General features: G+C 35.5%; 127 protein-coding genes, 2 pseudogenes, 3 riboswitches and 3 other annotated features (1 of these 135 cut by a window edge). Of the genes and pseudogenes, 37 read left to right on the forward strand and 92 right to left on the reverse strand.

What is annotated here, in order from left to right:
* The 12 genes from resE to MNO09_RS23610 form a co-directional block, all read right to left on the reverse strand.
* A protein-coding gene (gene resE / locus MNO09_RS23555; protein WP_000964664.1) for a sensor histidine kinase ResE crosses the window boundary here: on the reverse strand, positions 1–725 show its beginning. It extends 1,051 nt beyond the left edge of the window; 725 of the gene's 1,776 nt are visible here — the first part of the coding sequence; it begins with the start codon at positions 723–725; its stop codon lies beyond the left edge, outside the window.
* Positions 725–1,441 carry a DNA-binding response regulator ResD gene (gene resD / locus MNO09_RS23560; protein WP_000426862.1) on the reverse strand — a complete coding sequence of 239 codons (717 nt, stop codon included), beginning with the start codon at positions 1,439–1,441 and terminating at the stop codon, positions 725–727. The genes resE and resD overlap by 1 nt, the downstream gene beginning before the upstream one ends.
* A 302-nt stretch (positions 1,442–1,743) precedes the next feature.
* On the reverse strand, positions 1,744–2,901 hold the full coding sequence (gene resC / locus MNO09_RS23565) for a cytochrome c biogenesis protein ResC (RefSeq protein ID WP_000250072.1): 1,158 nt from the start codon (positions 2,899–2,901) through the stop codon (positions 1,744–1,746).
* A gap of 14 nt (positions 2,902–2,915) precedes the next feature.
* Positions 2,916–4,541, reverse strand: a complete 1,626-nt coding sequence (resB, locus tag MNO09_RS23570; protein WP_088107038.1) for a cytochrome c biogenesis protein ResB — start codon at positions 4,539–4,541, stop codon at positions 2,916–2,918.
* Positions 4,542–4,662: 121 nt separating this feature from the next.
* Entirely contained in the window at positions 4,663–5,184 is a 522-nt protein-coding gene (gene resA, locus MNO09_RS23575; protein ID WP_000742206.1) for a thiol-disulfide oxidoreductase ResA, read from the reverse strand.
* Between the two features lie 94 nt (positions 5,185–5,278).
* Complete coding sequence (gene rluB, locus MNO09_RS23580; protein WP_000440552.1) at positions 5,279–6,007, reverse strand: 23S rRNA pseudouridine(2605) synthase RluB; 729 nt, start codon at positions 6,005–6,007, stop codon at positions 5,279–5,281.
* Positions 6,008–6,299: 292 nt separating this feature from the next.
* Positions 6,300–6,830 (reverse strand): spore maturation protein SpmB, encoded by a 531-nt coding sequence (gene spmB / locus MNO09_RS23585; protein ID WP_000029511.1) that lies wholly within the window; start codon positions 6,828–6,830, stop codon positions 6,300–6,302.
* Positions 6,827–7,423 (reverse strand): nucleoside recognition domain-containing protein, encoded by a 597-nt coding sequence (gene spmA, locus MNO09_RS23590; RefSeq protein WP_241950059.1) that lies wholly within the window; start codon positions 7,421–7,423, stop codon positions 6,827–6,829. Before spmA ends, spmB begins: the two co-directional genes overlap by 4 nt.
* Positions 7,416–8,540, reverse strand: coding sequence for a D-alanyl-D-alanine carboxypeptidase family protein (locus MNO09_RS23595; protein ID WP_070168584.1), 1,125 nt, complete (start codon positions 8,538–8,540; stop codon positions 7,416–7,418). The genes spmA and MNO09_RS23595 overlap by 8 nt, the downstream gene beginning before the upstream one ends.
* Before the next feature lie 111 nt (positions 8,541–8,651).
* Entirely contained in the window at positions 8,652–9,566 is a 915-nt protein-coding gene (locus MNO09_RS23600) for a superoxide dismutase (protein ID WP_078183663.1), read from the reverse strand.
* 105 nt (positions 9,567–9,671) lie between these two features.
* Positions 9,672–10,163: a YpuI family protein gene (locus MNO09_RS23605; protein ID WP_088106975.1), complete on the reverse strand. Its 492-nt coding sequence runs from the start codon at positions 10,161–10,163 to the stop codon at positions 9,672–9,674.
* A gap of 22 nt (positions 10,164–10,185) precedes the next feature.
* Positions 10,186–10,575: a hypothetical protein gene (locus tag MNO09_RS23610; protein WP_000583792.1), complete on the reverse strand. Its 390-nt coding sequence runs from the start codon at positions 10,573–10,575 to the stop codon at positions 10,186–10,188.
* Between the two features lie 186 nt (positions 10,576–10,761).
* On the opposite strand from MNO09_RS23610, the gene mprF reads away from it, so the two are divergent.
* On the forward strand, positions 10,762–13,350 hold the full coding sequence (gene mprF / locus MNO09_RS23615) for a bifunctional lysylphosphatidylglycerol flippase/synthetase MprF (RefSeq protein WP_000010855.1): 2,589 nt from the start codon (positions 10,762–10,764) through the stop codon (positions 13,348–13,350).
* Positions 13,351–13,354: 4 nt separating this feature from the next.
* Here mprF and MNO09_RS23620 read toward each other — a convergent pair whose 3' ends face one another.
* The gene (locus MNO09_RS23620) at positions 13,355–14,143 is read right to left on the reverse strand and encodes a DUF8832 domain-containing protein (protein WP_000232617.1); all 789 of its coding nucleotides are present in this window, start codon (positions 14,141–14,143) and stop codon (positions 13,355–13,357) included.
* A 175-nt stretch (positions 14,144–14,318) separates the two neighbouring features.
* Here MNO09_RS23620 and deoD point away from each other — a divergent pair, with 175 nt between their 5' ends.
* From deoD to MNO09_RS23640, 4 genes are all read left to right on the forward strand, one after another.
* Positions 14,319–15,026, forward strand: a complete 708-nt coding sequence (gene deoD, locus MNO09_RS23625; RefSeq protein ID WP_000110707.1) for a purine-nucleoside phosphorylase — start codon at positions 14,319–14,321, stop codon at positions 15,024–15,026.
* Between the two features lie 156 nt (positions 15,027–15,182).
* The gene (locus tag MNO09_RS23630; RefSeq protein ID WP_000797536.1) at positions 15,183–16,994 is read left to right on the forward strand and encodes a sensor histidine kinase; all 1,812 of its coding nucleotides are present in this window, start codon (positions 15,183–15,185) and stop codon (positions 16,992–16,994) included.
* 107 nt (positions 16,995–17,101) lie between these two features.
* Positions 17,102–17,632 (forward strand): tyrosine-type recombinase/integrase, encoded by a 531-nt coding sequence (locus MNO09_RS23635; protein ID WP_000806236.1) that lies wholly within the window; start codon positions 17,102–17,104, stop codon positions 17,630–17,632.
* 119 nt (positions 17,633–17,751) lie between these two features.
* The gene (locus MNO09_RS23640; protein WP_001094861.1) at positions 17,752–17,946 is read left to right on the forward strand and encodes a DUF3924 domain-containing protein; all 195 of its coding nucleotides are present in this window, start codon (positions 17,752–17,754) and stop codon (positions 17,944–17,946) included.
* A gap of 297 nt (positions 17,947–18,243) precedes the next feature.
* Here MNO09_RS23640 and MNO09_RS23645 read toward each other — a convergent pair whose 3' ends face one another.
* Complete coding sequence (locus MNO09_RS23645) at positions 18,244–19,089, reverse strand: DUF72 domain-containing protein (RefSeq protein WP_000897339.1); 846 nt, start codon at positions 19,087–19,089, stop codon at positions 18,244–18,246.
* Positions 19,090–19,249: 160 nt separating this feature from the next.
* On the opposite strand from MNO09_RS23645, the gene MNO09_RS23650 reads away from it, so the two are divergent.
* The 3 genes from MNO09_RS23650 to MNO09_RS23660 all read left to right on the forward strand — a co-directional run bounded on the left by MNO09_RS23650 (position 19,250) and on the right by MNO09_RS23660 (position 22,371).
* Complete coding sequence (locus MNO09_RS23650) at positions 19,250–20,521, forward strand: ATP-binding protein (RefSeq protein ID WP_000937263.1); 1,272 nt, start codon at positions 19,250–19,252, stop codon at positions 20,519–20,521.
* Between the two features lie 221 nt (positions 20,522–20,742).
* On the forward strand, positions 20,743–21,747 hold the full coding sequence (locus MNO09_RS23655) for a Gly-Xaa-Xaa repeat protein (protein ID WP_241950060.1): 1,005 nt from the start codon (positions 20,743–20,745) through the stop codon (positions 21,745–21,747).
* Between the two features lie 195 nt (positions 21,748–21,942).
* A complete protein-coding gene (locus MNO09_RS23660; RefSeq protein ID WP_070168582.1) occupies positions 21,943–22,371 on the forward strand; it encodes a hypothetical protein in 429 nt (142 codons plus the stop codon).
* A 126-nt stretch (positions 22,372–22,497) separates the two neighbouring features.
* On the opposite strand, the gene MNO09_RS23665 is transcribed toward MNO09_RS23660, so the two are convergent.
* Entirely contained in the window at positions 22,498–24,540 is a 2,043-nt protein-coding gene (locus MNO09_RS23665) for a transglycosylase domain-containing protein (protein WP_000769285.1), read from the reverse strand.
* Positions 24,541–24,852: 312 nt separating this feature from the next.
* Here MNO09_RS23665 and MNO09_RS23670 point away from each other — a divergent pair, with 312 nt between their 5' ends.
* From MNO09_RS23670 to MNO09_RS23680, 3 genes are all read left to right on the forward strand, one after another.
* On the forward strand, positions 24,853–25,473 hold the full coding sequence (locus MNO09_RS23670; protein ID WP_000231452.1) for a DUF47 domain-containing protein: 621 nt from the start codon (positions 24,853–24,855) through the stop codon (positions 25,471–25,473).
* An 11-nt stretch (positions 25,474–25,484) separates the two neighbouring features.
* Complete coding sequence (locus tag MNO09_RS23675; protein WP_000380274.1) at positions 25,485–26,483, forward strand: inorganic phosphate transporter; 999 nt, start codon at positions 25,485–25,487, stop codon at positions 26,481–26,483.
* Positions 26,484–26,600: 117 nt separating this feature from the next.
* Complete coding sequence (locus MNO09_RS23680; RefSeq protein WP_000455764.1) at positions 26,601–27,401, forward strand: sulfite exporter TauE/SafE family protein; 801 nt, start codon at positions 26,601–26,603, stop codon at positions 27,399–27,401.
* Positions 27,402–27,694: 293 nt separating this feature from the next.
* Here the strand turns inward: MNO09_RS23680 and MNO09_RS23685 are convergent, their stop codons facing one another.
* Positions 27,695–27,922 carry a hypothetical protein gene (locus MNO09_RS23685; protein ID WP_000882907.1) on the reverse strand — a complete coding sequence of 76 codons (228 nt, stop codon included), beginning with the start codon at positions 27,920–27,922 and terminating at the stop codon, positions 27,695–27,697.
* A gap of 170 nt (positions 27,923–28,092) precedes the next feature.
* Here MNO09_RS23685 and MNO09_RS23690 point away from each other — a divergent pair, with 170 nt between their 5' ends.
* Positions 28,093–28,605, forward strand: coding sequence for a Crp/Fnr family transcriptional regulator (locus MNO09_RS23690; protein ID WP_000600574.1), 513 nt, complete (start codon positions 28,093–28,095; stop codon positions 28,603–28,605).
* Positions 28,606–28,636: 31 nt separating this feature from the next.
* Here MNO09_RS23690 and hmpA read toward each other — a convergent pair whose 3' ends face one another.
* From hmpA to MNO09_RS23710, 4 genes are all read right to left on the reverse strand, one after another.
* The gene (hmpA, locus tag MNO09_RS23695; RefSeq protein WP_000947341.1) at positions 28,637–29,845 is read right to left on the reverse strand and encodes an NO-inducible flavohemoprotein; all 1,209 of its coding nucleotides are present in this window, start codon (positions 29,843–29,845) and stop codon (positions 28,637–28,639) included.
* A gap of 159 nt (positions 29,846–30,004) precedes the next feature.
* The gene (locus MNO09_RS23700; protein WP_000734813.1) at positions 30,005–30,523 is read right to left on the reverse strand and encodes a hypothetical protein; all 519 of its coding nucleotides are present in this window, start codon (positions 30,521–30,523) and stop codon (positions 30,005–30,007) included.
* Between the two features lie 359 nt (positions 30,524–30,882).
* Positions 30,883–32,238: an RNA-guided endonuclease TnpB family protein gene (locus tag MNO09_RS23705; protein WP_000101444.1), complete on the reverse strand. Its 1,356-nt coding sequence runs from the start codon at positions 32,236–32,238 to the stop codon at positions 30,883–30,885.
* Positions 32,239–32,608: 370 nt separating this feature from the next.
* Complete coding sequence (locus MNO09_RS23710) at positions 32,609–33,706, reverse strand: site-2 protease family protein (protein ID WP_000794476.1); 1,098 nt, start codon at positions 33,704–33,706, stop codon at positions 32,609–32,611.
* A gap of 149 nt (positions 33,707–33,855) precedes the next feature.
* Between MNO09_RS23710 and MNO09_RS23715 the strand changes: the two genes are divergently transcribed.
* The gene (locus MNO09_RS23715; RefSeq protein ID WP_001053356.1) at positions 33,856–34,053 is read left to right on the forward strand and encodes a hypothetical protein; all 198 of its coding nucleotides are present in this window, start codon (positions 33,856–33,858) and stop codon (positions 34,051–34,053) included.
* Between the two features lie 100 nt (positions 34,054–34,153).
* Here MNO09_RS23715 and MNO09_RS23720 read toward each other — a convergent pair whose 3' ends face one another.
* Complete coding sequence (locus MNO09_RS23720) at positions 34,154–35,005, reverse strand: YhfM domain-containing protein (protein ID WP_000824711.1); 852 nt, start codon at positions 35,003–35,005, stop codon at positions 34,154–34,156.
* A 108-nt stretch (positions 35,006–35,113) separates the two neighbouring features.
* On the opposite strand from MNO09_RS23720, the gene MNO09_RS23725 reads away from it, so the two are divergent.
* Positions 35,114–35,890 (forward strand): class I SAM-dependent methyltransferase, encoded by a 777-nt coding sequence (locus MNO09_RS23725; protein WP_000026252.1) that lies wholly within the window; start codon positions 35,114–35,116, stop codon positions 35,888–35,890.
* A gap of 39 nt (positions 35,891–35,929) precedes the next feature.
* Here the strand turns inward: MNO09_RS23725 and MNO09_RS23730 are convergent, their stop codons facing one another.
* On the reverse strand, positions 35,930–36,139 hold the full coding sequence (locus MNO09_RS23730; protein WP_000880630.1) for a hypothetical protein: 210 nt from the start codon (positions 36,137–36,139) through the stop codon (positions 35,930–35,932).
* 271 nt (positions 36,140–36,410) lie between these two features.
* Positions 36,411–36,669 (forward strand) — a binding site (T-box leader).
* Positions 36,670–36,725: 56 nt separating this feature from the next.
* Here MNO09_RS23730 and brnQ3 point away from each other — a divergent pair.
* Positions 36,726–38,081, forward strand: a complete 1,356-nt coding sequence (gene brnQ3, locus MNO09_RS23735) for a branched-chain amino acid transport system II carrier protein BrnQ3 (protein WP_001099148.1) — start codon at positions 36,726–36,728, stop codon at positions 38,079–38,081.
* 22 nt (positions 38,082–38,103) lie between these two features.
* Here the strand turns inward: brnQ3 and MNO09_RS23740 are convergent, their stop codons facing one another.
* The 9 genes from MNO09_RS23740 to gltP all read right to left on the reverse strand — a co-directional run bounded on the left by MNO09_RS23740 (position 38,104) and on the right by gltP (position 45,829).
* Entirely contained in the window at positions 38,104–38,400 is a 297-nt protein-coding gene (locus tag MNO09_RS23740; protein WP_116329309.1) for a DUF3922 domain-containing protein, read from the reverse strand.
* A gap of 98 nt (positions 38,401–38,498) precedes the next feature.
* The gene (locus MNO09_RS23745) at positions 38,499–39,131 is read right to left on the reverse strand and encodes a response regulator (protein ID WP_000598709.1); all 633 of its coding nucleotides are present in this window, start codon (positions 39,129–39,131) and stop codon (positions 38,499–38,501) included.
* Positions 39,128–40,183: a sensor histidine kinase gene (locus MNO09_RS23750; RefSeq protein WP_000744324.1), complete on the reverse strand. Its 1,056-nt coding sequence runs from the start codon at positions 40,181–40,183 to the stop codon at positions 39,128–39,130. Before MNO09_RS23750 ends, MNO09_RS23745 begins: the two co-directional genes overlap by 4 nt.
* Complete coding sequence (gene liaF / locus MNO09_RS23755) at positions 40,183–40,923, reverse strand: cell wall-active antibiotics response protein LiaF (protein ID WP_000743886.1); 741 nt, start codon at positions 40,921–40,923, stop codon at positions 40,183–40,185. Before liaF ends, MNO09_RS23750 begins: the two co-directional genes overlap by 1 nt.
* A 106-nt stretch (positions 40,924–41,029) precedes the next feature.
* Positions 41,030–41,692 carry a PspA/IM30 family protein gene (locus tag MNO09_RS23760; protein WP_000814152.1) on the reverse strand — a complete coding sequence of 221 codons (663 nt, stop codon included), beginning with the start codon at positions 41,690–41,692 and terminating at the stop codon, positions 41,030–41,032.
* Positions 41,693–41,749: 57 nt separating this feature from the next.
* Complete coding sequence (locus MNO09_RS23765) at positions 41,750–42,106, reverse strand: lmo0954 family membrane protein (protein ID WP_000808634.1); 357 nt, start codon at positions 42,104–42,106, stop codon at positions 41,750–41,752.
* A gap of 229 nt (positions 42,107–42,335) precedes the next feature.
* Positions 42,336–43,652, reverse strand: coding sequence for a Na+/H+ antiporter NhaC family protein (locus MNO09_RS23770; protein ID WP_000665483.1), 1,317 nt, complete (start codon positions 43,650–43,652; stop codon positions 42,336–42,338).
* Positions 43,653–43,746: 94 nt separating this feature from the next.
* A riboswitch (SAM riboswitch) is annotated at positions 43,747–43,852 on the reverse strand.
* A 120-nt stretch (positions 43,853–43,972) separates the two neighbouring features.
* On the reverse strand, positions 43,973–44,491 hold the full coding sequence (locus MNO09_RS23775) for a ribonuclease FAU-1 family protein (protein WP_000824646.1): 519 nt from the start codon (positions 44,489–44,491) through the stop codon (positions 43,973–43,975).
* A 66-nt stretch (positions 44,492–44,557) separates the two neighbouring features.
* Positions 44,558–45,829 (reverse strand): glutamate/aspartate:proton symporter GltP, encoded by a 1,272-nt coding sequence (gene gltP, locus MNO09_RS23780; protein ID WP_000821129.1) that lies wholly within the window; start codon positions 45,827–45,829, stop codon positions 44,558–44,560.
* Positions 45,830–46,322: 493 nt separating this feature from the next.
* On the opposite strand from gltP, the gene MNO09_RS23785 reads away from it, so the two are divergent.
* Together MNO09_RS23785 and MNO09_RS23790 are read left to right on the forward strand one after the other, a co-directional pair.
* Positions 46,323–47,594 (forward strand): murein hydrolase activator EnvC family protein, encoded by a 1,272-nt coding sequence (locus MNO09_RS23785; protein ID WP_088106972.1) that lies wholly within the window; start codon positions 46,323–46,325, stop codon positions 47,592–47,594.
* 102 nt (positions 47,595–47,696) lie between these two features.
* Positions 47,697–47,858, forward strand: a complete 162-nt coding sequence (locus tag MNO09_RS23790; protein ID WP_001096003.1) for a hypothetical protein — start codon at positions 47,697–47,699, stop codon at positions 47,856–47,858.
* Positions 47,859–47,888: 30 nt separating this feature from the next.
* Here the strand turns inward: MNO09_RS23790 and MNO09_RS23795 are convergent, their stop codons facing one another.
* The 12 genes from MNO09_RS23795 to MNO09_RS23850 form a co-directional block, all read right to left on the reverse strand.
* Positions 47,889–49,244, reverse strand: a complete 1,356-nt coding sequence (locus tag MNO09_RS23795; RefSeq protein ID WP_140399213.1) for a sodium-dependent transporter — start codon at positions 49,242–49,244, stop codon at positions 47,889–47,891.
* A gap of 111 nt (positions 49,245–49,355) precedes the next feature.
* Positions 49,356–49,603, reverse strand: a binding site (T-box leader).
* 61 nt (positions 49,604–49,664) lie between these two features.
* The gene (locus tag MNO09_RS23800; RefSeq protein ID WP_000283334.1) at positions 49,665–50,282 is read right to left on the reverse strand and encodes an NAD(P)-binding protein; all 618 of its coding nucleotides are present in this window, start codon (positions 50,280–50,282) and stop codon (positions 49,665–49,667) included.
* Positions 50,257–51,012, reverse strand: a complete 756-nt coding sequence (locus MNO09_RS23805) for a sirohydrochlorin chelatase (protein ID WP_088106970.1) — start codon at positions 51,010–51,012, stop codon at positions 50,257–50,259. Before MNO09_RS23805 ends, MNO09_RS23800 begins: the two co-directional genes overlap by 26 nt.
* A 1-nt stretch (position 51,013) precedes the next feature.
* Entirely contained in the window at positions 51,014–51,790 is a 777-nt protein-coding gene (gene cobA, locus MNO09_RS23810) for a uroporphyrinogen-III C-methyltransferase (protein ID WP_000521275.1), read from the reverse strand.
* Between the two features lie 85 nt (positions 51,791–51,875).
* A complete protein-coding gene (locus tag MNO09_RS23815; protein ID WP_000366917.1) occupies positions 51,876–52,076 on the reverse strand; it encodes a DUF3906 family protein in 201 nt (66 codons plus the stop codon).
* A gap of 10 nt (positions 52,077–52,086) precedes the next feature.
* Entirely contained in the window at positions 52,087–53,709 is a 1,623-nt protein-coding gene (locus tag MNO09_RS23820; RefSeq protein ID WP_088106969.1) for a nitrite/sulfite reductase, read from the reverse strand.
* Between the two features lie 146 nt (positions 53,710–53,855).
* The gene (gene cysC / locus MNO09_RS23825; RefSeq protein ID WP_000380517.1) at positions 53,856–54,467 is read right to left on the reverse strand and encodes an adenylyl-sulfate kinase; all 612 of its coding nucleotides are present in this window, start codon (positions 54,465–54,467) and stop codon (positions 53,856–53,858) included.
* Between the two features lie 12 nt (positions 54,468–54,479).
* A complete protein-coding gene (gene sat / locus MNO09_RS23830; RefSeq protein ID WP_000027823.1) occupies positions 54,480–55,616 on the reverse strand; it encodes a sulfate adenylyltransferase in 1,137 nt (378 codons plus the stop codon).
* 38 nt (positions 55,617–55,654) lie between these two features.
* A complete protein-coding gene (locus tag MNO09_RS23835) occupies positions 55,655–56,359 on the reverse strand; it encodes a phosphoadenylyl-sulfate reductase (RefSeq protein ID WP_000959000.1) in 705 nt (234 codons plus the stop codon).
* Positions 56,360–56,445: 86 nt separating this feature from the next.
* On the reverse strand, positions 56,446–56,589 hold the full coding sequence (locus tag MNO09_RS23840) for a YezD family protein (RefSeq protein ID WP_000116163.1): 144 nt from the start codon (positions 56,587–56,589) through the stop codon (positions 56,446–56,448).
* Positions 56,590–56,661: 72 nt separating this feature from the next.
* Positions 56,662–56,770, reverse strand: a riboswitch (SAM riboswitch).
* Between the two features lie 116 nt (positions 56,771–56,886).
* Positions 56,887–58,203: a diaminopimelate decarboxylase gene (lysA, locus tag MNO09_RS23845; RefSeq protein ID WP_000280665.1), complete on the reverse strand. Its 1,317-nt coding sequence runs from the start codon at positions 58,201–58,203 to the stop codon at positions 56,887–56,889.
* Positions 58,204–58,383: 180 nt separating this feature from the next.
* Positions 58,384–58,565: riboswitch (Lysine riboswitch) on the reverse strand.
* A gap of 89 nt (positions 58,566–58,654) precedes the next feature.
* The gene (locus tag MNO09_RS23850; protein WP_001228833.1) at positions 58,655–59,050 is read right to left on the reverse strand and encodes a DUF3888 domain-containing protein; all 396 of its coding nucleotides are present in this window, start codon (positions 59,048–59,050) and stop codon (positions 58,655–58,657) included.
* Positions 59,051–59,304: 254 nt separating this feature from the next.
* Here MNO09_RS23850 and MNO09_RS23855 point away from each other — a divergent pair, with 254 nt between their 5' ends.
* Together MNO09_RS23855 and pssA are read left to right on the forward strand one after the other, a co-directional pair.
* Entirely contained in the window at positions 59,305–61,191 is a 1,887-nt protein-coding gene (locus MNO09_RS23855; RefSeq protein ID WP_000941721.1) for an LTA synthase family protein, read from the forward strand.
* Positions 61,192–61,373: 182 nt separating this feature from the next.
* Positions 61,374–62,075 carry a CDP-diacylglycerol--serine O-phosphatidyltransferase gene (gene pssA / locus MNO09_RS23860; RefSeq protein ID WP_000285422.1) on the forward strand — a complete coding sequence of 234 codons (702 nt, stop codon included), beginning with the start codon at positions 61,374–61,376 and terminating at the stop codon, positions 62,073–62,075.
* A gap of 68 nt (positions 62,076–62,143) precedes the next feature.
* Here pssA and MNO09_RS23865 read toward each other — a convergent pair whose 3' ends face one another.
* From MNO09_RS23865 to MNO09_RS23965, 21 genes are all read right to left on the reverse strand, one after another.
* The gene (locus tag MNO09_RS23865) at positions 62,144–63,115 is read right to left on the reverse strand and encodes an NAD(P)-dependent oxidoreductase (protein WP_001062816.1); all 972 of its coding nucleotides are present in this window, start codon (positions 63,113–63,115) and stop codon (positions 62,144–62,146) included.
* Between the two features lie 147 nt (positions 63,116–63,262).
* A complete protein-coding gene (locus MNO09_RS23870; RefSeq protein ID WP_001118876.1) occupies positions 63,263–63,439 on the reverse strand; it encodes a DUF4025 domain-containing protein in 177 nt (58 codons plus the stop codon).
* Positions 63,440–63,506: 67 nt separating this feature from the next.
* Positions 63,507–64,526: a histidinol phosphate phosphatase domain-containing protein gene (locus MNO09_RS23875; RefSeq protein ID WP_000861829.1), complete on the reverse strand. Its 1,020-nt coding sequence runs from the start codon at positions 64,524–64,526 to the stop codon at positions 63,507–63,509.
* Between the two features lie 13 nt (positions 64,527–64,539).
* Entirely contained in the window at positions 64,540–64,863 is a 324-nt protein-coding gene (gene hisI, locus MNO09_RS23880; protein WP_000426349.1) for a phosphoribosyl-ATP pyrophosphatase, read from the reverse strand.
* Positions 64,864–64,873: 10 nt separating this feature from the next.
* Positions 64,874–65,179, reverse strand: a complete 306-nt coding sequence (gene hisI, locus MNO09_RS23885) for a phosphoribosyl-AMP cyclohydrolase (protein ID WP_000803973.1) — start codon at positions 65,177–65,179, stop codon at positions 64,874–64,876.
* Positions 65,176–65,934 carry an imidazoleglycerol phosphate synthase cyclase subunit gene (gene hisF / locus MNO09_RS23890; RefSeq protein ID WP_088106968.1) on the reverse strand — a complete coding sequence of 253 codons (759 nt, stop codon included), beginning with the start codon at positions 65,932–65,934 and terminating at the stop codon, positions 65,176–65,178. The genes hisI (MNO09_RS23885) and hisF overlap by 4 nt, the downstream gene beginning before the upstream one ends.
* Positions 65,928–66,647, reverse strand: coding sequence for a 1-(5-phosphoribosyl)-5-[(5-phosphoribosylamino)methylideneamino]imidazole-4-carboxamide isomerase (gene hisA / locus MNO09_RS23895; protein ID WP_000402306.1), 720 nt, complete (start codon positions 66,645–66,647; stop codon positions 65,928–65,930). Before hisA ends, hisF begins: the two co-directional genes overlap by 7 nt.
* Positions 66,620–67,249 (reverse strand): imidazole glycerol phosphate synthase subunit HisH, encoded by a 630-nt coding sequence (gene hisH / locus MNO09_RS23900; RefSeq protein ID WP_000560364.1) that lies wholly within the window; start codon positions 67,247–67,249, stop codon positions 66,620–66,622. The genes hisA and hisH overlap by 28 nt, the downstream gene beginning before the upstream one ends.
* Positions 67,250–67,834 (reverse strand): imidazoleglycerol-phosphate dehydratase HisB, encoded by a 585-nt coding sequence (gene hisB / locus MNO09_RS23905; protein WP_001206365.1) that lies wholly within the window; start codon positions 67,832–67,834, stop codon positions 67,250–67,252.
* Positions 67,834–69,123, reverse strand: a complete 1,290-nt coding sequence (gene hisD / locus MNO09_RS23910; RefSeq protein WP_000406988.1) for a histidinol dehydrogenase — start codon at positions 69,121–69,123, stop codon at positions 67,834–67,836. Before hisD ends, hisB begins: the two co-directional genes overlap by 1 nt.
* 11 nt (positions 69,124–69,134) lie before the next feature.
* A complete protein-coding gene (gene hisG / locus MNO09_RS23915; protein ID WP_001244483.1) occupies positions 69,135–69,770 on the reverse strand; it encodes an ATP phosphoribosyltransferase in 636 nt (211 codons plus the stop codon).
* The gene (gene hisZ, locus MNO09_RS23920; protein ID WP_000170332.1) at positions 69,746–71,008 is read right to left on the reverse strand and encodes an ATP phosphoribosyltransferase regulatory subunit; all 1,263 of its coding nucleotides are present in this window, start codon (positions 71,006–71,008) and stop codon (positions 69,746–69,748) included. Before hisZ ends, hisG begins: the two co-directional genes overlap by 25 nt.
* A gap of 308 nt (positions 71,009–71,316) precedes the next feature.
* Entirely contained in the window at positions 71,317–71,898 is a 582-nt protein-coding gene (gene leuD / locus MNO09_RS23925) for a 3-isopropylmalate dehydratase small subunit (RefSeq protein WP_000433136.1), read from the reverse strand.
* The gene (leuC, locus tag MNO09_RS23930; protein WP_070168574.1) at positions 71,876–73,270 is read right to left on the reverse strand and encodes a 3-isopropylmalate dehydratase large subunit; all 1,395 of its coding nucleotides are present in this window, start codon (positions 73,268–73,270) and stop codon (positions 71,876–71,878) included. Before leuC ends, leuD begins: the two co-directional genes overlap by 23 nt.
* Positions 73,270–74,334, reverse strand: coding sequence for a 3-isopropylmalate dehydrogenase (gene leuB / locus MNO09_RS23935; RefSeq protein ID WP_000415374.1), 1,065 nt, complete (start codon positions 74,332–74,334; stop codon positions 73,270–73,272). The genes leuC and leuB overlap by 1 nt, the downstream gene beginning before the upstream one ends.
* A gap of 77 nt (positions 74,335–74,411) precedes the next feature.
* A complete protein-coding gene (leuA, locus tag MNO09_RS23940) occupies positions 74,412–75,932 on the reverse strand; it encodes a 2-isopropylmalate synthase (protein WP_088106967.1) in 1,521 nt (506 codons plus the stop codon).
* A 1-nt stretch (position 75,933) separates the two neighbouring features.
* The gene (gene ilvC / locus MNO09_RS23945) at positions 75,934–76,950 is read right to left on the reverse strand and encodes a ketol-acid reductoisomerase (RefSeq protein WP_097860084.1); all 1,017 of its coding nucleotides are present in this window, start codon (positions 76,948–76,950) and stop codon (positions 75,934–75,936) included.
* 20 nt (positions 76,951–76,970) lie between these two features.
* Positions 76,971–77,480, reverse strand: a complete 510-nt coding sequence (gene ilvN / locus MNO09_RS23950; protein ID WP_000822948.1) for an acetolactate synthase small subunit — start codon at positions 77,478–77,480, stop codon at positions 76,971–76,973.
* Positions 77,477–79,177 carry an acetolactate synthase large subunit gene (gene ilvB / locus MNO09_RS23955; protein WP_088106966.1) on the reverse strand — a complete coding sequence of 567 codons (1,701 nt, stop codon included), beginning with the start codon at positions 79,175–79,177 and terminating at the stop codon, positions 77,477–77,479. The genes ilvN and ilvB overlap by 4 nt, the downstream gene beginning before the upstream one ends.
* Positions 79,178–79,250: 73 nt before the next feature.
* Positions 79,251–79,478: a binding site (T-box leader), on the reverse strand.
* Positions 79,479–79,495: 17 nt separating this feature from the next.
* Positions 79,496–80,392 carry a branched-chain-amino-acid transaminase gene (ilvE, locus tag MNO09_RS23960; RefSeq protein ID WP_001005492.1) on the reverse strand — a complete coding sequence of 299 codons (897 nt, stop codon included), beginning with the start codon at positions 80,390–80,392 and terminating at the stop codon, positions 79,496–79,498.
* A gap of 141 nt (positions 80,393–80,533) precedes the next feature.
* On the reverse strand, positions 80,534–80,740 hold the full coding sequence (locus MNO09_RS23965; RefSeq protein WP_081339346.1) for a hypothetical protein: 207 nt from the start codon (positions 80,738–80,740) through the stop codon (positions 80,534–80,536).
* A 68-nt stretch (positions 80,741–80,808) separates the two neighbouring features.
* Between MNO09_RS23965 and MNO09_RS23970 the strand changes: the two genes are divergently transcribed.
* Both MNO09_RS23970 and MNO09_RS23975 read left to right on the forward strand, forming a co-directional pair.
* Positions 80,809–81,048, forward strand: a complete 240-nt coding sequence (locus MNO09_RS23970) for a DUF3911 family protein (protein ID WP_000752504.1) — start codon at positions 80,809–80,811, stop codon at positions 81,046–81,048.
* Between the two features lie 126 nt (positions 81,049–81,174).
* Entirely contained in the window at positions 81,175–81,414 is a 240-nt protein-coding gene (locus MNO09_RS23975; protein ID WP_000101010.1) for a YkuS family protein, read from the forward strand.
* A gap of 351 nt (positions 81,415–81,765) precedes the next feature.
* Here MNO09_RS23975 and MNO09_RS23980 read toward each other — a convergent pair whose 3' ends face one another.
* Both MNO09_RS23980 and ytfJ read right to left on the reverse strand, forming a co-directional pair.
* Positions 81,766–81,855: a hypothetical protein gene (locus MNO09_RS23980; protein WP_000608225.1), complete on the reverse strand. Its 90-nt coding sequence runs from the start codon at positions 81,853–81,855 to the stop codon at positions 81,766–81,768.
* A gap of 108 nt (positions 81,856–81,963) precedes the next feature.
* Entirely contained in the window at positions 81,964–82,431 is a 468-nt protein-coding gene (gene ytfJ, locus MNO09_RS23985) for a GerW family sporulation protein (protein WP_002096773.1), read from the reverse strand.
* 203 nt (positions 82,432–82,634) lie between these two features.
* On the opposite strand from ytfJ, the gene MNO09_RS23990 reads away from it, so the two are divergent.
* Complete coding sequence (locus tag MNO09_RS23990; RefSeq protein WP_116480634.1) at positions 82,635–83,027, forward strand: imidazole glycerol phosphate synthase; 393 nt, start codon at positions 82,635–82,637, stop codon at positions 83,025–83,027.
* 33 nt (positions 83,028–83,060) lie between these two features.
* Here MNO09_RS23990 and MNO09_RS23995 read toward each other — a convergent pair whose 3' ends face one another.
* Positions 83,061–84,404 carry a TrkH family potassium uptake protein gene (locus tag MNO09_RS23995; protein WP_000454121.1) on the reverse strand — a complete coding sequence of 448 codons (1,344 nt, stop codon included), beginning with the start codon at positions 84,402–84,404 and terminating at the stop codon, positions 83,061–83,063.
* A gap of 1,206 nt (positions 84,405–85,610) precedes the next feature.
* On the opposite strand from MNO09_RS23995, the pseudogene MNO09_RS24000 reads away from it, so the two are divergent.
* A pseudogene (locus MNO09_RS24000) lies at positions 85,611–86,846 on the forward strand (dicarboxylate/amino acid:cation symporter).
* A gap of 23 nt (positions 86,847–86,869) precedes the next feature.
* Here MNO09_RS24000 and MNO09_RS24005 read toward each other — a convergent pair.
* Both MNO09_RS24005 and MNO09_RS24010 read right to left on the reverse strand, forming a co-directional pair.
* Positions 86,870–87,025, reverse strand: a complete 156-nt coding sequence (locus MNO09_RS24005; RefSeq protein ID WP_000184929.1) for a hypothetical protein — start codon at positions 87,023–87,025, stop codon at positions 86,870–86,872.
* 136 nt (positions 87,026–87,161) lie between these two features.
* Entirely contained in the window at positions 87,162–87,581 is a 420-nt protein-coding gene (locus MNO09_RS24010) for a MarR family winged helix-turn-helix transcriptional regulator (protein WP_000081441.1), read from the reverse strand.
* A 162-nt stretch (positions 87,582–87,743) separates the two neighbouring features.
* On the opposite strand from MNO09_RS24010, the gene MNO09_RS24015 reads away from it, so the two are divergent.
* Complete coding sequence (locus MNO09_RS24015; RefSeq protein ID WP_001287952.1) at positions 87,744–88,175, forward strand: YrvL family regulatory protein; 432 nt, start codon at positions 87,744–87,746, stop codon at positions 88,173–88,175.
* Between the two features lie 33 nt (positions 88,176–88,208).
* Complete coding sequence (locus tag MNO09_RS24020; RefSeq protein ID WP_002070995.1) at positions 88,209–88,796, forward strand: thioredoxin family protein; 588 nt, start codon at positions 88,209–88,211, stop codon at positions 88,794–88,796.
* 29 nt (positions 88,797–88,825) lie between these two features.
* Here MNO09_RS24020 and uppP read toward each other — a convergent pair whose 3' ends face one another.
* The gene (uppP, locus tag MNO09_RS24025) at positions 88,826–89,617 is read right to left on the reverse strand and encodes a bacitracin resistance undecaprenyl-diphosphatase (RefSeq protein WP_000796250.1); all 792 of its coding nucleotides are present in this window, start codon (positions 89,615–89,617) and stop codon (positions 88,826–88,828) included.
* 181 nt (positions 89,618–89,798) lie between these two features.
* On the opposite strand from uppP, the gene MNO09_RS24030 reads away from it, so the two are divergent.
* The 3 genes from MNO09_RS24030 (at position 89,799) to MNO09_RS24040 (ending at position 91,574) form a co-directional block, all read left to right on the forward strand.
* Complete coding sequence (locus tag MNO09_RS24030; RefSeq protein WP_000665397.1) at positions 89,799–91,163, forward strand: MATE family efflux transporter; 1,365 nt, start codon at positions 89,799–89,801, stop codon at positions 91,161–91,163.
* 69 nt (positions 91,164–91,232) lie between these two features.
* Entirely contained in the window at positions 91,233–91,406 is a 174-nt protein-coding gene (locus MNO09_RS24035; protein WP_000343561.1) for a hypothetical protein, read from the forward strand.
* An 18-nt stretch (positions 91,407–91,424) separates the two neighbouring features.
* A complete protein-coding gene (locus tag MNO09_RS24040; protein ID WP_000744621.1) occupies positions 91,425–91,574 on the forward strand; it encodes a hypothetical protein in 150 nt (49 codons plus the stop codon).
* 63 nt (positions 91,575–91,637) lie between these two features.
* On the opposite strand, the gene MNO09_RS24045 is transcribed toward MNO09_RS24040, so the two are convergent.
* Complete coding sequence (locus tag MNO09_RS24045) at positions 91,638–92,135, reverse strand: hypothetical protein (protein ID WP_000746043.1); 498 nt, start codon at positions 92,133–92,135, stop codon at positions 91,638–91,640.
* 105 nt (positions 92,136–92,240) lie between these two features.
* Between MNO09_RS24045 and MNO09_RS24050 the strand changes: the two genes are divergently transcribed.
* Complete coding sequence (locus MNO09_RS24050) at positions 92,241–93,143, forward strand: aminoglycoside phosphotransferase family protein (RefSeq protein WP_070168572.1); 903 nt, start codon at positions 92,241–92,243, stop codon at positions 93,141–93,143.
* A 2-nt stretch (positions 93,144–93,145) separates the two neighbouring features.
* Here the strand turns inward: MNO09_RS24050 and MNO09_RS24055 are convergent, their stop codons facing one another.
* From MNO09_RS24055 to amaA, 5 genes are all read right to left on the reverse strand, one after another.
* Positions 93,146–93,307, reverse strand: coding sequence for a hypothetical protein (locus tag MNO09_RS24055; protein WP_064476702.1), 162 nt, complete (start codon positions 93,305–93,307; stop codon positions 93,146–93,148).
* A 98-nt stretch (positions 93,308–93,405) separates the two neighbouring features.
* Positions 93,406–94,179 carry a hypothetical protein gene (locus MNO09_RS24060; RefSeq protein WP_048561412.1) on the reverse strand — a complete coding sequence of 258 codons (774 nt, stop codon included), beginning with the start codon at positions 94,177–94,179 and terminating at the stop codon, positions 93,406–93,408.
* Positions 94,180–94,203: 24 nt separating this feature from the next.
* The gene (locus MNO09_RS24065) at positions 94,204–94,650 is read right to left on the reverse strand and encodes a flavodoxin (RefSeq protein WP_000041146.1); all 447 of its coding nucleotides are present in this window, start codon (positions 94,648–94,650) and stop codon (positions 94,204–94,206) included.
* Complete coding sequence (locus MNO09_RS24070) at positions 94,643–94,819, reverse strand: hypothetical protein (protein ID WP_064476703.1); 177 nt, start codon at positions 94,817–94,819, stop codon at positions 94,643–94,645. The genes MNO09_RS24065 and MNO09_RS24070 overlap by 8 nt, the downstream gene beginning before the upstream one ends.
* A 226-nt stretch (positions 94,820–95,045) precedes the next feature.
* Positions 95,046–96,215 carry an N-acyl-aliphatic-L-amino acid amidohydrolase gene (gene amaA, locus MNO09_RS24075; RefSeq protein ID WP_070168571.1) on the reverse strand — a complete coding sequence of 390 codons (1,170 nt, stop codon included), beginning with the start codon at positions 96,213–96,215 and terminating at the stop codon, positions 95,046–95,048.
* Positions 96,216–96,543: 328 nt separating this feature from the next.
* On the opposite strand from amaA, the gene MNO09_RS24080 reads away from it, so the two are divergent.
* From MNO09_RS24080 to dltD, 5 genes are all read left to right on the forward strand, one after another.
* On the forward strand, positions 96,544–96,690 hold the full coding sequence (locus MNO09_RS24080) for a teichoic acid D-Ala incorporation-associated protein DltX (protein ID WP_000440293.1): 147 nt from the start codon (positions 96,544–96,546) through the stop codon (positions 96,688–96,690).
* 12 nt (positions 96,691–96,702) lie between these two features.
* A complete protein-coding gene (dltA, locus tag MNO09_RS24085; RefSeq protein ID WP_000770526.1) occupies positions 96,703–98,217 on the forward strand; it encodes a D-alanine--poly(phosphoribitol) ligase subunit DltA in 1,515 nt (504 codons plus the stop codon).
* Complete coding sequence (gene dltB, locus MNO09_RS24090) at positions 98,214–99,380, forward strand: D-alanyl-lipoteichoic acid biosynthesis protein DltB (protein WP_088106965.1); 1,167 nt, start codon at positions 98,214–98,216, stop codon at positions 99,378–99,380. The genes dltA and dltB overlap by 4 nt, the downstream gene beginning before the upstream one ends.
* 68 nt (positions 99,381–99,448) lie before the next feature.
* A complete protein-coding gene (dltC, locus tag MNO09_RS24095) occupies positions 99,449–99,688 on the forward strand; it encodes a D-alanine--poly(phosphoribitol) ligase subunit DltC (RefSeq protein ID WP_000807310.1) in 240 nt (79 codons plus the stop codon).
* A complete protein-coding gene (dltD, locus tag MNO09_RS24100; protein ID WP_001030275.1) occupies positions 99,685–100,860 on the forward strand; it encodes a D-alanyl-lipoteichoic acid biosynthesis protein DltD in 1,176 nt (391 codons plus the stop codon). Before dltC ends, dltD begins: the two co-directional genes overlap by 4 nt.
* Before the next feature lie 17 nt (positions 100,861–100,877).
* Here dltD and MNO09_RS24105 read toward each other — a convergent pair whose 3' ends face one another.
* Entirely contained in the window at positions 100,878–101,972 is a 1,095-nt protein-coding gene (locus MNO09_RS24105) for an NAD(P)H-dependent flavin oxidoreductase (protein ID WP_000495246.1), read from the reverse strand.
* Between the two features lie 115 nt (positions 101,973–102,087).
* Here MNO09_RS24105 and MNO09_RS24110 point away from each other — a divergent pair, with 115 nt between their 5' ends.
* The gene (locus MNO09_RS24110) at positions 102,088–103,008 is read left to right on the forward strand and encodes a S66 peptidase family protein (RefSeq protein ID WP_088106964.1); all 921 of its coding nucleotides are present in this window, start codon (positions 102,088–102,090) and stop codon (positions 103,006–103,008) included.
* Between the two features lie 27 nt (positions 103,009–103,035).
* Here the strand turns inward: MNO09_RS24110 and MNO09_RS24115 are convergent, their stop codons facing one another.
* The 3 genes from MNO09_RS24115 to MNO09_RS24125 all read right to left on the reverse strand — a co-directional run bounded on the left by MNO09_RS24115 (position 103,036) and on the right by MNO09_RS24125 (position 104,558).
* Complete coding sequence (locus tag MNO09_RS24115) at positions 103,036–103,434, reverse strand: SseB family protein (RefSeq protein WP_241950061.1); 399 nt, start codon at positions 103,432–103,434, stop codon at positions 103,036–103,038.
* 85 nt (positions 103,435–103,519) lie between these two features.
* Positions 103,520–104,074, reverse strand: a complete 555-nt coding sequence (locus MNO09_RS24120; RefSeq protein ID WP_000184441.1) for a cysteine hydrolase family protein — start codon at positions 104,072–104,074, stop codon at positions 103,520–103,522.
* Positions 104,067–104,558, reverse strand: coding sequence for a carboxymuconolactone decarboxylase family protein (locus MNO09_RS24125; protein ID WP_097860091.1), 492 nt, complete (start codon positions 104,556–104,558; stop codon positions 104,067–104,069). Before MNO09_RS24125 ends, MNO09_RS24120 begins: the two co-directional genes overlap by 8 nt.
* Positions 104,559–104,621: 63 nt before the next feature.
* On the opposite strand from MNO09_RS24125, the gene MNO09_RS24130 reads away from it, so the two are divergent.
* Positions 104,622–105,074: an Lrp/AsnC family transcriptional regulator gene (locus MNO09_RS24130; RefSeq protein WP_001175491.1), complete on the forward strand. Its 453-nt coding sequence runs from the start codon at positions 104,622–104,624 to the stop codon at positions 105,072–105,074.
* Between the two features lie 100 nt (positions 105,075–105,174).
* Positions 105,175–105,357, forward strand: a complete 183-nt coding sequence (locus MNO09_RS24135; RefSeq protein WP_000707104.1) for a DUF3913 family protein — start codon at positions 105,175–105,177, stop codon at positions 105,355–105,357.
* 29 nt (positions 105,358–105,386) lie between these two features.
* Here MNO09_RS24135 and MNO09_RS24140 read toward each other — a convergent pair whose 3' ends face one another.
* The 12 genes and pseudogenes from MNO09_RS24140 to ykzS all read right to left on the reverse strand — a co-directional run bounded on the left by MNO09_RS24140 (position 105,387) and on the right by ykzS (position 115,254).
* Complete coding sequence (locus MNO09_RS24140) at positions 105,387–106,400, reverse strand: CPBP family intramembrane glutamic endopeptidase (protein WP_000558815.1); 1,014 nt, start codon at positions 106,398–106,400, stop codon at positions 105,387–105,389.
* A gap of 194 nt (positions 106,401–106,594) precedes the next feature.
* A complete protein-coding gene (locus tag MNO09_RS24145) occupies positions 106,595–107,371 on the reverse strand; it encodes an ABC transporter permease (protein WP_000475441.1) in 777 nt (258 codons plus the stop codon).
* Positions 107,371–108,273 (reverse strand): ABC transporter ATP-binding protein, encoded by a 903-nt coding sequence (locus tag MNO09_RS24150; RefSeq protein WP_000528799.1) that lies wholly within the window; start codon positions 108,271–108,273, stop codon positions 107,371–107,373. The genes MNO09_RS24145 and MNO09_RS24150 overlap by 1 nt, the downstream gene beginning before the upstream one ends.
* A 14-nt stretch (positions 108,274–108,287) precedes the next feature.
* Positions 108,288–109,082 carry a hypothetical protein gene (locus tag MNO09_RS24155; RefSeq protein ID WP_000647930.1) on the reverse strand — a complete coding sequence of 265 codons (795 nt, stop codon included), beginning with the start codon at positions 109,080–109,082 and terminating at the stop codon, positions 108,288–108,290.
* The gene (locus MNO09_RS24160) at positions 109,079–109,777 is read right to left on the reverse strand and encodes an ABC transporter ATP-binding protein (RefSeq protein WP_000137713.1); all 699 of its coding nucleotides are present in this window, start codon (positions 109,775–109,777) and stop codon (positions 109,079–109,081) included. Before MNO09_RS24160 ends, MNO09_RS24155 begins: the two co-directional genes overlap by 4 nt.
* A complete protein-coding gene (locus MNO09_RS24165; protein ID WP_000687513.1) occupies positions 109,774–110,154 on the reverse strand; it encodes a GntR family transcriptional regulator in 381 nt (126 codons plus the stop codon). Before MNO09_RS24165 ends, MNO09_RS24160 begins: the two co-directional genes overlap by 4 nt.
* 216 nt (positions 110,155–110,370) lie before the next feature.
* Positions 110,371–111,339, reverse strand: a complete 969-nt coding sequence (gene nrdF, locus MNO09_RS24170; protein WP_001203019.1) for a class 1b ribonucleoside-diphosphate reductase subunit beta — start codon at positions 111,337–111,339, stop codon at positions 110,371–110,373.
* Positions 111,340–111,432: 93 nt separating this feature from the next.
* A complete protein-coding gene (locus tag MNO09_RS24175; protein ID WP_347280222.1) occupies positions 111,433–112,329 on the reverse strand; it encodes a ribonucleotide reductase barrel domain-containing protein in 897 nt (298 codons plus the stop codon).
* A 436-nt stretch (positions 112,330–112,765) separates the two neighbouring features.
* Positions 112,766–113,893, reverse strand: a pseudogene (locus tag MNO09_RS24180) (ribonucleotide reductase barrel domain-containing protein); the annotation flags it as partial.
* Positions 113,880–114,239, reverse strand: coding sequence for a class Ib ribonucleoside-diphosphate reductase assembly flavoprotein NrdI (nrdI, locus tag MNO09_RS24185; RefSeq protein WP_000634376.1), 360 nt, complete (start codon positions 114,237–114,239; stop codon positions 113,880–113,882). The gene nrdI and the pseudogene MNO09_RS24180, both read right to left, overlap by 14 nt.
* 476 nt (positions 114,240–114,715) lie before the next feature.
* Positions 114,716–115,033 (reverse strand): hypothetical protein, encoded by a 318-nt coding sequence (locus MNO09_RS24190; RefSeq protein WP_000502200.1) that lies wholly within the window; start codon positions 115,031–115,033, stop codon positions 114,716–114,718.
* Between the two features lie 26 nt (positions 115,034–115,059).
* Complete coding sequence (gene ykzS / locus MNO09_RS24195) at positions 115,060–115,254, reverse strand: protein YkzS (RefSeq protein WP_000344283.1); 195 nt, start codon at positions 115,252–115,254, stop codon at positions 115,060–115,062.
* Positions 115,255–115,343 lie beyond the last annotated feature (89 nt).

The following is a 115,343-nucleotide window of genomic DNA, read 5'->3' on the forward strand; positions in this document are numbered from 1 at the left end:
TGTTTCCCCATTTGATTTAAGGCCGTTGCAAGCTCACCAATCTCGTCCTGAGATACCATAGGAGCTTTCGCATCAAACTTCCCACGCGCCACCTCAAAAGCAACCTCACGCATTTTACGGAGTGGTGCTGTAATTCGAGTAGATAAGAAGAATGCAAAGAACGTTGTTAATATAATCGCAATCCCTGCTGATAAGAATATAAAATCAGTCGTTCTCTCCATACCTTGTATCGGTACTTGTAAAGATTCGTATACGAACACTGCACTTTGATTTTTTGAATGCACTGGTTTTCCGACAATCATAATATCATTTTCAGTGTTTTTATTCTTTCTACTATTAGAGGCTTTTCTAATGTTATTCTTAATTTCTTTTTTGTCTGTAAAAACAGCCGCTAATTCTTTATCTTCTTTCAAATCATCCATTGTAAGAGTGACTAACCCTTCTTGTTTCGGCGAAGAAGATATTTCTTTACCATCTTCTACAATAATGATCCTTGAAAGTGGATCAGAGAATTTGTACGCGATATTCTCAATCGTTTTTACATCGGCACCTTCTTCAATTAACTCTGAAACACTTGTTGCAACTTTTTGAAGCCTAGCTTCACTCATATCAACATAATATGTTCTAAAAAACTGTGAAAGTAAAATCGCAACAAATCCAAGCACAAACGAAACGAGAAGTAATATGGTCATCCATAACTTCCCTACTACACTTCTCCAAAGCATCAGTCGTTCACAACCTCAAACTTGTAACCTACGCCCCAAACGGTAACAATCATCTTTGCAGCATCTGGTGATTTTTTGCTTAACTTCTCACGTAAACGCTTTACATGCGTATCAACTGTACGTAAATCTCCGAAGAATTCATATTGCCATACTTCTTTTAACAATTGCTCACGATCAAATACCTTATCAGGCGCTTTCGCTAAGAATAATAGTAATTCGTACTCTTTCGGTGTTAAGTTTACTTCATTACCATCTGCTGTAACACGGTGTGCATCATTATCAATTGTTAAATGAGGGAACACAGTAACATCTTTTGTCGTTGTATCTTGTGTAAAGAACGTTGTTGGTACAGAACGGCGTAAGACCGCTTTCACACGAAGCACTACTTCACGTGGGCTAAATGGTTTCACAATATAATCATCAGTTCCTACCTCAAACCCTTGTACTCGGTTTACTTCTTCACCCTTCGCTGTCAACATAATAATTGGCGTCGCTTTCTTCTCACGAACCCCTTTACACACTTCAATACCATCTTTACCTGGCATCATAAGATCTAATAGGATTAAATCGTAATCATTTTGTAACGCCATTTCTAAAGCTGTATCACCATTGTCCGCTTCTTCAATTGTGTATTGTTCTCTTTCTAAATACATTTTCAACAAACGACGAATACGATCCTCATCGTCTACAATTAAAATTCTTGATTCATTTTCCATTTCTACCCGTTGCGTACTTTTACCACAACGGTTTACACCTACCCTTCTACACTAGTATGTTACGCTATTCTCGTTTATTTAAGCAATCTTCTAAATGTTTCACTTCCCATATTATGCTTCACAAGAATAATAAAGTTTGTTCAATTTTTTTCCAAAACTATGTATTTTTTTTGAACAGTATATAATGTCCTCGACATCATTTTACAAAACCAACCGCTACTTTGTCATGTTTTTCTCAAAAAAGAAGAAAAATTGACAAAAATAAAATAGGAAAGTGACATTCACTCTCCTATTTTATTTCTCTATGCGTATGAATGTAAACCCGCGATAATTAAGTTTACTACAATAAAGTTAAACATAATGATTGCAAAACCAATTACCGCTAACCACGCTGACTTCTCTCCGTGCCACCCTTTTGATAAGCGTAAATGTAATACCGCCGCATAAAAGAGCCAAGTAATAAGCGCCCAAACCTCTTTTGGATCCCAACCCCAAAAACGTGTCCACGCTATTTGAGCCCAAATCATGGCGAAAATTAATGCACCTAATGTGAAAACTGGGAATCCAATTGCAATAGAACGATATCCGATTTCATCCAGTAAATCACTATTTGTATTCTTTACTAACGGCTGAAGTGCTGCCGATACTCGTTTGCGTAAAACAAGTCTTAATACAATATAAAGTAATGTCCCAACTAACACTGACCAAATAACAGTATTTAATTTTTTCGCATTTACAATCGCTGGAACTTCAACTGTCGGTTCTAATTTATTTTCTGTCAATAACTTTCCTTCGTGCGGTCCTACTAAAGCCGGAAGATTGTACTTCATTTCCAGTTGTTGTTCATTTTTATCAATCCATTGAAACTTCGCTTCATATTTCATACTAGAAAATACCGTTGTCACTCCAATAAAACCAACTGTACAAACAAGTGTGAACACTACCGTTTCTAACCAAAATGTACGTTTACTTCTCGTTGATTGATCTACATTTTTCAATAAATACATAACGCCCGTAATAAAACTAATTGCTAAAATTGCTTGTCCTGCTGCTGCAGTCGTCACGTGAATATGTAACCAATTACTTTTTAAAGATGGAATAAGCGGAGATATTTCCCGCGGAAACATACTCGCGTAGGCAATTAATAAAAGCGCAACTGGTAATGCAAAGAGTCCGATTATACTTACGCGATACATAAAATACATGACAATAAATGCTCCGACAAGCATCATGCCGAAAAACGTACCGAACTCAAAAAAGTTACTAACTGGTGCATGTCCTGATGCAATCCATCTTGTAACAAAATATACTGTTTGTGCAATAAACCCTAAAATTGTAATCGTTATTCCTATATTTGCCCATTTATGACCTTTTTCTTTAATTGCTCCCCCGAAAAATAGAGTGGCAATTAAATATAAAATAAATGCGGTAAAGAGAAAGTTACTACTTATTTGCACCATTTCGTTTCCCCACCTTAACTAATTTTTTTATCGACTACTTTATCGCTTGGTTGCGGAATTGCTGTACCTTCTAGCACTCTTTCAATATCTTTCTTTAAACCGAACCAATTTTTATTCGTATGTCCTGCAATCCACCATTCATCATTAACGCGTTGTATCCAAATACGGCGATGATTCCAATACATTCCTTGAATGACACCAACCATAAATATAAATCCTCCAATACCGAGTATCCAAAGCGTTAAATCTTTCCTTACAGTAAGTGCTGTTGCATTTTGCATTTCCACACCTGCAAACGACATTTTATATTTATTATTTCCATCAGGTTCTATATTTTGCTGAATACCAACAAAACTCACTTCACCATCTGGTGTTTCAGGCGTAAACATTTTAAACACAAATGCAGGGTTGTTTGGTAATTTCATTTTTGTATTTGGTCTTCCACTCTCATCAAAATAAAAATCAGGGAAATAGCTTAATAGTTCTAAAGAATAACCACTTCCTAAATCAAATTTTTCTGTAGGATTCGTTAAATCTACTTTAATCGGTCCCCACTTTTGATTATTTTCTTTGTTTTGCAAATGGAATGACATGCTTTTAAATTCACTTTCTTTGTAATCCACTTGATATACAGCAAATTGATCAAATTTCAGCGGTTCATTCACTCGAATTTCCGCTTCTTTTACTTTTTCTAATTTCGGTTTTTGTCCAGCTATATTTTCGCCGACCGCTTTATATAATACAGCATTCGTTTGGAAGTTTTTCGCAATCATTTTATCACCTACACGATCAATCGCTTCATCAAAAACTTCCTTGTCCTTACTTTTATCATAAACTTCCTTTATAAATTTCTCGTTTTTTAAATAGTATTGACCATCCGTTCCTGGTATTTCTTTCGTTTCACCATCACGTAACCAAAGTGCTTCGTCTACGTACATACTCGGTAAAAAACGGAGCATTGCACCGAATAAAAAGATAATGAGACCGATATGATTCACATATGGACCCCAGCGTGAAAACCGTCCCTTTTCAGCTAAAATGTTACCGTCTTCCACTTTCACATTATAGTTTGCTTTCTTTAAATTCTTTTGCACTCTTTCCAAGTCACCATCTTGTGGTGTACCAGTCCCGTATAATCTTTGTCTCTTTAAAAAGCTAGGGTGTCTTTTCACCCCTTGCTTCTTTAAAGCTTTATAAAGTGGTATGACACGGTCTAAGCTACATATCACAAGTGAAATACCAATTGAAGCAATTAAAATCATATACCACCATGAACCGTATAAATTATTAAATCCTAATTGATAGTATAATTGCCCTAAAAATCCGTATTCTTGCTTATAATATTCAGCTGGTGCAATTCCTGGAGTTATGTACATTTCTTGTGGAAAAATAGTTCCTATCGCTGATGCAGCTAAAGTGATTACAATGAGCCATACACCCACTTTTACAGAAGAGAAAAAGCTCCAAATTTTATCGACTATCGTTTTTGTTTGCGTGAGAGATCTCCGAGCACTCCCCTCATAGCGCATATCCAATAGTTTTATATTTTCATTGCTTTCAAATGGTTTCCCACATGCTTCACAAAAAACAGTTCCTATCGGATTAACATGTCCACATTCACACTTAATTTCTTTCAACAGTCTCACCGCCCCTGTATCTATATGTACTATTGTATATTCTAACCTCAAGTTACCACAATACTCAGAATTTTTAAACCAGAGGCGCTATATGAATGCACCTCGTATGTAAAGGCTTTCTTTATTACGGAGTAATTTTCTTTAAATATCCTTCTAACTGTTCTTTCGTTTGTTCACCTATAATTTGCTCCACTACTTTTCCATCTTTATCAATCAAAAAACTTGTCGGTAATGGTCCTACTCCATATGTCCCTATAATTTTTTGTCCTTTGTCAATGGCAACCGGGAATTTCAAACCATATTGGTTCACAAAGTTCTTAACAGCAATATCTGTTTCATCTGCATCTAACGCGATGATTTCAACGCCTTTTTCTTTATACTTTGGATATAATTCATTCATATACGGCATTTCTTTTTCACACGGTTTACACCAAGTGCCCCAAAAGTTTAAAAATACACCTTTTCCCTTTAAATCTTTTAGTTCAATTTTCTTTCCTTCTAAATCTGTCACAACAAAGTTAGGTGCTTCTTTTCCGATTTGCATTTTCTCCTTATCAGCAAAGAACCCTTGATAAAGTGTAAATCCTACAGCACCGCTTAAAATGAGCAGAATAATAACGCGAAATAATAAGCGATTTTTCTTCATATTGTCTCCCCTCTCTTCGACGAGTGATAAATATATGTATTTTTTAATAAATCACCAGCGGAGCATTCCACTGGTGAAAGTTTCACACTATCGATTAGCGCGGCTTTGTAGAAGCCAATGCACGTAATTGTTTCACCTCATGTGGTGACAATTCTCTCGCATCACCAGGTCGCAAGCTACCCACTTCTAAAAAGGCGTAGCGTTCACGCTTTAGTTTCACTACTTTACAATCTAACGCTTCAAACATGCGGCGTACTTGACGATTACGTCCTTCATGAATCGTTAATTGTACAATCGCAGTCTCTTTACGCTTGTCCCAAGAAATAATTTTCACTTGTGCTGGTGCTGTTTTCCCATCTTCTAATGCAACACCTCGTTCTAACATGCGAATTTTCTCACCTGTTAATGGCCCTTTAATTTTTGCAACATACGTTTTTTCAACTTTATATCTCGGATGCATTAATACATTTGCAAATTCCCCATCATTTGTCATCAATAATACGCCAGACGTATCATAATCTAAGCGTCCGATTGGGAATAAACGTTGTCTAATTTCAGGGAAAAAGTCTGTTACAACACTTCTTCCTTTATCATCTGATACACTTGAAATTACGCCAGTTGGTTTATATAGTAAAAAATAAACAGGTTCTTCTTTTTCAAGAGGGATGTTATTTACTTCTACTTTATCTTGAGGAGTTACTTTCGTTCCTAACTCCTTCACTATTTTTCCATTCACTTTTACTTTTCCTTGCTGAATTAATTCCTCAGCCTTTCTTCTCGATGCAATACCTGCTTGCGCAATCACTTTTTGTAATCGTTCCATTTCTTTTTTTCACCTCGAATTTATCTTACCTTACATTAGAAAGACTTGGCAACCGCATACGCTTGACGGCTATTTGCTTCATCTTACTTAAACAACATAGCGATGATAATAAACATATAAAGGGCAAATCATGTTTTTACCTTTTATTATTGTCCATATTCTTCATATTGCTCACAATAAAAGTTCATCATTTTGTCAAAAATACCGCATAAAAAAACCACTATTAAGCAACACCTTAATAGTGGTCGTATACGTATTATAAGCGAAATAGCATAAAAAATGAATAGCCGCCTTACTTAAACATTAAAGAAACAAACACAATTGAACAAATAATCCCGATTAAATCGGCAAAAAGTCCTACTTTTAATGCATCTCCCATTTTTCTAATTCCAACAGCTCCGAAGTATACTGTTAAAATATAAAAAGTCGTATCTGTACTCCCTTGCATCGTAGAAGCCAATCTTCCAATAAACGAGTCTGGCCCATATGTGGCAATTAAATCGGTCGTAATACTTAAACCAGCAGAGCCTGAAATAGGGCGTATAAGTGCTAGTGGAACAATTTCTGCCGGGACATGAATTAAATCTAACATCGGCTTCATTACTGATATCATTGCATCTAATGCACCTGAAGCTCGAAATATAGAAATAGATACGAGCATTCCAACCATAAACGGTAAAATGGAGATTGCAATTTGAATTCCTTCTTTTCCTCCCTCAACGAACGATTCATAGGTTGGCACTTTCTTTATCGTGCCATATAAAAGGATAAAACCAATTACACAAGGGATTACCCATAATGAAATTGTATTTACAATGCTCATTTTTTCCGCCCCTTCCTACTCCTTCTTCGGTAAAAATAGCGGTCAATCCAAATCGCTCCGATCATAGAGAGTACTTGTGCAATGAATGTTACCCCAACAATTTCAGTAGGATTCGCTGATTCATACGTCATTCGAATCGAAATGACAGTAGTAGGAATTAAAGTAATCGCTGATGTATTTAACGCGAGAAACGTTACCATAGAACGGCTCGCCGAATCCTTCCCTCCATTTAACTCTTTCAATTGTTCCATTGCTTTAATACCAAGAGGGGTCGCTGCATTCCCTAATCCAAAAAAGTTCGCCATCATATTCGATAAAATAAACCCCATTGACCGATGATCTTTCGGTATTTCTGGAAACAACCTTTTTACTATCGGCATAAAAAGTGACACTAACTTTTTTAACAACCCTGCTTCCTCTGCAATTTTCATTAAACCGAGCCAAAATACTAATACACTAATAAGTCCTATACAAATTGTTACTGCATCTTTTGCCCCGTCAAATACGGCTTTATTTATCGCTTCCATCGTTCCATTTATCATGGCATATACAATCCCTATGACTGCCATCGCTACCCATACAAGATTAACCATCGCTCCCAACACCTATCATATGAGAAAAAATTTCTTTCACATTATTCCAATACAGTCCCGTTGTCGCTACTAACTTTCGTTTACTATAAAATAAATTCCGTTCTCCAACTTTCTCGTTGCCAACATAAATTTCTGTCTTTCCAACTTTTACGCCATCATTAAGTTTTGCATTTTTATCGAGTTCAACTTTTAATACGACATTCTTTCTTTCCTGCTCAGTTAATGGCACCGCAAAACTATTTTTCGTATATACATGATTGGCATATTTCTTTTCAGTTATTTCAGCAAGAGCTCCTTGCCCTACAACGTTTGTTTGCTTAAAACTTTCAAAACCTTTATCAAATAAATTCATATGATCATCCCAATCGCTAGAAGCGCTTAAAGTTACGACAATTAGATCTAGTCCATCTTTTGATGCTGTTGTAACAAGTGTCCGCCCTGCTTTCTTCGTAAAACCTGTTTTTCCTCCTGTCGCAAATTCATAATAAGACGTCACGAGTTTATGTTTGTTTTTCCACGGATAATCCCACGAATCTGATTTATACTTTTTTGTCCCAAAAATCTTCTTAAAGGTTTCGTTCCCCATTGCATACTTTGTTAAAAGTGCCATATCATAGGCTGATGAATAATGAGATCCATCACCATCCAAACCATGTGGGTTTGAAAAGTGAGTATCTTTCATTCCAATTTGTTTCGCCTTTTCATTCATTAAATATACGAACCCTTCTATACTTCCTCCTACATTTTCAGCAATTACTTGTGCTGCATCATTACCAGATCTAAGCATGAGTCCGTATACTAAATCCTCTAACTTCACTTTCTGTCCAGGCTTTAAATAAATTGCTGATCCTTCTACTCTCACCGCTTCATTACTAACCGATACCATTTCTTTCATTTTTCCTGATTCAGCAGCTAACAAGGCTGTCATAATTTTTGTTATACTAGCAATTTTTTGTGGCTCATGTTCTGCTTTTCCGTATAATACACGACCGGACTGTTGCTCCATTAATACAGCATTTCGAGCACTGACATTACTGTTCATCTTTGCATATGTAGGAATTGGCATAACGCTTGCGTACATAATAAGAAGCGTGATTATTACACAAATTCGTCTCATATTTCCCCCCACGTCCTTTTGGCACTTTTTGTACAAGTGTATGCTTGGCCTTTTAAAATATGAACGAAATCTCTTTCTCCTTCTAATAAAAAAAACGCAGAAAACCTGCGTCTAATACGGTGTCCATTCAATTTGTTTCGCACTTTCAAATCTTTTTTCTACATCAGGCCAATTTACAACATTCCACCAGTTTTTAATATATTCATCTTTTCGATTTTGGTATTGTAAATAATACGCATGTTCCCACACGTCTAGTACGAGGAGCGGTATCGTATCCCATTGTGTAAATAATTGATGAAGTGTACTCTGCAAAATTTCTAATCTTCCAGATCGTGGTACCCAAACGAGAAGCGCCCAGCCTGATCCTTCCACTTTAGAAGCTGCTTCTGTGAAATGTTTTTGAAAACGTAAAAAACTCCCAAAATCTTGTTCAATCTGTTGTGAAAGAGCCCCTCTTGGACTTCCGCCACCATCTTTTTTCATGTTATTCCAAAATATCGTGTGTAAGTAATGACCTGATCCATGAAAAGCCGCTTCTCTTTCCCAATGCTTAATTAAATCAAACTGATTTGTTTTTCTCGCTTCTTCCATCATCTTCTCTGCCTTATTTAATCCTTCCACGTAACTGCGATGATGTTTATCATGGTGTAACATCATAATTTCTCTAGAAATATACGGTTCTAACGCATTATACGGATAAGGTAATGGTGGAAGTGTATGCCCTCCAATTGGAACAGCTCGTTCACTATCCCCTCTTTCACATAGTTCATATTCCTCTTCTCCCTGCACGAATACTTCCTGCAAATGATGCTGAATATGTTCTACATCATCACTTATTTCATACATAAACTCTGCATCTGTATCATACTCATGCTCTCTCATACGATCTAATAACGTTTGAATTTTATAAGCAAGCATATGGACATCATACACTTCCATTGCACGGCTATCTAATACGTGAAGAACACTTTCACACCAGCTTTCTACTTCATGAAAGTAATCTGTAAATACACCTTGCTGACTCATGTTACACCTCCTTAATGCTATCCCCATAAATATATTCAAAGGAAATCCCTTATATAACTTTACAAAAGGAAAAGAAGCTAAGTCCCCTTAGCTTCTTTTTCGCAATTAATATTTGTGTAACATCTTTGTTTGGTAATCCGTCTCATAATATTCTAGTTCTTCACGCATCAATTGGAATTTTCCTTCTAAACTCTTCATCACTTGCTCTATAGATGTTGGTGGCGTTTGTTGAAAAACGATGGAGTTTTCCCCTGTATAGGCAGACCGACTATTTTCATACCAATGATCACTCTTTGGTGAGAAAAACTCTGCAATTACTTGATGATAAATTTTATATAAAATTTTCTCAGCTGCTGTTTTTCGAAATGGCTGGCTATTTAACAAAACAAAACATGCATCATGTCCTTCTTCACAAAAAACGAGAAGACGTCTTATTGATGCTAATAACCCTTTATAATATTGCTCGTTCCCTGCTGGTGTTTCTTCTAATAAAGAAGGCAACGTATGATAATTTACATAATTGGTTATCAAAGTAATAACATCTTCTAAAAACATAGAGACTTGTTCTGTTTGATTTTCAACCATTAGATTAGACATTTTTTCCCTCTCCTTTGCCATTTCACGCTATTTCTACTCTTTTATTTTTATGTAATTCAGCTAATATTTCTTGTACTTTCACCACTGTTCCCTCATCAAAATATTGTTGGAATGCTTCTATATTATTTAAATATAAACGTTTTTGCATGCGATGCTCATTCTCTTTCAGTAAACAACATATCGCTACAATATCCCGTAAATATATGTCTTGTTCTTCTACTTTACATACTGGATTTCCTTCAAAAGGAGTAATTTCTTGTAAAACCTCTTCAAAATATCGAACGTATAAAACGGAAAAAGTTCTCTCTTTATTATTTAATATATATGTCACTTCAGATCTATTAAAGAAATCTTCTGATGTATTAGGTTTTGCTTTCTCTAACTCATATCCCGCATAACCTATTATAATCATCTACTTCCCCTCACTTCCTTCTTTCAATTTATTTTAACTTAATTTTCTGACAAACGAAATACTCTTTTAAATATAACCCATATAAAAAATAGCTTCCCTATACAGGAATTTACCTTTTTATTTTTCTTGAAGTTTGTCATAATAATATTATTGTCTCAGTTTTCTTATACAAGGAGAGTTGTATTTATGTCGTTTTCATGGAAACGTTTCTTACAAATCGGGAAAATTATCTTCCCATTTGTTGTATTAACAATTGTATTCTTTCAAGCAAAAAAAGAATTAGCAGGCATTTCTTTTTTAGAAGCAATCAATACAATTAAAAACATTCCAACCGGAGGAGTCTTTTTAGCAATTACACTTGGTGCATTTGCCGTATCAACAATGTTCTTTTATGACTATGTTATGCTTCGTTATTTAAAAGCTGATATACCAGTCCAAAAGATTTTTCGTATCTCATGGATTGCTAATACTTTAAATGGATTTATTGGGTTTGGTGGTCTCGTTGGAGCTGGTGTACGCACAATGCTTTATCGTCCATACATAAAAGAAAATGGCAAACTTATTAAAAGTATCGCCTGGATGACAACTGCTTTTATTAACGGACTCGCAATTCTTTCTTTCCTCGGTCTTATTGGAATATTAGACACAAGTTTTATTTTGCATGAAAAACCGTGGCTATGGCCTGTTCTTATTTTCTTCGCCCTTTTCGTCCCTATATACATTGGCTTTTCTAAACTAAAAAATAGAAAACCAAAGCAAATCGAAGGGCAAGAAGAAGAAGGAGAAGAAGAGAAAAACCCAACTGTTTTATACTCATTAGTTTCATTAGTTGAGTGGGTATCTGCCGGTATTGTTATGTACGTCATACTAATATTATTTGGTATCGATATCGAATTTCAAAAGTTTTTAGGTGTGTATGTAATTGCTGCTTTAGCTGGTGTTGTTAGTCTTGTTCCTGGTGGACTTGGTTCATTTGATCTTGTCTTTTTAACTGGGCTCGGACAGTATGGCATTGATACAGGCGTATTACTACCTGCCATGTTATTATATCGCCTCGTCTATTATATTTTACCTTTCTGCCTTGGTCTTATTTTTGCAGCTTTTGAAATGACAGGCGTGGCCATTAAAAAGTTTGAAGATAAACCTTTTATTGCGCCTGCATTAGAAACAACTGGTGTTATATGGACTTTGCAGCGTGATTTTCTAGGAAAACTAGGTTCATGGGCCTCTGCTGCTTTAACAGTATTTGCTGGATTAATGGTTATTTTATCGACCATTCTACCGACAAGTATAAACAGAGCACACGCCTTACATATTCTAGCTCCAAAACATCTTATTCAATTTTCTTTTAGCTTATCACTAACATTTGGTATTCTCCTCCTTATCCTTTCACGAGGCATATATTATGGAACAAAGCGTTCTTACTATATGACGATTATTTCTTTAATCGGAGCAGCCATCTTTAATACGCTAAAAGGGATTGATATTGAAGAGACGTTTATTTTATTAATCGTACTCGCTGTATTATATATGCTTCGTAAAAGATTTGTACGCGAGAAAATGGAAGTCTCACTTTCTGATATGGTAAAAGTTTTTATATTCTTACTCATAACTTTATATTTATATAAAAACTTAGGTATTTTATTTGCAGGTGCAAAAGAAGCTTTTAAACCTGATTTTGTCGTTCGTAATATTACGCAAGTGAAACGAAGTGCATTAGCAGCTGCCTTTTTCGTTCCTACATTTTTACTGATTGGCTCACTCGTTGCCAATCGTTATCGAAATGAATTTCCCGGGCAACCAGCTAATGATAAAAGGTTGCAAAACTTTTTAGATGAACATGATGGTAATGTACTTAGTCATTTAGGATTTTTAGGAGATAAACAATTTTTCTTCAGTAGTGATGGGAAAGCGCTCCTTCTCTTCTCTATAACTGGAAAGCGTCTCGTTGTGCTAGGTGATCCAATTGGGGATCCTTCCTCCTACCGTACTGTGTTACAAGAGTTTTTAGCTGAGGCTGATCGATTTGGATACATTTGTGTATTCTACCAAATAGAAAGTAAATGGATGAGTTTATATCATGATTTTGGTTACAACTTCTTTAAACTTGGTGAAGAAGCTGTCGTTGATTTGAACACATTTACAATAACAGGAAAAAAACGAGCCGGTATGCGAGCGACTTTCAACCGTTTCGAACGAGAAGGCTATACATTCTCTATTCATCAGCCACCATTCTCAAACGAATTATTTGAAGAGTTAAGAAAAGTTTCAGATGCGTGGCTCGGCGGAAAAAAAGAGAAAGGTTTTTCACTCGGATACTTTGATCGTGAATATATTAGCCGAGCACCTATCGCTACATTATGTGATGCGGATGGAAAAATCATCGCATTTACAACCTTTATGCCGGTATATCAAGACGGATCATTGTCTGTTGATTTAATGCGCTATTATCCAGATGCACCTAGCGGCATTATGGATGCAATTTTCATCCACCTATTCCAGTGGGCAAAAGAAAATGAATACCACTCCTTTAATATTGGTATGGCCCCACTTTCAAATGTAGGTTTATCGACACAATCTTTCTGGTCCGAACGAGTTGCTGCTGCCATCTTTAATAATGTTCGTTATACGTATAGTTTCAGCGGGCTACGTCATTTTAAAGAAAAATATAAACCAGCATGGAGCGGTAAATATTTAGCATTTAGAAAGAATCACTCTTTACCAATTACAATGCTCTCTGTAACAAAATTAATAGGAAAACGAAAAAACAGCTAAACATTTAGCTGTTTTTTCGTTTTTGAACTTGTACAATAAATTCTTTTTCATATTTCTTACCATTTATATAGAAATCTCCCCATATTTTATACGTTCCTTCTACAGGAAATGTAATACGATATTGTAATTGCTCATCTGTATCAACAGGTATTGCGTATAAAAAGTTTTCTCGCGTTTCGTCCACGATATAGAGCGCCTCTACTTCTCCTCTCTCTGAATGTAATTTCAATTTGTCACCCTTTTTCGCTTGGAATTGAAATGTTAACGTCGCTGGTTCATTCGGATGCAATGCACCAAATAAAAGAGAAACTTCATACTCCCCTATTTTTTTTGTAAGTACACTGTCGATTGGAAATTTTACTTTTTTCTTATTTTTCTCCTCTATTTCTCTCCCAAAATCTTTCTTCGCAAATGATTTCACAGATTTGTTTTTGTCTTCATATAAAAATATTGTATATCCTTCATCTTTCGCTATTTTGGAAGATACCTTATAGGATCCATTTCCTGCAAATGTAGGTTTCATTTGTTCTACATGCTTTAATTGTCCGTCTACAATAACTGCCCGAATTTGATCATTCACACCACGAACTTCGTTATTTTTATTATTTAGTAATTGAAACGAAATATCTACTTTCTCATTTCCTTTTCCATTTGACACATCCCATTTTACTTCCTGAACATCACCTACAGTCTCTGTAGTTTCCTGATACTTTTTTATGTAAAATCCGCCTACTACAATAAATAGCAAAGCAACAAGTCCAATGACAAGATTTTTCAAAACATCACCTACCATTTTTATTGTCTCTGTTCATACAAAACTTCTTACATATATATTCTAGATTATGATTTATGAAATCCTCCTGCTTTGCACATATTACAAATAATTAAAAGATTTTAATTGAAAGGATTGATAGTGTATAATGCAAATGATATTGATTTCTATCAATACATTATAAGGAGGACTTTTCATGAGTGTACATATTGAAGCAAAACAAGGCGAAATTGCTGAATCTATTCTATTACCTGGTGATCCATTACGTGCAAAATATATCGCTGAAACATTTCTAGAGGACGTTACTTGCTATAATAACGTGCGTGGTATGTTAGGTTTCACTGGAACTTATAAAGGAAAACGCGTATCTGTTCAAGGTACAGGTATGGGTGTTCCTTCTATTTCTATTTATGTAAACGAATTAATCCAAAGCTACGGAGTTAAAAATTTAATTCGCGTTGGAACTTGCGGTGCCATTCAAAAAGACGTAAAAGTACGTGACGTTATTATTGCAATGACAGCTTGTACGGATTCTAATATGAACCGTTTAACATTCCCAGGTTTTGATTTTGCACCAGCTGCAAACTTTGATCTTTTAAAGAAAGCTTACGATGCTGGAACTGAAAAAGGCTTACACGTTCGTGTTGGTAACGTTTTAACAGCAGATGTATTTTACCGCGAAAGCATGGACATGGTTAAAAAACTTGGAGATTACGGTGTACTAGCAGTAGAAATGGAAACAACTGCTCTTTACACATTGGCAGCGAAATACGGTGTAAATGCGTTATCTGTATTAACAGTAAGCGATCACATCTTCACTGGTGAAGAAACAACATCTGAAGAGCGTCAAACTACATTTAACGAAATGATTGAAATTGCTTTAGACGCAGCAATTCAACAATAATACATTAAAGAACTCGTCATACGTCTGTCGAGTTCTTTTTATGTGACTTTTTATTAAAAACTACTTTCGGAAGAGACAGATTTTCTCCTCTACTTTTTTGTATCGTTTGTTATAATTAAGAAATCATTTACAGTATTTCTCACAAGAGGTGACGCAGTGAAAAACAGAAGTATCGTCTTTAAACTATTTTTATTAACATCAACATTATTTACAATCATATTCCTCCTTTTTTTCTTAGGACAATCTCTATTTTTAGAGAAATTTTATATTAATAAAAAAGTAAAAACAGTTCAAACTGCTTTTGAAAAGTTCGTAAATACTTACGAAAAAAGTGGTAAAACTTATGAGGAAATTCGAAAACTAAAACAAGAATTTCATGATAAAACAAATGCTGAAATGCAGTTTTTAAATACGAACGGCATTATTAAAAGCGACAATAATTTCTACATTGATGTAATTAACCCTAAAAATAATAAAGCATATTCCATTCCACTCAATAATGTTTTAACACCCGAAGAATATAATAAATTCGAAAACTTAGGATTGAAAAAAGATGGAGTGATAAACGTCGTCGGTTTTTTACAAGATTCCACCATAACACCACTAGAATTGACAACAAACTATAATCGATGGCAAAACGAAAATATCAACTCAGATTTTCAATCCATTAATGGAAACCCTGCTAAAAATAGACTTACAAACCGATCCAAAACTGTGACTCAAATTGAGTTTACTGGTATCGTATCTAAGTTACAGCTTCCATCCAAAGCGGATGTTCGTCTTGCAAATGATTTTGAAACATTACAAGCCGTTCAATATTTTGCAGAGATTATTAGAAATGGCACTGCTAACTCGCAGCAATTAAACACTTATATAATAGACGGTGGAGAGAATATAAAAAATAGTATCTTTGTAAAACCTATTGTGGAAAATGGGAAAATTACAGAATACGCTTTTGCGATAGCGTCTTTGCAACCTGTTAATGAAGCGATGCTCGTTTTAAAGGATTATTATGTCTATGCCTTAATCATCGTTTTTCTCGTAATTATTTTGTTATCTTTCTACTATTCAAAAATCATTGTGAAACCATTAATTAAAATGAATCGTGTTACAAAGAAAATGGCCAATTTTGATTTTAGCGAGAAATTACCTGTGACAGCAGACGATGAAATTGGCGGGCTTTCCGGCAGTATTAATACGTTATCTGTAAACTTAAAAGACCGAATCGATCGATTAAATGTTGCCAATACAAAATTGCAACAAGATATTGAACGTGAACGTCAATTGGAAAAAACGCGAAAAGAATTCATTTCTGGTGTATCACATGAATTAAAAACACCACTCAGTGTAATTAGAAGTTTCGCAGAAGGAATTAAAGATGGCGTTAGTAAAGATACGACGTATTATACAGATGTTATTTTAGAAGAAACCGAAAACATGAACAGACTTATTGTTGAAATGTTAGAATTAGCAAAACTAGAATCTGGTACGTATAAACTAGATATGACGACATTCTCAATCGGTGAATTAATTCAACAAGTCTATACAAAGTTATTATTTAGCATGGAGGAAAAGCATTTACAAGTGAACATAGATGTAGACTCTTCTATATTTGTTAAAGCGAATCGTAGTCGTATTGAGCAAGTCGTTGTGAACTTACTTAGCAATGCAATTCGCTATACGCCAGATGGAGAAAAAATACAAGTCTCCGTTATAGCAATGGAAGATACGGTAAAGGTCGAAATCGAAAACACAGGAAACCCTATCCCTGAAGAAAGTCTTGAAAAAATTTGGGATCGTTTCTACCGATTAGATGCATCTCGTAGCCGTCATACTGGAGGTACTGGTCTCGGGTTATCTATTGTAAAAAACATTTTAGACCTCCACCATGCCGAGTACGGTGTATACAATACGACTAATAGTGTTGTATTCTACTTTAATTTACAAAAAGTAAAAGAAGTCAAATAATTTGTCTTAATTTCACTAGGAGTTCACATGAAATTCACACTCTCCCTTTATAGTTAGAAACAAGTTAATCCTTTCCTTTACACACATAAAAGAGGAGAGTGCGTGAAATGAAACAAGCAGGACAACCTATTCAAAATGAAAAACAATTAGAAACTATCAAAAATATACTTTTACAATCTTCGAAACGTGATGGCTTATTATTCGTATTAGCTGTAAATTCTGGCTTAAAAGTAAGTGAAATCTTACAATTAAAAGTTAGTGATGTAATCGATGAAAATGAAAATGTTCGCCATTCCATTTTATTTTACAATGAAAAAGTAAAGAAACATAAATGGTTTGCTGTAAATGAAGACCTACAGCACGCGATCGAAGACTACATGAAAGAACGGAAAACTTGGAAACGTAATGAACCATTATTAAAGTCTCAAAAAGGAACGAAATCTATTACGAGACAACATGCATGGTACATTTTAAACAAAGCTGCAAAAGAAGTTGGATTAGAAGGGATTAGCTCACATACACTTCGAAAAACTTGGGGATATTGTGCATACAAATCAGGTGTTGATATCGCATTTTTACAACACTTCTTTGATCATAGTACTCCATCAAAAACTTTAAAGTATATCGGTATTGCTTAATAACTCTTATACATAAAAAAGGTTACCATTTATAAATGGTAACCTTTTTTATGTTTCACATTCTCTTTTCTTGTCTCTCCTATATTGTAGTGGTACTCTAATAGTAAGGGGGAGAAATTATGAACACATTAACAATTGAATTACCGAAAGAAACGGCTGAAAAACTTGATTTATTAAAACAAGCTTATGAAAAGAAAACAGGTGCTTCCATTTCTGAAAGTACTCTTGTTCAAACACTTATCTCAAAAGAATTTATCCAAGCGATAACTCCTTTTGATTTACAACAATTCGTCACTGGAAAAGAACAGCATTAATTGCTGTTCTTTTTTTTGATACTTTATTAGGAGTTTACTAGCATTCTCCCCCGAAAAACTTCTTTGCTTCAGCCAAACCTTTTATCAGGAATCTTCCTACCCGTTACTGTCTCATAAAAAGTTTTTTATTTATTTTTCGGAAAACTATTGACAATGATAATGATAACCATTATCATTTATTACGAAGCCAACAATTGATGAATCAACCAAACGCTCAGTAACATTGTTACCCCTCTTTTTCATATAGAAAGGCACTGTACATTCCCCCTGTTTGTACAGTGCCTTTCTTGTTTATTATCATTCAAACAAATTTAATTGCTCAGGCTTCGGCTCACCATATGTAATGTTCATCATTTTCATAAGCTGTTTCGCATTATCCGCTGCATCTCCGCCCGAATTATTGTTAAATAGTACATATATGTCCTTTGTCTTCTTTTTTAATTGCTCTAATCTTTCTACCCATTCTTCTAATTCTTTATTGTTGTAACGATATAAGCAACGAACCGCTCTCCAATTTTCCCCTTTATCAAGCCACCCATGAACATTCCTACCGTGAAAACGTATAAGTGCCATGTCTGAATTCGTAGCCTCTAACACGAGTGGTACCGAACCTATTCCAGCCTGTGGTTCATCACAAATGGTATGAATCCATTTCCCATGTTTTAGAAACTGTATCGTCTTATCTTTCATTTCGGGATAAAACCATGTTTGATTTCGAAATTCTATGGCACACGGTAAACCTCCCATTTTTTCTTTCGTATATCGAAGGAAATCCACATTTTTCTTTTTACAATCAAACCATGGTGGATATTGAAATAAAATCATTTTTAATTTATCAGCTTCTATTAAAGGCAGAATAGATTGTTTGTACACATCAAACATCTCGTCGAACGTAGAAAAAGGGATTTCACCTTTCATATGTCCCGTCATCCCTTGATATGCTTTTACTATAAAAGCAAAATCTTTCGGTGTTTCCATTGCCCATTTTGTATAGTTTCGTGCAGGTTGCATCGCATAAAATGAACTATCCACTTCCACTATAGGAAAATACTCACTATATGTGCGTAATTTATTTCTATTTTCATAGGGATCTATATATAAAGAATCATGATCTCCCCACCCTGTCACTCCAATGAAAAGCAAATATATCCCTCCCTTTTTAACTTCACCTTCTATTCATTCTACTCACTTCCCGAACACTTCAGCTAATCAATTTTATTAAGTAGCCCCTTCTTTCAGAGTATCCGTATAAAAATATGATATACTAGATGGAAGAATTTTTAAATTGAGGGGTTATTTATTTATGCTTCCAAACGATGATATTGTATCTCATGAAAAACGAATAGAAGAATTAGAAAATAAAGTACGTTTTTATGAAGAACTTGTGAATCAATTACCACATCATTTCACATACAAAAATCCACATATTGGTTTACAAATAAAGAAAACGAGAACGACTCATTCCATTCAAAACATAAAAAAAGAGAATAAAGAGGCTGATTTTCAACTTACTTGCGATTCATTATTTTTATTTGAGCAACTTGAAACATACTTTATTCATATTTTTGATGCTTTTTCACATCATGTAACCTTTGTTAATGCTAAAGGAAATATCACTTTATGTAATCAAGCTGCAGCAGATGATTTTGGTGTAGTACGAAATGATATAATCGGAAAGCCAATTCAACAATTACTACAATTGCCAGAAGAAAAAATTAAAGCTCTCGAAACATTAAGAACGGGAACAGAAATATATAATGAAGAAGTATTAGACAAAAACTATGGCATTTTAAATAACCGAATTATTCGTGATTATAACGGAGAGATTTTTAGAGTTATTAGTGTCTTTCACTATTTAAACACAGAACGTGATGCAGAGAAATTTTCTTTAGCAGGGCGAATTGCAGCTGGGATTGCACATGAAGTACGTAATCCTCTTACAACCGTACGAGGTTATTTACAATTTTTACAAGAAACTGTTTCTCCATCTAATAAAGAATTATTTAAAAACTTACTTATTCCTGAATTAGACCGCGCAAATAGTATTATTACAAAATTTTTAGCTATTTCAAAAACACGCGAATTTACAAGAGAACCGTTTCCTATTAATACATTTTTACGTGAGTATATTCAACAGTTACTAGCTAGTGAAGTCTTTTTACATAACATTTCAATTGATTATAATTTTTCTACCGAATTAGATGATGTATTAGTCCATATTGATCGCCATGAACTTGTGCAAGTTTTTTTAAATCTATTTCAGAATGCTGTCGATGCTCAAGGTGAAAAAAAACTTTCTATCCAAATTACTAGTTATCGCCTAGATAATTTTGTTCGTATTACTTTCACTGATAATGGAATTGGTATTCCAACAGCCATTCAAGAGTATATCTTTGATCCATTCTTCTCAACAAAAGATTCGGGCACAGGACTGGGCTTGTCAGTAACGAAGAAAATTATTCAAAATCATAACGGTACATTAAAAATGACCAGTAATCAAGATGGTACAACTTTCACTATTTCAATTCCAATTTTACCTAAAACAACCCTTGAAAGATTAAATGACTACAAATGAGGTACTCCTCCACAAACTGCATGCCAATTGTTAAATACCTACAACAATTGGCATGCAGTTTTTTATGTTGAATTTTTCGTCTTTACATTATATAAACCTTCTCTTTATCTTACTTATTTTTGCTAAGAGGGCCAATGTCTTATTTTTTTAGAAACGGTAGTTTGTCCATCACGAATTTAGTATAAATTTCATTTTAATATATAGTAACGACTATTGATTCTATGAAAGAAAGGAATGAAAAGATGAACAATAAAAATAAAGGAAAAGTATTTTATGGTAATGATTGTTGCGAAGTCAGAGCTTGTAGTTATATTAACATCTCTAAGTCCGAACTTACAGAATTCGTTAGACTTCTTCAAGCTCTTGGCCAAGCTATTCAAGCTGTCTTTCAAAACCCTTCTCAAAATAATATCGATAACTTGATTGCTGCCCTAAATAACCTACAAAAATTCCTCAATTGCTTAGATTTATCTCCAGCACAAAAACAAATTGGAAATTCTATTATCGCTAATCTATTAACTATTTTAAAAACAAAACCTTTCTCATGCGGAGCATTATATGTTGAGCTACAAAGCCTGCTTAATTATTTATTGTATATCGCTAAATTATTCAAAGTAGATTGCTACACTATCGACAAACTAGTTAAACTCATAACAGAGATCCAAACTATCCTAGTTCAGTACGGATCAGGTTGCCTTGGAGGAGGAGCAACAGGAGCTACTGGTGCTACTGGACCTCAGGGAGCTCAAGGTATTCAAGGACCAGCGGGTGCTCAAGGTCCAGCGGGTGCTCAAGGTCCGGCGGGCGCAACAGGTGCAGCGGGCACTCCAATTCCTGTAACTATCGCAGCTATCGGAAACTCAAATCCACAAACTATATCCCCTGGAACAAACATCCAATTCAATCAAGTTTTTGAATTAACTAATATCTCTTTCAACGATACTTCAGATACTTTAACAATTTTAGAAACAGGCGTATATGATATTAGTTTCTCAGCGTCTACAACTTTCCCAGGATCTTCACCATTTGGATTCGGTATTTCATTCAATGTCCAACCACCTAATCGTAACTTCTCAACTAACGTTATCGGTAGTGCTGTTTCTTTCTCTACAATCGTTACTTTACAAGCTGGTACAACGATTGCTGTACAGCCTACAGCAAATACTATTTCTATTCCTAACACAGGTGATACAACTGCAACACTATCCGTATTCCGAATTTACTAATTTTCAATCAATAAGTATATTTATAATAATATGTATCGTTTAACCGTGCATTAAATCTCTCTTTATATAGAAAGGAGCACTTATTTGGGAGGATAAGTGCTCCTTCTTTACGTTTCTTTACCTCAAATTTACTCTGTCTTAATCCTCATTTTGTATGATAAATAGTGAAGTCAAAGATATGAAAGAGGGATGAAAATGAGAGTTATGTCACTAATACGCATTTGGTTTGCTCTTATGGTATGCATTATTTTATGTGTAGGATTTTTTTTAACTCTAAAATATTCCACTATATCAAAAGCAGAGAGAAAAACTGTTCCATACAAACTTTTGTATACAAAACAAAGCAACATCCCTTATTCCAATATCACAAAGAATGAAAAAAAGGTTATAAAAGGAATGCTTATTACGAAAGCTTCTAGTTCCGAAGCGTTACTTCAAATTGCTGAAACGATTAAAGATCAGTATACAAATAAAAAAATCGATGAAATCACACTTTCTATCCACAATGAAAATAATGGTAATTACGAAGAAGAATTACTTTACGAGCCTATTAGTAAAGGAAAAATAATCGTCACATACGATTCTCAATCCTTTGGCAGTACAAATGTTACACTTAACGAGTAATACTATTTATCCCAATTGATATGTGCTAACAACTCGTAGAGATAGATACAGCTCCTCCCACCGATTAAAAGTTCACTTAATTTCTCATACGAAAAAGAGGCGAATTTCGTTATTCGCCTCTTTCTTTTACCAAAATGAAGGAATCCATTCTTTCACTTTATCAATCCACTCTTGTTGCTCTTTTTTTCTTTGTTGTTCCTCTTCTTTTCTTCTCTTCTCTTCTTCTTTTCTTCGTTTTTCCTCTTCTATTGTATTCAATTGTTTTTTATAATCGGCCTCAGATATGAGCGATAACTGGAATGCTTTTTGAGCTGGATTGGCATTCGCTTTTTTCATAATATCCCGGAACATTGTCGTCGTAATTTGACTTCCCCCCGGAACATAATGATCACTATCTGTTTTATCATATCCTACCCAAATCGCACCTACTAAATCTGGTGTGTATCCAACAAACCATGAATCCTTTGCACCGGCGCTTGGTCCATTTACAATTTGAGTAGTTCCTGTCTTACCGGCCGTATCAACATTATTAACTTTCGCCTTTTCGCCCGTTCCCTTTTCGACAACACCTTTTAATAAATATGTCATCTTTTGTGCAATTTTCTCGCTCGTCACTCGTGTCTCTTTCTTATACCACTTTCCAATTGTTTCGCCTTCAGCATTTTGTATCTCTCTAATCGCATGAGCTTCCACTTGAACACCGTCATTTGCAAATGTACTGTATGCTTGAGCCATTACAAATGGAGAGGTCCCAACATGCATCCCGCCTAAAGCAATTGGATACGTACGATCTTCTGGCACTAATGGAATACCAAATCGCTCTAAAGATTTCAATCCTTTATCCAATCCAATTTGTTCCAATAGCCAAACAGCCGAAACATTGTACGACTTTGCCACAGCTTCATACATTGTCACATCACCGTGAAAAGTATGATCACTATTTTGCGGTTTATATTCTTTAATATTAAATGGTTCATCTTTTAATATATCATATACTTCATACCCTTGCTCTAACGCTGGTACATATACAGCCAGAGGCTTTAACGTTGATCCAGGTTGTCTTTTTAATTGGGTTGCATGGTTAAACTGTAAAAACTGATACGGTCCTCTACCCCCAACTAAAGCTGGTACACCACCTGTTTTTGGATTCATAAGAACTACACCCGTTTGCATAAGCTGGTCTGAGCCATTATCTTTGAAATAACTCTCATTATTCACAACGTCTTCTACAGCCTGTTGTCTTTTCGGATCAAGCTCTGTATAAATACGATAACCACCTGCTAAAATTTCATTTTGTGTTAATTCGTACTTGTCCATAGCTTCCCTAACAATATAATCTACATATTGAGAGTATTTCCCCTTGTATTTATCATCCACACCACGTTTTAACACAAGACCGCTCTCTTTTTCTTTATTATACTGTTCGTCAGAAATATATCCTTGCTCTTTCATTAAACTTAATACAACATTACGTCGTTCGATTGACTTATTAAAGTTTTTATAGGGCGAATACGCAGACGGTGCTTTAATCAAACCAGCAATCGTTGCAGCCTCTGAAACCGTTAAATCTTTTACATCTTTATCAAAATAAGATTTAGCTGCCCTTTTTATACCCCAAGCCCCTTCACCAAAATAAATTTGGTTCATATACATTTCAATAATTTCATCTTTCGTATACGTACGCTCTATTTTTTTTGTTAAAAAATATTCCTTTATTTTTCGAGAGTATGTGCGGTCTTGTGTCAGAAATACATTTTTCGCAAGTTGTTGTGTAATTGTACTTCCCCCTGCTACAACTTCTCCTGCTGTAATATTTTTAAAAACTGCACTTATAATTCCACTATAGTAAATACCGTGATGGTTAAAAAACTCCTTATCTTCTACTGCAACAATTGCCTGAACCATAATGTCAGGAATATCTTTCCTTTTAACACCTTCTGTTTTAGAAGAAGCTAATTTAGTCGCAACTTCATTATTTGCATCATAAATTAAGGTCGGTTGCGGAACAGCTTGTTTTAATTCAGATATGTCTTGAATGGAAATTATTATATTTATAGCAATAAATAGAGTAGCGAGTAAACTCCCTAATACAATTAATGAATTACGAAGTTTCTTCCTCTTGTTGAACCACTCCTGCATTTTTTTCAAGTGAGTGTTCTTCAATTTCATTCGTTCACTTCCTTCGTTTGTTTACACTCTTCTTTTCAAAAGGAAGAATATACCTCCTTTTAAATTTATTATAATAACGTAGTCGTTCCTATAGTGTAAAGCTTTTCTTTCACATTCATACTTTTTGCAAGAAAAGGACATTCTACAAGTAAGATATTCACTATTGATTATTAATATTATTAATACAACAATGAGAGTTATGTTAAGTTTTTGTAAACTTTTCGATAAAATGTTTTAAAAAACGACAGTTTTTTGTTAGAATTGACTAGCCAATATATTTTACATATATTACTTTTGTGGGGGTAACTAATAATGGTATTTAAATCAAAAAAAGATAAATTTTCTGAAATGTTAATGAATGTTTCCGAAAATTTAAAAGAAGGCGCGCAGTTTTTCGTGGAGTATAAAATTAAAAATGCTAGCGATTTAAAAGAGTTTTCTATGCGCATGAAAGAGTATGAGTCAAAAGGTGACACATTTATTCACGAAATCATTATGGAGCTAAACAAAGCGTTTATTACTCCAATTGAACGTGAGGACATCCTACAACTTGCAATGAGTATGGATGATGTATTAGACGGATTAGATCATAGTGCTGGTCTATTCGAAATGTATTCTATTACAGAAGCTGATGAATACATGATTAAATTCGTTGAAGCAATTAATCAATGTGCGATTGAGATTGCAAATTCTGTTGAACTACTGTCTAAAAAGAAGTTAGTCGACATTCGTACGAACGCAATTAAGATTAAGGATTACGAATCACAATGTGATGATATTCGCCGTCATGCGATTAAGCACTTATTCTCTCGTGAGAAAGATCCGATTAAGATTATTCAATACAAAGAGATTTACGAAGAGCTTGAAGAAGTAGCGGATAGCTGCCAAAGCGTTGCAAACGTATTAGAAACAATTATTATGAAGAACGCGTAAGGAGTTTGATCATGGATACACTCTTGATACTGACCGTTTTAGTAGTCATTTGCGCTTTAGCTTTTGACTTTATCAATGGATTTCACGATACAGCAAACGCTATTGCAACGGCTGTTTCAACGAAAGCTCTAAAGCCTAGACATGCAATTATTATGGCAGCTATTATGAACTTTTTAGGTGCGATGACATTTACAGGTGTAGCAAAAACGATTACAAAAGATATCGTTGATCCATTTGCCTTGCAAAATGGTTCTCTTGTAATTTTAGCTGCTTTGCTTGCGGCAATAGCTTGGAATTTAATTACTTGGTACTACGGTATTCCAAGTAGTTCTTCGCATGCAATTATCGGCTCAATCGCAGGTGCAGCTATCGCTGCTGCCGGTATTAGCTCATTAAATCTTAAAGGGTTCATAAAAATTCTTGAAGCTTTAATCATTTCACCGATTATCGCTTTTGTTATTGGTTATATCGTATACAGTATTTTTAAAGTGGTCTTTAAAAACTTTAATTTAACGAAAACGAACAAAAACTTCCGTATATTCCAGATCTTCACTGCAGCATTACAAGCTTATACACATGGTACGAATGATGCACAAAAAGCAATGGGAATCATTACGATGGCTCTTATGGCCAATAACTATCATACTTCTGACGACATCCCGTTCTGGGTACAATTATGTTGTGCAATCGCAATGGGTCTTGGTACTTCTGTCGGCGGATGGAAAATTATTAAAACTGTCGGTGGACAAATTATGAAAATTCGTCCTGTAAATGGGGTAGCTGCTGATTTATCATCATCACTTGTTATTTTCGGCGCAACATTCATTCACTTACCGGTTAGTACAACGCACGTTATCTCTTCTTCTATTTTAGGGGTTGGTGCTTCACATCGTGTGAAAGGTGTAAAATGGGGAACTGCAAAACGTATGTTAATTACATGGGTTATTACACTTCCTATTTCAGCTTCGTTAGCTGCATTATTTTACGCTTTATTACACTTAATCTTTTAATTAAAAGTCGTCTTCCTTATTTTTCTAGGAAGACGACTTTTTTGTGAACAAACCTTTTTCTTATTAAAAAGCGTGTATAATAATTGGTGGATAAGTTATATAGAGGAGTTGGAAATTTTGGAATACATCATGTTACTTTTCATCGGATTAATCGCCGGGACAGTCGGGAGTCTAGTCGGGCTTGGTGGCGGAATTATTATTGTTCCGTTATTAATCGGATTACACAGTCTATCACCACAACTTGCAGTAGGAACTTCAATGGTAACAGTCGTTTTTACAGGACTATCTTCCACCCTTACTTATATGAAGCATAAACGAGTAGATTACAAAAGTGGACTTATTTTATTTATCGGGAGTGGCCCTGGTGGTATCATCGGCTCATGGGCAAACAAATTTTTAAACCAAGATACATTTTCTTTATATTTTGGGATTTTCCTTATTTTTGTCTCCATTCTTCTTATGTTACGAGACAAATTAAACCCCCTTTCTTTATCAAATATGACGGTAATTAAGCGTTCTTTTACAGATAACGAAGGAAACACTGTACACTATCAATTTCCACCGCTTCTCGCTATCTTTATCGCCTTTATAGTTGGTTTTATATCTGGGTTATTTGGAATTGGCGGCGGTGCCTTACTTGTTCCAGCAATGATGCTACTTTTTGCATTCCCAGCACATATTGCTGTAGCAACTTCGATGTTTATCGTATTTTTATCAGCAATTGTAAGTTCTGCAACTCACATCTCCCTTGGAAATGTCAGCTGGGTTTACGCATTAATTCTTATTCCTGGTGCATGGATTGGCGGAAAAATCGGGGCTTATATTAATACAAAATTAAGTGGTAATGCCGTAATTAATTTATTACGTATCACATTAATTATTCTCGGAACTAGATTAATCATCACTTCTTTTTTATAACGCGTTCTTTTTAGAATGCGTTTTTCTTATACACATGAATATAAAAATCCTCCTAAGAGAACAAATAAAATTAAACAAACACATAATAACATATAATTGGAAATATGTACTTTCTTCAAGTTGACCACTCCTATAACTGCGACTGTTATCTTTATGATAGCGAAAAAATAATTCACTTGCAGTTACAAAGTGCTAACAATGCAAAATCATTTATTACAAATTTTATCCTTATATTTCATTTCTTTGTATATTCTATCGTTTTAATAAAAAAAGATGTCATATTGACATCTTTTTTAGTGAAGAAGTGACCATCCCATAAAATCCTCATGTACTTGGCACGCCCTCTTATCATTTCGATCATATAATTCAGCATAACTATCTGTTTCTTCATCATAAGCCATCGTATAAATAATTTGGCCGTCTACTTCAACGGATAACACGACTCCACCTTTCATCTCTTCTACATGAATGATAGCATTCGCCGGAATTCTCATATCCGTCATTTTTATCGCATCTAACAATATACTAAACCCCCTACAGCGTATTCATTGCTAGTACTATTACACACTAAATAGTATACTACTGTAATAGCATATATTTCGTCAATGAAATTGCTGTTTAAATAGCATATTGTCTTTATACATATACGCTAAAATAGAAGAAATAGAAATGTTTAAATGGGGGGCTAACATTGATTCTACACAAAGGAGATGTACTATTCCGTCAAGGCGAGGACGGTCCTTTATATTTTATAAAAACAGGTTTATTAAAAGTAGTACGGATAGAAGAAGATGGAACACCATTTCTATTCAACATTATCGTTCCAGGTGAAACGATACCTCACCATTCTTTAATTTCACCGAAGGAATATCACGGTACAGCAATCGCTTTAATGAAAACAGAAGTTGAACCTATAATTAGTAATGAATGGTACGATCAACTTCAGGCAAATCCTGCATCATATGCGAATATCGCTATGCAACTACAATCAAAATTAAGAATGATGCAACAGCGTATCGATCAATTGACAACCGTCTCTCCGAAAGAACGTCTACATCGTTTACAAGAATGGTTCACACTATATTTAGGTGACATTCCTATATATGAAATATTAACACAAACTGAAATCGGTCAACTCATAGGTATACGCCGTGAAACAGTAAATCGGCTGTTAAGAGAACAAATAAAAAACGAGGTAAAATAATACCTCGTTTTTTCGCTTATTCAAATCCATTCTATTGTAAGCTTGCTGCTGGACCGAAAAATTCATAATAAATATGCTCTTGTTTCACACCTAAATCAGTTAGTGCAGCATTTATATGTTTCATAAATGGTACTGGACCACAGAAATAAAATTCTGCTTCAGTTGTCGGAATGATAGTTTGTAACCATTCAGCTTCAATGAAACCTTCTTTATCAAAGTTCTTCATTTCCAAGTCTTTTTCAGTTGGTGCAGAATAGCAAGTGTATGCTTTAACTTGTTCGTATTCATTATCTACTGCCTCAACGTGTTCTTTCATTGCATGTGTATTACTATTTATCGCTGCATGAACAAAACATACATTACGTTTTGAGTTTTTTTCAATTAACGTATTTAGCATACTCATCATTGGTGTAATACCTACTCCACCACTAATTAGCACAACTGGTAATGTTGAATCCATATTTAATACGAAATCTCCTGCTGGTGCACTTACCGGTAACATATCCCCTTCTTCTACATGATCGTGTAAGTAGTTAGATACTTTACCGTCCGGTGTATCTACACCTTTTTCTTTCTTTACACTAATACGATAATATTCTTTTCCAGGAGCATCTGATAAACTATATTGACGATTATGTGTATACGTTTCACCTTCTATGTTTATTTGAATCGTTACATATTGTCCTGGGATGAATGAAGAAACTTGCCCTCCATCCTCAGGTTTTAAATAAAATGATGTAATAACGTCGCTTTCCTTCACTTTTTTAACAACCACAAAGTTACGGAAATCTTTCCATCCACCTTCTTTATGTGCCGCTTCTTCATACATCTCTGCTTCAATGCTAATGAATGCATCAGCAATGACACCATAAGCTTCGCCCCATGCATTTAAAACTTCATCAGGTGCACCTGCGACCTCTTTAATTGCACGTAGTAAACATGTACCTACAATTGGGTAATGCTCTGCTTTAATACCTAAACTTCTATGCTTATGACCAATTTGTTTTACAACTGGAATAATAGCTTCTAAATTATCAATATACGTTGCAGCTGCATAAACAGCATTCGCTAGCGCTTGTTGTTGTCTTCCCTTTTTCTGATTTGTATGGTTGAAAATATTCAATAACTCCGGATGTTCCGAAAATAAAATTTGATAAAATCTCGTTGTAATTTCAACGCCTTTTTCTTGTAATAATGGTACTGTTGACTTTACGATTTCAATTGTTTTTGCACTTAACATTGTATCCCACTCCTCTATTTCCTTAACTGTTTTTAGTTTAACTGAATTGTATAGTACATATTGTGATTTTAATCACTATTAACACGGTGTTTTTGTGAATAATATATGAACATTGCACTTACAAAAGAAAATAAGCCAACTAGAATTCTAGCTAACTTATTATTTGGACTGTATAGCTTGTTCAATTACCCTTATATCTTTCCCATCTCCAAACTCTGTATACCCCCAGATGTTCGTTTCACCTCTATATTTATTTACAATAATATCTAAGTCATGGTATATACGATGTGCATAAACTACATACTCAATATTTTGAAGTTCCACACCTTTTTTTACAATTTCATAGCTTCTATTTACATCACGTTTTATTTTTTCATTCTTTATTTCTGTATGTATATTTTTTAAAGACGATTCTTGTTGTTGAAACCATTGTTTAAATTGGTTCCAGTCCCCTTCTGTATAATTCTCTGCTTTACCGTAATTTAAGAAATTATTATAACTTTCATGCGTCATACGAATAAAATCTAGCACTTTTGTCTCTTCTTGCACATCTTCTATTTGGGCTATTGTACTTACCTCAGCAGGCTTATTCGCATAATGTAATAGCAATTTCATAAGACTATAGCTCGCAATGATCATTACGATAATAATCCCGAATACAATTAACAATTTCTTCATATACAGAACTCCTTCTCTACTAAAAATATTACAATGTATGACTATACTTGTAACATTCTCTCGTAGAAGTATAATTCCTTTGTCAACTACCCCCACTGAGTTGACACGTTTCAGTGGGGGCTTGAGTTAGAAATCTAGGTCTTTTCAGACAGTTTGACGCTCTAGCATTCATGCCACCCTACGGTAACACCCCAAGTATGTTTTTGGTTGGTACTGGCAATGAACTATTGTTTTCCCACTTGCACCACCCTTTCGAAAAAGAGCAGTTCTTCCTTGTGAAAGAAGCCACCACTCAGATGAATCCGGCGTGTGCTACAAGCCCCGACAAGTCGAGTACACATGGATGGTTGACGCACCCACTAAGCTATGCGCGAAGCAACAGCCTTACGTTTTTGCACTTCTAATAGAATCGGCGTTTTCACTTTGAGAGTGTCATCCAATTGTACAACTCTTGATTTTTGCAATGTATTCAGCGCACCATTAATATCAGCATGGATACATGTTCCTGCTTTACTTTGATACAGACCACGAGTGATTCGTTTGCCACTAAAGCGATAATGAATCCTATCATCCTCAGACCAAACTGGAACCGGATCTTTATCAAGAAAACTAGCTTTTGAAGTATAGCTTTCTTCTTGTTTTAAAAATCGTATACCTTCTTTTACACACTTATTCTCAATCGCTGCCATCAGTTTATGAAATGGGATTTGAACAAATGTTTGATTATTCTTTTTTCCCATATCTGATTTTTGTTTCCAGCCAGCGTTATACCCTACGACAACCGTATCTATGCCGAATGCTTTCACTTTTTTAAACAACAAACCTACCGTTTGTGAAATGTAACCGTTTATTTGTCGTTCCCGTTTATGCCAAAGTGCAGCCATTCTATTCGTTACAACACGTTTTGAAAGTCCATTGTCCATATTTTTCAGTTGCAGATTACGTATCATTTTGTTGAAGTATTGGTTTATGGATTTTAATTTTTTTCCATCAATTAAGAATGTATCACCCGTATTTATTACACAACTTACTAATCTGTCTACACCTAAATCGCAACTCAAAGCGTTACTAGTAGTCGTGGATGGCTTCTTCATTTGAGAAACGTGCATTTCATATGTGTAATGCACCTCAAAGAACCGACCTTTTTGCTTTGGTACAATCTCAATGTAGGAAATTTTTTTATTTCTTAAGTTTTTAGGCATACGTATTTTAATGGAACGGAATTTTTTTCTGAATGCTACATTCATCGGAATCATCCAAAACCCGTTATCATCCACTTTTGGAACTTGATAGATTTCAATGATTCGTTTGTCAGTTGAACGAGAATAATTCGGAAACTTAGGACGACCTGTGAACTTCTCAGGATTTTTCTTCCACTGTTCCCATGCTTTAAAAAAGCTCTTCACTTCTGTAAATAAGGCTCTACGAATCGCTTGAACAGAGTTTGATTGCATGCCCGAGTAGTTCATATCGGCTTGCATGGCAGTGTCCACTTCTTTTACAGTAGCCATTTTGTTATTGTTCAAGTAACTTTGTTTCATCGTGTACAATCCAACATTTCGCAATGCTTTTGAACTATGTGACATGCGTTGCAGTAAGCGAAATTCTTTTGCAGTAAGGCACGCTCGTCCGATATTCTGTTTCTGCGTGAATCGTTGCATGTTTTCTCTTTTCTTTTGTTTGCGCAATACTTTCACTGCTTTCTTTCTAGCCATTGTTTTCACCACCTTTCTTAGAGAGTTCATTAAAATTATTCCTTTCCTAAGATCATGTTTTATCTTAGGAAAGAAATATTTTTGTAATTGTTAATTACTTTTGAATCAAATAACCAAATGATTATTATTATCCAATTTCGTTGTCTTACGATATATTCCCTCCTTATCTAAGGGCAGATTATATTGTAAGACAAAAAGAAACAAATATTCGCCCCGGGAAAATTGTTATGAACCAAACAAAAGTGTTTGGTCTACCTTCTGACGGCAATTCATCTCCACCTGTATTGTTGGGTTTCACTCGTAACACAAATCAGATGAAGTCTTCTTGCCGAAAGGGATAAACCCTTCCTATCATTTCGACAATATTTTTCTATACATTTCTCGTTGGTAAATGTTCTTGTAAAACAATGTATCCTTCATAAGCTGTGTAACCGAGTATAGCCATTAATCCGATATAACAAGCAAAGACTGTCCATTTCGTTTTCATATCAACTTTATAATAGTTTTCCTGTTGTCTCTTTTCTTTCTCCCATTCCTGTAATTTTCTTTCTGACATTTCAAATGCTTCTCTTATATGAATTGTATGTGTTTCTTTTTCATCTTCATATGGAACGTAATCAAGCGGCTCAAACTTTGGTAAAAGATGCTCTAACACTTCAATCTTTTGAAGTTCTCCTACTTTTAATTCTTTCTCTCTTTCTTTTTGCCTTAATATATTTATTTCATGTTGCATCATATATATATTTCGATGCACCGCACCTGTTTCTTTTAACTCCTCTTCAAGCCTTGCAACATATTCTTTCATTCCATCAATTCTATATCCTAATTCCTTAATTGGCTCATCTCTCTTTATTACTCTATATAATTCCATACAGCCGATAATAAAAATAAATCCTCCCAAAATACTTTTAAAGTAAATGGAATAACCGAGCAATACAATAAGGCCCGCTCCCCAAATCTTTGTACTTACAACTGAGATAATTCGTCCACCATCTAATGGAGAAACCGGAATCAAGTTAAAGAAGTTAATCATACTTCCAAGTAAAATAATTAATGCCCAAAATGGCTCTTTCGTCATTATATAAAGTGGAATCGCAGGTAAAAATGACAACAATCCGAAAAGAGGTCCCATATAGGCGATATAAGCTTCATCTTTTGCATTTTTTGGCATCTCTTTCATCCCAATAAGAGCACCCATAAACGGAATAAATATTGCTGGCGATGTTGGTATACCTTTTCTTTTCGCAGCCCATAAATGGCCCATTTCATGAATAAACAATAAATAAATGAGCGCTACCCCAAATTTCCAACCATATATAACCGCGTATGCACCAAGTGATAGAAACATACTAAATACCGTTGAAAACTTTGCTAGTTTAAAAATTGCAAATACCCACTTTAACTTAGAAAGTAAAAATAGCCCTATTGCAACAATAATTCCCCATAATCCTTTTTTATTATTTTTCATATTCCTCTCCTTTATCTCTCATTAATGAATCCTATTCATTCATCAAAACTATTTTTTCTCTATTATGACATATTTTTTTCTATCGTTAGAAATAATGTTTATTTAATCCATTTTTAGCCAAAAATATAAATATAAGGAGGTGTTTGCAAATGAATTTACAATCTCTCATAATAGGCGCTCTATCGTTTTTAGCTTCAACTCTTATTTTTTATACCGTTAGTTACGTATTATTATTAGATTTGTTGCCCAATCACGTATTTATTGCCCTTGTCATCCTTTCCGCTCTTATGATTTCTTTTCTTATTACACGAAAATCAATGAATGAGCCATCTGCAAAAGCAAAGTAATAGAGAGGGGGATTTTCCCCCTCTCTATTATCATTTCCTAGGAAAGGTCATATAGACTTTACATTCATCCCGATCCGTAAGGACTAATTAAAGTTTCACTTTATCTTTGTAAATTCATTTTTTCACCATACTCTTTAACAATTTGAATGATATTTTGAAAAACACCTATTTTTTCTTTTTTACTATTTAATATTTTCAAATCATAATTTTCATAATATGTCTCTAATGACTTTAATTGTGATTCTGAAGCATCTTTTACCTGCACAGTAGCCTGTAATTCATATTGTTTATACCCTTCCTTTACCTTTTCACCTGAAATTTTTTCACTTTCTTTTGCTCCAATTAATTTTTGAACTTTTTCTGGGAAAACGACTTGTAAATAATATTCTTGTTCCTTCTCTAACTTGTTGTATAATGATTGTGAAATCGTATACCGCACCATATAATTCACTTTTTGATCGCCTGCTTTAATATGAAACGCAGTAATCTGCAAATCTTTTTTTGTTACTTCCGTTAAAGGACCTACCTGCATCTCATCTTCTTTTTGTTCTGAAACATTTGGAAATATAGCCAAAAGCTTTTCCGTATCTTTTTTATTCAGCATATACATAGCTTTCTTATATTGTACCCATCCTCGTCTGTCTTCTCCTCTTAGCCATGCATAATATGTTTCTTTTTTTCCATCCCTATTAATTTGTATTTCATATTCCGGTTCACCAAAACTACCTGTTACTTCTTGTTTTTCCGCTTTATCTATAATGTCTATTACTAACTTAGCTTCTGATTCCTGTAACTTTTTCTCTTTATGTTTTTTTTGTATAACGGTTACCCCTACTGTTTCTTTCACTTCATTCACCGCCTCTTCCACTTTTTTTGTTTCTTTTTTTTGCTCTACTTGACCACAAGATGCTAGTAACATAGCAAATAACAACAATACATATTTCCTTTTCAACTTAATCCTCCTTTTACAATAAGAAATTCTTATACTCTTCATATAAAAAACAAAAACGTGACACACTATAAAATACGCTATACTAAGTATTGAAAGGAGGTCTTTTTCATGTCCATTAATTTTCACGATGCAAATAATAAATACACATACGCACAGCGAAACGCCCATATTTCTTGGGGAGAAATGATAAAAAGTATTACAAATATACAAAACAAGCAAATAATTGATATCGGCTGTGGTGGCGGGATTTATACGAAAGAACTTGCTCTTATGGGGGCCAAAAATGTCATTGGACTTGATTTTTCAAAAGAAATATTACAAGCTGCAAAAGAAAATTGTAACGGATTTCCAAATATTTCATTCATTCAAGGCGATGCACATAGCGTCCCATATCCTAATGATACATTTGACATTGTTATTTCGCGCGCAGTGATTCATCATTTACAAGACATTCCTACATTTCTACGTGAAGCTTCTCGTATATTAAAGAAAAACGGTGTACTTATTGTACAAGACCGAACTATTGAAGATTGTACAATTCCTGGAAGCCCCGAACACATTCGTGGATATTTTTTCTCTACCTTTCCAAAACTCATTGAAATAGAATCAAAAAGGCGGCCAAAAACCACCACGATACAGCAAGAATTACAAAAACATTTTCTTCATGTGTTCCCCTCTCAAACACAATGGGAAGTACGAAAAATACATGATTCTGTAGAAGCATTGCTACAAGATTTATCACCTCGAACAGGTCGATCCATTCTATATGAATTAACAGATCATGAACTTTCTCAACTTCTACAACAGGTCCAGACCGCATTACAAAGCATCTCTCCTATTATCGAAAGAGATCGGTGGACAATTTGGAGCGCCATGAAATTGTAAGGAAGGAAGCCTCACAACATAATGTGAGGCTTCCTTCTTTCATAATCTAATTTTGCAACACTCTTGATATCCTCCACTTCTGGCCTGTGCACTTCCACACTTCGGACATACTAAATATCTAGACTGATTTGTCAACAAACTACCTTTTTGAAAGAGTAAAACTTCTGCTTGTTTAAACGAACGCGAATAATATAACCACATAAAACCAATTATAGCAATAATGCCAAATAATACTCCCATCGCAAGCATTCCAGTCACCTCTTTTGGTTTGTTCTTTCCAGCAAGTGGATTGTTGTATTATTCTCTGTAAATTCAAACAATACCTTCTTTACTCCTATAAATATCAACTTTCTCTATAAGTTTTACAATTCTCTACAAATTTTTACTCCCGTTTTACAATTCACCATTCCCTTTACAACAACGAATATCACATTCGATATTTCCATATATAAATATACCTTTCAAAAAAATGTTGACTTTCAAAAAAAAACATGTGACAATACTGTCAGAATACTTGAATAAAAATTCATTGACGAGAACGAGTACGTTATAGGACTGTCCCCCAGAGAGTTGGCGATTTGCTGAAAGCCAACGTTCAGTGCGTAGCCGAAAATCATCTCCGAGAAGTAGAACCGAATGTTACAGTAAGTTCTTACCGGCTGTCCCCCGTTACAAGGAACACGTATCATGTTGTACGTTGTAAAGCCGTATACATATAGACTAATTTCTACATGTATAAATTAGGGTGGTATCGCGGGTAAATATAACTCGTCCCTTTCTTTAGGGACGAGTTTTTTGTGTTCTTACAAATGAATTTAAAAAAGGAGGAAAAACAATGAACACTGTATCAAAAAAACATATTTTTTTCACGGGTCTTATGCTATTTTCTTTATTTTTTGGGGCAGGTAATTTAATTTTCCCTCCCATGCTTGGACAAAATGCAGGTGAAAACTTTTGGCCGGCAATGATTGGATTTTTACTAACAGGAGTCGGTTTACCATTATTAACTGTTATTGCAATTTCTTTATCAGGAAACGGCATGCAACAACTCGCAAGTCATGTTCACCCATTATTCGGAATTTTCTTTACTGTAGTTGTATACATCGCAATCGGTCCTTCTATGGGAATTCCACGCGTTGCAAATGTCGCTTATGAAATGGGTGTTAGTTCTTTCTTACCGGAAACAATTCGCTCTAGTAACCTAGCTCTATTTTTATACACGGTCATCTTCTTCGCTATCGTATTTTGGCTTAGTTTAAATCCATCTAAACTTGTCGATCGCATCGGAAATATTTTAACACCTATTTTATTACTCTCTATTTTCTTACTATTTGTTAAAAGTGTATTTACACCACTCGGGCAATCAGGACCAGCAATGCAAGAGTATCAAACTTCTCCAATCTTCAAAGGCTTTATGGAAGGATACTTAACGATGGATACCATTTCTGCGCTTGCATTTGGAATTATCGTTGTAAATGCCATTCGCTCTAAAGGTATGAGTGATCGTAAATCCATTGCTATCGCAACAGCGAAAGCAGGACTTATTGCCGCTACTGGTCTCGTACTTGTATATGGCGCACTTGGCTGGCTCGGTGCAACTAGCGTCTCGCTCGGATATGCACAAAATGGCGGACAATTACTTACTGTTATCGTACAGCAATTATTCGGTCCATACGGTTTACTTCTATTATCTCTAATCGTTACACTCGCTTGTCTAACGACTTGTGTTGGACTTGTATCTGCGTGTAGTCAATATTTCTCAACATTATTGACTAAATTTTCATACAAAATGTTCGCGATTATCATTTGTGCGTTAGGATTATTAGTTGCCAACTTAGGTTTAACGAAAATTATTGCCATCTCTGTTCCAATTCTACTTGTTGTATATCCAGTTGCAATTGTACTCGTTCTACTATCGTTACTTCATAAATATTTCGGTGGATATCGCTCTGTTTATGTAGGTGCTTTAATTGGAGCTGCAATCGTAAGCGTATTTGACGGATTAAAACAAGGTGGCATTTCAGTTTCATTTATCACAACATATTTTGAATTTATCCCTTTATATAATGAAGGAATTGGCTGGCTAATACCAGCATTAGCCGGGGCTATTATCGGGCTTACAATCGCTAAGTTAAGCGGTGCGAAAAAAGTTCCCTTAATAACCGATTCCCGCGAAGTAAAAGCATCCTAAAAAACTCCCGAAAGGGAGTTTTTTACTTTTGATAAGCAGTATGATTAAAACTGCTTATTTTATACGCTTTCGTATAATATTCGATATTTGTATCCACTGTTTCTACTTTGACAACATCGTAGCAATCTTCTTGCTTTACTAAAAATAAATAGTACTCTTCTGTCGCCTCAACAATTGCAATTTTATCTGTTTCAACATTATATTGTTCACAAAGCGCTTGTAATGCGTTCACATAATCCCCTAATTTTTTAGACTTATCCATGCCAAATATCGTTTGAACTAACATACACTCTCTCCCCTTTGTATGTACTGTTAACAACTTAATGATAACGCTTACATTTATTAACGTCAATAAAAAGATTTGGCGTAAACTAATAATCAGTGGGATAGCCCCCCACTGATTAAAGTTTCACTTTATCATTTCGTCAATTGATGTCTAAACGCATAAATAACCGCCTGTGTCCGGTCACTGACATTTAGCTTATTTAAAATATTACTCACATGTGTCTTTACTGTTTTGAGGGCAATAAACAATTCATCTGCAATCTCTTGATTACTTTTCCCCTCTGCAATTAATAACAAAATTTCAGACTCTCTTTCTGTTAACTCCTCGTGCAAAGGTTGTTCTTTCTTCTGACGCATACGAGACATCATTTTACCAGTAACTTTTGGCTCTAATACCGTTTCTCCATCATAAGTAGCTCGTACAGCGTCTGCTATATCACTTGCTCTTGATGTTTTTAATAAATAGCTTGTCGCTCCAGCCTCAATAACAGGGTACAATTTCTCATCATCTAAAAAGCTCGTTACAACTACAATTTTCGCTTCTGGCCATTCCTGAATAATAGCACGTGTTGCTTCAACCCCATCCATCTCGTCCATGACAAGATCCATCAAAATAATATCTGGTCTTAATTGCAGTGCTAACTCTGAACCTTTTCTTCCATTTTCAGCTTCTCCAACTACTTCGATATCTGGCTGCGTTGATAAATATGCTGATACACCCATTCGAACCATTTCATGATCATCGACAAGTAACACTTTTATCATGATTCTCCCCCTCTCTCAATCATAATCGGTACTTTTACTTCTATTTGCGTCCCTTTAGCCGGGAAACTAAGTACTTTTAATGTCCCACCAATTTCATGAACACGCTCTTGCATTGATCTTAAACCATATGAACCAGCCTTATTCACTCCGACTTCAAATCCAACGCCATCATCAATAATTTTTAGAATTGCATATTGATCAATTTTCCGAAGACGCACTTCCGTTTTCTTCGCTTTCGCATGTCGTAAAGTATTGGATAAAGCTTCTTGCACAATACGAAATAAATGGTCTTCTACACCTTTTTTCAATTCTATTGGCTCGATTAGCCATTCAATTTTCATATGTTGCTTTCGCGATAATTCCGTTAATAATTCCTCTATACCTTGTGTCAGTTTCTTACCTTCTAATTGTACAGGCCGTAAATGAAGAAGCAATGCTCTCATTTCTGATTGTGCATTTACAACCATATTTTCAACGAGCTGCAACTGCTTTTGCGTCGTTTCTGGAATTTCAGCCACTTGTTCATTAATAGCCGACATCATCATCGACATTGCAAAAAGCTGCTGACTTACAGAATCATGCAGCTCTCTCGCCAATCGATGCCTTTCTTGGGATATCGCTTCTTGTCTCATCTCTTCATTCCAATGAGCTCGTTCATTCGTTACTTTTTGAAAGAGTCCAGCTTGCTCCTCTAATCGACGAGCAAGGCCTATTACTTTTCGTTCTACTTCATGAAATTCATCATCTGCAGTAAACGAAACATCGCTCGGAAAATTCCCTCGCTCCACTTCAAATAGAAAAGTATTTAATCCTTGTATACGCTGCTCTATATAGTAACCGATTGCATATCCTACAATTCCCCCGATAAGTAAACTTGTAGTCATAATAAACAAGCCAATTGGAACAGAAGCGATGGATTCCTTCCATAATAAATCGTACACTTGTTGCTCACTTTTCCATACATATACAATTGTACAAATGAGTGCAATACTAACAGAAGACAACATAGAATAACGAATATACATCCACGAAATATTTTTTTGTTTCTTCATTATACTTTCCTCACTTCCGTATCGCCTACGACAAGCGAAGAAATAATTTTAATACGACGAGGAGCTTCTTTATACTGCTCTGTTCTAAATGTAACATTGCGATTAAATCCTGTCTCTTCATGTCCTGGCAGGAGCACACGTCCGACAATAACAGAATGATTTAAAGACAGTTCAATATCATATGGCACATATAAACGAATATTACCAACTACACCTCGGATAACAATTACCGTTTCTCCTTCTGGAATCATAGCAGTTGTTAAATCTATTTCCACATCACAAGCACCATATTGAACATTAATATCCTCAAGTTCATAAATATGATCCATCATTCGTATATTCCCTACAAACATATTTTTTAAATATGGTTCTGTACGATATATTTGCTTCTCTTCGTCTATAATCCCTTTTTCTTTAATTTCAACCTTTATTGCTTTTTGCTGATGTCCTTGTTGAATCAGTTGATAACCAATTAAAGCTAAACAAGCAAATACGACAAGAACAAATGCTGCTGATGAAAATAAGAAGAATAAAAATACTATACCACCAACAAATAAAAATACATTTCCCCTTACGTAACGATTCTTCTTACGATAATGCCTTCCAAACATAAGCATAATAAATGCAAAAATGAGACCACCTGGTTCAAAATGTCCAAGTATCATATCAAGAAAAAGACCGAATCCAAATATGATGAGGAGCATCCCCATTAATTGTGTTTTTGAAAATTGTTTCTTCATTTCAGCTCCCCCCTTCTTGTCACATATACATAGAAGAAAAGGCATTGCTTTCCAACACCTTTTCTCCTATCACTATATCATAAGCCTGTTTTATAATATACTACTATTATTTTGTTAACTCTTTCGTTAACGATACATCATTCTTCTCTTTCATTTCACGCTCAAGCTTTGCAATTTTCATATCAAATGTGTCACGTTCATGGTCCTCATTTATACGAGATTCTAAGTCGCAAATATGATTTTCAATTTCTTCAAAGCGTAAGAACGGATTATTTTCATCCATTTTATGCATCGCTGTATTCATACGACGATTTGCATGTGCCATATTTTCACGTGCCATTAATTCCATACGTTTTGCGTGCATTTCTTTTAATTTATTTTTCATCTCAGTAAGACGACGCTCTAACTCATCAATTTGCTCTACAACACCTGCATACATTTCTTCTAATCGAGTTACTTGCCCTTCATAATACGCTACTTCTTCTAACGCACGCTCATGTAGTTGTAATTCACCTGCTTCTTGAGCGACGATCGCTTGCTTTGATCTTTTATTAACGAAATAACGTGCTTGCTCAAGCTCACGAGCGAAATTAGATTTTAATGTTTTATGGCGCTCAATTAACTTCTCAATTTTTGTTATTTCACGCTCACTATCGCGTAAATATTGGTTTAACATCGCCATTGGATTTTTTCTTTCTTTCTCATCTAACACATTATGAAAATCTGCTAAAATTGCATCGCGTACACGTCCGAATAAAGATTGTTTCATTATAATCTTCCTCTCTTCTACTTTATAAATTTGATTTAATTTTTTATTAGTTTTTTATTAGTTTTTCATTAACTTGTTCCACTCATCTTCAAAGTTGCTATATGGTTTAGAACTTTCTGGTGCAGAATCAACAACTACATTTTTTTCTTTTTTCCACTCACGGTATCCGTAGTATAAAACTACTAATGCTGCGATACCGATTAATGCTGGGGAATGAGAAAGGGCGATGGACAAGCCGATCAAACCAACAATACCCCAAGCTAACTTTCCAAAAAATGATTGTGCTCGCACAAATGATTTATAGCTCCAGTACACAACTCCTGCTCCAATTGCGAATCCTATAATACCAGCAAGACTGCCAAGAGCAATTAAAGCTAAAATACCAGCCGCGATAAACGCTAGAAATTGTTTCATCTTGTGCTTGCCTCCCTTCGATTTGATACTCTTATCTTAACTATATTTTCACTTTTCCATAACGAGCTTAAGAACCGTTTTCGACTCAGACTTAAGACTGAGTTGCATTCAGCCTTTTGTAAAAATATGCGGTAGGATAGGATGATTCACTCTTTTATCGCAAATAAAAAGCCGTACAGAGAACATTCTCTGTACGGCTTTCGTTACTATTCATAAACTTCATTTTAATTTATGCTGTTTTGTGATACTCTTTCTTTCCTGCTACTTTAGAAAACTTCGGGAAACCAATTAATATAGAAATAATTCCACATACTCCAACTAAAATCGGATAAAACGCATATGGTAACAATTCAATCGGAGATAACGCCGCAAATCCTGCTGCCGTTAACATTTGCGCACCATACGGAATTAATCCTTGCACACAGCATGAGAAAAGATCTAATACACTCGCTGATTTACGAGGGTCAATTTCATATTGATCTGCAATGTTTTTCGCAAGCGGACCTGTAAAGATAATAGAAATCGTATTATTCGCTGTACACATATTCGTCATACTCACTAAGCCAGCAATACCGAACTCTGCTCCTTTTTTTGAACGAATGTTACGCGTTAAAAGATTCATTAAATATTGAATGCCACCATTATATTGAATCAGTTCGACCATACCGCCAATTAAAATAGCAAGTAATACTAACTCCATCATACCGCCCATTCCAGCCGTTACACTTTTAAAGAAACTCTCTAATGTGTAACTCCCATCTAAAAGACCGATAACGCCAGATAGTACAGTTCCACCAGTTAACACAATAAGTACATTCCAACCAAGCAATGCTGTAATAAGTACTCCTGCATACGGTAAAATCTTTATCCAGTCAAAGCTATGCGCTTTAATCTGCGTGTCGCTTCCTAAAGTAACGATTACTAATAGTACAATTGTAATAATAGCTGCTGGTAATACAATTAAAAAGTTCGTTTTAAACTTATCTTTCATTTCCGTTCCTTGTGAACGTACAGCTGCGATTGTTGTATCTGAAATAAATGATAAATTATCACCAAACATCGCCCCGCCAACAACAGTAGCCATCGTAAGTGCAATTGAGATATCAGTTTGCCCACTAATACCTACAGCAATTGGTGCTAATGCAGCAATTGTTCCCATTGAAGTTCCCATCGCTAATGAAATAAATGCCCCTATAACAAAAATTCCAGCTACAATAAATCCTTGCGGTAAAATGGATAACGCTAAATTAACTGTAGAATCAACGCCACCCATCCCTTTTGCTGTTTCAGAAAACGCTCCTGCAAGTACAAAAATCAGAACCATAATCATAATATCCGGGTTCCCTGCACCTTTAGCGAATCGTTCTACTTTTACATTAAAGCTTTCTTTACGATTCATTGCTAAAGCGACTCCTACAGCAATTGAAATTGCTACAAGTATCGGCAATTTATAGAAATCACCTGTAATAATTCCAGAACCAATAAATAGCGCCAAAAATATCCCAAGTGGTAATAAAGCCAAACCATTTCCTCTCGTTTCTTTCAAAGTACCATCTCTCCCTAGTTTCAACCTTTTTCTAATGAATAACAAAAGACCTCTTCCAATGAGAAGAGGTCTTATACATCTATAAGAAACACTCTTCTCATCTTTCAAGCACATGCTTGCTGGATTTGGCACAGCACTCTGAAATCGAGTCCGCTGCCGAGGCATCGTAGGGCCAGTCCCTCCGCCTCTCTTTATAAGAAGGTTTCATATTTATTTTTTAATAATAATTTCTTCCCTAACTTTACTCGCTTACAAAACAAAAGTCAATTATTTTTTGTATAGATTTTTTTGGTAATTATGAAAAAATTTGAATACAACAATCATTTTAACTTTTTGATTTCTTCTTCCAATATTGAAATCCAATAAAATTCACTATTTTTTATTGCATCTATTATCCATTTCGTAGTGTACCAAGCTAACTCGTACTCTTCTTTTGTAACATCGCCACTTTTATAGGCATCCTCTAGCTCATCTTCATCTAGTACATACATCTTACCGTTCGGTAATAACACTACATCTAAATATAAATCATCAAAATACGGTAAACCACGGTCATCAATTTTATATTCTTTCGCCACATCGATGTAATATTGCACTAATTTTTTCTGATCATCTAACATAGCTGTAATCGCAAAGTTTTTCCCGTCTATGAAATATTGAATCCACGTATATTGATTCTCTGCGATACAAAGTTTTTTACCATCATATTCTTTACAACTAGGTTCTCTTACCTTTTTTATGTCTAATATTCCTAGCATTCCTTCTTCTACTTGCTTAACCGTATAATCCTTCTCTATTAGTCGCTTCCACGAAGAACCGTCACCATATTTACGTTTCATTACGTCCGCTTCCCTTCTATATAGAAAAGCCCCCACATATTATGTGAGAGCTTGTTCAAATTATAATTAAGCTGCTTGCTTATTAGAAATTTCTTTCAAATAAGCTTGTCCTTTTTCAGCGTCATACTGACCTTCCCACTTAGACATAACTACAGCTGCTAAAGAGTTACCTACAACGTTAACTGCTGTACGAGCCATATCTAAAATACGGTCAATACCAGCGATGAATGCTAAACCTTCAGGTGGAATACCTACTGTACCAAGTGTCGCTAATAATACAACGAATGATACGCCTGGTACACCTGCGATACCTTTTGATGTAACCATTAATACAAGTAATAATGTAATTTGTTGTGTAATAGATAAATCAATACCGTACATTTGTGCTAGGAAAATAGCCGCAATTGCTTGATATAAAGTTGATCCATCTAAGTTAAATGAATAACCTGTCGGAATAACGAAAGATGTAATTGCTTTCGGACAACCGAACTTCTCCATTTTCTCCATGATTTTCGGTAAAACTGTTTCTGAACTCGCTGTAGAATATGCTAAGATCAGCTCGTCTTTTAAAATCTTAAAGAATTGGAAAATGTTAATTCCAAATATTTTCGCTGTAAGTCCTAAGACAACTACGACGAAGAAGATCATTGCTCCATATACGACAATTAGTAATTTCCCTAATGGAATTAATGAAGCTAGACCGAATGTAGAAACTGTAACACCAATTAGTGCAAACACACCAAATGGTGCAAATTTCATAACTTGGTTTGTTACATAAAACATTGCATCAGCTACACCTTGGAAAAATTGAAGAACCGGTCTTCCTCTTTCACCAATTGCTGCTACACCTAAACCAAATAATACAGAGAAGAAGATAATAGCAAGCATATCTCCGTCAGCTAATGACTTCATAATGTTTGTTGGAACAATATTTACAAATGTATCTGCAAATGAATGACTTTGCACTTGCTCTGTCGTATGTGTATATTTCGAAATATCTGTCTTCGTTAACTGATCCATATTTACGCCTTTTCCTGGTTGGAAAATATTCGCAATTAATAGACCGACAATAATTGCAATTGTTGTAATTATTTCAAAATAAAGAATTGTTTTTCCGCCTAGTCGGCCCAGTTTTTTTACATCACCAACACCAGCAACCCCAACAACAATACTTGCTACAACAATTGGTACAACGATCATTTTAATTAATCGGATGAAAATATCACCAATTGGTTGTAAATATTTCACAACCGCTGGATTATCAAAGAAAATCGCCCCAACTGCAATACCAAGCGCAAGTCCTATTAATATTTGCCATGCAAGTCCTATTCTTTTCATATTTGTTGTAACCCCCTCTTCGATGTGTCACTCTATCTCTCATTCTATATTTATAAAACTTGAAATTAAGAGTATTACATATTATTCGACAATTCACTACATTTTGTCCCTGTTAAAAATCATAAATCAAAATTTAAAATCTGACAACAAAATAAGTTTGCCCGAATGCAAATAATTTTCTTGACAAAAACAAAACCCATGTCAGAAAACCTCACATGAGAACGATTCCTTATCAGTGTTTTATTGGATTCCTATCTACTATTTTACTATATAAAACAAATATATTTTTCCTTTATTTTACAATAAAATCCAAAAAATACATCCTTGTTGAACGAATAAAAAGCGCATCCAACATGACAATTATCATTAAAAAAATGATAAATTCCGACAAAACTTAGCAATTTTATAAAATTTTCTTTACATTATGGTTACAACGATAGACACTCTTCTTCTTATGATATATAACATTCATAGGGAAAGGAGCCAGACAACCATGAAAAAGAAATTTGCAGCGTTTAGTGTTTTAGCAGCAGGAACGATTTTTGTTTCTCCACTACTTTCACCCGTATACGCTGAAACGAATCAAGATAAATTATCTAATATTCAATCTGAATTAGAAGGAAAACAAAATGACTTACAAAATAAATCAGCCGAGAAAGAACAAATAGAAAAGGAAATTCAAGAATTACAAAAGAAAATCGACGACCTAACTACTTCTATTAATAAAAACGAAGCTGAATTAAACGATACAAAAAAAGAAATTAGTAAAACACAACAAGTAATCGCTGAAAAAAAGAAACATATAGAGCAATTACAAACAAACATAGATACGCGTCAGGAAGTTATTAAGCAACGTTTACAATCTATGCAAGAAAAACCTCGTACAAATATCATTACAGAGGTATTAACAAATTCTACAAATATTGCTGATCTTGTTGATAATATGTACTCTGTAAGTTTAATTTTAAACAATGATACAGATATTGTGAAAAAGCAAACAACTGACCAAAATGCTGTAGCAACTGAAAAAGAGGCTGTTGAGAAAAAAGAGCAACAATTAAAAGAATCCGAACAGAAATTAGTTCAAAAACAACAAGAGTTGCAAACGAATCAGCAACAGCAGCAAACCTTTATTAGCGATCTACATACGAAAGTAGCAAAAGTAGATTCAGAGATTGAAGGATTAGAAGAATCTAAAGGCATTTTAGAAAATCAGCGTCAAGCTGTTCAAAAAGCAATTGAAGAAGAAAAACGTGCCGAAGAGGCTCGTAAAGCAGAAGAAGCTCGCAAGGCAGAAGAAGCTCGTAAACAAGCTACTACAGCTGCTCAAACAGCTCAAGCAGCTCCAACACCACACGATACAAATATTGGCGGGTTTATTAAGCCAGCAGCTGGATCAAAAACTTCTGGGTTTGGCGTGCGCTCTATAGATAACCATAAAGGAATCGATATCGCAGCTTCAGGAACCGTTCCAATTATTGCCGCTGCTGATGGCGTTGTTATCCGCTCGGAATTATCATCTAGTTACGGAAACGTTGTGTATTTATCTCACCGTATAAACGGAAAAACATATACGACAGTATATGCTCATATGAGTAGCCGTTCTGTATCAAATGGACAAACCGTAAAACAAGGCACTCAACTTGGATTTATGGGGAACACTGGCCAATCATACGGACAACATTTACACTTCGAACTTCACCTTGGAGAATGGAATGTCGGCAAGACAAATGCAGTTGATCCATCTCCTTATATCGGATTATAGAAAAAAACTCGGTGCATACCGAGTTTTTTCTATACCCTTCACACACTATAGGCATTCCACATAGACTACAACTAAATGCCTATATTTTACGGGGTGAATCATATGAATACACAATTACAACAAAAAATAGAAGAGGCTAGAGAAACTTACATCGGCCGGCTATTTACATTTGGCGGCTCAGCATTATTTTTAATCGGATCATTTATCGCAGTCGTCACAGCCTATAAAGCATATAATCGTTTATTAAATACACCTACAACATAATAAAAAGACGGAGAAATCTCCGTCTTTTTATTATGCAAACATTTTAAATACGCCTATCGCATTTAAAAATACAATAATTACAGTTACTGGAATAACATAACGAAGCAAGAAGAACCAAATATTAAATAATGTTTTCCCTTTCGTTTCCGTAACTTCTAATTCTTTCATTAACATCTCTTTACTCATTTTATTTGGTACGAATAGCGAAATGGCTAGTACTCCGAGTGGCAGCAATACATTACTTACCGAAAAATCGACGAAATCAAAGAATGTCTTACCAAATATTTTCACATCACTCATAATTCCAAACGATAATGCTGACGGGATTCCAACTGCAAAAATAAGAATACCAATTAATAATGATGCTGACGGACGCTTTTTCTCATTATCTTTCGCAACAGATGCTACTACAATTTCAAGCATGGAAATAGCAGATGTTAACGTTGCAAAGAAAAATAAAACTAAAAACATAATGAAGAAAAATTGTCCCAATGGTATTTTCGCAAATACTGCCGGAAGGACGATAAACAGTAGTCCTGGTCCTTCAGTCGGCTTAACGCCTAATGCGAAAATCGCCGGGAAGATTGCTAATCCTGCAAGTACTGTAACAAAAACCGTTAAACTTACAATAGATGTTGCTGATTTAGCTAAATGTTCTTCTTTCTTCAAGTACGAACTATACGTGACCATTACTGAGGCACCTACTGTTAGTGAGAAGAACGATTGTCCCATCGCGTATAAAATCGTATCTGCTGTCAGCTTTGAAAAATCTGGTTTCAAGAAGAACTCTACCCCAGCAAAAGCACCATCAAGTGTTAAAGCACGAACTATGATTGCAATAAACAAAATAAATAATAGCGGCATCATATACTTACTTGCCTTTTCTATTCCCTTCTCTACACCTTTACTTACTACAAAAATAGTACAAAGCATAAAGATAAATTGCGCTCCAATCGCACTTACTGGATTTGAAATCGTTTCACCAAATAATTTTCCATAATCAACAACACCATTCCAGAAGCTTCCTGTAACACTATAGTATAAATACAGTAAAATCCATCCACCTACAACACTATAGAAAGAGAGTACACTAAAACAAGTTACAACTCCCATACGACCAATCCAAGGATATACTTTACTATTTGGTACTAGTACTTTATAAGCTGTAACCGCCTCTTTTTGAGTGCTACGTCCAATAACAAACTCCGCTAATAGTAAAGGCATACCTATAAATAAAGTTAATAGTAAAAATACAAGGAAGAATGCGCCTCCCCCGCCATTACCTGCAACATATGGAAATTTCCATATGGCACCAAGACCTACTGCGGCTCCGGCTGCTGCGAGTACAAAGCCTATTTTCGACGTCCATTGCTGTGTTTCTTTCATCATAAATTCTCCTTTTCTGAATATTTAAACTTTTACTTATTATACACTTTCATTTCATACTCGCACACCTCCTTTAGAAAATAAAAAAGTCCCCTACACGCAAATATGCATGTAGAGGACGATATATGTAATGTAAATACCGTGGTACCACCTCAATTGGATTGATAAATCCCACTTGTTCAAGTACAGGAAAACTCCGATACTCTATCCTTTTAACGGCGGAACCCGGGTTGCCTACTACAATGTTCAACATACCTCTCGCAAGCCCATTCTGTATATTTTATCGTACCGGGCTCCCACCTTACCCCAGCTCTCTGAACGTATCAAATATACATACTCTTCTTGCTCATCGATTTCATTTATTGAAGTTACTTGTGATTATAAATTATATTTTTATAGTTGTAAAGTACAATTTATTCATTATCCTATTTGAACTCTTCTCTCTAATTCTTGTAAAAACAATTTTCTTTTTTGTTCATTTTGAACATATATCGACTTTAATACTTCTTGCAACAATGTATTTCTCTCTCTTTTCTCTATTTGTAATTCTTTCACTTTTATTCTAACTTCGTATAAAAAATCAAGATACGATTCATACGCCTCATCATATTTATTTGCGATATCATCACGGATTTTTTTTGCCAGTTTCGGACTTGCTCCTCCAGTAGAAACAGCCACATTCAGTAATCCACGATGAATCGCCGCCGGAAAATGAACATTGCCACTTTCCGGGTTCGTAATAACATTTACTAATTGATTCTCTGTGCTATCTTCAGCAATTTGTTCATTTAATACGGCATCACTACTCGCTGCAACAACTAAAAAAGCACCTTGAATATCACTTTTTTCATACTCCCTTTGATACCAACGAATTTGCTTTTCTTCCACTAGTTTCACTAAATTCGCATCCAATTCAGGACTTATCACAATTATATCCGCACCTTGTTTTAGTAAAGGAATAATTTTAAATCCCGCGACTTTTCCTCCACCAATGACAACAACACGTTTCTTCTCAACTCGCACTGTAAGTGGATACATATTGATCTCCCTTCAATAATTTCTTCGTTTTCTGAATTAACATATATTGAAACGCTTCATTTTTTCCTAAATACGGACTTATTTTTATCTCATCCGACTCATATTGGCGCACTTCTTTTTCAATATGTTTCATAAGTAAACCTGTAAATAATAAGTAAGGCAATACAACGATATTCTTTTCTTTTCGTTCAACAACTTCCTTTAACTTCTCCTCAAATTTTGGCTCGGCAGCCGCTAAATAACAAACCTCTACTTTTTTAATTTTCTCTTCATGTTGAAATAAAGAAGCGATCCCGTTTATATCTCTTAATACGTCAGGATCACTACTCCCTCTTGCAACGAGAAGTAGCGTTACTTCATCCTTATCTTCCTGTTCAATGCCACTTCCGCTATACACCGATTTAACAAGTGTTTCTGATACACCAAACGGGTTACCGTAGGTCACTTTAACATTCGAAAATTGATTATTTAACTTTTCCAATTCAAACGGTATATCTTTTTTCACATGACCTGCCGCTAATAAAAAAACTGGAATAACAATAATCTCTGTAGCACCACGCTTCACACATGTACGGAACCCTTCATCAATCGTTGGACTCGCTAACTCTAAAAAACAAACTTCTTGAATACTTGCCTCTACACGGTTCATGCATGACGTAATAAATGCAACCGCTTCTTCTTTAGCTGCTTTCAAACGACTTCCATGACATATATATAAGATGGCTTTCATTTTATAACACTCCGCTTACTTGATACGTACTTTCTGTCTGTTTCTCAAACCAATGGATTTTTTCTCTAAAACGGACCACTTCTCCAATTACAATCATGCTCGGATTTTGAATTTGTTCTTTTTTCGCAACATCTACAATTGTTCCTAACGTCCCAACAACTGTGCGCTGCATTGATGTCGTTCCCCGCTCAATAATAGCCGCAGATGTACTTTTGTCTTTTCCATGCTTCATCAGTTGTTCACATATGTAGGGTAAATTGCTAACCCCCATATATACAGCTAAAGTCTCTACACCTTTCGCTAAATGTTCCCACTTCACTTCTTCTTCAACACCTTCTTTCCTATGCCCTGTCACAATAGCAAAACTTGCACTTGCATCACGATGTGTCACTGGAATGCCAGCATAAGCAGGAGCAGCTATTCCAGCTGAAATACCAGGAACGATTTCAAATGGTACACCTTGCTTTGCTAACGCTTCAGCTTCTTCTCCTCCTCTACCAAATACAAATGGATCGCCGCCCTTAAGCCTCGTTACAACTTTTCCCTTTTTCGCATATTTAATAAGAAACGTGTTAATCGTCTCTTGCTTCATCGTGTGATAATTTGGTAGTTTTCCGCAATAAATTAAATCTGCTTCAGGCTTTGCGTATGAAAGTAACTCTTTATTCACGAGACGGTCGTATAAAATAACGTCTGCCTTCTCAATACATTTCAACCCTTTCACAGTAATTAAATCTGGATCACCAGGACCTGCACCAACGATATAAACCTTCCCCATCATCTCTCCTCATTTCTACTATTAAAGTGAAACTTCCATCCTTATATACGAATGGAAGTTTTCATTATTTCGTATTACCTTTTCCCTACTCATGAATAACAAATGCCGCACCTTTTCGAATCTTCTTTTTTTCAAATAGGGAAATCTCCTTTACTTCTGGTAACGGTAAAAAATGCTTTTCAAGCTCCATCTCCGCAAGCTTAAATGCCTGTTCTTCACTTTGAGCAACGACAACAATCGGAACAATACTATTTACTAACACAGCTTCAAATCGATATAAATCCATATTGTCCCTCCTAAGACGCTATTACTTCTTCTAACACGGTATTTAACGCTATTTGTAATGTCTCTATACCAACACGACCGACAAAATCATAAAACGTTTCAGCTGGTAATTTATTCTCTTTGAAATAACTTATAAATGATGCAAGTACTTCAGGTAGATCCTCGCCATCTATTTTCCCTTTTAACTTTTGATTGTAAGCACCGCCATCTAACAACGTTCCACCTACGTATATTTCAAATGCTTCAACAATTCCTTTTTCCTTCGTTTTCATTTTCACCCCTTGTAATCCAATGTCAGCAATTTGACGTTGTCCACATGAATTCGGGCATCCTACCATATGAATACGAACTGGAACATCGAGTGCAATTTGTGTATCTAAGTACTCTGCGATTTTGCGTAATCTTTCTTTCGTTTCTACTAAAGCAAGATTGCAATATTCAATACCGGTACAAGAAACCGCATGACCAATAAATGATTTCGGACTTGCTGATATCGCTTCAAACAACGGCTCATTTAGTAAACCTGTTACATTTTTTGGCGGAACATTCGGAATAATGAAGTTTTGCGAATTACATGTACGAATCTGTCCATTTCCATACTGCTTAGCAATTCTTGCAATCTCAAACATTTCTTCTGCATGTAGACGTCCTACCGGCACATTAAAACCTACATATTTTAGTCCATCTTGTTTTTGATCTTGAACACCATAAAAGTATCCCGCATTCCATCCTTTGAGAGCACTTTCTCCTTTACTTTGCAATGGTCCTATATACTCTATTAGTTTCTCTTTAAATTTCTCTGCTCCCCAGTCTGCAACTAGAAATTTCAAACGAGCTAAATGACGTTTTTCGCGGTATCCAAAATCACGGAATATCGTAGCAATTGCAATCGCTACCCCCTTCACTTCTTCTGGTAAAACGAATACATCTAATTCATCAGCTAAATATGGACGAGCTGATAATCCACCACCTACTTTTATATGAAAACCAACTTTTTTCTCGCCATATATTTCTTTCGTAGCAGGTGTAAATGCAACACAGTTAATCTCTGCGTTTGCTGAGTTATAAATGTTAGAACTAATAGACATTTTAAATTTACGTGGTAAGTTAGAAAACTCTTCATTATGTTGGAAATAGTCATATACCTCTTTCACAATACCAGTTGTATCAAACAGTTCATTTGCATCAATGCCAGCAAGTGGATTCCCTGTAATATTACGCGTTATATCACCACAAGCCCCAGCTGAAGATAACCCAACTCTTGCTAATCTTTTAAAAATATCTGGAATTTGATGAATTTCTAACCAATGAAACTGAATCGCCTGTCTTGTCGTAATATCTATTACGTCACGCCCATAATCTTCAGCGATAGAAGCAAGCACTTCTGCCTGCGCGTTCGTAATAATCCCTGATGGAATATTTACACGCATCATAAAATAACCAGCTTCTTTGGGACGTTGTAAATACAACCCTGCCCATTTGAATGCGTCCCACTCTTCTTTCGGAATAGATTCGAATCCATTCTCCGCATAGTAAGGAATATCATTAAAAATTTCCAATCCATCTTTTTTTAATTTATTTTTCTCAGTCTGATTTAATTTTTCATTGTTAGCCCATACTTTTTCATAACTCATTTTTTAATCCCCCTATATAAAGTGAAACTTTAATCAGTGGGAAGTGTTCATCCCCCACTGATTATTAGTTGAACCAATCGGGCATTTACGGGCAGTTCATCTCCCACCTAACTTCTTTGCCCTAGCCAAATTTCGAGATGGGAGTTTTACTGCCCGGCAAATAGCGGGGTAAAACCACGCTCTTGTAAGTACTTCACGATTTGTTCTGCACATTCTTCAATAGAATACTTGTGCGTTTCTACAATTAACTCTGCCTTCTCTGGCTCTTCATACGGTGAATCAACACCAGTAAACTCTTTAATATCACCCTGTCTTGCCTTTTTGTATAACCCTTTTGGATCACGTTTTTCACACTCTTCAATTGGACATTTTACAAACACTTCTATAAACTCATCTGCCGCTAATAGATCTCTAACTTGTTTTCGGTCTACTCGAAACGGTGAAATAAACGCTGTAAGAACAACAGTACCTTGATCTACAAATAGCTTCGCCACTTCACCAATCCGTCTTATATTTTCCATACGATCACTTTCAGAAAAACCTAAGTCTTTATTTAAACCGTGGCGTACATTATCTCCATCTAGTACATAGTTTCCAATATTCTTTTCAAATAGTTTACGAGCAACCGCGTTCGCCACCGTAGATTTACCTGAAGCTGATAGACCAGTAAACCAAACTACAAAACTATGATGCCCATTTCTTACTCTTCTCTCATCTTTTGAAACAGATGCTGTATGCCAAGTAATATTCGTATCCATGTCATTCTCTCCCTATTCGGTTACTACTTCTTTTTTCAAACCTTTAATTAGCACTTCCACTACTTCTTTACGACTAAATGTACTCGGCGGAACCTCACCGTTTCTTAATAGTTCTCTTACTTTCGTACCTGATAAAATGACATGATCCTCTTTTCCGTGTGGGCATGTTTTCGTCGAAGCCATCGCTTCACATTTCGTGCAGTAAAAACTATGTTCAAAAAATAACGGTGTAATCCCTAACTCTTCCACTGTAAAGTTTGTAAAAATTTCTTGTGCTTCATAAGTCCCGTAATAATCTCCTACTCCTGCATGATCGCGCCCTACGATAAAGTGAGTGCATCCAAAATTCTTTCTGACTAATGCATGGAATATCGCTTCCCTCGGTCCTGCGTAACGCATTGCTGCAGGAAATACACCTAAAAAGACACGATCTTTCGGATAATAGTTTTGAAGTAATACTTCATAGCTTTCCATCCTTACATCAGCAGGAATATCGTCCGACTTCGTTTCCCCAACGAGCGGATTTAAAAAGAGACCATCTACAATTTCCAGGGCAGATTTTTGAATGTATTCATGGGCACGATGTACCGGATTTCTCGTTTGAAATCCAACCACTGTTTTCCAACCACGCTTTTTAAATTCTTCTCTCGTTTCAATTGGATCTAAATGATAAGAAGGAAACGGATTATTTTCAAAGCGTTTTGTAAGAATAATAGCTCCCCCGACATAAAAGTTCGGTCGTTCATATAATTTTTTCACTCCTGGATGAGCCTCATCCGTCGTTTTATACACAAGTAACGCTTCTTTTTCCTTGTCAGGCACAAAAATATCTTCTATTTGAATGACACCATATACATTTTCAGCGTTAACAAGTTTTACTTCCTCTCCAGCTTTCAGACTCTCTGCTACTTCTTCTGTTACTGGTAATGTAATCGGTATACTCCATACACTCCCGTTTGCTAAGCGAAGCGTTTCTACGACCGAATCATAATCTTTCTTTCCTAAAAAACCAGTAAGTGGGCTATATCCCCCTGTCGCTAATAGCTCTAAATCACTTAACGCAATGTTGTCTAGTTCAATTTCTTTTTCGATTTGCGATACGTCGTAAGTCTCCTCTATACGGTTTACTAATTCGTTTCTTATACTCATTTTCTATACCCTCTCTTAGCTTTATTTTCAAATTCATCTTATTGGTAATGAAGACCACATTCTGTTTTCACTTTTCCAGACCACCTACCATCTCTCGAATCTCCACCCTCACCTACAGGTAACGTACACTTCTCACAACCAATACTTGGATATCCAACATCATGCAGCGGATTATACGGCAAGCTATGTTTGTATACATATCGCCACACTTCTTTCCACGTCCAATGAATGAGTGGACAAACTTTAATCGATTGAAAACGATGATCTTGATTTATAAACTTTGTATGCTTACGTGTTTCTGATTGTTCCCTCCTTAAGCCCGAAATCCACGCTTTTTCCGCTGCTAATGATTTTTCTAACGGTAAAATTTTTCTAATTTTACAACAAAGGTTCGGATTACTTTCCCATAATTTCTCACCATGCAACTTCGCTTGTTCATCAAGTGCAAGTTCCGGCTGTTTTTCTATAATATTTAATGAAGGAAATCGTTCCCGCACTTTTTGAATTAATTCATACGTTTCTCGAAAATGAACATTTGTATCTAAAAATACAACTTTAGCAGATGGATTTACTTGGTTTATAAGATGCAGTAATACCATCCCTTCCACTCCGAAGCTACATGCATATACAATTTCACTTTTATATTCTTTATAAGCCCAACTTAATACTGATAGCGCGCCTTTCGTTTCATCTTCTTCTGAAAATGGAACATTATTTTCTTCCCACGTTTCATACGTCAACATGTTTTTTCCCCCTGTAAAAGCAAAAAGACGGTTTTAACCTAATATAATAGGTTAAAACCGCCTCTAGTTTTTCTAGTCAGCGCTTTTTACTTTAAACGTACCTTTTCACTTTTCTCTAATTGAATGACTTTCCCATCTTGCACAACAATTGTAATTGAACCATATTTCATATCAGCAAGCATCGCTTGAATTTTCTCAGATACTTCCTCAAAATGTTCCCGTACACTCACGCGAACAGCCCCCCTTTTTATTCATAAAAAAAATCTTTCCCATTTCGAAAAGACTGTTCGGTAATATATTTTACCTTATCTTTCAAAATGGATTCCATTTTGCTGGATTTAGCACCTTGCTTTCTATAAGCAGGTTGCCGAGCTTCTTCGGGCCAGTTCCCTCCGCTTCTCTTGATAAGCTTTGTATTTGTATTTTATCACAATTCTGATTTTTTTCAATCCTAGTTTTCCGATATATTTTAATTATTTTATTTTACAAAAAAGGAATTGCCCATCCGAACAACTCCTTTTCTCTATTTAAACAAGTTCTTTAATACGTATGCGATCGTTCCCAATAATATTTTCATATGTTTCGCGTTCTACAACAATTTGTGATGTGCCGCCTTTCGCGAAGACGACAGCTGGTCTACGAATCCGATTATAATTATTCGCCATCGAGTACCCGTATGCCCCTGTACAAGAAATTGCTAGTAAATCGGCAGAAGCAACTTTCGGTAGAGTAATATCCCAAATTAACATATCTCCACTCTCACAGCACTTCCCAGCAATCGAAACAAGTTCCTCATTCTCATCATTCCCTCGATTTGCTAACATCGCTTCATAACGAGCGTTATATAAAGCAGGTCTTAAATTATCAGTCATCCCACCATCCACTGATACATATTTCCGAATACCAGGAATGTCTTTCACAGATCCGACTGTATAAATTGTCGTTCCAGCATCACCTACAATACTACGGCCTGGTTCAACCCATATTTCTGGCAAGGGATAATTACATACTGTAAATTGTTCCCTCACTGCACTTGTTACAGCTCGCACATATGTCTCAAGAGTTAATGGCGTATCTGACTCTGTGTAGCGTATTCCGAATCCTCCGCCTACATTTAATACTTTTACTACATAGTTCGCGCGTTCTCTCACCTGTTCTAAAAATTGATGAAGAACTTCAATCGCTCGAACAAATCCAGCCGTTTCAAATATTTGCGATCCGATATGTGAATGAATTCCTAACACATTATAATTTGATTTTTGTAAAGCAAGCTCAATTGCTTGCATCGCTTGACCATTTGAAACTCCAAACCCAAATTTCGAATCATCTTGACCTGTTGTAATATATTCATGTGTGTGCGCCTCTACTCCAGGCGTTACACGGATTAATATGTTCACAAATTGCCCATGTTGCACTGCTAAATCATGCAAAATTTCTAATTCTAAGAAATTATCTACGACAAAACAACCAATATTTGCCTGCAGAGCCATCACGATTTCTTCTTCTGTTTTATTATTGCCGTGAAAATGAATACGAGATGCTGGAAATCCCGCTTGAAGCGCAGTATATAATTCCCCACCAGAAACAACATCTAATGACATATTCTCTTCACGAGCTACTCGGCACATCTCCATGCACAAGAACGCCTTGCTTGCATATGCTACTTGATAAGAGAAACCACTTTCTTTAAACGCACGATGAAACGCGCGGCACTTTCCTCGAATAGACTCTTCATCGTATACATAAAGTGGTGTTCCGTATTGTTTTGCTAGCTGCGTCGTATCGCACCCTCCAATTTCTAAGTGTCCTTGCCCATTGATTCGGCTTGTGCCGTGTAAATACATTTGAATTCCTCCCTTATTTCCTCTAAAACTCATAACCCCAATCTTCTATTCATTGCAGCACGCTTTTAGATAGACAAAAAACGCGCGGAACAATGTTCACACGCGTTTCTTATTAGGAAAAATATATATTGAAAAAATAAACGAGTTGTTATCTCCTCAAAATAAGAAACCGCATCAACATCTCCAAATAGCTCTCCATAAAAGAAATATTATGACAGTACTACATTTATTCAATGTAGTCCCAATATATGAATAAGATGGTTATTCTTATATTTCGGCAATAGTCCCTTTCAACCTATGATCACAGATTCCATTAAATCTCCCATAGCTTACTCTTTCCTATCGCGGCCTCTACCTTTGAGAGTAGATGAGGTAAGTCTATTTAATTTTCAAACATCTAATTGTTGCTATTAACAATACCAAAGGACCATTTTATTTGTCAAACCATTTTTTATATTGTTTTTTTACAGTTTAATTTCGTATCATTTGGTAAGCGCTTTACTGAAATCTTTGACACTTCCCATTCGCCTTCTTCATTATTAAATGTAATCGTTACCTTCTCAAATGGTGGAGCAATTTTCCCAGCAACTCGTTCATACTTCGTTACTTCAATACTTGCTTGAAATAAATATGTACCGCTATACACTTTTTTTAAACTAATAATTTTAGGACATTGATAAGGCTTCAAGCTCCCATATTGCTTTTCAATTGCTTTATTTATTTTCGGAAATAAAACAGAATAAAGGGCATCTTCCATAAGAGGTGCATCATATTGGGCTACCGACACACTCGGTGAAGCAAAAAGTATAACACTACTGCATACTATAAAATATAATAATTTTCGCATTATAACCTCCGTATTATTACACGATTCTTTCTGCGCACGATAATTATCATACATAGAAACTCCGTTTTATTGTCTCCCACTGCCCTTTTTCTACTCAATTATTATAAAAAAGCCCACAACTCTCTTTTATTTTCGTATAATGATACTCATAGTATAATAAACATAATAACAAAGGACTGTTCGTATATATAAAATGAGGCGCTAACCAAACCGGCTCACAAGAACTGTCATGCTTTTTAGGAGAGGAGTATATTATGCTACAACGTCTGTTTCCAAAACTGCGATTTGCACTCGTTGCAGTCGTTTTATTATGGATAAAAACATATATTGTGTACAAGCTAGCATTTGATATTAAAATTGATAATTTCTTTGAAGAATTTATGCTTTTTATTAATCCGCTAGCTGCGTTACTTTTATTTTTCGGTTTTGCTTTACTTGCATCTAAGCACCGAAACCGCATTATAATTGGAATCAGTTTTATACTGTCCTTTATTTTATTTGGAAATGCAATGTTTTATGGGTTTTATAACGATTTCGTTACGTTCCCAGTTTTATTCCAAACAAATAATATGGCTGACTTAGGGACAAGTATAAAAGAACTCTTTACGTACAAAACATTACTTTTATTTGCAGATGCGATTATTTTAATGTTTCTTTCGCGTAAATTCCCAGCATTTTGTGACAAGACGCCGCTTTCTCGCACTGAGAAGCGAACTTTCTTTAGCGGTGTAACAGCTTTATTAGCACTACAAATTGTTGTTTCAGTTATTTATAAACCACAAATGTTCTCACGCTCATTTGATCGTCAAACTGTCGTGAAAAATTTAGGTTTATACACATATCATCTATTTGATATTACACTTCAATCTAAATCTTCAGCTGAACGTGTATTTGCAAGTGGTGACGGGTTCTCTGAAATTAAAAACTATACAGACTCAAAAGATAAGCAAGTTGATAAAAACTTATTTGGAGCTGCAAAAGGTAAAAATGTAATTTTGATTTCAATGGAATCTACACAAAGTTTTGTTATTAATAAAAAAATAAATGGAAAAGAAATTACTCCATTTTTAAATGAACTTATTAAAGATAGTTTTTATTTCGATAACTTCTATCATCAAACAGGACAAGGTAAAACTTCTGATGCTGAATTTATCGTTGAAAATTCACTTTATCCGTTAGACCGCGGTTCTGTATTCTTTACTCACGCAACAAATGAATATACAGCTACACCAGAACAATTAAAAAAATACGGATATTCTTCTGCTGTCTTCCATTCCAACGATAAAACGTTTTGGAATCGTGATGTAATGTATCCTGCACTTGGATATGATCGTTACTTTAATTTAAATGATTACGTAGGCACAGAACAAATGTCTGTCGGTTGGGGATTAAAAGATAAAGAGTTCTTTGAACAATCGATTCCAAAGCTAAAATCTTTACCACAACCGTTCTATACAAAATTTATTACTTTAACAAACCATTTTCCATTTCTTTTAAATCCAGAAGATCAATATGTTGATGAGTTTAATTCGGAAAGTGGTGTTGTAAACCGCTACTTCCCAACCGTTCGTTACACGGATGAATCTCTGAAATTATTTATTAAACAATTAAAAGACGAAGGACTGTATGATAATTCCGTTATTGTCATTTATGGAGATCATTATGGTATTTCTGAAAACCATAACACAGCTATGGCTCAGTTCCTTGGGAAAGACGCTATTACACCGTTTGATTCTATGCAATTACAACGCGTCCCTCTCATTATTCATGTACCTGGTCAAGAAGGAAAAGTCATTTCTAAAGTATCTGGTCAAATTGATATTAAACCAACACTACTTCATTTACTTGGTATTAAAACAAATCAATCAGTTGAATTTGGAACTGACCTATTTATTAAAGAAGAAGATCCACTTATGGTAATGCGTGATGGTAGCTTCGTTTCGGAAAACTATGTTTATACAAAAAACATGTGCTATAAACGAAATACAGGTGAAGAAGCGGATATTTCATTATGTCAACCAAATATCGAAAAAGCAAAAACTGAATTGAAACTCTCCGACAAACTCATTTATGGAGACTTATTACGTTTCGACCCTAACAATCGTTATAAAACCGGAACAATGACAACGAAATTTGAATAGCGCCAGAAGCAACTTTTATAAAAGTTGCTTCTTTTTTTACTTATTTTTCAAATCATTCCGCTATGAAATCTTTCACAAATTGGGAATTTTTTTCGTATGAGGAAGAAATTTATGGTATGATAAAATAAGTAAAATTTCATAAACTAATTAAGAATTTATTACAGAAAGCAAGGGATCAGATTTTGTATAGAGCAGCTATTCCAAACTTATTTACGCTCGGAAATTTATATAGTGGATTCTTATCTATCGGCTATGCATCTTTAGGATATTATAAATCAGCTGCTATTTTAGTACTTATCGGGATGATGTTAGATAGTCTTGATGGACGTGTTGCTCGTTTATTACGTGTTGATTCACAAATGGGAAAAGAACTTGACTCGCTGGCGGATGTCGTAACATTTGGTGCAGCACCTGCTGTTCTCATGTATTACACATCTTTCTCCAATTACGGAATCATCGGACTATACATAGCGGGACTATTCCCTCTTTTCGGAGCATACCGTTTAGCACGATTTAATGTAACACCATCTTCTACTTCAATGAAATATTTCACTGGCGTACCGATTACAGCAGCCGGAGGGCTTGTTGCTTTCTTAACATTATTTTCACATACCATTCCAAAAATCGTTCTTATTACAGTATTTGTAACGTTCGCATTTTTAATGGTGAGCCGTATTCGTATCCCAAGTTTAAAAGATGTACCAATTCCACGATATAGCATCATTATTACACTATTTTTAGTTGGAATCATTATAACAATGTACCAAACAGGGTTCGGTAATTTTTCTGTTTTCTTATTCATTGCTATTCCACTATATATTTTGTATATGCTATCTCAATTTCTTAGACAAAGACCATCTAAAAGAGCAAATAAAGAAAAATAAGAAAAACCTTCCGATTCCGGAAGGTTTCTTTTTATGCCGTAAAAGCCCACTCTCATTAAAGCTTCACTTTATTTTGTAACCAATACCTTTTGATTTACAGGTGTTACTGGCTCTTCACCGTTTAATACGGCTAAAATATTTCTTACTGCCATTTCAGCCATCGCATCACGCGTTTCGAACGTTGCGTTCCCTACGTGAGGAGCAAGTACTACATTCTTTAATCCTTTTAGCTCTTCTGTAATTTTCGGTTCAAATTCAAATACGTCAAGAGCTGCTCCTTCAATTTCATTCGTTTTTAATGCATGAGCAAGTGCCGCTTCATTCATAATTGGTCCACGTGAAGCATTTACAATATACGCTGTTTTCTTCATCATTTTAAACTGTTCATCATCAATCATATGATGCAATTTCGGATTATAAGCACAATTAATTGTAATAAAGTCTGCTGTTTGTAATAATTCTTCCAATGTTACATATGTTGCTTCCAGTTCACTTTCAGCTTCAGGCTTTCGATTTGGTCCTGTATATAAAACATTCATTCCAAACGCTTTCGCACGCTTTGCAACTGCCTTGCCGATTTCTCCAAGGCCAATAATTCCAATTGTTTTACCATGTACTTCACGGCCTAAGAAAAATAATGGTGCCCATCCATTAAATCCAGTTGTACGACATAATGTATCACCTTCAGGAATTCTACGTGCAGCTGCTAAAAGAAGTGCAAATGTTAATTCTGCTGTCGCTTCAGTTGATACTTTCGGTGTATTCGTTACCGCAATCCCTTTTTCTCCGGCATACGAGTAATCAATATTATCGTAACCAGCACCGTAGTTTGCAACAATCTTCAAATTAGGTGCCGCATCAATAACTTCTTTTGTCACCTTTGTAGAAAGTAGACTTAACAATGCATCTTTATCTTTTACACGATCTGTTAATTCATCTAAAGAAATTAACGCATCTTTATCGTACATTTCTACATCATGATCCTTTAATAGTTCTAATCCGATTGCTGGAATTTTCCCTGCTACTAATATTTTTGCCACTACTAACACCTCTTCTATAAAAAATAAGATATCTCTTATCTTTCATTGTAAGAAATCCACCTATAAAAACCAAGGAATTTGATCATAGTTTTGAAAATCGACATTTTTTACCCATAAGAAAAGAGGAGATCCATCTCTCCCCTTTTCTTACGCTTTCTCTTGCGATTCTTGTCCAAGCTTTGCATCGATCGTTCCTTCTGCAACTGTATCGCTAATTTGTTCCTCAATAACTGATTGAGATGTAGCATTCGTTTCAGAAGTATAAGCTTGTTGCTGTGCACCTTGTAAATCTTGTACATTTTGTTTATTTTGTTGTTTCGCCATTTCTTACCCTCCTTTTTATTCTTTCTTATTTTGAACAAAAAGGGTGGTTTTCATCAAAAAATCGTGATCATTTTGAAATTGTTACTTCTTCTTCCAGTAATCTCATCGTTCTTACTCGTTTCGTAAATGTAGCTATGTGAGAAATATCATGATTACGTAACGTCTTTATATTCTCTGCCACATATTTTCCTAAATCACTCGGATAATGAGCATCTGAGGAGAGAGTAACCGGAACGCCATGCTTAGCTAATACTTGTAAATATAGCGGACTCGGACACATTTCGCGTACAGGATAGCGATAGTACAATCCTGCATTTATTTCCGTTGCCGTATTTGTTTCTACTAACACACGCGCAATTTCCTTATAATAAGAAAGTTGTTCATTTTCATCTAACCGATAATTAAATACTTTTATGTTATCAAGATGAGCTATAATATCAAATAAATTAGAGCGAACTGCACACTCAACCGTTTTGAAAAACGTATCATATAAAGCATATAAGTCATGTTCCTTAAAATATTCTTTCGTATCTGGATTATCAAATCCCCAGCCATTTAAAAAATGAACAGAACCAATTACATAATCAAAATCTCCTAATGCGAGTAAAGATTGTAATTCTTGTTCACCACCAATAAAATAATCCGCTTCAATTCCAAGTTTAAGCGTAACACCTCTTTTACTCCACCGTTCTTTCGCCTCTTCAATTGCCTTTGTAAAATCATGTAGTGATGTTACCCTTACTTGGTCTAACCATTCCTTCTGTAAACGACCAAGCCTCGAATCACTAATATCGACATATCTTTCATAGTATTCTTTCGCTTCATAAAAACGGTATAAATGATCGACAATACCAACTTCTTTTATACCTTTTCGCAAAGCTTCTTCTAAATATAAATCAATCCATTTCGTTGTAAATGGCCCTTCTTTCACACGTCTTTGCAGGCGTTCTTGTGTTTTCACAAGCCATTCCATAGAATATTTTTCTTCTTTAAGTGGTTCATAATGTTGTAACACTTCATTTATTTTAGCTAGCCATCCTATTGAATATGGCCCTTCTTCTAAATGAATGTGATAATCCACCTTCATCTACATTTCCCCCTTATAATGTATCTATTTCACTTCTGTCCCCCACTCGCGAAAGCTTCCCATTTCTTTCTGTCACTTCCTCCATAACATCTTCTAATGATATATTTTTTTCAGCTAATAAAACAAAGCAGTGATACAATACATCAACCATTTCTTTCACTAATTCTTCTTTGTCATTATTTTTAGATGCGATAATTACTTCCGTGCATTCTTCACCAATTTTCTTTAAAATTTTATCTTCTCCTTTTGAAAATAAATAATTTGTATACGATTCAGGAAGTGGATTTCCCTTTCGTTCTTCAATTGTTTCAAAGAGTAATTTAAAGGCATTTTCCATATGTATCCCCCTATATAATTTGGTAGTGAAAACATGTTTTTTCTCCTGTATGACAAGCAGGTCCCACTTGCTTTACGACAACAACAATTGAATCTTGATCACAATCTAAATAAAGAGATTGCACATATTGGACATTTCCTGATGTTTCTCCTTTATTCCATAACAATTGTCTTGAACGAGAATAAAACCATGTTCTTTTCGTTTCTAGCGTTTTTTCATATGCTTCTTCATTCATATAAGCTAGCATTAAAACTTCTTTTGTCCCTTCTTCAATTACAACCGCTGGTAATAATCCTTTTGAAAAGTTAGGTTTCATAACCGCACCTCAACATTTTCATTTCTTAATTTTCTCTTTAAGTCCTGCACTGTCGCCTCACCATAATGAAAGATGGATGCCGCAAGTGCTGCATCAACTGTTGTCTTTTGAAAAACTTCTATAATGTGATCAACATGACCACATCCGCCTGACGCGATGACTGGTACGGAAACGCTTTTTGAAATTTCTTCTGTTAAACGAAGATCATACCCGTTTTTCGTTCCATCTGCATCCATACTCGTTAACAAAATTTCGCCTGCTCCTAGCTCCGCAACGCGTTTTGCCCACCCGATTGCATCCATCCCCGTATCAACTCTTCCGCCGTTCACATAAACATTCCACTTTTCTTCTGCTACTTTTCTAGCATCAATTGCTACGACAATACATTGTGAGCCAAAGTGTTCTGCCCCTTCTTCAATTAGCTTTGGATTTCGCACTGCCGCTGAGTTGATTGAAACTTTATCCGCTCCAGCTCTTAGTAAATTGTACATATCTTTAACACTTGAAATCCCCCCGCCAACTGTAAGAGGAATAAATACTTTCGAAGCTGTTTTTTCTACAACATCTATAATTGTTTTTCGTCCTTCATGCGTTGCCGTAATATCTAAAAATACAATTTCATCTGCTCCCGCCTCATTATATAAAGCGGCTATTTCAACAGGATCACCAACGTCTTGTAACCCTATAAAATTTACACCCTTTACGACTCGGCCCTCTTTTACATCTAGACATGGAATAATGCGTTTCGCTAACATAACTTTGTTACCTCTAACACTTCTTCTAAATCAATCGTTTTCTCATAAAGAGCCTTACCAATTATGACGCCGTATATATTCATATCATTTAATTTTTTCACATCTTGAATAGATGCCACTCCTCCAGAAGCAATAAGACGAATGCTCACGCTTTTTTGTAGTAACTCCAATTGCTCTAAATTCGGCCCTGCAAGTGTCCCGTCTTTCGAAATGTCTGTAAACACAATCGTTTGAACACCTACATTCTCCATTTGCTTTGCTAAATAAATGTAAGAAATTTCAGACACATCAAGCCAACCTCTCGTTGCTACGAAACCATTTTTCGCATCAATTCCAACAATGATTTTCTCTTTATATAGAAGAACCGCTTCTTCTAAAAATTCCTTATCATAAAGAGCAGCTGTTCCTAAAATCACTTTATCTACACCTACTGACAATAACTTCTCTACCGTTACAAGTGATCGAATTCCGCCTCCAACTTGCACAGGAATACGTACTGCCTTACAAATCCTTTCAATAACGAGCAAATTTACTGACTCACCAGCAATTGCGCCATCTAAATCAACAATGTGCAACTTTTTCGCTCCCAATTTTTCGAATATAATCGCTTGCGCAACCGGATCTTCATTCATTACTGTTTCTTTACTAAACTCTCCTTGATAAAGTCTAACGCATCGCCCCTCTTTTAAATCGATAGCTGGGAAGATTTCCATGCCTCTACCACCCCTTTGAAATTTTTCAACATTTGCATTCCAATGTCACCGCTTTTTTCAGGATGAAACTGTGCGCCGTATATATTTCCTTTTGCTACAAAACCAGGTACTTTCACTCCATATTCACTTATCCCATACACAATTTCATTTGGACAATCTGCATAATAAGAGTGAACATAATATACGAAAGAACCGTCCTCTACTCCATTCCAAAGTGCTATTTCTCCCTCTTTCTTTAACTCATTCCATCCCATATGTGGAATTTTATAAGGAACCTTTAACTTTCGAATAACACCTGGCAATAAACTTAATCCGTTACAGTCTTGTAGTTCCTCACTTTTTTCAAATAAAAGCTGCATCCCTAGGCAAATGCCCAGAAGCGGTTTTCCTGAACTCCCGACTTCTTTTAACACACGCACTAAATTTTTTTCTTCCAATACATCCATCGCTTTCGGAAATGCACCTACTCCTGGTAAGATTACTCCATCACTTCTAAAAATCTTTTCTTTATCACCCGTTACGATGTACTCTGCTCCAATATATTGTAATGCTTGTTCCACACTGCGAATATTTCCCATTCCATAATCTATAATAGCAATCAATTACAACATCCCTTTCGTGGAATTTACACCAGTAATGCTGGCATTTCTTTCGACCGCTTCTCTAAGCGCTCTACCAAACGCTTTAAATAACGCTTCAACTTTGTGATGTGTATTGCTTCCGTATAAAATGCGAGCGTGTAATGTAATATTGGCAGCATGAGCAACTGCTCTAAAAAATTCTTCTGTTAGTTCTGTATCAAAATCCCCTAGCTTCGGATTCGTTAATTCTCCTTGAAATACAATATATGAGCGCCCGCTAATATCAATTGCGACAAAACCTAAAGATTCATCCATCGGTACATATGCGGAGCCATAACGGTTAATCCCCTCTTTATTTTGCAATGCTTCTTTCAAACAATTTCCGAGTACAATTCCAACATCTTCAACTGTATGATGCGCATCAACGAATACATCGCCTTCCGCCTCCACTTGTAAACCGAATCTTCCATGCCTTGCAAATAAAGTTAGCATATGATCAAAAAATCCAACTCCCGTTTGTACAGAAACGTTCTTGCCTTCATCAAGCTGCAAACTTAATTTGATTTTTGTTTCTGTCGTTTCACGTATTTGACTGCACTCACGCATTATTCTTCCTCCTCAAATCTTATTTGAATTGCTCTCGCATGCGCATGTAACCCTTCTTTATTGGCAAGTTCTACAATATGATGTTGTACATCTCTTAACGCGTCCTCCGTATAAGACAGAAAGCTTGATTTTTTCACGAAATCATCGACTGATAACGGTGAGAAAAACCTTGCCGTTCCACTTGTCGGTAACACGTGATTCGGCCCTGCTAAATAATCACCGAGAGGTTCCGGTGCATATGGACCAAGAAAGATAGATCCTGCATGTTTCACATAAGCTAGAGCATTCATCGGTTCTTTTATATGTAACTCTAAATGTTCTGGAGCGATTTCATTCGATAATTGTAGCGCCTCATCTAAAGAAGGAACGATAAAGATAGCTCCATTTCTATTTATCGATTCACGTGCAATTTCGCTTCTTGGTAATGTTTCTAACTGTCTTTCTATCTCTCTTTCTACTTCTTTTGCTAACTCTATATTCGTTGTAATACAAATTGCTGTTGCTCTCTCGTCATGTTCTGCTTGCGATAATAAATCAGCAGCGATATATTTTGCATTACCGGTTTCATCAGCAATAACTACAATTTCTGACGGTCCAGCAATCATATCGATATTTACTATTCCGTATACTTCTCGTTTCGCCAGAGCGACATACAAATTTCCTGGTCCAACTATTTTATCCACTTTTGGAATCGATTCCGTCCCATATGCTAAAGCAGCAATTGCTTGCGCACCACCTATCGTATAAATTTCATCTACTCCTGCAAGGCTTGCAGCAACTAAAATATGTGGATCAATTCCTCCTTCTCTCGGCGGTGTTACCATTACAATCTTTTTCACACCAGCAAGTTTTGCTGGCAATACATTCATTAATACTGACGAAGGATACGAAGCAGTTCCGCCTGGCACATATACTCCTACATTTTCTAACGGCCGAATAATTTGTCCTCTAATGATGCCATTACTCGCACAATCGAATATGGATTGCCTTTTTTGCTTTTCGTGATATGAAATAATGTTTTTCTTCGCCTCTTGTAACGCTTCTAAAAATGAATTCTCTACAAACATACCCGCTCGTTTTATTTCTTCTTCACTTACACGAAACTCTTTAATCTCCACACCATCAAACTTTTTTGTATAAAAAGATAGAGCCTCATCCCTACTCTCCCTTACATTACGAACAATTTCGCTTACACTTCTTTGAACAGTTTCTTCTATTATATTAGCGTTTTCTCGTAGCAATTTTATTTTCGATAACGCCTTTTGAAAATCTTCACAAACAATCTCCATTACAAGTCCCCCTATTTTCCTGACAAAATTTCTTGCTCCATCATATTTATAATACTGAATATTTCGTCTTTTTTAGTTTTTAATGCAGCCTTATTTACAATCATTCGAGCAGATATAGAACACATTTCCTCAAATACAATGAGCCCATTTTCTTGTAATGTTTTTCCTGTTTCCACAATATCAACAATTGCATCTGCCAATCCAAGAATAGGAGCGATTTCTACCGAACCTTCTATTTTTATAATTTCTACATCCTCTCCTTTATCATGAAAATAGTTAGAAGTAATATGTGGATATTTCGTCGCAATACGTTTCTTCCGGTAACTCTTCGGATTATAAGTAGGAATAGAAGCAACACAAAACTTACATACGCCTACTCCTAAATCCAACATTTCATAAATATCTTTCTCATTTTCCATTAAAATATCTTTTCCAACGATCCCAATATCAGCTACTCCATGTTCTACATAAGTAGCAGCATCTACTGCTTTCACTAAAATAAATGAGACATCTGTATTTTTACTTTGAAAAACAAGCTTTCGTCCTTTATTTTTGAGCTCTGAACAATCAATTCCAATCTGCTCAAAGAGTGGAATCACATGTTTTTCTAATCTTCCTTTCGTTAACGCAATTTGAATGTTACGCATGAAGTTTCTCCTTCTTTCTGGACTACCCATTTCTCTTTCCATACATATTCCACTAATGATTCGTTCTTTGCCTCTACGACCGTTACTACTTTATTTTTTCTTGCAAATTGAAAGGTGTCATTTATATTAGAGAATAAAGATAGCTCTACTTTTTTTCCGTCCTTTTGAAGTAAATTTCGCAATCTTTCCGCTTCTGCTAATCTATTTAACTTATAATGAATGATAATATCTATTCTCTTTCTTTCATATGGTTCTTGCTGCTCTTGCAGCGCCTTCACAATTTGATTGACTTGCACCGCGAGTCCAACAGCCGGCAGCATCTCTCCAAAATTTCCAATTAACTCATCATATCTTCCGCCACTAACAATTTCTTCTCCAATTTCATATATATACCCTTTGAAAATAACTCCCGTATAGTAATCTAAATGTTGGATCATACCTAAATCAATTGATATGTAAGATCCATAGCCTAGTTTTTCAATTGCTTCATATATTTCTTTCACTCTTGCAATCGCCATTTTCATTTCATTACTTGAGGCGAGTTTTTCTGCTTCCTCAATCACTTCTAAATTCCCAAATAGCCTTGGTAATTTCTCAAGTAATCTTACTGTTTCATCACATCGATCTAATTTCTTTTCTCTAATAAAATTTGATAGAGCCGCATAATTTTTACTTTCAATGTATGTCCTAAGTACTCTCTCTTCTTCCTCATGAATGGAGAGTTTTTTTACAATACATTTATATAACTGCACTTGCCCAATCTCTATTGTAAAAGATTGCACCTTCACCTTTTGAAGTGATTGAATGACGCTTATGACGCATTCAATTTCAGCTCTTACGTTATCAATCCCTATAATTTCAATACCACTTTGTACAATTTCATTATATTTTCCAGTAAGGGACTCATTCGCCCGAAATACATTCCCGCCATACGTCAGTTTAAGCGGCGTATCCCACCTCTGCGTTCCCATCACTCTCGCTAAAGGAATTGTCATATCTGGACGTAACACGATAATCCGTCCCTTTTCATCAAAAAATTTATACATCTTTTCTTCATCTATCGGTCTATTTTGAAAGGCAAAAACATCATAAAATTCAATTGTAGGTGTCCTTATTTCCTCATAACCTCGCCCTAAAAAAGTACGTCTTAATTTTTGCTCCACTTCTTCAATTAACGTACATTCTTCGAATAAATAGTCTCTCGTTCCATTTGGGTTTGCCCGTTTCCATTTTGTCATCTAAATTCTCACACCTTTCCCTTTCTAATGTATGCCCATTTCATTCACCTAAACCGAAAATAAAAAGAGCCTTGTAGACAAAATACCTACAAGGCTCTTTAGTAGAGTGTAGGTACAACGGGAATAACCCTTGTGCCTACACGTTTTCACGCTAGGTTCAAGGGCTTTATGTATGATGATGTAGTTGTGTAAGCATTTTAATAGATTGCATGATATTCATAATACTTACTCCCTTTCTCCTCTGATTTTTACATAGTATATAATACTTAATTCTGAATGTAAATACATTTTGAACATTCCGTTATTTCTTAATATAAAGCTACTTTCCTTTCATACTCTACAATTTCTTGTTCATATTGCATCGTAATACTAATTTCGTCTAGACCATTTAATAATTTCTCTTTCCACATTTTCTCGATTGTAAAATGAAACCTGTGCGTACTCGTTGTAATTACTTCATTCTCTAAATCTACTTCTATTTGTTCTCTCGCATCCGTTTTGGCAAGTTGTTCTCGCATTTCTTTATCCATTACAATTGGTAAAATACCGTTTTTCATACAATTCATATAAAAAATATCTGCAAACCCGCCGGCGATAATAACGCGAAAACCATAATCAGCAAGCGCCCACGGAGCATGTTCTCTTGAAGAACCACAACCAAAATTATCACCTGTAATTAATATACTTGCTCCTTTTCTATTTTGTGCATTAAGCGGAAAATTAGGGTTTTCATGGCGGTTATTATCATAACGCCATTCATCGAATAAATATTTTCCAAATCCCGTCCTTTCAATTCTCTTTAAGTATTGCTTCGGAATAATTTGATCTGTATCAATGTTATCATTCATCAGTACTGCAGCAGTACCTTTATGAATATGAAATGGCTCCATCATAACTCTCCTTTCTAGTATCAACAAAATGACCGTATAACGCAGCTGCTGCCGCCATTGCTGGGCTAACTAAATGTGTTCGTGCCCCTTTTCCTTGTCTTCCTTCAAAATTACGATTTGAAGTCGAAGCACAATGTTCTCCTTCAGGTACTTGATCTGGATTCATTCCAAGACACATTGAACATCCAGGTTCTCTCCATTCAAATCCAGCTTCTTCAAATATGTGATGTAGCCCTTTTTGCATCGCAGCTTCCCTTACTCTTTTCGATCCAGGTACAACGAGCGCTCGCACACCTTCTTTTACCTTTCTCCCTTTCACAACAGATGCAGCAATTTCTAAATCAGAAAGCCTGGAATTTGTACAAGATCCAATGAAAACATGCTGAACAGGAATGTCATACGTGCTTTGTCCAGGGCTTAATCCCATATAAGAAAATGCTCTTTCGTCATTTGCATCCTGCTTTTCTGGCAATTTTTCATCAATACGAACACCCATACTCGGGTTGGTTCCCCACGTAACGTACGGTGCTAAATCCGTAACATCTATCGTAATATGTAAATCATAAATTGCATCTGAATCTGTATAAAGTTCAGACCATTTCTTCTCGAATGTTTCAAAGTCTTTCGGTGCATATTTACGTCCTTTTACATAAGCAAATGTTTTTTCATCTGGTGCTATAATACCAGCCTTTGCTCCTCCTTCAATTGCCATATTACAAAGCGTCATTCTCTCTTCCATCTCCATAGCCTCAATCGTCTCTCCGTAAAATTCCATTACATATCCAGTTCCAACTGCTACACCGTACTTTGAAAGGAAATGCAAAATAATATCTTTTGCGTAAACACCTTTCTGTAATTTTCCTTTTAACTCAATACCCATCGCTTTCGGCTTTCGTTGCCATAACGTTTGCGTTGCCAATACATGCTCCACTTCACTCGTACCAATGCCAAATGCTAGCGCGCCAAACGCACCATGCGTTGCTGTATGACTATCACCACAAACAATTGTTTTTCCTGGTTGTGTAAGTCCAAGTTCTGGTCCGATAACATGAACAATCCCTTGCTCTTCATCCCCGATATCCGCTAACGGCACCTGAAATTGTTTACAATTTTCCCGGAGTGTATCTAGTTGCTGTTTCGCAATGCGATCGGTAATATTCCAAACATCTTTCGTTGGAATATTATGATCCATCGTTGCGAATGTTAAATCAGATCTGCGAACCGTTCGATTTGTAAGCCGCAAGCCTTCAAAGGCTTGCGGTGACGTTACTTCATGAACAAGATGAAGATCGATATATAATAAATCTAATCCATTTTCGTTTGTCGTAACTACGTGTCTTTCCCAAAGTTTATCTAGCAGCCTTTTTCCCATTATCTCCCTCTCCCTACTAACGCTTGCTCTTCCATCTCTTGTATAACTGCCTTCGTAAATGAAGTTGTCGTCTCATCTCCTCCGATATCTACTGTACATTTTCCTAATTTAAGAACTGCAGATATCGCAGATTCAATTGCATTCCCTTCTCTCGTTAATTCAAATGATTGCCCAAGCATCATTGCAACAGAGCGCATCATTGCAATTGGATTCGCCTTATTTTTTCCGGCAATATCCGGCGCTGATCCGTGAATAGGCTCGTATAATGAAGGTCCCTTTTCTGCATGACTTGCTGATGGAAGCATTCCTAATGATCCCGCTAATACTGAAGCTTCGTCACTCAAAATATCCCCAAATAAGTTTTCCGTTACAATTACATCAAACCGTCCTGGATTCCGAATTAACTCCATCGCAGCTGCATCTACTAAAATATGTTCTAGTTCAACGTCTGGATAACGAAGTGCTACTTCTTCCGTAACAGTTCTCCATAGTTTACTAGATTCTAAAACATTCGCCTTATCAATAGATGTTACTTTTTTCTTCCGCTTACTCGCTAATTGAAAGGCATAAGAAACGATCCGTTCAATTTCATGACGATGATACGTAAGTGTATCTGTTGCTACTTCGTCCGTTCGTTCTTTCGGATAAGAAAAATAAATTCCACCTGTTAATTCACGAACGACAACGAAATCAATTTCATCAGCGTTTTTTAATGGCGATAAATGTGCCGTTGCGCTTTCTACCGTTACAGGGCGAACATTTGCAAATACTCCAAGCCCTTTTCTTAGAGCTAATAATCCTTTCTCTGGTCTTTCCTTCGCGCTATCCCACCTTGGTCCACCAACCGCTCCAAGTAAAACCGCATCACTTGCTAAACAAGCGGCAAGCGTTCGTTGCGGTAATGGTTGCCCATTTAAATCGATAGCACTCCCGCCAAAATACTCATCTTGCAAATGAAAATGATGCCCATATAACCTCTCTACCATATGCAATACTTCCTTCGCACTTTCCATAACTTCTGGGCCAACACCATCACCAGCTAAACAAACGATACGTTTTTCCAATTTCAACACTCCTTTTAACTGAATTTTCAGAACTTTAATTTGATAGGTGAGGAAGGCTTCTCTCACCTATCAAACACTTATTTCACAAGCTGGATAAAAGATTTCAATTTCCCTGCTGCATGGACATATGCTCTCGCCGAAGCTTCCAATACGTCTTGTGCAACACCAAAACCTGATACTTGATGCGTTCCTTCTTTTAATTCAACATGAACATGAGCCAGTGCATCTTGACCTTGTGTAATAGATTGTATGCGATAATCCGCCAATTCACATTCTAATCCTAAAATTCTTTGGATTGCATTATAAATCGCCTCAATACTACCAGAACCAGTGGCTGCATCTTCGTATACATTTCCTTCTTCGTCTTTTAGCACAACTGTCGCGCATTGTGTACTATTTGATACAAAATGTACTTGTAGTTGCGTAATGTTATATTGCTGAGCCGCAAATGCTGATTCCCCAAGCATAAGTGCACGTAAATCTTCCTCAGTAATTTCCTTCTTACGATCAGCTAATTTTTTAAAGGCTTCAAACACCGCATCTCGTTCTTCCTTTGTAAATTCATAACCAAGCTCTTTCATTTTTTCTGTAAACGCGTGACGTCCAGAATGTTTTCCAAGTACGAATAGATTTTGAGATTCGCCTACTAGCTCTGGTTCAATAATCTCATACGTTGTCACTTCTTTTAATACACCATCTTGATGAATTCCTGATTCATGAGCAAATGCATTCGCTCCAACAATCGCTTTATTTTTCGGTACAACCATACCGGTTAATCTGCTTACTAATGTACTCGTCGCTTTAATCTCTTTTAGCGTCATAGAAGACTCCGCTTTATAGAGATCTTTTCTAATATGAAGAGCAACTGCGACTTCTTCTAACGCCGCATTCCCTGCTCTTTCTCCAATTCCATTAATTGTTCCTTCTACTTGCAACGCTCCGCCTTCAACCGCAGCTAATGAATTCGCTACTGCCATCCCAAGATCATCGTGACAATGACAAGAGAAAATTGCTTTTTCATATGAAGGAACGGATTCTTGTAAGTATTTAAAAAGAGAATAATATTCTTCTGGATTCGTATATCCAACTGTATCTGGAATATTAATTACATTCGCTCCTGCACGAATCGCAACTTCAACTGCTTCAGCTAAAAAAGCTTTTGCTGTTCTTGTCGCATCTTCTGTTGAAAATTGTACTGTCGGAAATAATGATTTCCCGAGTGTAACCGAGCGGTGAATACTATCTAATACATCTTCTTTTGACATACAAAGTTTATATTTCATATGAATATCACTTGTAGCTAAAAATACGTGTAGACGAGGAGATACAGCACCTTTCACCGCTTCATATGCTCTTCGAATATCACTTTCTTTCGCTCTAGCTAAACTCATAACTGTAGCATTTTGAATGGTATTTGCGATGCGTTTTACCGATTGAAAATCCCCTTCGGAAGCTGCTGCAAAACCAGCTTCCATGACATTAATACCTAGTCTCTCTAATTGCCTTGCAATTTGCAATTTCTCTTGTTCATTTAAATTCACTCCTGGTGATTGTTCGCCATCACGTAGCGTCGTATCCATGAACAAAATCTGCTTCATATTATTTAACCCCTGCCTTTACTCGCGGCTGTACAAACGGCATCATTTCACGTAATTTACGTCCAACTACTTCGATTTCGTGTTCATTCTCTTTCTCATTTGTCGCATGGAAATTTGGTTTTCCTGCTTTATGCTCTGCAATCCAGCCTCTTGCAAATGTACCATCTTGAATTTCTGCTAGCACTGCACCCATCGCTTTCTTCGTATCTTCCGTAACAACGCGTGGGCCTGATACGAAGTCGCCCCACTGCGCTGTATCTGAAACTGAATATCTCATATTTTCAAGTCCGCCTTCATACATAAGGTCAACGATTAGTTTTAGTTCATGTAAACATTCAAAATATGCAAGTTCCGGTTGATAACCGGCATCAACTAACGTTTCAAATCCAGCTTTTACTAGTGCAGTTACTCCGCCGCAAAGCACAGCTTGCTCTCCAAATAAATCTGTTTCTGTTTCTTCTTTAAACGTCGTTTCTAATACACCGGCTCTCGTCGCTCCAATTCCATCAGCATAAGAAAGTGCCTTTTCAGTCGCAACTCCTGTTGCATCTTGGTATACTGCAAATAATGCAGGAACAGCTCCGCCTTCAGTAAACGTACGGCGTACGAGATGACCTGGCCCTTTTGGTGCTACTAGAAATACATCTACATTAGCTGGCGGTTTCACTTGATCAAAGTGAACATTAAATCCGTGAGCAAAAACGAGAGAATTTCCTGCCTTTAAATTTGGCGCAATTTCCGCTTCATATACTTCTGGCTGCAGTTCATCCGGTAGTAGAATCATTACTACATCAGCTTTTTCCGCTGCTTCTGCTACTGTATATACAGAAAATCCATCTTCTTTCGCTTTATCCCAAGAGTTCCCTTTTCTTAAACCTACTACTACATCAAATCCGTTATCACGTAAGTTTTGTGCATGTGCATGACCTTGCGAGCCATATCCAATGATTGCTACTCTCTTTTCTTTTAATACATTTACCGTTACATCTTTCTCATAATAAACTTTTGTCATTTTCATTTCCCCCTATATTTAAATGGTTATTGAATTAACATAACTTGCTTATCTTGTTTTTTCATACTACGCGTAAACGCTGTTACACCTGTTCTAGCAATTTCTTTCAAACCATACGGACGAAGTAATTCAATTAATGCTTCTACTTTCTCCTGCGTACCAGTTACTTGCACAACTATGGAATCCTTCCCAACATCTATTACAGCGGCTCGAAACGGTTCAATTAAACTATATAATTCTGCTCTTGCTACTGATGTTGCTACTTTAATAAGTGCAAGTTCTCTTGCGATCATCGCTTCTTCTGTAATATCTGATACTTTCAGAACATCAATTTGCTTATGAAGTTGTTTAATTAACTGTTCCACTTGCTGTTCATTTTCAACGTGTACAACAATCGTCATCCGCGATATGTCCGATGATTCCGTATGACCTACTGAAATACTTTCAATATTAAAATGTCTTCGTGTCATAACACCCGTAATTCGGTTTAACACACCACTTTGATTTCGAACTGTCGCTGTAACAATTCTCTTCACCTTTTTTCCACTCCCTCCATTTGGTGAACACCTTTCCCTGGCGCAACCATCGGCATTACCTTTTCTGATTGAAGTACACGGCAATCAATTACGACTGGTTCTTGTAATTCAATCGCCTGCTGTATTTGCTTCTTTGCAAGAAGTGGATCATCTATACGAACTCCTTTTATGCCATACGCATTTGCAAGAGCAACGAAATCTGGTTGACACGATAGTAAAGAGTGCGAATATCTTTTGTTATAAAATTCATCTTGCCATTGTCTTACCATTCCTAAAGCTTCATTATTTAAAATAAATACTTTAACAGGCAATGAGTGTTCTTTTAACACACTTAATTCTTGCAAGGTCATTTGAAATCCAGCGTCACCTACAATTGCAATAACTAGTTCCTCAGGCTTTGCAATTTGCGCACCAATTGCTGCTGGAAATCCGAAGCCCATCGTTCCTAATCCTCCTGAAGTTACCCATTTATCAGGAGTTTTGAGCGGATAATATTGGGCTGCCCACATTTGATGTTGCCCAACATCTGTTGTTACAATCGCTTCTCCTTTCGTAATTTCATATAACATATCAATTGCGTATTGAGGCTTAATACTTTCCGAATTCCTTTTATAAGATAGTGGATACTTTTCTTTTCTACTCTTTAATAAAGAGAGCCACTTATGATGATTTTCTTTCCTTCCTTCTGGTTGAAGTAATACTTCCAGCGCTCGCTTAGCACTTGCAACAATTGGAATTTCAGTCGGCACATTTTTTCCGATTTCTGCTGGATCAATATCAATATGCGCAACAGTCGCCTCTTTAGCAAAATAAGCCAAATTTCCTGTAAGGCGATCATCAAATCTTGCACCTATATTAATAAGTAAGTCGCATTCATATAACGCCATATTGGCTGTGTAAGAACCGTGCATTCCTCCCATTCCTAGAAAAAGTTCATCATCTGGCGGAAACCCACCAAGACCAAGTAATGTATGCACAACAGGAATTTCATATTTACGAGCAAAACTTGTTAACTCTTTCGAAGCCTTCGCATGCAATACACCTGCTCCAGCTAAAATTAACGGCTTGTTTGCAGCACTAATTGCTTGTAATAATTTGTTTATTTGGAGTAAATTCGGTTCATAATTAGGATTGTATCCTGGTAAATCCATTTGTACGTCATTACATCGTTCTCCTTGCTCTACTACCATATCTTTCGGAAGGTCAATAACGACTGGGCCCGGTCTTCCTGTTCTAGCAATATGAAATGCTTCTTTAATAATTCGAGGTAAATTTGAAGCCTTTCGCACTTGATAGTTATGTTTTGTCACTGGCATCGTAAGCCCCATAATATCCGCTTCTTGGAAAGCATCACTTCCAATTAATGTCGTTGCTACTTGCCCTGTAAATACAACAAGTGGTAATGAATCAATCATCGCATCTGCTAGACCCGTAATAACATTTGTAGCACCTGGCCCACTCGTTGCAATGACAACCCCTGGATTGCCAGTAATTCTGGCATACCCTTCCGCGGCGTGAATAGCTCCTTGCTCATGCCTTGTTAAAATATGCGGAATTTCACAGTCATAGAGTGCATCATAAAGAGGTAAAACAGCACCACCAGGATAACCGAAAATTACTTCTACTCCTTCCTTTTCTAACGCTTCTAACAATAGCTGTGCACCAGTTGCCAGTTTCTCTTCCGTTTTTGAAGACATTGTTCTTATAAGCCCCCTTTTTGAAAACTTTTATCAATAAAAAAAATCCTACGTCCACACTCCAGCTATGTGCTGAAGGGACGAAAGATTTCGCGGTACCACCCTTCTTCGCAAGAATACTCTTGCCTCAGTGACCCATAAATGAGTCTAGCTAATAACGGAGCTACCGTCTAAGCCTAGACAAATGCTTCAGCTTAGCACTCAAGGGCGATGTTCGTCGACGTGAACCATCGGTTTTCAGCAACCACCGACTCTCTGTGAGGCTTCACAATCAACTACTCCTCCCTCTCAACGCTTTCTTATTGTTATAAAGAGTTGTTATCCAACTTTATTTTCTTCGTAAATCTTCTCTCCATCTTCTACAACTAACTTTCGGAATTCTTCTAATAAACGATTCGTATGTGGACCTGTTTGCCCTAAACCAATCGTTCTACCATCTACTGTCGTAACAGCAATTACTTCAGCAGCCGTTCCTGTTAAAAATACTTCATCAGCTACATATACATCATGTCTTGTAAATAACTCTTCTCTAACGTCATATCCAAGTTTTTCACCGATTTCTAATATAGCGTTTCGTGTAATGCCTTCTAACGCTCCAGCAGAACTTGGTGGTGTAATTAATTTATTTCCTTTTACAATAAACACGTTATCTCCTGAGCCTTCAGCTACGTATCCTTGATCATTTAACATAAGTGCTTCTTGTACTCCAGCTAATTTCGCTTCAATACGAACTAAAATATTGTTTAAGTAATTTAAAGATTTTACTTGAGGCGACAAAACATCTGGACGGTTTCGGCGCGTTGCAACTGTTACAACCGGAATCCCCTTTTCATAATATTCTTGCGGGAATAAAGATAGTTGTTCTGCAATTACTACTACATTCGGTTTCTTACAAGAATCAGGATCTAATCCAAGATTTCCTGCTCCTCTCGATACAACAAGGCGAATGTATCCATTAGATAATTTATTTTGTCGAATCGTCTCAACAACAATATCCGTTACTTCATCTAAAGAATATGGAATTTCTAACATGATGGATTTTGCTGATTCATATAACCGGACAAGATGCTCTCTCAAACGGAAAACATTACCGCTATATACTCTAATTCCTTCAAATACTCCATCGCCATATAAATAACCATGATCATATACTGAAACTTTTGCCTCGTCTTTTGGAACAAATTCTCCATTTAAGAAAATCCATTGCTCGTTCACTGGAAAGCGCCTCCTATGTTCTATGAATTTTTTATTGTTTCCTAGTTTACTCTCCTTTCTAAATAAATCAAGTGAATTTTTAGAAAATTTATAATTTTTAATCGTACGTACATCTTTGATTATATTGATTTAACAGCATTGTTAACGTTTACAAAAAGTCAAAAAAATTTTTTCGTCAATTTCCCCTAAAAAAAATATTTGTTTAAAAGAAGGATTTTCATCAATTAATACGAATCTATTGTATTCAATAAACGGACGTCCGTTTTTATAAATTCGGGAATATATAAGGACTTTTGCTGAAAAAGGGGGAAAATAATAAAAATAACGCTGTCTAAAAATAACATTCATATTTTTCGTTTCGTAATCATAATCCTATTTTTAAAAAACAATTTGTCAAAATGAAGGAGGAAATCAATATGGCGTGTGTACAAATTAAAGGAACGAGACAAGAGGTAGTAGAAATGCTTCAACTATTTGATCTAATGGATACGAAAGGTTTTTGTAAATTCGATAATTATGTAGAGGTAGAACCAAATAATAAAGAACATAATAATTTTATTGCTTCAATTGACATTCATTCAAATACTTCTTCTGCCCAAGATACTTTAAACGATCAATTCGTAAGTCAAATGCTTACTGGTGTATATAACGACTAAATAAAGTGATACTTTAATCAAGCTATCTGTAAATAGCAGGATAAATATATGCTTCCTACCGTCTTTGCATAAATATATACGATGTACTAGAGCATACTAGCAACTAGATGGTAGGAGGTGAGAATTATGGCTAGAATTGGCGTTGAAAACTCATTAACAGATGTTCAACAAGCTCTTCAGCAACAGGGACATGAAGTTGTTACCCTGGGCTCCGAACATGATGCACAAGGGTGCGATTGTTGTGTTGTAACTGGGCAAGATTCTAATATGATGGGTATTGCAGATGCATCAATTAAGGGATCGGTAATTGCAGCTCATGGTTTAACAACAGATGAAATTTGTCAGCAAGTTGAGAGCCGCACTTAAAAAAGAAAGAGGACTCCTTTTGAAAAGGAGTCCTCTTTTTTATATTCACCTAACGGGAAAGTAACATATACTGGATGAAAGCCCTACCTCTCTCTCATCATTACGGTTCCACTGACCGCTCCTTGATTCACTAGTATACATATAAAGCCTACAATAATAATTTATAGGGTTTGTTCACAAAAGTTGTTGGTAAGACTACCCGATCTTTCGCAAACTTTTCGTATTATATTTATAAGGTTTATTTACTTTACACTAGCTGTAACCGAGACACGAATTAAAATTTTAACACCAATACAATAACTTGTCAACATTTTTTACAAATTTAAAACAGACAGTAACGGTTTGTCTGTTTTAAAATGGAGCTTTTTCTTTTATTACATATACAACAAAACCGCTTACTAACATACATAAGCCAACTACTAAGTTTTTGATATTAATCATAAATTCCTCTCCCTTATTCCACACATCATATATATTTACAGTTCAATTATTCCGATCATCATAAAGCGCACTTTTTCTAATATATCACAATTCCTAAAAAATGCAAGTTCACTTTTGGCGACCATTTACAAATTTATCTACAGTGCTTGGTACCGTATTTAAAGCCTTTTCAATTAAATGTGTACTACTATTGAGGTGTAATACTTGCACACCGTTAGAACCGACTACTAAAAAAGCAACTGGGCTAATAGAAACCCCAGCCCCGCTTCCGCCTCCAAATGGATGGCTTTGCTTGTTCTCTTTATGCTGCCCTTGTCCGTTATTATGCTTTTCGGAAATAAAATCACCTTTAAAGTCACTTCCGCCGGCACCAAAACCAAAAGCCACTTGAGATACTGTTAATACTACATTTCCATCAGCCGTTGAAACTGGACTTCCAACAATCGTATTTACATCTACCATCTCTTTTAAATTTGTCATTGCTGTTTTCATTAAATTTTCAATTGGATGTTCCATTATGTATTGCACCCTTTCCTCATTATTCTTTTTTATACTTTCCAAAATAGAGGAAGTCATACTAACTTTTCCTATTTCAAAAAAACAATTCCACTCTTCTAAGTAGAATTATGCCTTGTACACGCTCGGATAAAGTAAAACTTTAATCAATGAGGTTTTGTTCATCACCTATTAAGTATTAACCCTCACCAATCGGGCGTTTGCGGATCACAAATAGCGGGATAAAAAAGAAAAAGAGATGCATACTACTATTGAACCTTGTTATGAAAGGAGTCATGACTTTGACTGAGAAATTTGATGAATATAAGAAAAGAGATAGAATAGATAGTGATTATAGTGACTATAAAGAAGAATACGCAGCTGAGGTTGCACCACAGCGCATTGATTATGATTACGATGAAAAAGAAAATAAAGAGGATATAAGATCGTCTGCCGCTGGATCAACTGCTGGCTTTATCGCTCTTGCCTTATCTATCTTATCACTCTTTACCTTCCCAACACTATTTGGTCTTGTTTCTGTATTACTTGGAATTTACGCTTATAATCGCGGAGCTACTGTAACTGGTGGTATCGCTGCGATTGTCGGCGGAATTGCAGCACTCATTGCAATTTTATTCCGAGTAGCACTTGTCGGATTATTGTTCTCCCTTTTTTAAAAAGAAAAAGGTATCTCGCTTATGCGAGATACCTTATCCTGTAAATACATCTTCCGATGGATATTTAATTTTTTGTTTTGCTGGTCGCGCTAAAGAAAACACAAGTGTTAACGGTCCGATTAATCCACAAAACATAACAAACATAATAATACATTTTCCAAACGCTGATAACTTTGCAGTAATTCCCATCGTTAACCCTACTGTACCAAACGCTGAAATTGTTTCAAATAGTAACTGAATAAAGCTGAAGTTTTCTGTAAGCATTAATACAAATACCGCTGCCAAAATGAGTATTTGACTGGCAACAGCAATAGCTAACGCTCTCGTTACTGTTGACATTTTAATTGTGCGCTGAAATAAAACGATTTCCTCTTTTTTTCTAAAGAAAGAAAGGACGGATGTAACTAAAATAACAAACGTTGTTAATTTAATCCCTCCACCTGTTGATACACTTCCTGCACCAATAAACATTAAAACCATCGTAAATAATATAGATGATTCTTCCATTCCCCCGTAGTCAACTGTATTAAATCCAGCAGTACGAGGAGTAATACCTTGGAAGAAAGAAGCCCATAACTTTTCATTTAAAGGTAAATTCCCTAACGTCTTCACATTATTATATTCCAATACAAAAATCACAATCATTGCTATAACATTTAACGCTACCGTTCCAACAATCATGATTTTAGAATGAATTGATAATTTTCGAAAGCTACGACTATACCATATATCAATTAATACGGTAAAACCGAGACCACCTATTACGATTAAAGAGCAAATCCCAATATTAACAATAGGATCTCCTACATACCTTGTTAAATTATCCGGCCATAGAGCAAATCCAGCATTATTATAAGATGCAATAACGTGAAAAATACTATAGTATACACCTTTTCCAAAGCCAAACTCTGGAATAAAGCGAAACGATAAAAAAATGACTCCAATAAGCTCAATACAAATTGAAAATATAAAGACACGCTTTACTAATTTTACAAGACCACCTATATTTGTCTGATTAAATGCCTCTCCGATTAATAATCGATGGCGTAACCCGATTTTTTTACCTAATACCCAAACAATTAAAATGGCAATTGTCATAAGACCTAAACCACCTGTTTGAATTAAAAACATAATAACAATCTCGCCAAACATCGTAAACGTACTTGCAGTATCTACTACTCCTAATCCCGTTACAGTTGCTGCTGACGTTGCCGTAAAGAAAGCATCTACCCAACTAATATGTACTTTCGTTGCGAATGGTAACTTTAATAACAAACCGCCAACCACAATTAAGCAGAAAAAACCTAATGCTAATATTTGTGGTGGATTTAATCGTATAAAACGATTATACAGCCCTTGTCTTTTTGTTACTTCCATATTCACTAACTCCCTTTTCCCCTCATAACTAAAGGCTTATAAGAAACCTTACATAGCGGGATAAACCTTATATTCTTATAATATAGTTGAGCATAATCCTTTTTTTTAAAGATTTCAACTTTTATTTATACTTGAACTCCACTTCATTTTATGACAAGAAACTTTCTATTATATTTATTCGTACTCTACAACTCTCGCAACAATCATTTTATATGTATCATTTCTCAAATTCTCATACCTTTCACTCTATGTTCACACCAAGGTCACATCCAACTTTTATAGTATATGTATCGAAGTTGTTCCTCCCTAATTTATAAGACATTCCCCAGTGTCTTGAACAACTTCCATCCCTAATTAAATTGACATAAATTGTCCCCTTCCTTGACCATCTCTTATGTGATGGTCTTATTTTTTGTTTACTCTACCTCTTATTTAAAACTCCCTCTCTCTTTCACTCTATGTTCACACCAAGGTCACATCCAACTTTTATAGTATATGTATCGAAGTTGTTCCTCCCTAATTTATAAGACATTCCCCAGTGTCTTGAACAACTTCCATCCCTAATTAAATTGACATAAATTGTCCCCTTCCTTGACCATCTCTTATGTGATGGTCTTATTTTTTTGTTTACTCTACCTCTTATTTAAAACTCCCTCTCTCTTTCACTCTATGTTCACACCAAGGTCACATCCAACTTTTATAGTATATGTATCGAAGCTGTTCCTCCCTAATTTATAAGACATTCCCCAGTGTCTTTGAATAGCTTCCATCCCTAATTAAATTGACATAAATTGTCCCCTTCCTTGACCATCTCTTATGTGATGGTCTTATTTTTTTGTTTACTCTACCTCTTATTTAAAACTCCCTCTCTCTTTCACTCTATATTCACACCCTGGTCACATCCAACTTTTATAGTATATGTACCGAAGCTGTTCCTCCCTAATTTATAAGACATTCCCCAGTGTCTTTGAATGGCTTCCATCCCTAATTAAATTGACATAAATTGTCCCCTTCCTTGACCATCCTATGTGATGGTCTACTTTGTTTTCTAACTAGATTCCCCAACTTTTTTGCTTACTTTAGCAAAAGCAATCTATATTTAAACACAAATTTTTACACGGAATATCCAGAAAATACCGTCAAAATAGGTAGTTTTTCGGTACAATTAATGTAGAAAGCAATTTCACAAAAATAAGGGGGGTTTTATTGAAACAAACAAAAGCAATCTTAATTGCATTATTTCTCGGTTTAGTTGTTGGACTCACTTTAAATTTAGCTGCACCATCCATTTTGAACCATTAAATCAATTTGTGTTCAATCCACTTGGTCAATTGTTTATTCGCCTCATTAAAATGCTAGTTGTTCCTGTTGTATTCATTTCTATCGTGCTTGGGGCTGCTGGGCTTGGAGACCCGAAACAACTTGGAAGAATCGGCTTAAAATCAATTTCATTCTTTCTTGTAACTACAGCCGTTGCTATCTCTATTGCAGTTACATTTGCACTGATTATTCAACCAGGATCTGGCGGTAACTTTAAAACAGAAGGGCTTAAATATGAAGGGGCAAAAACCGAAACATCTTTCGTCGATACATTGCTAAATATCGTACCAGATAACCCAGCAAAAGCGATGGCTGATGGAAACATGTTACAAATTATTGCCTTTGCCGTATTAATCGGACTCGGTATAGCTATTTTAGGAAAACGGGTCCAAGGTTACCCATTCATTACTTGAACAGGGCAACGAATTAATGATGTATCTTGTTAATCTCGTTATGAAATTAGCTCCAATCGGAACATTTGGATTGCTCGCTTCATCCGTTGGTAAAATGGGTCTTGCAGGCGTCGCTGCGATGTTCAAGTATATGATTGTCGTTATGCTAGTACTTATTATTCACGGCGTCTTCGTGTATGGCGGATTATTAAAGGTATTAGCAAAAGAAAGCATTGTCCGTTTCTTTAAACATTTCGGACCGGTAATGGCAATTGGGTTTAGTACATCTAGCTCTAATGCATCTCTTCCATTTGCAATGAAAACAGCACAAGAAAAACTTGGTGTTCCAAAAGCGATAAGTTCTTTTGTACAACCACTGGGTGCAACGATTAATATGGATGGTACTGCCATTATGCAAGGTGTAGCAACTGTGTTTATCGCTCAAGTATACGGAGTTGAGCTTACTATGTCCCAATTAGCTTTCGTCGTATTAACTGCTGTACTAGCTAGTATCGGTACTGCTGGTGTACCAGGTGTTGGACTTGTAATGCTTACGATGGTTTTAAATCAAGTAAATCTACCGGTAGAAGGTATTGCCTTAATTATCGGTATTGACCACATTCTAGATATGTCACGAACAGCTGTAAATATTTCCGGTGATGCAATTTGTGCAATGATCGTCGCAAAATCAGAAGAAAAATATAATACAGATCAATCTGCAGCATCTTAAATAAAAAAAAGGAGTGAAATGATTCACTCCTTTTTTGATTTACTTCCTTTTTTCGAACGATATTCTTTTCCTTTGTTATCATTACCAGTATCAAATTCCGCACTAAACTCTTGCTGAAATTGTCCTGATTTTGGTGAGCCTTGATTTCCGCTCCCTTTACTACCATTTCGATTTGTCATATTTTTGCCCCCTTCCTTTACTAGTAGTATGTTACATATTTTCTTTTTTATAATCTTTTACATACGAAAGAAGACCTTCCTCACATAGGGAAGGTCTTCTCCTTTAATACGTAAGCGTTTTCTTACTTGTAATGACTTAAATAAGTTTTTTAGAAATAGCTATCATTATATTCATTTCTTCTTCTGAAAGTGCGGAGAATCTTTCTTGTAAATATTTCTTTTTCTCCCCTTCCATTTTTGCAACTAAATCTTTTCCTTGCTCTGTAATCTCTAAATATACAACTCTGCGATCTGATGTAGAACGTGAACGGGTTACAAAGCCTTTATTAATTAATTTTTCTGTAACAGCTGTAATATGACTATTCGACACATTTAACTCATTAGCTACACGTGATACCATTTCTTTATTCGTACGGTTCAATATTCTAAGGACGATGAACTCATTCCACGGTATGTAACCACCAAATATTTTTCCAATATCATTACGCAACGTGCGAAACATAGCAAAAACATTTGTCGATAGTTCTTCCATTAATTGCTCTCGATTTTGAGACAATTTTGACAGCCCCTTTTATTTCATTTAGTTAAATAAAAACCTTATTAATAATTTTACATGAAATCTTACTTTTTGTCACCTTATTTCCCCATAATTCGTAGTTTTTTAATATACATTTCATGATACAATAAAATTAAATTTCCAGAAAAAGGAGATAGAATAGTGAGTGAAGAAGACAAATTTTCTAATCTCAATCTAAAAGATAAGACTTTGATTATTGGTTTTGTTATTCTGTTTCTCATTATAATTTTTGCATTTATATTCTTTGTATATGTAGGAATCTTTCATATTACAGGTATAGAGTATAGATCACGCACTGCTTTACTTCTATTTTTTTTATTAATCACTTTCTTAGACGGTATTACATTCTTTATCTTCGGTTTCCTCAAGGCGTTGCTATATCCAATGACAAAAAACATGCCAAATTGGCTGGCTATTACTCTTTTTGCAATCATTGAAATTACGCTAGATTGGTTCGTCATTCATACTGCCGACGATTGGATAGAGAGTGTTCAACTGTCCAACATTGCTGAATTATGTGTCGTACTATTCCTTTTCCTATTAAATAAATTATTAAGTGACAAGAAGGAGTAAGAATACAAGCTTTTCTATATAAAAATTGGTACAATGAAAACAAATCATACTAAAGAGGTGTTACTTATGAACTTACAACAATGGGCTGATAAAGGTATGTCCTTTGATACATATGTGAATGAAATGAAAGTAAATCAATACGAGCTACTGCACATTTACAATAACTTTTTAATTCCAAATGAATTACTTCCTGTATTAGAAGAACGCCAAAATGATGGCTGGCGTGTTATCGTATTAACAGCTGATTGGTGTGGTGACGCTCTTTTATGCGTACCTGTTATGAAACGAATTTCTGAAGTTGCAAATATTGATATGAGATTATTAATTCGCGATGAAAACTTAGAATTAATGGATCAATATTTAACAAATGGAACAGCACGTGCCATTCCAATTTTTATTTTCATTGATAAAGATGGAAATGAACAAGCCGTTTGGGGACCACGCGCTCCAAAAGTACAAGAGTTAGTAACTTCAATGCGCGCTACATTACCTGAAAAAGAAGATCCAACATTCGAAGAAAAACAAAAAGAAATGTACGCTAATTTCCGTGCTACATTAGCGGATGATACTTCTCTTTGGGAACATGTAATGGAAAGCATGATGGAAAAAGTAGTAAAATAAAAAAACTGCCGAACTCGGCAGTTTTTTTATTACATAATGAAGAAATAGAATACCGCAGCTAAAATGAAACGGTAGTAAGCGAACGGTGTTAGTTTTACACGACCTAATAATTTTAAGAATGAAACAATTGCAAGCATCGCAACAACGAATGCTGTAATAAATCCTGTTGCAAATAACGGGATATCAGCCGCACTTAATATATCCCAGCTTTTAATTAAATCTAAACCACTTGCAGCTACCATCATTGGTACTGCTAAAATAAATGTATATTCAGCCGCCGCTGTATGTGACACGCGAGCTAATAAACCACCACTTATTGTAGAACCAGAACGAGAAAATCCTGGCCAAAGCGCTAAACATTGGAACATTCCAATTGTAAAAGCTTGCTTATATGTGATTTCATCTAATGTTCTTGCTGTACTTGGTTTCGAAAACTTCTCAGCAACAATCATTAAAATACCACCAGCCACTAAACTGATGACAACTGGGCCTGGCCCAAATAAAACTTCTTTAATCGCACTATGGAACAATACGCCAAGTACGCCGGCAGGAATCATCCCGATAATAATATGTAATAAATTTAACGATGGTCCCTCTGTTACTTTCCCTATACCTACTAAAGACCATAGACGCTTCCAAAATATAACAACAACTGCTAAAATCGATCCCAATTGAATAACAACTTCGAAAACTTTCGCTCTCTCGTCGTCAAATCCAAGTAAATGACCTGTTAAAATCATATGTCCTGTTGATGAAACTGGTAAAAACTCTGTTAAACCTTCAACAGCCCCCATGATTATTCCAATTAACCAATCAGCCACGAGTAGTGCCTCCTTAATAACGAATATGTAATTTTTCACACCTTATCATAATACCTTATCCCCTTTTAAAGTGCATCCTTTTTTTATTGATTGTACATGTTGTATGCGCGTATTTCTTTTCTATTTTTTGATTAAATTGTATGATAGTAAGAGTTTGTTTTTTTAGCGGAAAGGGGATTTTATGAAAGAAACTAATTCATTCTCACAAAAATTAAAGCAATTTGTATTACTATTTTTCCCGATTTTCGTAACGCAAATGTCATTATTTGCAATGAGTTTTTTCGATACGACAATGTCAGGGCACGCAAGTCCTATTGATTTAGCGGGTGTTGCTATCGGAACAAGTATATGGCTTCCCGTTAGTACCGGATTAACAGGAATTTTAATGGCTACCACTCCAATTGTTGCACAGCTCATTGGATCCAAGAAAAAAGAGGATGTTCCCCAAGTTGTCATACAAGCAGTATATTTAGCAATTTGTGCTAGTTTCGTGGTCATCCTTATCGGTTTCTTCGCTGTTTCACCTATTTTAAACGGCATGCGCCTGGAAGAACCTGTGGAACGTATTGCGGCACAATTTTTAAGTATTATTGCAATTGGAATTATCCCTTTATTTACTTACACTGTTTTACGCGGGTTTATTGATGCATTAGGAAAAACTCGCACAACGATGATCATTACATTACTATCATTACCAATTAACGTAGTATTAAATTATGTATTAATTTTTGGTCATTTCGGTTTTCCAAAACTCGGTGGTGTTGGAGCGGCAATTGCTTCTGCAGCAACCTATTGGTGCATTTTAATTATTACCGTTATTATTATTCGTACGAAAGAACCTTTCGCATCTTTCAATATCTTTAAACAATTATATCGTCCTTCTCTTTCAAGTTGGACTGAATTCTTAAAACTTGGCGTCCCTATTGGATTTGCTATCTTTTTTGAAACAAGTATTTTCGCTGCGGTGACACTTATGATGAGTAATTTTAGTACGACAACAATCGCAGCTCATCAAGCAGCTATGAACTTCGCTTCCTTGTTATATATGACTCCTTTAAGTTTAGCAATGGCAATGACCATCGCTGTTGGATTCGAAGTTGGAGCAAAGCGATACAATAACGCAAAACAATATGGATTTATCGGGATTGGCTTAGCACTTGCATTCGCCCTATTATATTCAATTCTTCTCTATTTCTTTGATGATGCAATTGCTTCTATTTATACGACAGATATACAAGTTCATCATTTAGCAAAAGAATTTCTTATATTTGCGATTTTATTTCAAATTTCAGATGCAATTGCAACTCCTGTACAAGGGGCACTACGTGGTTATAAAGACGTAAATGTTTCCTTAATTATGACATTAATCGCTTATTGGGTAATAGGTCTCCCTCTCGGTTACATATTAGCAACTTACACTGACTGGGCAGCAAAAGGATATTGGATCGGTCTTATTATCGGTCTAGCATTTGGTGCCACTTTCCTTCTTGTCCGTCTCTTTCAAGTTCAAAGAAAATATACAACAGAAAACCGCCGCTCACGATAGAGGGCGGTTTTCTTTATGCATATTTTTTCTTTGAACGTATAACATAATGAAAAAGAAAGGTGGATACATATGGACGAAAAAGAAAAAAAGCAATCATTCGATGAAGAATTCGCCCCTGAAATTTCACCTGGATATCGGCAAGATGTACATAAGACACCTAAATATAAAAACACCTCGTTTTTAATGGGCATTACCATTTTTGCCGCTGTGTTACTCGTACTCATCATTTTCGTTTATTTTTGATGGAGGGTGGTCTATTATATGAAGAAACAAAATTCCAATCGTTCAAAAAGAACTGTAAAAACAGAAAAAGGATATGCGGGTGATTCTGTTCTTACTCAGAAACAAGTCGAGCAAGGAAATTTATATATTGCTCAAAAAGAACTTGGTCAACAAAATGAAAATCTTTAGAATCCCTCAAAGAACTGGGGGATTTTTTTATCGGCTATTTGTGGCACTCATTCATGTTTCACTTTATTGTACGTACTGTTTTTGTTCTAACACTTTAAATATATTATTAACCTTTACAATTTTCATTTCATAATTCAATTTCATTTCGCTTCTCTTACCATTTTCAGTACCCGCAACGTATGCTACAGTTTTATAGAGAAAACTTTCATCCGTCACTTCACGTATATCCTCGTTTATAAATTTATACTCTAAATCCTGAAAACGATTTGGATAATAATTTTCTATTAATCGATCATACCCTCTATTAAAAAATATTTCTTCACCTTTTCGTTTCACATCTTCTTTATTATTAAACTCAAACACTGATAGTTGCTCTGTCACAAAATGTTCTCCTACCTTTTTCATTTCATTATGAGTTAAAGTTTCTATACTTTTGTTCTGTAATCCCTTATTTAACCCGTACTGATCAATCGGTTTATAACTAGCAAAAACCGCCTCTTTATATGACCAAAACACTCCAAAAGCGATACATAAAGAAGTGATTAGTATTCTTTTCTTCATAACAATCCCGCTCCCTCTTCATAATGATAGTTATATTTTAACATATAGAAAGAAAATTCTGATATCATGAAGTGGAATAACTTAACTTTGAAATGAGGAACAATGATGGACTCTTACAAACAATATATAAAAGAAGCTTTGCCTAATCTTTCTATACACTCCTATAAACAAAATGAAGAAGGGTGGGATAATGTAGCTATTATCGTAAATGATGAGTTACTGTTTCGTTTCCCGCGAAAACAGGAATATGCAATGCGCATTCCGTTAGAAAAAGAACTATGCACATGTCTCTCTTATTCACTACATGAAATTGAGGTTCCACAGTATCACCTATTCTATAGAAAAGATACTGATACTATTCCGTTTTGTAGTTACTATACTCTCATTCATGGTGAACCATTAAAAACAGACATAGTAATTAAGCTTGAGGATAAAGAACTGAAAATAATTATTACACAATTAGCTACCTTCCTTGCGACCCTACATAGTATTCCTTTAAAACAAGGTACAACGTTAGGATTCCCTGTTGAAAAAACACTTACCTACTGGAAAAAGCTACAAACTAAGTTAAATCAGTATGTTACTAATAGTCTTACTTCGTTCCAGCAATCATCTTTAAATCGTTTGTTCGAAAATTTCTTTACTTGTATCGATACAACCACTTTTCAAAATACAATTATTCACGCTGATTTTACACATCATCACATTTTATTTGATAACCAAAATAAAGATATTTCAGGGATTATCGATTTGGGTGATGCTCAAATTGGAGATCCCGCCTTTGACTTTGCTGGGCTATATTATGATTTCGGGCATGAATTTACTACATCAGTATATGAACAATACTGTACACTTACTTCACACCATGATCCATTACTCATTCACCGCATCACGAGTTTTTATCGGTACAGCCCTTTACTACATAATATTATTTATAACTTTGAAACAAAGAATGAACTTGAATTCCTAGCAGGTACTAAAAAACTGAAACTAATACTACAGGGATGAGATTATATTCTCTCCCTATACTCTCTTTCCTCATACATCATTAACTTTTTATCCATTTCAACAATGACTTTATACAGTTGAAATGCTTGTAAAATTTGTAGTTGAATCCCAAAAGGAGCATTCTGTTCTTTTAACCATTGAAATACTTTCATTTCATCTTCCATTGATTATTCCTCCCTTTATTAAAATCTGCTACAAATATACGGTAAATGATGAAAAGCTTTTCATGTCAATAACAAAAAAGGATGCAAAATTGCATCCTTTAATGTACGATATTTTTCTTCTGCTTCGCTTCTTTCTTTACTTCTTCCCCTTGGCATTCCCTACGAAACGCACAACTCATACACTCAGAACGAAAATGACGCTCTGTATAATGCTCAGGTTGTTGCAACATTTCTTTCATTCTAGATAAATCAGCCATGCCAGTTATAATATCTTCCTGTTTCGGAATGTACTCATACTTAGTTCCTTCTATTAAATTAATAACTTCAATTTTTCCGGGAAGAATTCCGAAAGCTTTATAACTGAATACTGTCATTAACTTTTGACAAAGAGCAAGCATTTCCTCATCCGCATCGACAACATACTTTTTAATTACAAACGACTCAGTACTCCACTCACCAACTTCTAATGTCAATGACATGTGGACACCTAACTCTTCCATATATGTTTGAAATTTTTCATATAAAAATAACGGCGGTGTCTGACTATCATCTCTTTCAACAAACTGTAATAAGTGATCCGTTAACTTCGCTAACACAATATAATACTCCGTCTTTGAAGCAAACATATTAATCCTTACTTTTTTCCAATACTTTTCTATTAATATTAAAAGTACGATTTTCGTTTGTTGGCCCGCAGGTAGTGTGTAATATTCATTAATAATTCGATTCACAATCATTTGTGCGATTTGTTGCCATTCAAATGAAGAAGGTTCTCTTCTTTTTATATGACGGAAATAAAATTTATGCGGACAACGCATAAAATCATACAAATGATAATCTGTCATCGTTTTGATTGCGATTTTCTCATGCACTTGCTCTTCATCTCCCTTCTGCCATTAAGAAAGGTGTTTTACAAATTCAGCTCCAAACTGTAAACATTTTTCTACATCTTCATCTTCTGGCGTTAATTCTACTTTTAGTCCTTCTAACACAACTGCAGCTCCGCGCTCTTGTAGCTTTTCTATTAAAATGTCAACCGCCACGCCGTATTTCGGATAAGCCGAATCACATGATCCGAATACTGCCGCTTTTTTCCCGGTTAAATCAATAGAATCCATTGCATCATAAAAATCTAAGAAATCATCAGGAAGGTCACCATCTCCCCAAGTGTAAGCACCTAAAATAATTCCATCATACTGTTCTAGTATAGAAGCTTCTGGTGAATCCATAATATCGATAACTTCAATTTCATTTTCTGTTTCACGAATTGCACCCGCAATATGATCAGCCATTTCCTCTGTATTTCCACTCATACTTGCAAAAATCATTACTAACTTACTCAACTAAATCTCTCCTTTTACCTTGTATCTCTTTTTCTGTTGGAAGCGTACTCTTCTCATCTACATATTCAGAACGAATTACATTTCGTTGCCATTCCATATGCTGATCAACATCTTTATTTTTATCTTTTAATCCCCTCCGCAGAAGGTGAAATTTTTTTCTCATTAACATGTCTCATCCATCCTATTGATAATAATTATCAATTTCAACTACCCTTAGATTAATTGACAGTGATTATCAATGTCAATAACTATTTTTTAAAAAATGATTAAAATGTACAAGCTTGTCCGTTAGCTATTCATATACTATAAATGAGCATAGTTCTTTCTCAGCCCTCTCTGACGGAAAGAAATAAAAGCAACTGCGATAGAGCGCAGTTGCCTTTTTTTATACTTTTCTATGATTTTAGTAGTCTTATCGCTGTCTCTAAAAATAATTCCACTCCATAAATTAAAGCTGATTCATCTACATCAAATTTCGGATGATGATGCGGATAACAAGTATCTACCTTTTCATTCCCCGTCCCCAATTTAATGAAGCAACCCGGTGCCTTTCTTAAATATGCTGAAAAATCTTCTCCTCCCATAGAAGGTTCAAGCTTCACAACACGCTCATTCCCAAACAAATGTAGTGCACTTTCTTCTACTACTTTCGTAATATATTCATCATTAATAACCGGATCATATCCGTATCGATACGTATATGTATACTTTCCTCCATGTGCCTTTGTGATTCCTTTCACGATTTGCTCAATTTTCTCTTCTGCTTCTATTCTTAACGCTTGATTAAAAGAACGCACAGTTCCCATTAAAGTTGCTGCATTAGGAATAATATTATCAGCCATTCCCCCATGAAACTGCGTAACTGAAACAACTCTTTGCATGAAAGCACTTGTATTTCTTGATACGATATGTTGTAAATTTGTAATAATCTGCGCTCCGATAGCAATAGGATCTATCGTTTCTTCTGGCCTCGCCGCATGCCCTCCTTTCCCTTGAATTTCAACTGTAAATACGTCTGGTGCCGCCATCATCGGTCCATACGCAATTCCGATTTTCCCGCTCTCCAATCCAGACATAACATGTAAACCTATTACATAATCAACACCATCCATCACGCCTGCCTCAACCATTTCTTGTCCCCCGCCAGGATACACCTCTTCTGCGTGCTGAAAGAAGAGACGAATCTCACCTACGAAATCTTCCTTTATATTTGATAGCACCTCCGCTGTACTTAACAAAATAGCTGCGTGAGCATCATGCCCACATGCATGCATCATTCCTTTATTCACAGACGTATAAGATTTCCTTGTCTCTTCTTGAATTGGTAAAGCATCTATATCAGCTCGAATCGCAACTACTTTCCCTTGTCCCGTCCCTCTTTTAATTGCTAGTACACTATACTTCGTCGGTCTCGTTACTTCAAAAGAAGAAAATGAACATAATGTATCATATATAAATTGTGAAGTTTCTTTTTCATGAAATGATAATTCCGGATATTTATGAAAATGCTGTCTCCACTTAATAATGTTTTCTTCTGAAATAAGATCCTTCCACATCCTCTTCATCAGAAATTCCTCCTCTTATGAAACTTTAACAATTCATACATTAACTATGAAAAACTCAAACAAATATTACATTTCTATACATTCTCCCAGACCACTTTTATACATTCACACAATCCACTTCCTATTTACATGTCAAACCCGTTACAAATTCATGCTGAATGTAATATAATTGCTAAGTTAGGGATTTTCTTTTTTAGTATTTAGTGCTAATATCAGAAAAGAGCCTTTTGACTTATTTTTACCTAAAATGTGGAATTTTGTTTTTTTCACAATAATGTAGGACATGATACCTACAAAGAGCTATCATTTCATTAAGAGAGGGAAAGACATGGAAAGATTAAAAGAGATATGGTCTCGACCACTCACACAATGGGTTGCAAAGACGGTTTATTACCTTGCAATTTTATTTGCATTACTTTGGTTGTATGGATTCCATGATACAAACACAAGTACATTTATTTACAACGAATTTTAGGGTGGGAACGTTATGAAGTTATTAGAACAAATTGAAAAGTGGGCTATTGAAACGCCTGATCAAACTGCTTTTGTTTGGCGAGATGCGAAAATTACGTACAAACAATTAAAGGAAGATTCTGATGCGTTAGCACATTGGATTTCTTCTGAGTATCCAGATGATCGTTCACCAATTATGGTGTATGGCCATATGCAACCTGAAATGATTATTAACTTTTTAGGATGTGTAAAAGCTGGACACGCTTATATTCCTGTAGATTTATCTATCCCAGCTGATCGTGTACAACGTATCGCTGAAAATTCTGGTGCGAAACTACTTTTATCAGGAACTGAAGTAACTGTAACTGATTTACCAGTTCGCATTGTAAGTGAAGACAACTTAAAAGATATTTTCTTTACTCATAAAGGGAACACTCCAAATCCTGAACATGCGGTAAAAGGTGATGAGAACTTCTACATTATTTACACATCAGGAAGCACAGGTAATCCGAAAGGGGTTCAGATTACTTATAACTGCCTTGTAAGCTTTACAAAATGGGCTGTAGAAGATTTCAACTTACAAACAGGACAAGTATTCTTAAACCAAGCACCTTTCTCATTCGATTTATCTGTCATGGATATTTACCCATCCTTAGTAACAGGTGGTACACTTTGGGCAATCGATAAAGATATGATTGCACGTCCAAAAGACTTGTTTGCTTCTTTAGAGCAATCGGATATACAAGTATGGACTTCAACACCATCTTTCGCAGAGATGTGTTTAATGGAAGCATCTTTCTCTGAGAGTATGCTACCGAACATGAAAACATTCTTATTCTGCGGTGAAGTGTTACCAAATGAAGTAGCTAGAAAATTAATTGAGCGTTTCCCGAAAGCGACAATTATGAATACGTACGGTCCAACAGAAGCTACTGTCGCTGTAACAGGTATTCACGTTACAGAAGAAGTGCTTGATCAATACAAATCACTTCCAGTTGGCTACTGTAAATCAGATTGCCGCCTTCTTATTATGAAAGAAGATGGTACGCTTGCACCTGATGGTGAAAAAGGTGAAATCGTAATTGTCGGTCCAAGCGTAAGTGTTGGATATTTAGGAAGTCCTGAATTAACAGAAAAAGCATTTACTATGATTGACGGTGAGCGCGCCTATAAAACAGGCGATGCTGGCTATGTTGAAAATGGTCTTCTATTCTATAATGGTCGTCTTGATTTCCAAATTAAGCTGCATGGTTATCGAATGGAATTAGAAGAAATTGAGCATCACCTTCGTGCGTGTTCTTACGTAGAAGGAGCAGTTATCGTTCCAATTAAAAAAGGTGAGAAATACGATTATTTATTAGCGGTTGTTGTTCCTGGCGAACATTCATTTGAAAAAGAATTCAAATTAACATCTGCAATTAAAAAAGAACTCAATGAGCGATTACCAAACTACATGATTCCACGTAAATTCATGTATCAATCTTCTATTCCAATGACACCAAATGGAAAGGTAGATCGCAAAAAATTATTGAGTGAGGTTACAGCATGACCGCATATGGATCATTTTATTTTTTCGCTATAGTGGGCATTTTATTAATACCTACTATCATAGCTGGACTAAAAGGTAAAATGTTGCGTAAATATAATGCCGTTTTAACATTAGTAATGCTCGTTATTATCTTCTCGGATAAACCGAAGCAAGCGATTATGTTAGCCGCATTTATTATTTGGCAATATGCCCTAATTAAAGGCTATTTAATTTTAAGAAAACAAAATAATAGTACATTCATGTTTTGTATAGCTGTTATTTTATCGATTTTGCCACTTATTTTGGCAAAAATCGCACCATTTGTGCCTGAATTACATTTTATTGTTTTCGCAGGTATGTCTTACGTAACATTTAGAGCAGTACAAATGGTCTTTGAAGTTCGTGATAATTTAATTAAAGAACTTTCCTTCTTTAATTTCTGGGAATTCGTTTTATTCTTCCCTGCGATTTCAAGTGGACCTATCGATCGTTACCGTAGATTCCAAAAAGATATCCAAAAGCCACCTAGCGCTGAGGAATATCAAAAGTTACTATATACAGGGCTTAACCGTATTTTCCAAGGTTTTCTGTATAAATTTATAATTGCGCACTTGATAACAACATATCTTGTAAAGGCAGTATTCGCCAATCAAGATACACTTTTATCTAATGCGATTTTTATGTACGCTACTAGCATGCAATTATTCTTTGACTTTGCAGGTTATAGTGCGTTCGTAATTGGTATCAGTTACATGATGGGAATTAAAACTCCTGAAAACTTTAATAAGCCATTCCTTAGTCGTAACATTAAAGACTTCTGGAACCGCTGGCACATGAGTTTATCATTCTGGTTCCGTGATTTTATTTACATGCGTTTCGTCTTTTTTGCAACGAAGAAAAAGTTAATTAAAAACCGCTACACAATTTCGTATATCGGTGCATTTTTAAACTTCTTCATCATGGGAATTTGGCACATCCAAGGAAGCGCTGTTGCGCAGTATGTTATTTATGGTCTATATCATGCCGCACTGTTTATTTTATTCGATATTTTCGAGCGAAAAAACAAGAAGCATAAGTTTTGGCCAAACAATAAATTTACACATGTCCTTGCGATTGTAATTACGTTCCACGTTGTATGTTTCGGTTTCCTAATTTTCTCTGGACACCTTAACAGATACTTTTAATGCACCCTTCTTATACTAGTAAGAAGTTGCACATATAATATATTTCGGATATAAAGGAGATTTTAAAAATGGCAGAATTTAAAGAGCAAGTATTAGATATTTTAGAAGAAGTATGTGAAAACGATATTGTGAAAGAAAACTTAGATGTTCAATTATTTGAAGAAGGTATTCTTGATTCTTTCGCTGTAGTATCTTTATTAGTTGAATTCCAAGAGCGTTTAGATATTGAAGTTTCTATTTCTGATTTTGACCGTGACGAGTGGGCTACACCAAACATGGTTATTAAGAAGTTGGAAGAAATCCGATGAACAAAGCAAAATTTGGTCCGATGCTTTTAGCATTGGCCCTTTTTGCTGTATTCTTACTTATTCCAACGCGCTTCCTACTTCCACTTTTAAGTGATGAAAAAGTAGAACAAGCTGCCACTTCTTTAAAAGAAGAAAAGATTCAAAGTATGATATTACAGCAAAAGATGTTAGCAGACCCGAAATACCTTCCGATGTACGGTTCATCAGAATTCGCACGTATGGATGCTTTCCATCCATCAAATTATTTCAAAGTAAAGCCTGAAGGGTTCACACCATTCCTACTTGGACGCGGGGGAACACAAGACCTTGTACATGTGTTAAACTTTGCATCTACTATGGATCAATTGAAGGATAAGAAAATGGTATTCGTTCTTTCTCCTCAATGGTTTGTACCACAAGGTATTGATGAAACACACTTTGCACCTAACTTTTCAAAACAACAAGGCTATCACTTGCTTTTCAATGATGATTTAAAGCCTGAAATGAAAAAGCAAATTGCAAAACGTTTATTAAACTTTGAAATCGTCAAGAAAGAAACTTTACTAAAAATTTCGCTTGAAGGTATCGTTTATGATGATACAAAGCATAAAGTAAAAGCACTTGCTGCTAAACCTTTCGCTTATATTTATCGTAACATTTTAGATCGTAAAGATTTATTTACAGCAATGTTTGATATTAAACCGCATAAAGAAAAACTTGACCCTTCATTAAAACAAATGAATTGGGACGAGGCTCGTAAACATGCAGATCAAACTGGTGCAGTAGAATCAGGATCTAACGAATATGGTATCGAAGATGATTACTTCAATAGCAAAATTAAGAAGAAATTGAAGCAACGTGAAGGCTACTTAAAAAATGATGCTTATGATCAATCGCCAGAATATGAAGATTTACAAATTGTACTTGATTTATTAAAACAATCTGGTGCAAAACCACTCTTCATTTCTGTTCCTGTAAAAGGTCCTTGGTACGATTACGCTGGCTTCCCGAAAGAACGTCGCGAATTGTACTACAAGAAAGTTCATGAGCAAATTGAGAAAGCTGGCTATCCAATTGCTGACTTCTCAAATCATGAGTATGATAAATACTTCTTAAAAGATCATATGCACTTAGGTTGGAAAGGCTGGGTTTATATCGATGAGGCCATCCAACAATTTTATAAAGCAAACTAACGAAAAGACCACTTGAATTATTCAAGTGGTCTTTTTCTATATATATTTTGTAATTGTTCGATTGCGTTCTCTGCTTCTTTCATAACTCGCTCCACTACATGCTGAGCTGATTCTATTCGTGCTAATGATGACGCTTGCCCTGCCCAAAGCGACATGTATTCTCCTTTATTTTGTTTTGCTGCTTCTTGGCGTATTTTAGAGGTTAATACATTTTGCACTGGATACATCGGAAGCCCTTCTTCTTTCCCTTCATGTCTCTCTATAAATTCATTACGAATACCCCGCGCATATTTCCCGGAAAACGCACGGGTCACAGTTGTACTCGTATCTGTACTATGTAAAACTGCTTCTTTATACACATCATGCGTAATACTTTCTTCACTCGTTAAAAAGGCCGATCCCATTTGAACAGCTTCTGCCCTCAGTGAAAATGCCGCAACAAGCCCTTGTCCGTTCATTACACCACCTGCTGCAACAATTGGGATATGCGGGACTGCTGCTACTAACTGCGGAATTAATGCAAACGTCCCAATCATAGCGTCCTGTTCTTTCCCAATAAACGTTCCTCTATGCCCTCCTGCCTCGCTACCTTGACCGACAATAATGTCTACTCCTAATTCAGCAAGCACTTTCGCCTCTGCCACATGAGTAGCTGTTCCGATGACTTTGATTTCTCTTCTTTTCAATTCATCTATTTCTTCTTTTTCTAACATTTGAAATGCAAAGCTAACGACTGGCACTTTTTCTTCTACTAACACTTGTAATTGTTCTTTATAACTTTTTGGAAGCTTTAACTGCTCTTCTTCCTCTATACCGAATTCTCTATTCACTCCGCTAAGTAATCCCTTGGCCAAGTTTATCTTCTCTTCTTCTATTTGTATCTCTTTCGTTAACAGTAAATTAACACCGAAAGGCTTATCAGTTCGTTCCCTTATTTTATTAATTGCTTCACGAATTTGCTCAGGGCTCATATAGCCTGCTCCAAGCGTTCCTAGTCCTCCGCTATTACTTACAGCTGCAACAAGCTCAGGCGTCGTAATCGCACCTGCCATACCTGCTTGAATGATGGGATACTTAATTTGTAATAGATCTATTACGCGACTTGTAAACATCATTTCTCCTCCTATTCCCCTTATATCTTCTTTATTTGACAAACTTTCCCCTTCTTTTACAAGGGTTGAACTTCATAGGAAGCGAATATATTGAAAGGGAAGGAGGCTAAAAACAATGATATATCCAAATGCGTTACAACAAGGTGATACAGTAATGGTTATTGCACCGTCCGGCCCACCAACAATTGAAAATGTATTAAAAGGGGTAACCCTATTACAAGAAATGGGTTTATCTGTAGTAATCGGGAAGAGTGTTTATGAGAAATATGGATATTTAGCTGGAAGTAATCAAGTTCGGCTCGATGATATACATGAAGCATTTACAAATAATGAAGTAAAGGCCATTTTCTGTGCACGAGGTGGTTACGGAAGTGCTCGTCTCCTCCCTCACATTCAATATGAAATCATTCAGCAGAATCCAAAAATCTTTTGGGGATATAGCGATATTACAGCTTTACATACGGCCTTTTCACGTTATGCAAAGCTTGTTACTTTTCATGGTCCAATGGTTGAAGAACTAGGTAAAGGTGTAGATTCTCTTTCTTTATCTTCTTTCAATCAACTATTCCATCCGTATTCAACCATCTTATCTGCTTCAGAATGTATCGTACCTACCTCTCCATGTACAGTTACAGGCACATTGGCGGGAGGAAATTTAACTGTATTAACGAGTATAATTGGCTCACCCTATGAGATAAATACTGCTAATAAACTTTTATTACTTGAAGACATTGGGGAAGAACCGTATCGCATTGACCGTATGTTAAATCAGCTACTTTTATCTGGCAAGTTTAATGAATGTAGCGGTATTATTTTTACAAGTTGTCACGACTGCACTCCTTCTAAACCATCTCAATCATTGCAAACAATACTATATGAATATTTCGCACCATATCATATACCTGTTCTATTCGGTTTACCGATTGGACATATAAGCCCAAACATCGGGATTCCTCTTGGAGCTACAGCGACAATAAATACAAATAATAAAACACTCTCTATTTCTTCTGGCGTAGCCAATCCGTATTCAAATTAAAAAGGAAAAGCGATTCCGCTTTTCCTTTTATTTATAATAATTAAAAATTCGTCCAGATGCGATATCTGCAACTTCTTCTGGAATAAATGTTTTACTTATATCAGTGCCAACATTTAATACTGCTGTAGCATCTTTCTCAATGCTACCCAATAATTCTTTTCCACGTATCGTAATAAGGGGCGTTCCTTCTGGCAACACGTCTTTTACAAATTCCATTTGTGTAAAGAACGGAACAATCCATCTACCCTCTCCTTGGAAATGACGCAAACGAAGTATTCCTTCTGTTGCCCCGTCCTCTGCTTCTAGTGAACCAGCAACATAAAACTCAGTAGATAAGAGCAATTCATAAAATTCCTTTTGCTTCTGTTTATCGTCCCCTGCTACAACAAGTACTTCTTCTATTCTCTTTACCGGAATTTGCTCCATATGATGCCACCCCTATTTCAAAATGATTGTACTTAAATTATACGAAATATTCTTATTTTTTTCTACATAATTCGCAATTATTTTCTTAAAATAATTTTAACACTTCTTTTGTCGTTACAATCGTAGCAAACTCTTCATGTAAATTTACAAGTGTCATATTGTGAATATCCTCTGCATTATACTCTTTACCATCTAGACCTTTACGGTTAAAAGTAGCCGGTGCATCACTCACTAAATACGTTGTAAATCCTAAATTTCCTGCCATTCGTGTCGTAGTCTCCACACAATGATTTGTCGTTAATCCTACAACCACTACTGCATTACATTTGTTCTCTCTTAATTGCTCTTCTAAATTTGTCCCAATGAACGCGCTGTTAACAGATTTCTGAATAATCACTTCACCTGGTAATGGCTTCAGCTCTTCTTTAAAGTTCACCGTTTCCGCTCCTTCATAAAACATCGATTGAGCATTTTCTTTATTTACATGTTTAATATGAAAAACTGGTCGTTTCCTTTTTCTCCATTCTGCTAATAACATTCTCATGTTTTCTTCAGCAAAAAGATTATTTCTCTCGCCCCAGTATGGTAACTGAAACGCCTTTTGTACATCAATTATAATAAGTGCTATTTGATTAGTCATCATTTTCTCCTTCATTCGGCTGTAATTGAAACAGAAAACCAAGTTGTTGTGACGCAGTAATAAAACAAATATAAGCGCAAAGCTCTACAATTTCTTTTTCCGTCCAATATTGTTTCAATGCATGAAACATATTATCATCTATTGCCTTTTTATCATGAACAAATGTATGTGCAAAAGTAACTGCTACACTCATTTCTTCTACTTTTTGCATATCATCAGGTCTTCCCTTTGCCATACAGTACGGACATTCATTCCCGTACGCTAATGTTCTTCTCACTTGCTCCTTCAACTCTGCTGAAAGTGTTCCTTTATTGTACAGTGTATTCTCTACCATACTCCATGAATGTAATAGATCTGGATTATGCCCTAATAACTTTTGAAACTTTGTAACTCCTACATTTGATAATGAAATTCTCTCCATCATTTCCCCTCCTATTTCCTTCCGTTTTATTGTAAAATAAATAAAGTTCACTTTACATTTCATATGAATCTTAATTTATATTTTTCCTTTACAAAAATTATTATTTTACTGGAGGTATATTTACAAATGCAACTAGACCGTGTCGATCGAAAGATTTTAAATGAATTATATAATGATAGTCGCCTTTCCATGCGTGAATTGGCGAAACGAGTAAACTTATCTGCTCCGTCTACTGCAGAACGTGTTCGCAAACTTGAAAGTGAAGGCGTGATTCAAAAGTACACAATTGATATCGATTATAAAAAAGCAGGACTTGTTTTAGATTGTATTTTAGAAATCACTTTAAAAAATGGTGATACAACACGTATGCAACAGTTTATTCAGTCTTATCCATCTGCAAGTTTTTGTTACCGAGTAACAGGAAGCTTATGCTACATTGTAAAAATTTCTGTTCCTTCACTCGTTGAACTTGAAGATTTTATCAATGATGTTTCTTCATATGCAACGACAGTTTCTCATATCGTATTATCAGAAGTATCTCTTACTCCTGATATTGAACATATCTTCCCAGAAGCTTAATTTATTTTTATTCAAAAAACATTTAAAAACCCCTTACATTAAGAATAAAAATAATATATTATGTATTAAAATACATAAAGTTCGAGAAAGGGGCTTTACATTGAAAATCTGGTTTTATGAAAAAACGGCACAATTAGACGACTTGCTTGGCATTTGGGATAATGTTCCCACTATCCCTCGAATTGGTGAAAAAGTGGAGATTTTAAAAACAGTCCGTATCGTTACAGATATTAAATATGTAAAGAACGGTAATAATTTTCGTGTAGAAATTATTACAAATTAAAAAGTAGCTCTTTAGGAGCTACTTTTTAATTATCTATCCTGTGCTTTCTTTATAACAATTTTATCTTCTTCTACAGATACTGTTACATAATCATTTTCTTCTAATCGAAGCTTATTTACAGCCTCATCTGGTAGCTCTACAGCCATCAGTCTATCTGTTACAATTACTTGACTATACACTTCATTTTCTTGTGATGCACTCACTACTTTTTCCTCATTTATAAAGCGTACTGGTGGCACACCTACTTCTTTTACTGTACGCCATTGCTTCCAAACGTAAGGAATTAACCAAAGTAACCCAACAACTGTAAGACCGATACCGATCCATAAATTACTTTGTGTTTGTAATTCAGTAATTGAGATTGCGCTACTCTCTTCTCCACCGACAAATTGCATACTTGTTGCAATTAAATTATTTAGAGCGTGCACAGCGATATTCGTCCATATATTTTTCGTCTTTATGTATAAAAGACACATTACAACACCAAACATGAACGCACCAATAACATCAAAATGTCCTAGACCAAAAATAAGTGAAGATACGATTACAGCTTTTTTAATGCCCCATTTATAAGCCATGCGCTGTAAAAAGAAGCCTCTAAAAATAACCTCTTCCATAATAGGTGCTAATACACATGCTGAAATGAAAGTAAATATCGTCATATATACGTTACTCGTGTTAATAATATTTCCGTCTTCTAACATAGTAACTAAGAAATTCGGTAACGTATGTGCTAATATGTAAAATTGAATATGAGATATACCAACTGAAAAAATCATTCCCATTATCGTTGCTAATACAATTAATCCCCACGGTAAACGTCCTGGCTTATCAAAAAAACTGTTAAATACAACATTATTTTTATTTGTTTTTACGTATAACCAAAATAACGGAAATACAAAAAATAATGTTATTTGTGAAATAACTTCCATCGTATTCTCAGAAACATTTGATAGACCTAATGGAATCATCGTAAGGAACACCCCTATAATCATCCATCCAAAAAAGCTACGTAGTCTTATACGTGAAAATGCATAGTGCATATAGAACACCCCCAAAGATAGTAAAATAAATGGTGTGATAACTAAATTATAATATGAATATAGTTGAAATTCTTCCTGTTTGTCTCAAACACTTTTGAACAACATATATAGTAATCATTCTTTTCTTTCAATTGAAATCTACGAGAAAGTTATGTAATAAAAATCCCCGTTTTTACAAGCGGGGATTTCTTCTATTATAATACGTCACGTTTTTGGAATAATGCACTTGATGCTACAAGTAATACAACAAAGTATGCAGCTACAAGTAATAATGAAGTTGTAAATGTAAACTCTGTAAATGTTGGTTCCGTTCCACCACTTACTAGTTTATTACTATCGTACACACTTAAATTTAAATGGAAAAACACTACAAATTTCGCTACACCTTTTGCAAACATCATCAGTACCATATTAATTGGTCCTTGTAAGAAGAAGAGGAACATCGTAATAATTAATGGTAATACAGACTTTCTAAACACGTTTGCTAAGAAAAATGCAAGTGTTGCAAAGAAGAACGGTGAAAGTACTTGATATAAAGTAGATTTCATTACGATTCCTACCGTTAATTCTGTTTTACTACCATCCATTACAATTCCACCAATAATCATTGCAATTAAAGTGCTAGCAAATATGATAAACACTATAGTAAGTAACACTGTAATATATTTAGAGAATAAAACTGTAATTCGTTTTCTTGGACGGATTAATAACTGCTTAATTGTACCTTTTTGGAACTCATCAGTAATCATACGAGAAGCAATCGTAATCCCAAAAATTGTTGCAAACAAAGTAATTAAACCAATCTCTGAACTTGCAAAATCTAAATATGATCCTTTAAATTCACTTCCGTCTCCCCATTTCAGCATCGCTAAAACTCCCAAAATCTCCAATACTGCAATGACACCAATTAAAATATACATACCTTTTTTCGCATGTAACTTTAAAAATTCATTTTGAATTAATTTAAACATTACGCTTTCACTCCCCCTGTAATCGCTAAGAACTCATCCTCTAACGTTTTATTTTGAACAGTAACTCCGTATACAAGCACATCGTCATTCACAAGTTTTTTTACAAGTTGTGGGATTTCTTCTTTCATTACAGATACTGCAATTACATTTCCTTGCGTCTTACCTTTAATGATTTCATTTGCTTTCTGTACTTGATCTACTTCAAATGCTACAACTACTGTCTCATCGTGTTTCGCTTGTTCGTGTAAGTTGTACTCCTGCACAAACTCACCTTGCTTAATAATAACGACGCGATCACACATTAGTTCAATTTCACTTAATAAGTGACTTGATACGATTACAGCAATATTCTCTTCTTTCGCTAAACGTTGTAAATAATCACGAATTTGGCGAATACCAGCTGGATCTAATCCATTTGTTGGCTCATCTAAAATTAAGATTTTTGGCTGATGAAGTAATGCCTGTGCAATTCCTAAACGTTGTTTCATACCAAGTGAATATGTTTTCACCTTTTTATGAATCGCATGCTCTAATTCGACAAGCTTTACAATCTCAGCAATGCGCTCTTTACTAATTGGTGTAATTGCCATATTCGCAAAATGCTTTAAGTTTTGCATTCCAGTCATATAATCATATAGTTCAGGATTTTCTACAATCGCTCCAATTTGCTCTAGCGCCTTTTCACGCTCCGTGCGAATACTATGACCACAAATTGTAATATCGCCCTCTGTCATTGATATAAGACCTGTCATCATACGAATTGTCGTCGTTTTACCACTACCGTTCGGTCCAAGAAACCCGTACACTTCCCCTTCGCGAACTTCAAATGATAAACCGCGGATAATTTCCGTTCCACCAATCTTTTTTCGAACATTCTCTAACTTTACTACTACGTTTCCCAATGTCGATTCCTCCTTTAGACTTCTAGTTTTTTATCGATTATGCGACCTGTTATATAAACAAGTAGAACAAATATACCGATTGAAAAAGTAAGACTATATAAATTCATAAGTCTTTCTGGATATAATATGAGATTCATATCCGCCGATTCATCTATATAAACTAATTTTTTAATAAAAGTAGGTATAGGCGCAAGTCGGCCCAGCATTTCATATATCAGATTGATTACTTTCGTTACTAGTAAAAATAGGAAGAAAATAATTACGTACTCCATTTTTTTCTTTTTCAAAGAAAATACTTTCACACCAGCTACTATAAAAAGTAAGACTAACAATATACTTGATAAATTAAATACATATAACACGCTACTAAATAACTGCTTTACCATATCTAGCGTAAGTGTACTTTCGGTAAATAACAATTCATGGAGTTCTGTACCTTTTATTACTTTCATCGAGATACTATAGAAAAACATAGCACCTATTAATTCAAAACACATTAAGCTAATTGCTGCATATGACAATATTGCTAAAACAATTTTTTTACCAGATATCGGTGTTAACCGAAATAATTTACTTTCAGTCATTTTCCCAAACGCAGACATCGCCTGCAGAAATACTAATACCGCAAAAATTAAATAAACTAAGAATACTAAAGCAATTGTAATCATTTGCCTTACTTCTCCTGATTCTTGTTTAATATAATTCCCCATACTTACAAAAGCGACAGCTGCAATAAATATGAATGACAATAACGAAATGAAAATTTGTTTTTTATTCGCATTGTACATATATATTAAACTGGCCTTCATCTACTAAACACCTCCTTAAACACATCTGTGACAGCTTTTCCTCGTTGGAAACGTAATTCCTCTACATTTTCATGCAGTACACTTTCACCATCTTTTAAAAAGATTACTTCGTCAAAAATATTTTCCACTTCTCCAATTAAATGTGTTGCAATTAAAATCGTACAATCTTCGCGATAAAACTGTAAAATAAGTTCTAATACGTGTTCTCTAGAAACAAGATCAATTCCGCCAAGCGGTTCATCTAGTACGTATAACTTTGCTTTCCTCGAAAATGTTAAAATAATTTGTAGCTTTTCAACCATACCTTTTGATAAAGCTGTAATTTTTTCTTCTAACGGTATTTTAAATTCCGCAATCGTATCTACCGCTTTTTGAATGTCGAAGTCTTTATAAAAATCTCGATAGAAGAATAAAGAATCTTTTACCGTCATCCAATCATCAAATACTGGTTTATCCGACATAAAAGAAACAATTTCTTTCGTTTCTAATCCTACTTTTTTACCAGCGATTGTAATACTGCCTTCAGAAGGATGCTGCAGACCGGCAATCATTTTCAATAACGTCGTTTTCCCGCTTCCGTTATCTCCGACGAGTCCTATAATTTTCCCTTCCGTAATCTCTATGTTTAATTCACGGATCACTGCTTTTAATCCGTATCTCTTCCATAAGTTTTCTATTTTTAATAACTCTGTCATTCGCTCTCCTCCCTCTTCTCATGTAATGAAGAACGAAGGATTGTAAGAATTTCTTCTTCTGAAAAACCTAAATTGTCCATTCCATCTATAAAAGAATGAAGTAATTCTTTCGCCATCTCTTTTCGCAGCTCCATAATTTTCTCCCCTTCATTCGTTACATATCGACCCATTCCTCTACGTGTTACAACAACCCCATCCCGTTCTAGCTCTTGAAATGTACGCTGAATCGTATTTGGATTTACTTGTAATTCACTCGCTAATTCACGTACAGAGGGAATTTTATCACCAGGCAATAAATGTCCTGTTACGATTTCTTTTTTTATGTATTCCATTACCTGAATGTATATTGGTGTATTTGGAGAAAACTCTATTTTCATTTCTTCCCTCCTTTTGTATTGGTGTACTAGTTAAATAATACACCGATACAAAAGGATTGTAAATACCCATTTAATTACAAAAAAGTTCTATCCAGCTAATGGATAGAACTTTTTTAACGAAAATCGTTATACGAAAATAATAGTGTTATGTAAACAAATCCATAAAGAAAAGCTGTCTTATCAATGAATAAGACAGCTTTTCTTTATGATCGTATATTAAAAATTAAACACGAAGTCATCGTCAGATAACTTTTCAACGTTCGTTGCTTTTACGTAACCATTCCCTTTTACAGAGAAGAAATCATGGTTTTTCGTATCTGTACGTAAACCATTTAAAACGATTGGGTTAATTTCTTCTTCTTCAAACTTCGGCTCAAGTCCTAAGTTCATAAGTCCTTTATTCGCATTGTAACGAACGAAACGATTTACATCCTCTACAAGACCGATAGAAGTGTAAATTTCTTCTGTGTATGCCATTTCAATTTCATATAGTTCCATTAATAACTCTTGTGTTTCTTTTTGCACTTCTTGTTGATCTTCTGCAGAAAGTTCTGCGAAGAGTTGTTGTGCTAAAATACCGACGAATACGCCGTGAATTGACTCATCACGAATTATTAGGTTAATAATCTCACCACTTGCCGTCAATTTACCTTGACCTGCTAAGTAAAGTGGGTAGAAGAATCCACTATAGAATAAGTAACTTTCTAAAAATACACTTGCTACCATTGCCATGTATAACTCTTTTTTCGTTACTTCAGGCTTTAATAAACGACGATAGTAACTAGTAACAATACCAGCTTTTTTCTCAAGTAATGGATGATTGTCTACCCATTCAAAAATATCATCAATTTCTTCTTCTGTAGCTAACGTTGTGAAAATATGACTGTAACTCTTCGCATGTACTTCTTCCATAGCTCCCATGAAAGCTAATACACTTTTCGCTTGTAAATTTTCAAGATGAACAAGTACAAGTGGCATCCCTTCGCCACCTTGTTTCGTATCTAAAAGTGTTAAACCACCTAATACACGCTTATAAGCAACCTGCTCTTCTTTTGATAATTGTGCCCAAGTATTTTTGTCAGAAGATACCGCGATTTCTTCTTCTGTCCAAAACTGAGCGATGTTTTGCTTCCAAAACATTAAACTAAAATCATCTTCTTTTTTGTTCCAGTTTACCGCACGCATTCAATCGCCCCTTCTCTAAATAAACATGAAAAATTGATAACTAAGCATGAGCAGGGTTCAGAAAACCCTGCTCATGATGTCTCACTTTTTATATTAAACGGTACAAGCTACGCACTCTTCCACGCTTAACTTACGTGTTCTCGTATAATACAGACTCTTTAAGCCTTTTTTATGTGCATAGATGTAGTAACGTGCTAACTCACGTGTTGAAATATCACTGTTAACGTAAAGAATTGTACTAATTCCTTGGTCAATATGTTCTTGGATTTCTGCGATTAAATCAATTAATTTAAACTGATTCATATCGTAAGAAGATTTATAGTACCAGAACGTATCTTTTGATAAATACGGCATTGGATAATATGTTGTCGCATTCGCATATGTTCTTGATTCGATTTGACTTACGATCGGCATTACGCTTGAAGTTGCATTTTGAACGTAACTGATAGATTGTGTTGGAGCGATAGCAAGACGGTATGAATTATATAATCCATTCTTCTTCACTTGCTCTTTTAAACTTGTCCAATCTTCTTTTGTTGGAATATGAATTCCTTCAAATAGTTGCTGAACCTTTTCAGTTACTGGGCTGTAATCTGTCGTTTCATATTTTTCAAAGTATGTGCCATTTGCATAATCAGACTTATCGAAGTCTTTAAATGTTTCGCCTTTTTCTTTAGCGATTTCCATACTTTTCTCAATAGAGTAGTAATTTAACATCATAAAGAATGTACGAGCGAACTCTTTCGCTTCTGCACTTTCATATGCAATTTTGTTTTTTGATAAATATCCGTGTAAGTTCATTGCGCCAAGTCCAACTGAATGAAGCTCATCATTTGCTTTTTTCACAGTTGGTGCATTCGGAATGATCGTCATATCAGAAACAGCTGTTAAAGCTTCCATTCCCGCATGAACGGCTTCACGAATTTCTTTATTTTCCATTACATTTACGATATTTAACGATCCTAAGTTACAGTTAATATCACGACGGATAATATCCTCTGTACCGTAATCATTTATTTCAGAAGTTTCTTGAAGCTGGAAGATTTCTGTCTCGAATGTTCAACCGAGTCCGCTACTCCTCAGTCCGTTGCTCATGCAACTGCTGTATGTCACCATACAGGACAGACTATATCATCACCTACAGCATTACCTGATTAGGTGCTCCGCTTTTCGAACGCCAATCGCTTGCGCTCTACTCCCATAAGGGATAGTCGTTAGGCTTTTACTTATCTTAATCTTTCAGAAAGTCTCTTATTACTTTATGTTGTCCCATAACTCTGCTATACAAAATAATAAGATACATTCTGAACTTTTATATGTTCATTCTAAGATAAGATTTAGCACGGTAGGTTACCTCAAATTTGAGGCTTTCCCCGTTTAACGGAGTTTTCGACTAGCATTTCTACTAGAAGGTGCTACATATTTAACACAAGTTCGACATCTTCACAGTTCCAATATCCTTCAGTGGATGTTGGTTATTTGCATTTGATTTAAACATTAAGTATGGGTAACCAGACTCAAGCTGAATCATAGCAATTTTAATAAGCATATCACGTGCACTAATATCTAGCGGCTTCTTCTTCACTTTCGGATTGCTCATTAATTCATCGTACATTTCATCAATATCAATATCATCTAAATGCTTTCCGTATTCTTTATACACCGTATAAGGCGCGAAAACATGGAAAGGTTCGTTTTTCTCAGCAAGCTCGAAGAACTTACTTGGAACGATAATTCCGATTGATAGAGACTGAATACGGCTCTTCTCATCGGCATTTATTTTTTTTGTATCAAGGAATTCAATAATATCCCAATGGAAAATGTTTAAGTATACTGCGCCGGCTCCTTTTCGTTGCCCAAGCTGATTCGCATATGAAAACGAATCTTCAAGTAATTTCATAACAGGTACTACACCACTTGCAGCATTATCGATACCTTTAATTTGCTCACCGCGTGCACGTAGCTTAGATAAGTTTAAAGCTACTCCACCGCCGATTTTTGATAATTGCATTGCAGTATTAATGTTAAAGCCGATTGAATTTAAGCTATCATCCATCTCTAACAAGAAACAAGACACCATTTCTCCTCTTCTGCTTCGTCCCGCATTTAAAAAGGTTGGTGTCGCTGGTTGGTAGTTTTGTTTTACAATCATGCTTGCGAAGTGTTTTGCCTTCGCAACATCACCGCGTCCTAAGTATAATGAAACAATTGCTACACGATCTTCATAGCTTTCTAAGTATTGTTTTTGATCATTTGTTTTTAACGCATAATCTTTGTAGAACTTAGATGCTGCCATATAAGATTGGAACTCGAAGTTTTCACCATAAGCGATGTTATATACCTCTTCTACTTCCTCCAAGCTATACTCGTCCAGAACGTTGTAATAGTAATCATGTTCTTTCATATACTCCATTCGCTCTGCCACGCTATTAAAATGAACGGTATTCTCTCTAGCTTCTTCCATAAAGACTTCTAATGCCTCTTTATCTTTATGAAGCTGATAAAAACCGTCCTGCATTTGCGTGATTTCATTATTCAGTTCAATGTGTCGCAATCTCCCGCACCCTTTCCTTAAAATATTCTACATCGTTATTTGTTCCTGATAACTCAAATTTTGATACAATAGGCACTTCATATTTAGCAGAAATTTTGTCAGCACTTGCACCGAACATGTCTCCCCAGTTACGATTGCCGCTTGCAGATACGCCTTTTAATTTTTCATTATTGCGCTCTAAAAATTCTAAAACACGTTCTGGTACATTGCCAAAACCTGTTGTATACGTAATTAAAACAAAGTCTTCATCTATTACTAGATCTTCACCAATTTGAACGGCCGGCATATTTAATTTGTGAATGAAACGCTTCACGTTTCCTGTCATAGAATCATATGCAACTATCATTTCCGACCCTCCCTCTCCAATCTATACTCTCTGTATGTTGTTTCTTGATTTCTCTATATATTGTATTACGTTTCAAAATAAGACACAAGATATATGTATAAATTCTTTCTTTTTTTAAATTTTACTTTTCGACAAGACAGTCGATTTTTTTCAATACAATGACTATGAAACAACATTCTAAAACTCATGTCAATAAAGTGCTTTTCAAAAAAGTTGTCAACGAATTTAACCTTATTTTTAAAAAAGTTACCAATATATTTTGTCATAAAACGGCAAATGCTGGAGGAATATATTTCTCCAGCATCACGAAAAAAAGAACAGACATGAAACGATAATCTGTTCTAAAAAACGATTACATTTATCAATTTTACTTTATTAAATATTATACATATACTTTCGGTTCGCGTTACATACTAAAAGATAACTATTATAGAAAAAGATTATTATTATGGAAATTCAATTTATTTATGAAAAGATTATTCAGAGTGCTCAATACGCAAAATATCTTTTACAAATATATGATGTGGATTTTCATCTTTATCAATCATTGTACATACAGGAGCTTCTTCATCAAAGTACACAATCATTCCTTCTACGTACTGAAATGTATGTTGAACTTGTACAGTTACTTTAATTTCTACAGCCTCTTCATATGCTCTTTTTATTTTCTGAAGCATTTTTGCCGAACACTTTCGTTTCTCTGGGTACATGACCATCCCCATAAACCTATTGCCGGCTCTATCTTTCCACATATAATCCCAATGCGGTAATATGCCTTGTTTAAAATCGCCCATAATTCTCCTCCCCTATATTCTTCTAGTTACGAACGTGGCGTTTCTGAATATGTATAAATTACTTGTCCGCCGCGCTGCGCGTTTCCAATAATATGTTTAAAATCTTCACGCCCTACTACAACTTTCCTAAACGTATAAAATACATCTTTCGTTGCAACATACTCCTTTATTTCACCATTTTTCAGCTGATCCAAAATTGTATTTGCTAATTGTTCATCCATGTATTTCACCTCTATGCAATATTTTATTTTATCGTATATTCTATAGGTCAACAACTGTAAAATTATCCAGGTGCTATACCTTCATTTCA

The sequence above is a fragment of the Bacillus sp. N5-665 genome (assembly GCF_022637375.2).
Taxonomy (GTDB): domain Bacteria; phylum Bacillota; class Bacilli; order Bacillales; family Bacillaceae_G; genus Bacillus_A; species Bacillus_A wiedmannii.

Coding starts and splice junctions, on each gene's coding strand:
- hisA (WP_000402306.1), bottom strand. CDS start 66,647: ATGGAAATCTTCCCAGCTATCGATTTAAAAGAGGGGCGATGCGTTAGA.
- hisF (WP_088106968.1), bottom strand. CDS start 65,934: ATGTTAGCGAAACGCATTATTCCATGTCTAGATGTAAAAGAGGGCCGA.
- MNO09_RS23790 (WP_001096003.1), top strand. CDS start 47,697: ATGAATACACAATTACAACAAAAAATAGAAGAGGCTAGAGAAACTTAC.
- MNO09_RS23665 (WP_000769285.1), bottom strand. CDS start 24,540: ATGAAATTGAAGAACACTCACTTGAAAAAAATGCAGGAGTGGTTCAAC.
- MNO09_RS23745 (WP_000598709.1), bottom strand. CDS start 39,131: ATGATAAAAGTGTTACTTGTCGATGATCATGAAATGGTTCGAATGGGT.
- MNO09_RS23795 (WP_140399213.1), bottom strand. CDS start 49,244: ATGAAAGAAACACAGCAATGGACGTCGAAAATAGGCTTTGTACTCGCA.
- MNO09_RS23965 (WP_081339346.1), bottom strand. CDS start 80,740: ATGAATGTTATTTTTAGACAGCGTTATTTTTATTATTTTCCCCCTTTT.
- dltA (WP_000770526.1), top strand. CDS start 96,703: ATGAAGTTATTAGAACAAATTGAAAAGTGGGCTATTGAAACGCCTGAT.
- MNO09_RS23705 (WP_000101444.1), bottom strand. CDS start 32,238: ATGGCTAGAAAGAAAGCAGTGAAAGTATTGCGCAAACAAAAGAAAAGA.
- MNO09_RS23635 (WP_000806236.1), top strand. CDS start 17,102: ATGAAACAAGCAGGACAACCTATTCAAAATGAAAAACAATTAGAAACT.
- MNO09_RS23815 (WP_000366917.1), bottom strand. CDS start 52,076: ATGGATTTATATCGATTTGAAGCTGTGTTAGTAAATAGTATTGTTCCG.
- MNO09_RS24020 (WP_002070995.1), top strand. CDS start 88,209: ATGAAAACAAATCATACTAAAGAGGTGTTACTTATGAACTTACAACAA.
- cobA (WP_000521275.1), bottom strand. CDS start 51,790: ATGGGGAAGGTTTATATCGTTGGTGCAGGTCCTGGTGATCCAGATTTA.
- MNO09_RS23670 (WP_000231452.1), top strand. CDS start 24,853: ATGGTATTTAAATCAAAAAAAGATAAATTTTCTGAAATGTTAATGAAT.
- MNO09_RS24110 (WP_088106964.1), top strand. CDS start 102,088: ATGATATATCCAAATGCGTTACAACAAGGTGATACAGTAATGGTTATT.
- hmpA (WP_000947341.1), bottom strand. CDS start 29,845: ATGTTAAGTGCAAAAACAATTGAAATCGTAAAGTCAACAGTACCATTA.
- MNO09_RS24055 (WP_064476702.1), bottom strand. CDS start 93,307: ATGGAAGATGAAATGAAAGTATTTCAATGGTTAAAAGAACAGAATGCT.
- brnQ3 (WP_001099148.1), top strand. CDS start 36,726: ATGAACACTGTATCAAAAAAACATATTTTTTTCACGGGTCTTATGCTA.
- sat (WP_000027823.1), bottom strand. CDS start 55,616: ATGAGTATAAGAAACGAATTAGTAAACCGTATAGAGGAGACTTACGAC.
- MNO09_RS24045 (WP_000746043.1), bottom strand. CDS start 92,135: ATGAAGAAAAGAATACTAATCACTTCTTTATGTATCGCTTTTGGAGTG.
- leuA (WP_088106967.1), bottom strand. CDS start 75,932: ATGAAGCAGATTTTGTTCATGGATACGACGCTACGTGATGGCGAACAA.
- MNO09_RS23620 (WP_000232617.1), bottom strand. CDS start 14,143: ATGGTAGGTGATGTTTTGAAAAATCTTGTCATTGGACTTGTTGCTTTG.
- MNO09_RS23760 (WP_000814152.1), bottom strand. CDS start 41,692: ATGAAACAATCTTTATTCGGACGTGTACGCGATGCAATTTTAGCAGAT.
- MNO09_RS23675 (WP_000380274.1), top strand. CDS start 25,485: ATGGATACACTCTTGATACTGACCGTTTTAGTAGTCATTTGCGCTTTA.
- MNO09_RS23655 (WP_241950060.1), top strand. CDS start 20,743: ATGAAAGAAAGGAATGAAAAGATGAACAATAAAAATAAAGGAAAAGTA.
- resA (WP_000742206.1), bottom strand. CDS start 5,184: ATGAAGAAAAATCGCTTATTATTTCGCGTTATTATTCTGCTCATTTTA.
- MNO09_RS24155 (WP_000647930.1), bottom strand. CDS start 109,082: ATGAAGGCCAGTTTAATATATATGTACAATGCGAATAAAAAACAAATT.
- MNO09_RS23970 (WP_000752504.1), top strand. CDS start 80,809: ATGGCGTGTGTACAAATTAAAGGAACGAGACAAGAGGTAGTAGAAATG.
- rluB (WP_000440552.1), bottom strand. CDS start 6,007: ATGGAACGATTACAAAAAGTGATTGCGCAAGCAGGTATTGCATCGAGA.
- MNO09_RS23805 (WP_088106970.1), bottom strand. CDS start 51,012: ATGAAAGCCATCTTATATATATGTCATGGAAGTCGTTTGAAAGCAGCT.
- hisD (WP_000406988.1), bottom strand. CDS start 69,123: ATGGAGATTGTTTGTGAAGATTTTCAAAAGGCGTTATCGAAAATAAAA.
- resC (WP_000250072.1), bottom strand. CDS start 2,901: ATGGTGCAAATAAGTAGTAACTTTCTCTTTACCGCATTTATTTTATAT.
- ytfJ (WP_002096773.1), bottom strand. CDS start 82,431: ATGACTTCCTCTATTTTGGAAAGTATAAAAAAGAATAATGAGGAAAGG.
- MNO09_RS23995 (WP_000454121.1), bottom strand. CDS start 84,404: ATGGAAGTAACAAAAAGACAAGGGCTGTATAATCGTTTTATACGATTA.
- MNO09_RS24120 (WP_000184441.1), bottom strand. CDS start 104,074: ATGACTAATCAAATAGCACTTATTATAATTGATGTACAAAAGGCGTTT.
- MNO09_RS23835 (WP_000959000.1), bottom strand. CDS start 56,359: ATGTTGACGTATGAAACGTGGGAAGAAAATAATGTTCCATTTTCAGAA.
- MNO09_RS24040 (WP_000744621.1), top strand. CDS start 91,425: ATGAAGAAACAAAATTCCAATCGTTCAAAAAGAACTGTAAAAACAGAA.
- MNO09_RS24070 (WP_064476703.1), bottom strand. CDS start 94,819: ATGTTAATGAGAAAAAAATTTCACCTTCTGCGGAGGGGATTAAAAGAT.
- MNO09_RS23980 (WP_000608225.1), bottom strand. CDS start 81,855: ATGATTAATATCAAAAACTTAGTAGTTGGCTTATGTATGTTAGTAAGC.
- MNO09_RS24035 (WP_000343561.1), top strand. CDS start 91,233: ATGGACGAAAAAGAAAAAAAGCAATCATTCGATGAAGAATTCGCCCCT.
- ilvC (WP_097860084.1), bottom strand. CDS start 76,950: ATGAAAATGACAAAAGTTTATTATGAGAAAGATGTAACGGTAAATGTA.
- MNO09_RS23785 (WP_088106972.1), top strand. CDS start 46,323: ATGAAAAAGAAATTTGCAGCGTTTAGTGTTTTAGCAGCAGGAACGATT.
- nrdI (WP_000634376.1), bottom strand. CDS start 114,239: ATGATAGTTGCATATGATTCTATGACAGGAAACGTGAAGCGTTTCATT.
- MNO09_RS24140 (WP_000558815.1), bottom strand. CDS start 106,400: ATGCACTATGCATTTTCACGTATAAGACTACGTAGCTTTTTTGGATGG.
- lysA (WP_000280665.1), bottom strand. CDS start 58,203: ATGTATTTACACGGCACAAGCCGAATCAATGGGCAAGGACACTTAGAA.
- spmA (WP_241950059.1), bottom strand. CDS start 7,423: ATGGTTAATCTTGTATGGGTAGCGATGGCAGTCATAGGGATTGTATAT.
- spmB (WP_000029511.1), bottom strand. CDS start 6,830: ATGAGCATTGTAAATACAATTTCATTATGGGTAATCCCTTGTGTAATT.
- MNO09_RS23850 (WP_001228833.1), bottom strand. CDS start 59,050: ATGCGAAAATTATTATATTTTATAGTATGCAGTAGTGTTATACTTTTT.
- MNO09_RS24030 (WP_000665397.1), top strand. CDS start 89,799: ATGAAAGAAACTAATTCATTCTCACAAAAATTAAAGCAATTTGTATTA.
- cysC (WP_000380517.1), bottom strand. CDS start 54,467: ATGGATACGAATATTACTTGGCATACAGCATCTGTTTCAAAAGATGAG.
- MNO09_RS24125 (WP_097860091.1), bottom strand. CDS start 104,558: ATGAAATGTAAAGTGAACTTTATTTATTTTACAATAAAACGGAAGGAA.
- MNO09_RS24145 (WP_000475441.1), bottom strand. CDS start 107,371: ATGTTTAAATTAATTCAAAATGAATTTTTAAAGTTACATGCGAAAAAA.
- hisI (WP_000426349.1), bottom strand. CDS start 64,863: ATGGAAAATGCCTTTAAATTACTCTTTGAAACAATTGAAGAACGAAAG.
- MNO09_RS23600 (WP_078183663.1), bottom strand. CDS start 9,566: ATGAGTCAGCAAGGTGTATTTACAGATTACTTTCATGAAGTAGAAAGC.
- gltP (WP_000821129.1), bottom strand. CDS start 45,829: ATGAAAAGAATAGGACTTGCATGGCAAATATTAATAGGACTTGCGCTT.
- resD (WP_000426862.1), bottom strand. CDS start 1,441: ATGGAAAATGAATCAAGAATTTTAATTGTAGACGATGAGGATCGTATT.
- MNO09_RS23660 (WP_070168582.1), top strand. CDS start 21,943: ATGAGAGTTATGTCACTAATACGCATTTGGTTTGCTCTTATGGTATGC.
- MNO09_RS24115 (WP_241950061.1), bottom strand. CDS start 103,434: ATGGAGCAAATTCCGGTAAAGAGAATAGAAGAAGTACTTGTTGTAGCA.
- leuD (WP_000433136.1), bottom strand. CDS start 71,898: ATGGAGCCATTTCATATTCATAAAGGTACTGCTGCAGTACTGATGAAT.
- ilvB (WP_088106966.1), bottom strand. CDS start 79,177: ATGTCTTCAAAAACGGAAGAGAAACTGGCAACTGGTGCACAGCTATTG.
- nrdF (WP_001203019.1), bottom strand. CDS start 111,339: ATGCGTGCGGTAAACTGGAACAAAAAAGAAGATGATTTTAGTTTAATG.
- deoD (WP_000110707.1), top strand. CDS start 14,319: ATGAGTGTACATATTGAAGCAAAACAAGGCGAAATTGCTGAATCTATT.
- MNO09_RS23990 (WP_116480634.1), top strand. CDS start 82,635: ATGAAAGGAGTCATGACTTTGACTGAGAAATTTGATGAATATAAGAAA.
- dltB (WP_088106965.1), top strand. CDS start 98,214: ATGACCGCATATGGATCATTTTATTTTTTCGCTATAGTGGGCATTTTA.
- MNO09_RS23640 (WP_001094861.1), top strand. CDS start 17,752: ATGAACACATTAACAATTGAATTACCGAAAGAAACGGCTGAAAAACTT.
- MNO09_RS24050 (WP_070168572.1), top strand. CDS start 92,241: ATGGACTCTTACAAACAATATATAAAAGAAGCTTTGCCTAATCTTTCT.
- MNO09_RS23605 (WP_088106975.1), bottom strand. CDS start 10,163: ATGTCTAATCTAATGGTTGAAAATCAAACAGAACAAGTCTCTATGTTT.
- amaA (WP_070168571.1), bottom strand. CDS start 96,215: ATGAAGAGGATGTGGAAGGATCTTATTTCAGAAGAAAACATTATTAAG.
- MNO09_RS23800 (WP_000283334.1), bottom strand. CDS start 50,282: ATGTATCCACTTACAGTGCGAGTTGAGAAGAAACGTGTTGTTGTCATT.
- hisI (WP_000803973.1), bottom strand. CDS start 65,179: ATGAAACCTAACTTTTCAAAAGGATTATTACCAGCGGTTGTAATTGAA.
- MNO09_RS23875 (WP_000861829.1), bottom strand. CDS start 64,526: ATGAAGGTGGATTATCACATTCATTTAGAAGAAGGGCCATATTCAATA.
- MNO09_RS23975 (WP_000101010.1), top strand. CDS start 81,175: ATGGCTAGAATTGGCGTTGAAAACTCATTAACAGATGTTCAACAAGCT.
- MNO09_RS24165 (WP_000687513.1), bottom strand. CDS start 110,154: ATGAAAATAGAGTTTTCTCCAAATACACCAATATACATTCAGGTAATG.
- MNO09_RS23870 (WP_001118876.1), bottom strand. CDS start 63,439: ATGGCGAAACAACAAAATAAACAAAATGTACAAGATTTACAAGGTGCA.
- MNO09_RS23710 (WP_000794476.1), bottom strand. CDS start 33,706: ATGAAAAATAATAAAAAAGGATTATGGGGAATTATTGTTGCAATAGGG.
- MNO09_RS23730 (WP_000880630.1), bottom strand. CDS start 36,139: ATGCTTGCGATGGGAGTATTATTTGGCATTATTGCTATAATTGGTTTT.
- MNO09_RS23765 (WP_000808634.1), bottom strand. CDS start 42,106: ATGAAACAATTTCTAGCGTTTATCGCGGCTGGTATTTTAGCTTTAATT.
- ykzS (WP_000344283.1), bottom strand. CDS start 115,254: ATGGATGAACAATTAGCAAATACAATTTTGGATCAGCTGAAAAATGGT.
- MNO09_RS24160 (WP_000137713.1), bottom strand. CDS start 109,777: ATGACAGAGTTATTAAAAATAGAAAACTTATGGAAGAGATACGGATTA.
- MNO09_RS23750 (WP_000744324.1), bottom strand. CDS start 40,183: ATGAAGAAACAAAAAAATATTTCGTGGATGTATATTCGTTATTCTATG.
- MNO09_RS23700 (WP_000734813.1), bottom strand. CDS start 30,523: ATGAAGAAATTGTTAATTGTATTCGGGATTATTATCGTAATGATCATT.
- MNO09_RS24105 (WP_000495246.1), bottom strand. CDS start 101,972: ATGTTTACAAGTCGCGTAATAGATCTATTACAAATTAAGTATCCCATC.
- MNO09_RS23595 (WP_070168584.1), bottom strand. CDS start 8,540: ATGAGACGAATTTGTGTAATAATCACGCTTCTTATTATGTACGCAAGC.
- MNO09_RS23855 (WP_000941721.1), top strand. CDS start 59,305: ATGCTACAACGTCTGTTTCCAAAACTGCGATTTGCACTCGTTGCAGTC.
- MNO09_RS24080 (WP_000440293.1), top strand. CDS start 96,544: ATGGAAAGATTAAAAGAGATATGGTCTCGACCACTCACACAATGGGTT.
- MNO09_RS24190 (WP_000502200.1), bottom strand. CDS start 115,033: ATGGGCGATTTTAAACAAGGCATATTACCGCATTGGGATTATATGTGG.
- MNO09_RS23715 (WP_001053356.1), top strand. CDS start 33,856: ATGAATTTACAATCTCTCATAATAGGCGCTCTATCGTTTTTAGCTTCA.
- dltD (WP_001030275.1), top strand. CDS start 99,685: ATGAACAAAGCAAAATTTGGTCCGATGCTTTTAGCATTGGCCCTTTTT.
- hisG (WP_001244483.1), bottom strand. CDS start 69,770: ATGCGTAACATTCAAATTGCGTTAACGAAAGGAAGATTAGAAAAACAT.
- MNO09_RS24005 (WP_000184929.1), bottom strand. CDS start 87,025: ATGACAAATCGAAATGGTAGTAAAGGGAGCGGAAATCAAGGCTCACCA.
- mprF (WP_000010855.1), top strand. CDS start 10,762: ATGTCGTTTTCATGGAAACGTTTCTTACAAATCGGGAAAATTATCTTC.
- MNO09_RS23820 (WP_088106969.1), bottom strand. CDS start 53,709: ATGAGTTATGAAAAAGTATGGGCTAACAATGAAAAATTAAATCAGACT.
- dltC (WP_000807310.1), top strand. CDS start 99,449: ATGGCAGAATTTAAAGAGCAAGTATTAGATATTTTAGAAGAAGTATGT.
- MNO09_RS23775 (WP_000824646.1), bottom strand. CDS start 44,491: ATGAAACGTAAATATGGTGACGGTTCTTCGTGGAAGCGACTAATAGAG.
- leuC (WP_070168574.1), bottom strand. CDS start 73,270: ATGGGAAAAAGGCTGCTAGATAAACTTTGGGAAAGACACGTAGTTACG.
- MNO09_RS24130 (WP_001175491.1), top strand. CDS start 104,622: ATGCAACTAGACCGTGTCGATCGAAAGATTTTAAATGAATTATATAAT.
- MNO09_RS23650 (WP_000937263.1), top strand. CDS start 19,250: ATGCTTCCAAACGATGATATTGTATCTCATGAAAAACGAATAGAAGAA.
- liaF (WP_000743886.1), bottom strand. CDS start 40,923: ATGAAGAAACAATTTTCAAAAACACAATTAATGGGGATGCTCCTCATC.
- hisB (WP_001206365.1), bottom strand. CDS start 67,834: ATGCGTGAGTGCAGTCAAATACGTGAAACGACAGAAACAAAAATCAAA.
- hisZ (WP_000170332.1), bottom strand. CDS start 71,008: ATGACAAAATGGAAACGGGCAAACCCAAATGGAACGAGAGACTATTTA.
- MNO09_RS23610 (WP_000583792.1), bottom strand. CDS start 10,575: ATGATTATAATAGGTTATGCGGGATATGAGTTAGAGAAAGCAAAACCT.
- MNO09_RS23725 (WP_000026252.1), top strand. CDS start 35,114: ATGTCCATTAATTTTCACGATGCAAATAATAAATACACATACGCACAG.